Genomic DNA, 115343 nt, shown 5'->3' with positions numbered 1-115343 from the left:
ACATCACCCAAGTGACCAGTCATGCGCTTACCTGGGAAAACGCGACCAGGATCCTGCGCCATACCGATAGAACCAGGAACATTATGTGAACGTGAGTTACCGTGAGTAGCACGACCAGATGCGAAGTGGTGACGCTTAATAGTACCGGCATAGCCTTTACCAATTGTCACACCTTGCACGTCGACTTTTTGACCAGCTTCGAACAAGCCAACAGGCACAACATCGCCCGCTTTCAGTTCAGCAGCTTTAGCAGCGTCAACACGGAATTCTTTTAAGACAGTACCAGCTTCCACGCCCGCTTTTGCGAGGTGACCTGCAGCCGCTTTAGTTACACGGGATGCACGGCGCTGACCGAATGTTACCTGAACAGCGGAGTAACCGTCTGTTTCAGGAGTTTTGATTTGTGTCACGCGGTTGTTGGACACATCTAATACTGTGACTGGAATTGAATCACCATCATCAGTAAAAATGCGCATCATACCAACCTTGCGACCAACTAGGCCCAAGCTCATTGTTTTCTCCATTCTCACCTACGATTGGGTGAGGCTGATGTTTAGAAACTTACTTTTTAAAACTTAAAAAATAGACAGGCGCAAGCCTATCCAAATCTAAGCCTTCGATTGTAACCTGAAAATTTTCCACTTACAAGATAAATTTATTTGAAAATAGAAAAAATTATGGTATGTCAGTTTTTCTCTGATCACTTAAAAGATTTTATGATGCTTCAAAATTTTTTAGCAAACAGAAAGCTGGCTTGAGAAATTCAATTATGGGGATGCAGAACAAGGCGCTTCCCGCAGCAATACTCAGGTATTGCGAGGACAAGCAACGCGGTGCTGCGCCCCAGAATTGGATTTATCGAGCTAGCAATTATTGCAATTTGATTTCTACGTCGACACCAGCTGGCAAGTCGAGTTTCATCAATGCGTCAACAGTTTTGTCCGTTGGATCAACGATGTCCATCAAACGCTGATGCGTGCGGATTTCGAATTGATCACGGGAAGTTTTGTTAACGTGCGGGGAACGCAATACGTCGAAACGTTGAATACGTGTTGGCAAAGGAACTGGACCTTTAACAACAGCGCCGGTACGCTTAGCTGTTTCTACAATTTCGAGAGCTGATTGATCGATCAACTTGTAATCGAAAGCTTTCAAGCGAATACGGATTTTTTGATTTGCTGTAGACATGATATTTCCTGTAAAGAACGGGCCACAATGCTGGAAAGTGGCATTTTTAACAAAGAGCGATTACTACTAAGACTAAAAAACTACGGCTGTCGAGCTTAAAAAAGCACGACAGCCGACTAGTGTACACCAAATTTCGATTTTTCCTAAATTTTATCGATGAAATTCATCGGCAAAATTGTGGAAGATATTACTCGATAATTTTAGCAACAACACCCGCACCAACAGTACGACCACCTTCACGAATCGCGAAACGGAGACCTTCTTCCATCGCGATCGGGTTGATCAATTTTACTGTGATAGAGACGTTATCACCTGGCATCACCATTTCTTTATCTTTCGGCAACTCGATTGAACCAGTTACGTCCGTTGTACGGAAGTAGAACTGTGGACGATAGTTGTTAAAGAATGGTGTATGACGACCACCTTCATCTTTAGACAAAACGTAGATCTCGCCTGTAAAGTGACTATGTGGCTTAATAGAACCTGGTTTAGACAATACTTGACCACGTTGAATATCTTCACGCTTAGTACCGCGCAACAACACACCAACGTTATCGCCTGCTTGACCTTGGTCCAGCAATTTGCGGAACATTTCAACACCAGTACATGTTGTTTTAACTGTGTCTTTAATACCAACGATTTCGATCTCTTCGCCGACTTTAACGATACCGCGTTCGATACGGCCGGTGACCACTGTACCGCGACCAGAAATAGAGAATACGTCTTCTACTGGCAACAGGAATGCGCCGTCAACAGCACGTTCTGGTGTTGGGATGTAAGAATCCAAAGCATCAGCCAATTTCATGATGGCTTCTTCGCCCAATGGACCTTTGTCGCCTTCGAGCGCCAATTTTGCAGAACCTTGGATGATAGGCAAATCGTCGCCTGGGAATTCGTATTTAGACAATAACTCACGAACTTCCATTTCAACCAATTCCAACAACTCAGCGTCATCCACCATGTCGCATTTGTTCAAGAAAACGATGATGTATGGAACACCAACTTGACGTGCCAACAAGATGTGTTCACGTGTTTGTGGCATAGGACCGTCAGCTGCGGAGCAAACTAAGATCGCGCCGTCCATCTGAGCAGCACCAGTAATCATGTTTTTAACATAATCAGCATGGCCTGGGCAGTCAACGTGAGCATAGTGACGACCTGCTGTTTCGTATTCTACGTGGGCTGTATTAATTGTAATACCGCGCGCTTTTTCTTCTGGAGCTGCATCGATTTGATCGTATGCTTTAGCTTCGCCGCCAAATTTCTTAGACAATACTGTCGCAATCGCTGCTGTCAATGTCGTTTTACCGTGATCCACGTGACCAATTGTACCGACGTTAACGTGCGGCTTGGTGCGTTCGAACTTACCTTTTGCCATTTTATTCTTCCTTCAAAAAGAACGATTAGATTAATTACCTGCTTCTCTAACAAAGAGTTATCGAAGCAGGATTTTCCGATTTAAATAACTTAATTATTACTTAGCTTTAGATGTAACGATTGCGTCGATAACATTCTTCGGTGCTTCAGAGTAGTGCTTGAATTCCATGGAATAAGTCGCACGACCTTGAGTTGCTGAACGCAAAGAAGTTGAGTAACCAAACATCTCAGACAATGGCACTTCAGCTTTAATGATCTTACCGCCACCACCAGCAATCTCATCCATACCTTGAACCATACCGCGACGTGAGGACAAATCACCCATCACTGTACCAGCGTAGTCTTCTGGTGTTTCTACTTCAACCGCCATCATTGGCTCCAGAATAACTGGGCTTGCTTTGCGGCAGCCGTCTTTAAACGCCATAGAACCCGCCATACGGAACGCGTTTTCATTGGAGTCGACGTCATGGTATGAACCGAAGAACAGAGTAACTTTAACGTCAACCACTGGGTAGCCAGCCAATACACCGGAAGTCAATGTTTCACGTACACCTTTTTCAACTGCAGGAATGTATTCACGTGGAACTGTACCGCCTTTGATCGCATCAACGAATTCGAAACCTTTACCTGGTTCTTGCGGCTCGATCTTCAATACTACGTGACCGTATTGACCACGACCACCAGATTGCTTAACGAACTTACCTTCGATTTCTTCGCAAGTTTTGCGAATTGTTTCGCGGTATGCAACTTGTGGCTTACCAACAGTTGCTTCCACGTTAAATTCACGCTTCATACGGTCAACGATAATGTCCAGATGCAATTCACCCATACCAGCGATAATTGTCTGACCAGATTCTTCGTCAGTACGTACGCGGAAAGATGGATCTTCAGCCGCCAAACGGTTCAATGCCAAGCCCATTTTCTCTTGATCTTGCTTAGTCTTTGGCTCAACCGCTTGAGAAATAACTGGCTCTGGGAACACCATACGTTCCAAGACAACGATCGCTTTTTCGTCGCACAAGGTATCACCAGTTGTTGTGTCTTTCAGACCAACCACAGCCGCGATATCACCCGCCAACATTTCTTTGATTTCTTCACGTTGGTTTGCATGCATCTGAACCAAACGACCAATACGCTCTTTTTTCTCTTTAACAGAGTTATAAACCGTATCACCAGAATTCAAAGTACCTGAGTAGCAACGAACGAAGCACAATTGACCAACGAACGGATCAGTTGCAATCTTGAACGCCAAGCCAGAGAATTTCTCTGTGTCTTTAGCTTCACGAACTACAGGCTCATCATCTTCATTCGTACCAGGAACTGGTGGAATATCGATCGGAGATGGCAAGTACTCAACTACCGCATCCAACATCGCCTGAACGCCTTTGTTTTTAAATGCAGTACCGCACAACATTGGAACGATTTCAGAAGCGATAGTACGTTGACGCAAAGCTTTTTTGATTTCAGCTTCAGTCAAATCACCTTCTTCAAGGTATTTGTTCATCAATTCTTCGCTGGCTTCAGCAGCAGCTTCAACCATGTTTTCGCGCCATTTTTTCGCGTCAGCTAACAAATTCTCAGGGATTTCGCCGTATTCAAATTTCATACCTTGAGATGCTACATCCCAGATGATCGCTTTCATCTTAACCAAATCGATCACGCCTTCGAACAAATCTTCAGCGCCGATAGGTACTTGCAAAGGCACTGGATTTGCTTTCAAACGTGCACGCATTTGATCGTACACTTTGAAGAAGTTCGCGCCAGTACGATCCATCTTGTTGACGAATGCCAAACGTGGGACTTTGTACTTGTTAGCTTGACGCCAAACTGTTTCAGATTGTGGCTGAACGCCGCCGACTGCACAGTAAACCATGCAAGCACCGTCCAAAACACGCATAGAACGCTCAACTTCAATCGTGAAGTCAACGTGGCCTGGTGTATCAATAATATTGATATGGTGTGGCTGGAAATTATTCGCCATACCACTCCAGAAGCAAGTTGTCGCAGCGGAAGTAATAGTAATACCGCGCTCTTGTTCTTGCTCCATCCAGTCCATGGTAGCCGCGCCATCATGCACTTCACCGATTTTGTGATTTACACCGGTGTAGAACAAAACACGTTCGGTTGTCGTGGTTTTACCAGCATCAATGTGAGCCGAAATACCGATATTACGGTAGCGCTCAATGGGGGTCTTACGGGCCATAGCTATTCCTAAATCTTTTAATGGACAAAACCGAGCGTAATTTTCAAGAAGAAATCACGCCCGGCCTGATTCAATATACCTGGAAAAACCACTGTAAAAATTTCATACAATGGCCTCTCACTTTTAACGCAACGACTAAATAAATTAGAAGCGGAAGTGGGAGAAGGCTTTGTTGGCTTCAGCCATACGATGCACTTCATCACGTTTCTTCATTGCGCCGCCGCGACCTTCAGCGGCTTCCAACAATTCACCAGCCAAGCGTTGCGGCATAGATTTTTCGCTACGCTTGTTCGCTGCTTCACGCAACCAACGCATAGACAAAGCCAAACGGCGAACTGGACGAACTTCAACTGGAACTTGATAGTTAGCACCACCAACGCGGCGGGATTTAACTTCAACCAATGGCTTAGCATTGTTGATTGCAGTTGCGAACACTTCCAAAGGATCTTTACCAGATTTAGTTTGGATGTGATCAAACGCGCCATAGATAATGCCTTCAGCAACAGACTTCTTGCCAGACAACATCAACACGTTAACAAATTTTGATACTTCAACATTACCGAATTTTGGATCCGGCAAAATATCCCGTTTCGGGACTTCACGACGACGTGGCATTTCAATTCCTTTCAATCTTCAGTTGAGCGGTCGATAACAGATTTATCAACGCTCGCGGTGAGCCATCATAGCCACCACTTACTCGGCTCATTCGAGACCGACACCTCTCCGAACTACGGAGATTTTACTGAGGCTTAGTTACAGAAAAATTACAAGTTGACTGTAAAATAAAATTCTAGTGGACTAGAAAATTACTTCTTAACAGCCTTAGCGCGCTTAGAACCATATTTGGAACGAGCTTGCTTACGGTCTTTAACACCTTGAGTATCCAAAGCACCACGAACCATATGGTAACGCACACCCGGCAAATCTTTTACACGACCACCGCGCAACAAAACTACGCTATGTTCTTGCAAGTTATGACCTTCACCGCCGATATACGAAATAACTTCGAAACCGTTGGTCAAGCGTACTTTGGCAACTTTACGCAAAGCCGAGTTAGGCTTTTTTGGAGTTGTCGTATAAACGCGAGTACATACGCCGCGTTTTTGTGGGCTGTTTTCCAGCGCCGGAGATTTGCTCTTAACCACTGCAGAAACACGTGGTTGGCGAATCAGTTGATTGATGGTTGGCATCGTTTTTAATCCAACAAAATACAACGTTAAACACACGCCCGGAAACGGTTGCCCGGGCACTTAAAATCTATATATTCACTCACAAACAAAGTCTGCAAGCCCTCGACCATTCATGCTCATACACATGCTTAAATACAAATTGGCAGTGCGTAAGAATAAACCATATAAAATCGAGAACTCGCGAGTGTACACCTTTGTTTCAAGCAAAGTCAATGAAAAACAATAGAAACAACCACTTAGGATAGCATCTGGCACGCCGTATGCCAGATCAAAATGACTAAATAAAGTGCATTATTTATAGAGCAGCATCTATTTAAGAAAGCTATTTGCGCCCGTCAAGGATAAAATGCCAGGCTATTTCCAACAAGAGATGAGCACTACGAGGCTCATTTCACTTATTTTGCCTTTATTGAATGCACAATTGCATGCACAAGCCCTTCCGACTCCCCCAATTTTACTTATTAACAAGCTACTTTCTTATCAGTTGCTTGCCTTTTTTTGATTATTTATTAGGCAAACCAGTAGAACACGCATCACGCATAGTGGCGTATGAGATTATTGGCTGGTTGCTATTGTGGAATATTTTCCAAAGCCCACGCTGGTTTCATTACTTATTATTGCCAGCCTTTTTGGCGATTCCGGTAGAGATTTATCTGCGTTTGTACTTCGGACAAGGGATTTCCACACACCATCTTGGGATTATCACTGAAACTAGCCCAAAAGAAGCTTTGGAATTTTTAGGTCACAAAGTCTGGCTGCTGCTACTGATCATCATCACGATTATGGCTTGGTGGTGGTCCTTACTGCGCGCCGCTAAGGCGACGCCCTCACTAGCTTGGCGCCATTCATCGCGCTGGATCTGCCTCGCTATTATTGCAAGTATCTCAATTTGTTGGAGTTATGGCTTACGGGTTGGCGTTGCCAGCGCCTCCGCCAAAGTCAGTACCAGCGCCATAGCAACTAGCGCGAATGAGGGGCCGCATGTGTGGCAGATACGTTCATGGTCAACACTCCAAGAATACTTAGACCAGCAGCCCGCGCTACCGAATTGGACCGAAGCCCTGTACGACCTCGATAGCTTTTCACGCAGCTGGCCAGCAGGAATTTGGGCGCGCGCGATTGATTTTTATCAAGAACGCAGTTTTCTAGCGACATTGAGTGAAAAGAGTCGCTTATTTCGCTTCCATGCACAGCAAGCTGCAGGCAACGATTTTCAACAAACTATCGTGGTCGTCATTGGTGAATCATCGCGTTATGATCGCTGGAGCTTAAATGGCTATCAAAGAATCACCAATCCCTATCTTAGCCAAGAAACAAATCTGGTGAGCTTTAGCGACATGATTACTGCAGTCGCCGCGACGCGCTTATCGGTACCCATCATCGCCACCCGCAAACCCGCGACTCAGAGTCTCAAACCTGGATTTAGTGAAAAATCCTTTCTGAGCGCATATCAGGAAGCAGGGTTTAAGACTTTCTGGATTTCAAATCAAATGAGCTTCGGGCAATTTGATACGCCGACCTCGGTAATTGCCAAAGAGGCCGATGTCACGCAGTTCTTGAATCTGGGCGGCTTCACAAATAATTCGAGTTACGATCAGATCTTATTCACACCGCTGCAAAACGCCCTAAATGACAGTGCACCAAATAAGCTCATCGTGATTCACAGTCTGGGCAATCATTGGAATTACAGTCATCGCTATCCACAAAGCTATGATAAGTGGAAGCCCTCTTTATTTGGCATTAGTAATCCAGCCTATACCAACTTAAAGAACAAAGAAGCACTGAATAATAGCTACGACAATTCGATTTTGTATAACGACTGGATTTTGGCGCGTATGATTGCGCAACTCAAAGCGATACCGCATATGACGGCGTTATGGTATGTGTCGGATCATGGGCAAACCTTATACGACGGCAGTTGCAATCTGGCGTTCCATGGTCACAACACCCAATTTGAATTTCATATCCCGGCATTTGTCTGGTATTCAGATCAATACGCGGCACAACATCCGCAAAAAATTCAACAGCTAAAAGCTCATCAGAATGCGAAACTGACGACAGAAAACATTTTCCATTCAGTCGTTGATATGGTGGACATTCGTTATCCTGATGAGAAACTCGATCGCAGCATTTTTAGCCCGCAGTGGAAATTTCATACGCGCTATGTCGACAGCTACGGCTGGAGCAATTACGACGATGCGCATCTGAAGGGGGATTGCCGCGAGGTAATCGACAATAAGACACCGCTAGTCCAAGAGAAGTAGTTTAAAAAGGTAAGCCGTTTCTAGAATGGAAGGCAAAAGGCTAAATGCCTTCCATATCAATTGCCCACCTTCCATTTGTGCCTTACACTTAAGTCATGCGCCGCGACATCACTCCCACCCTCACGTTCATCACCACCGACCAGCCGACCGTGCAAATCCACGGTGCCTGGTTGACGGATATGCTGGCCGAAGCAAGCTTGATGCAAACTATCCATCTCAGCTTGCAAGAGCTCCAAGGCAAGCTGGAATTGGCGTGGGATCTAACGCAACTGACAGCACTCGATCATATTGGCGCTCAATTGCTATGGCAGGCATGGGGTAAATCTTATCCAGCCAAACTACAGCTCAGAGAACAACACCAAGCATTATTTGAACGTCTGGCGGAAGTACAAAGAATTGCCATGCCAGTCGCACAAAAGCCCATCGTGCCGCCATTTGGCAAACTGGGGCGTTTATCCTTAAATTTCGCTTTGCATGTAATCGGTGTGACTGAATTGCTCGGTCAACTGGTATTGGATTTAGCGCGCCTAGTGCGCCATCCCACGCGCGGCCCGTGGAAAGAAATTTCCGCGAATATTTATCGTACGGGTTTTCAAGCGATGGCGATCACTGCCTTAGTCGGGCTTTTAATCGGCGTGGTCTTATCGTATTTGTCCGGACAGCAATTGCGTAGTTATGGTGGCGACTTGTTCATCGTCAATTTGCTGGGTATCAGTATTATTCGCGAATTGGGGCCGATGTTAGCGGCAATCTTAATCGCCGGACGTTCAGGCTCCGCCATTACCGCCCAATTAGGCGTGATGAAAGTCACCGAAGAGCTCGACGCCATGCGTGTGATGGGGATTCCGGTCGGATTTCGCTTAATCATGCCAAAGGTAATTGCACTGGCAATCACGATGCCCTTAATCGTCATCTGGACCGATGTCATGGCACTGATCGGCGGTGCCATTTCTGCACAATTCATACTTGATATGTCACCCGGATTCTTCCTGCACAAATTGCCCGATGTGGTGAGCCTGGCGAATTATTGGATAGGTTTAGGAAAAGGCGTGGTGTTCGGCATACTGATCGCCGTTATTGCCTGTCATTATGGTTTAAGAATCAAACCGAATACGGAAAGTCTGGGGCTAGGAACGACCAGTTCAGTCGTCGTTTCAATTACCTCCGTTATTATTGCCGATGCTTTTTTCGCGGTACTGTTCCGCAATATTGCATACTGAAGCTATGGATACCTTGAGCCCGACACCAGCCATTGAACATGTCATAGAAATCGAACACCTGCGCACGCAATTTGGACGCACGGTGATTCATGATGATCTCAATTTGCAAATACGTAGAGGTGAAATTTTCTCCATCGTTGGTGGTTCAGGCTCTGGCAAAACGGTACTCATGCGCCAGATGCTGGGATTAGAAGTTCCCAAAGGCGGCATCATCAAAGTATTTGGCGAAGATATCCATGCGCCGAAACTGCACCACGTTGAGCATTTACGTCGTCGCTCAGGTATGTTATTTCAACACGGCGCGCTGTATTCGGCATTGAATGTAATTGAAAACGTGGCACAGCCCTTACGCGAATTAGGCGATCTGCCTGAATCCTTAATCATGGACATCGCGTATCTGAAACTACATATGTCGGGCATCGGTTTTGAACATGCAAAAAAAATGCCATCGGATTTATCAGGCGGGATGATTAAGCGTATCGCTTTAGCCCGCGCCATTGCGCTAGACCCTGAATTATTGTTCTTAGATGAGCCGACTGCGGGATTAGATCCAGATAGTTCGGATAGCTTCGTCAGCTTAATTCAATCGCTGCATCAATTACTCAGCTTAACCGTGGTGATGGTGACGCATGATCTGGATACCTTATTTGCACTATCTTCACGCATCGGTGTCATCGCCGATAGAAAAATGATCGCCGTTGGTAGTGCGCGCGGCGTCACACAAGTTGACCATCCTTTTATTCAAACTTATTTCCGTGGTGGCCGCGGTTTACGCGCCATGGAAGTATTACCACAATCACTTGATCCGCAGCAAATGATCAATACTGCGTCAGGAGCGAAACATTATGGAAAGTAAATCTCACGCCTTAATCGCCGGCGTATTCGCGATAGGTCTGGCAATTTTGGCTGGCGCACTGGCACTATGGTTAGGCAAGGATGAAATCCAGCGTACGCCGTATACGATTGCGACGTCTTTAAAAGTATCAGGCTTGAACATACAAGCGGCAGTGCGTTATAAGGGAATTAAAGTCGGCAAAGTGACCGATATTGATTTCGATAGCAAAGTGCCGGGTCAATTATTATTAAGTTTAGATATCGTTTCCGACACGCCAATCACCCAATCTACTTACGCGACTTTAGGCTATCAAGGTGTAACTGGAATCGCCTTTATTGAACTCGACGATGACGGTAGCAAATCCGCTGCCGTGGTGCGCGATCCGCAATTGGGCGCACGCATTCCCTTGCGCCCGGGCTTGATGCAAGAAGTAGAAAAACATGGTCTGGCGATCTTGAGTCAAACAGAAGAATTGAGCAAACGCTTAAATGCCCTGCTCGATCAGGACAACCGCGCTTCCCTGACCAACGCAGTCAAGCAAATCGGCAAGACCGCCGCGGCTTGGGAAGGATTCCCTGCCAAACTCGAGCCAGTCTTAAATGAATTACCGCAAACTGTACGTCAGGCAAAAGAAAGCGCATTGGCCTTCAAGCAATTTTCTGATAACGCTAAAAACACCAGCAATAATTTGAATCTGCTCATCAATAATCTGCAAGGCGAAAATGGCAGCATTACGCGTTTGAGCAAAAATGTCGAAGACATGAGCCAGAGCCTGCAATATGAAACGCTGCCAGCCATCAACAATTTAGTACGCGATGCGGGCAGCACATTGCGCAGCATCAATCGCGGTGCGGAGACTTTTAATGACAGACCGCAAAGTCTGATCTTTGGTGCTAAACCGGTAGCCCCTGGGCCTGGTGAAGCGGGATTTAAAAATGAGGCTGGAAATAAATAGTCGTGCACATTGCCGAAGCACCATTGTCGAAGCACCATTACCGAAGCGCCATTGCTGTAGTCCCATTTTCGAAGTACCTCAGTCTTTAGTAAAAATTTTTAAATAAAACCAAGCAAATTCAAACAAATATTTTGAGCAGGAAATGACCATGTCAATTAGAGCACTTCATGCCGGCAGTATCAAAACAATTGGGCAAAATTTGAGCGCATGCCTTGCCATCGTCTTGCTCAGTGCCTGCGCCAGTACCAGCGTTCAACAGCAATATGACTTTGGCAGTGAATTGGCGAATTCCAGCGCTGCTGGCACGGAAGCGCTGTCCACATTAAAAATCCAGCTGGCCGAGATTCAAGCGCCAGTGAGCCTGGAAAGTTCAGCCATGCTGTATCGGCTGCAATATGAGAATGGGCAAGAACTCCGTCCATATGCGCAAAGCCGCTGGAGTATGCCGCCGGCACAATTACTCAAACAAAGAATCAAAGCACAAATCAATCGCCAAGGTGGTGCGGTCTTGGCGACTAGTGATGGCGTCAAAGCCTTGCCTTTATTGCGTTTGGAATTAGAAGAATTTTCTCAACAATTTTCTACACCCAATCAAAGTCAGGTGCAGCTTCGTTGGCGCGCCAGCCTGATCAAAAATAATCAATTACTGGGGCAAAAAATATTTACAGCACAAGTAGCTACGGAAAGCCCTGATGCGCGTGGTGGTGCAAAAGCAATGCCACAAGCAAGTGATAGCGCGATTGCGGAACTAATTAGCTGGATGCAGACTCAATTAAAATAAATCCATGCTCTCGCAGATGTCGCGAATGCGCTTTAACAAAAATTTCTTCCAACGAAGCTAAGCTATTGTGTCCAACCAAGATCTCACCGCTTCACCACTGTCACGCGCCAGTTTAGTCGCCTATGCAATTTTGATTGTGTATGCCAGCCTTTATCCATTCTCAGGTTGGCAGTTTGAAAATCTGGCGGCGTTCGGCGCGCAAATTTCGCAATGGCCACGTTATTGGTCTCAGTTCGATGCTATCGTCAATGTACTCGGTTACATCCCTTTTGGCGCATTGCTAGTATTTTCACTCTATCCTCGCGTCAAGACACGCTGGGCGTTTTTGATTGCAAGTATCAGCAGTTGCGGCATCAGCTTATTGATGGAGAGCGCGCAGTATTTTTTACCTAGTCGCGTTACCTCACTACTAGACCTATTGACCAATGCTGCAGGTGGAATCATTGGCGCTTTGCTCGGCGTCGCCTTACTCCCGCTGCTAATGGAAAATGGACGCTTGCAAGCACTGCGCAGCAAGTGGTTACTCAGAGATTCTTCTCCTGAAATGGTGGTACTCGGCCTATGGCCCTTAGCCCAAATTTTTCCGCAAGCATTCTTGTTTGGTCATGGGCAAATCTTGCCACTCATTTCACTGTGGTGTGAAGAATATCTGGATGTCACGATTGATCTCAGTGACTATTTGCGCCATGGTCTTGAACTGAGTCCTGAAACATATTTGCTGTCAGAAACCATCATCACAGCCTGTGGCTGCACTGGGGCGATTTTGATTTGCTTATCGCTCTTAAATCGGCATGCGCCCAAATTTATTTTGGCTTGTCTTTTACTGCTGACAGGATTAGCTGTCAAAGCTTTATCCACTGCCCTGATGTTTCAACCTGAGAATGCGTTTTTATGGCTGGCACCGGGGGCACAAGGTGGAATTTTGATCAGCACCATTATGCTGTACGGCTTTTCTTTTGCACCATCACATGCGCAACGACGATTAGCATTTTTATTATTGGGAATTAGTCTCTTGATGGTGAATCTGATTCCAAGTAATCCCTACTTTCTGAATACTTTGCAAACCATGGTACAAGGCAAGATGCTCAATTTTTATGGTGCTGCGCAGTTTCTGTCGCTGGTCTGGCCTTTTGGCGCGATCTGGTATTTATTGAAGCCCATGCAAAAAATAAAATAGTAGTACTTACGCAAAACCAACGCCGGCGTTGTTGTGTTCGCCCAGCCAGCGCAATTTTGCATAAGCCCTAAATAGAAAATCGCAACACTGTAAGTTCATAAACTTTTAATTCATGCAAAATTTTCCGCAGCAACTATCGCACAGCTTTCAGCGCTTTTTTGACTCCGAAAAAGCGGGTGGGATACTATTAATTCTGTGTACCGCTGCATCTTTGCTGATCACAAATTCCGCCTTCGGCCAACACTATCTCCAGTTCTGGCAAATCTCGTTCGCGGGCCTAAGTCTGGAGTTATGGGTCAACGATGCCTTGATGGCGATCTTTTTTCTCTTGATCGGTTTGGAATTAGAACGCGAACTGTATAGCGGTGAATTATCTGATTTTCGTAACGCGTTACTGCCCTTGATCGCAGCACTCGGCGGCACCGTCGCACCTGCGCTTTTGCACTTCGGCTTCAATGCGGGAAGTGCAACGCAGGCTGGGATAGGAATCCCTATGGCAACTGATATTGCCTTTGCTTTAGGTGTATTGGCATTATTGGGAAAAAGGATTCCAGCCGCATTGAAAGTTTTTGTGGTCGCTTTTGCCGTCATTGATGATTTGTGCGCCATCATTGTGATTGCCTTGTTTTACACTGTGAAAGTGAATCTACTCTTCCTCGCACTGGCAATTGCGATCTGGCTAGGCTTACTTGCCCTCAATCGTAAAATGCGCTGCATGGCTTTATGGCCGTACTTAATCGGCGGCATAGGCATGTGGATTTGCATGTTGCTGTCGGGCGTTCATGCAACGATTGCGGGTGTCATGCTGGCATTTGCCATCCCCTACTCTGCCAAAAGCGAGGATGTGGAATCGCCGTCGCATCAACTTGAACACTTACTCCACAAGCCAGTTGCCTTTCTGATCTTGCCCATCTTTGCGTTAGCGAACACTGCCATCGTCATAGGTGCAGATTGGGCGCATAGCTTAAGCAGCGCGAATAGTCTGGGAATTATTGTGGGTTTGGGCTTAGGCAAACCCTTAGGTGTCAGCTTATGTTGCGCACTGGCGGTTATGACGGGACTGTGCCAACTGCCTGCAGGTATGCAATGGCGGCACGTGATTGGTGCTGGCATCCTAGGTGGTATAGGCTTTACGATGTCTATCTTCATTACCAATCTGGCGTTTACCGGCCAAGATGCATTGATCAATGCATCAAAAATGGCGATCTTGGTCGCGTCGCTATGTGCGGGGCTGATCGGTTTTGTCTGGCTCAGATTCACCAGCAATCGGACTTAATCGGGCTTAGGTAACCTCAGTTGCTTGATCCTGCATGCTCAAACAAGCTCGCTGCCTATACCTACTTCGTCGCCTCGTCGATTTGCTTTTGATGCGCTTCACTCGCTTTGGATAATTCTTGCTCAACCTGCTTGGCCTGTTCCAGCGCCTGACGCTGATGCTCTGCAATTTTAAAGGCAGGGGCAGACTCCGCTGTGACAGATGCACTGTTCACTTTAGGCTCTGCTGGTTTTTTACAGGCACAGCATAATCCTAATACGAGACTAGATTGTATAAACAAGGTCAGAAATTTCATAGCTTTTCTCTATCAAAAATGATCGCAATTGATCGCGCATGATTTGTGCTGGGATTTCAATATAGACGCCATCCTCACCAGCTAATCGTTGTATCATAATGCTTAATTGAACGCGTGGCGAATTGATAGCCTGCATGATCTTCGGCGAAACAGTTAATTCACCGCGCGATTCACGATCTTTCCTGAAATCTTTCGAAATCCTCATGTCCGACAATCTCTATTACCAAAAACACGTGTTCTTCTGCATGAACGAACGCGATGACGGTCGTCCTTGCTGTGCCGAACGCGGCGCACAGGCGGCACAAGAACATGCAAAACGCCGAATAAAGCAACTAGACTTAAATGGCGCGGGCAAAATCCGTATCAATAAGGCTGGGTGTCTGGATCGCTGCGAACAAGGCCCAGTATTAGTCGTGTATCCACAAGGTACTTGGTATACCTATGTTGATCAAACTGATATTGATGAAATTATCGAGGTCGATCTGGTCGGTGGTGGCGTGGTTGAACGTCTTAAAGTTTAAGCTGGTATAACCTAAGTATGAACATCCACACTGAACAATTTCTCATTCCCGGCAAGGCAGGGCAATTGGAATGCGCCTTAAATCATCCTGATTCAGAGATGTTTCCCAATCCCCGCGGCCTGGCTTTAGTGGCACATCCACATCCGCTGTTTGGCGGCACGATGGAAAATAAAGTCGCACAGACGCTGGCGCGTACTTTCGTGTCACTCGGTTACGTCACGGCACGCATGAATTTTCGTGGCGTTGGTAAATCCGAAGGGGTGCATGATGCAGGTATAGGCGAAACCGACGATATGGAAACACTGTTACAGCACCTGCGTCAGCGCTATCCCGATTTGCCCTTGGTCTTGAGTGGATTTTCTTTCGGCACCTTCGTGCAATCGCGTTTGCATCAGCGCTTAACCGCCGCTGGAATTCCAGTTCAACGACTGGTGTTAGTCGGTGCAGCAGCAGGTAAATGGGCGATGCCAGATATTCCTGCCGATACCATTTTGATTCATGGTGAACTGGACGACACCATACCATTACAGGTGGTATTTGAATGGCTGAGACCGCAGGATATTCCAGTCGTCGTGATCCCGGGTGCAGATCATTTTTTTCATCGTCGCCTACCTCATATCAAGAAAATTATCAGCGATTTGTGGTCGTGATTTTGTGGTCATAAATAACTCTCTATTTTTTAAATTTACTATTTGCTTTAGCTTCCAATGAAAAAATATTTTTCCTCATTATTTTCCGCGCTGTTCGCAATCTCAATTGCCAGCGTCGCACTGAGCAGCGCCGTCGCACAAGCGCAGACCTTACCCAAGCCTTTAGTCGATGCCAAGTCCTGGATCTTATTAGATGCCACCAGCAATCAAGTGATCAATTCTGATAATGCGACTTTGCAGATTGAACCAGCTTCGTTGACCAAGATCATGACTGCGTATTTAGTCTTCAATGCATTGAAAGAAAAACGTCTGGATTTGAATCAGCAAATCACGGTATCGACACGCGCTTGGAAAGTCGATTCCAGCAGCTCTAAGATGTTTATCGATCCGGCCACACCTGTCAGTATCGGCGACTTGTTATATGGCTTGATTGTGCAATCTGGCAATGATGCTTCAGTCGCTTTAACGGAAGCTGTCGCTGGTAGCGAAGATGCATTCGTCGTGCAGATGAATCGCGAAGCCGCGCGTCTGGGTATGAAGGCGACACGTTATGCCAATTCTCATGGCTTACCTAGTCCAGATAATTTCTCTACCGCTTTCGATTTGGCGATTTTGGCTTCACGCTTGATCGCTGATCATCCTGAATATTACAAAACCTACTACTCCACTAAGAGTTTTACGTATAACAAAATCACACAGGCAAACCGCAATCGTTTGCTATGGTTAGACCCGACTGTTGATGGCATGAAAACTGGCCACACCGAAGCGGCTGGTTATTGTCTGATTTCTTCTTCGATACGTCCAAATGGTACTGGTCAGCGTCGTTTGATTTCCGTTGTCACAGGTACCAAGAGTGATCAAATCCGAGCGCAAGAAAGTTTGAAATTATTGAACTGGGGCTTCCTCAATTTCGACACGGTCAAACTGTATGACAAAGCACAAGCGATAGAAACTTTGGACGTGTGGAAAGGTAATCAAAGCAAAATCAAAGTCGGCTTCACGCAAGACCTCTATGTAACATTGCCGAAAGGAAGCGCAGCCCGTTTGAAACCTACTTTAGAACGTAAAGATCCTTTGGTGGCGCCAATTGCAGCGAACAGCAAAATTGGTACGATGAAGATGATGTTAGATGGCAAGCCAGTTGCAGAATTTCCAGTATTGGCTTTGGAAGAAGTGCGTCAGGCAAGCATCTTTGGACGTGCGTGGGATTCTATCCGCTTGCTGTTCAAATAAGCTCTAAAGAATATCTAAGGCACAGATAAAAAAAGCCTGCGCAGAGAATATCTGCGCAGGCTTTTGTCATTCTATGTACATCAATTAGTCGAAAAAATTCTTATTTTGTAGCAGCCTCTTTATCCAAAATCGACTTCGCCAACTGCGGTACAAAACCAACGATGGCCAGCCAGGAAACAAACAACAAGCCAGTGCGCAGAGCGGCAAAACACAGCACAAACACCAACATCTGCGGCAAGCTGTCTAACTGAATAATGCCCGCAGCTTGCACCAATAAATAGGCGGCATAGCCGGCGACAAAGGTGATGGGAAACATCAGCCACCAGATTTTCTGTAATTGTTTGGGCATAGAGTCTTTCGTTGTGCTTAAAATTAGTCCAAACATCATACAAGAAATTAATTCACAGCAGCATCACCTTGACTGACTTTGTTCTGCAATTGCACATAATCCGCACCATGCAAGGCCGTTAATATCATGTCGCCATTTGGCGCCACGCGAAATGCGCCGTATTTTGCTTTCGCGTAGCTATCAGCTTGCCCTTCCTCGAAGAAATAAGCGTTGGTACCAAACTTAACTTGGTTGTTCCGAATCCTATAGCGCATTAATACCTGATTGCTCTGCACTTTCTCACTCACTTGCGCAATCTTTTGAAAATGCCCAACGCCATGTTCATCCACATTCAGCAGCAAATGCCCATCGGTGGGAACATCAGACTTTTGCTCCACCATAAAACCTCTACGCCAATTCAAATTCACGTTTGGAAAGGCATCCGTCGCGACTTGAAAGCGCAAGGCCATATAATCACCTTGCATCAATGAACGTGGATCGACGGGTGCCAATTCCAATAATACGATGCGCCCTTCTGTCAGTAATTTTTCGCGTGCAAAAATAGTCCAGTTCACCGCTGACAAAATCAACAGGCCGACAATGAATGCAAAGATACTTCGACGCTGGCTAAATGAGTTCACCACTGAGTTCGTCACTGAGTTCGTCACTGAATTAGGCATGATTGAACTCCTTCGTATCAGGCGTTGTGGAAATCGGGAAACGATGATTTAAAATCCAGCGCACGACCAGCAATAACAAAGCCAAACTTGCCAACACAATCGACTTGTACAACAGACTGACTTGCAACTGATAATAGTAATGCGAAAGAAAACTTAGGAGCGACAACAAGCCCAATCCCAGTAAAAGTTTTTCGCCAAAACTATACGCGATCAAAATCAATAAGAGTGCATGACTCAAACCTGGTGCCACATAGCCAAAACCACAAAGGATCATGGTACCTGACACTGCGAGCAATGCTGGTAAAGAAGACCACCGCACACCCTCGCGCCGCAACACCAACATCGTGGTCGACAGCAGAGCCAAATTCACCAGCGTGCCAGCCAAGCGCCAACCATGTTTAAACCACCATGCATCAGCATTTTGGAGCATCAGCAAAGAGAACAATCGACTGCCCTCAGTCGTCAGCAAAGTCAGTGCCAGAGCAAATCCTATCGGGCGCCAGACCTCGGGCTGGCGCAAGCGGCGTGGCGACCACCACAACGCCGTCAACAAAATCGCTACAATGCCCGATGTGAAGCCAAACATCCCGAGTTCTTGAAACAAAAAGTAAGCAGCATACACGGTACTCACCGTGCTTAAAAACCGGTGTATAAAGTTCGGCATCATCGCCACCAACAAGATTTCAAACAGCAAGATTGCAGCAAAGATCGCCGCATGATTTTGTGGATTTTTCTGGAACAAAGAAAACACCACAAAACCTTGCCCCGCCATGCTCAATGCCAGCGCTAATTGCAAAACAAAATCGTTATTGGAACCCAGACGAAAAATCACATACGCCGCAGTGCATAAAGCTAGTCCAATACTTATCCCGGCAATCATACTTTCATGGAAAAAACTGAAACCTATACCAATAAATCCCATCAAAAACAATGCTCCCAACCAACCAGAAAATCCTAACATCACGCGGATATACCAAGCTTGATTAACATTGCTATCCGCCTCAGTCGTTGCTGGCATTTCTCCACTCACCGCATTTACCCGAATCAAGGTTTGCCATAACTCGGCGCATGTGGATGACGGTGTGAAGTTTGTGTCTGGATAAGTGCTCATGATTGCATCTCCTTTGCGATTTTCTTCAACCAGATACCACCGGCTGCGGAGCTGGCGATAATCGTGAGACCGATCAATAAGAATCCTCCAGCGTCACTGTGATGCAGTAATTGTTTTGCCAACATCGCATTGCCTACCACGATCAAACTGAGTATTGCTCCTGCTAGCATATAAAGGTCTTTCAGATGGCGTCGGTATGCCCACATGACAGCCAGCAACCAAACCCCATAACAAAGTACACTAGTTATGCGTGACGACGAATTCCCGCTGAGTCCGGCACTTGAACCATTAAAAATCGCATCTAGTGCCAAGGTGCTGATGACCACACCACTGTAAGTCGCCAATACACGAACAGTCCAACGTGCTTGCAAGTGCTGAACTCCACGCCATGCGGCAAACTCCCACACGATCAGGGCAAGCGTATTCCATCCCAGCAGCACCCACAATTGCGCATTCCAATTAAAGAGAAAGCCGAACAGACCACCAAAAGTTTGAAAGTACAGCACGATTGCCAGATTGATTAATCCCAGCCACAGCAAGTACATCGCTCCTAATTGCGCTAAGAATACCCACGCCGTGGCGGCAAGTGCCCATACCAGAAAGAGCTCATAGGTATCGGCACCGGTCTGGTAAGTCTGTCCTACTAGAGCCAGCAAAGCGCCCAAAAATAAAGTCGCTAACAGCAAACAGGCTTTCCCCGCCAGCGTGCCAAGTCCTAAACGCCAACTACTTAGCAAACTCAATACGATGGCGACTTCCACCAAGCCAAACTTGGCATAACGTCCTAGCGCTTGCCAGTTATACGCCAGAAAAAATATCAGAGAGGCGCCAAGTGCGATGACACCTAGCCATAACAATAACTGGTCAATAAAGCGACGCCATTGCATCGTATCTGGATATACACCACCCAGCTTCAATGCTTCGTGCTCACGACCGGCAGCGATACGCCCCTGCGCCAGCCATTCCATGATTGCTATCTGTTTTCCCATCTCGGCTCCTCATATAAAAACAGCATCGTGCAACAATCATAACATCGCATGTTCACTACTTGTCCAGAGCAATACCTTAAGTCGCAATTTGCAACGCAGACAGGCGCATTTCGCGCAACTTCGGTATGTCAAAGTCACAAGTGTTTTACAGGACGCCCCACAAACAAGGCTTGCAGTATGGGAGATAGGAGTTCAAACTATTGGTTTTGGGGGAAATGCCCCCATTTACGCTAGTGAAGCAGGCAAAAACAGCACAATAATAGCTAAATGCAATCAAATGCCATCTAACAGCGATTGCACGACGCAAGTTATGCACTTGGCCGACATACGGTAAATCTATCTACCGTTCGCTTGCAGAATTCTCACTCAGCTTGCCTTTTTAAGAAGTTTTATCATGCACGAAATCAAACCTGAAGACAGCCTTATTGAATATCCTTGCGACTTCCCTATCAAAGTGATGGGCGTCATGCAAGAATCCTTTGCGCAAACCATCGTCGAAGTGGTGATGATTCACGACCCGACTTTTCATGCAGGCAAATTAGAAATGCGTCCGTCCAGCAAAGGTAATTATCTGGCCTTAACCGTGACCATTCGCGCAATCCATCGCGAGCAACTCGATAACTTATATCGTGATTTATCGGCTCACCCTATGGTCAAGATGGTACTGTAAAAACTTCGCCACAATGGTAGCTTCACACACTCTATAAAAGTCGGTGCGAGCGAAAGCTCCCTCGCACCATCAAGAATCCTCTATGCCAGATCTTCAATCCATCGTCGAGAAACAAAAACCAGGCGCACGCTTCGTTATTTCAGCGCCTATGCTGGGATTGGACGCGGTTGCGTTTGATCGTCTTGCACAAACATGGATTGCAGCAGGTGGACCAGGCTTTGTGTTGGATGGTATTCCGTTTCGCAAAGTGGTGGATGGTCAATTTTTCATCCAGCGCGTCACAGTCAAACGCATGGCGGAACAACTATGACTGTATTGGCAACGGAAGCATTGCAGATCACGATCCGGCAACGCGGACAAGAAGATTATCAAACGAGCTTCGCCGCGATGCGCGCCTTCACCGACGCACGCACGGCAGAAACGCCAGATGAACTCTGGATCGTTGAACATCCGCCGGTCTTCACCTTGGGTTTAGGTGCGGATCAATCGCATGTGCTGGCACCGCATGACATTCCTGTGATCCAAACTGATCGCGGTGGCGAGGTAACTTTTCACGGTCCTGGCCAAGTGGTGATTTATCTCTTGATCGATCTCAAACGTCGTCACACTAAGGGGCGATTATTCGCTCGGGAATTCGTACATCAAATCGAACAAGCGGTGATCGACACCTTAGAAGCGTATAATATCATTGGTGAACGAATTGCCGGCGCGCCTGGAATTTACCTCAAAGAAGGCAAATGGCAAGGCGCAAAAATTGCCGCGTTGGGATTAAAAGTACGCGCCAATGGACGCACCTATCACGGCGTATCACTGAATGTCGCAATGGATTTACAGCCGTTTTCTTGGATTAATCCTTGTGGCTACGAAGGGCTTGCCACCGTAGATATGCAAACCCTGCAAGTACAAGTGCCACTGGTACAGGTACAAACCGCCTTGGCACAACGTTTACAACACTTATTGACTGTCGCCTAATTGAGCTACTAACTTGGCTATAAACTAAGCTACTAAACAAGCTATTAACTGAGCATTGAACTAAGCTATGACTACCGAAAACACTCCACTCGCAGCAGACAACAGCAACTACGACCCAACCGAAAAACAAAAGGGTGCGAGTAAGACTTCCCGTATTCCTATCAAAATCGTGCCTGCCGAGCGTTTGCCTAAACCCGATTGGATACGCGTCAAAGCAGGTTCACCAACGACACGTTTCTACGAAATCAAAGACATTCTGCGCGCAAACAAATTAGTCACGGTTTGCGAAGAAGCAAGTTGCCCGAATATCGGCGAATGCTTCGGCAAAGGTACAGCGACTTTCATGATCATGGGTGACAAATGCACACGTCGTTGTCCGTTCTGTGATGTCGGTCATGGCCGCCCAGATCCGCTCGATGTCAACGAGCCTTTAAATCTGGCAAAAACTATTGCCGAATTGCGCTTAAGTTATGTCGTCATCACTTCAGTTGATCGCGATGACTTGCGCGATGGTGGCGCAGCTCACTTTGCCGAGTGCATCACCAAAATCCGCGAACTGTCACCAATGACACGCATCGAAATTCTGACGCCAGATTTCCGTGGTCGTATGGATAGAGCTCTAGAAATTCTGAACATGGCACCACCCGACGTGATGAATCACAATCTAGAAACAGCGCCGCGTTTATACAAAGAAGCACGTCCAGGTTCCGACTATGAATACTCGCTGAATTTATTAAAACGCTTCAAAGAAAAACATCCACATGTTCCAACCAAATCCGGCATCATGGTTGGCTTAGGTGAAACCGACGAAGAAATCCTGCAAGTCATGCGCGATATGCGTGCACACAATGTCGACATGCTGACCATCGGTCAATACTTAGCCCCAAGCGGTCATCACTTACCAGTACGCCGTTATGTGCATCCTGACGTGTTCAAAATGTTCGAAGCAGAAGCCTACAAAATGGGCTTTGCGCATGCAGCAGTTGGTGCAATGGTACGCTCTTCTTACCATGCTGATCAGCAGGCGCATGGGGTGGGGACAGATGTAAAATAATAGTCTAAGACTACACAGTCAAAACGGCATACGGTTAATAACCCTATGCCGTTTTTGTTTGCAAGCGCTCGATACATTTCACGATCATTCCATCGCCAGATCGATATTATTTGCGCAAAGCGCAATCAATGACGCAAATCTTGATGCAATACTTTTCTTCTGGTTTTAAAAGCAACCGTAGTTGCTCTTTTAGTTCCTCAGCGCTACGTGGTTTTTCACCATAAGGCGATGCAGGTATATCTTTTCCGCCAAACCAAAAAACCAAATAAATTCCATGTCCATCAGTACCGGGGTCACATACATACTGTGGGAGAAGTTGCTTATGGATAGCAGTCCATAAGTTGGCATGATTGTCTTTCTTGATTTCAATCGGAATATTGAAGCCATTCGTACCACCAAATGAAACTCGAATATCTGCGCGCTTATCTTCAGCGTAATAACCTTCCTTTATAGCCTCAATACTAAACGCGCCGAGATGTATTTTAAGGTCTGACAAAAGAGTATCTCGACAATCATTCTCGGGCTTTGACACACTCAACTTTTTATTACTTCCGTCGTGACTCCAATATTGCCTGTAATCATTAGTATTACCATTTCGAATATTTTTAGCGATATCAGACAAATGTTCAAAAACAAATGCCGTAAGATCCGCCGCGTTCGCTGGCTGAAGATTAGCAAGTGTATGACTGACCGCTACACTATCGACCGGACGGAAATGAATCTTGCGTCGTGCAATACGCTGAGAATGTAATGCACCTTGTAATCTGACATACCAGGCTGACAGAGCTGGCAATGTCAGTAAGCGCTCAAGCTCTTTGTTTGCCAATTCGTTCATTCTGCTCTCCAGCGTGCTTATCATTGAACGCACTAAATCAGCGGTATTCATAGCTGGACTGACGGTAAATGACCCCGTAATTCGCTCTGGCGAACAATCGGGAGCAAACAGTTCAATCAAGAGCGCTAATGTCGTTTCAGGCAAATTTGTGAGCTTAGGTATTCCACGTTCAAATGAATGAAAGAAGCTTGCCAGATAATCTTTTCGAACCTGATTTATCCCTAAGTATTGAATTAAATCTGTTTGATACTCATCTGGTGCAACTAGCAGACCGCACGCCAGCCAATAAACACGTTGTGCGACATCTAAACTTTTCAATGCCAATTTTTGCGTAATCACTGGCATCAAAATTCTCGGTTCCAAATAACGCAGAGCACCTTTCATGATGGGATCAAGCGCGTTCGACAATTGTTTTTTATCCAACCGAAATGGCAGTTTCTGAAGTAAGCTTGGTAATACAATTTTAGCGACATCGGCATAAGTATCGTTATACGCCAATGGATGCAAAGTACTGATATGTTCTTTTTTCGCCCGTAATCTCACCGAAACATAAGCGGTCAACACCTTCGAGACCAATACGGGGCGCTCTTTTAATAAAGCAATAAACCATTCAGGCTCATTACCGTTATTCAAGCAAAATGCCACGAGCTTTAACAAAATATCTTCATTCAATTCAAATAAAGTCGAAGGATCATTTTGATACAAACTATCAATGCGAAGCAAGCAAGGGAAACTCAAAATGTATATTTCTCCCTGCGCTCCTAGATTATTGATTTGTTCGACACTCGGTAGATCATCCCGATAAAGTACATGACCAAAACCTTCATAAACAGCATTGAACAATGTCGTATCGCCATCCAAAAAATCTAACATACGTTCCTGTAAATTTTCATCGTTCTTGTCACGCAATGCTCTTGTATGCGCCTGTGCCAAATCACACAAAATTTTCGGCGATGCGCTACCGTCACGAATGGATTCAATATGATTTCTGAAGTAACTTGTTCGCAGATTTTTATTTTTTTGCCTTTCTAGTTTATTTTCTCTATCGAAAATAGCTTGTTCGTGCCGCCAGTCGCTAATGGAACAGGTAATAAATGGCTCCAACCAAGGACGAAATTGAGGATACTCGCTCATCCAGGAGTCAAGGAACTCCAGAGCTACGGGAGTCAAATCTGATTGCCCGCCCTCAAGTATTAATCTTTGTACTGTCTGCACAAAATAATAGTGTGCGACTTCGCTCAGGTCTGCCGTTGCGGCCTTATCTAAGTACCAGATCCCAATATCGTCAGGAGGTATTGCACCATAAACTCGACTCAAGCAACGATAAAACAACTTCTCTTTAGCAGCCTGTAAGGCAATGCTATATTCAATCATGGTCTTGTAACGATTAGGTCGCGCAATGAACCATCTAGCAATACGATCTGTTGATGCTTGCTCAACCTTTGGTCGCTCGTACTTGTCCAATCCAATACTTAACCAATCATAAAGTCGTTCGTTGGTAAGATCATCGCCATACACTTCCAACCCTTGCGCAAGTAATCCCAAAGTGAATCTATCAAACGGATGAGTGTTCAAAATCTCTCTAAGCCCAGATTCTCTTAGCACTAACTGATCAAGAAGAAGAGGTAAGTCATCATCAGGTGTTAAACCCAGAAGTTTTCCAGTCCAAAACCATTCATAAGTTCCAAGCAAGTCTTTATTCTTCTGTAGATGCAGGTAATCAAATACTTTTGATGGCGATATTGCGTGCGGATAAAGCATTTCTAAAAGCATACCGATTATTTCGTCATCACCATCTATAACTACATTAGCCTGAATATCCTCAGCCAATTTTTGAAGTTGAGAAAAATCGTCTTCACTAACATGCTTTAATGCTTGCAGTGCCTTGCTCCGTATTCTCAACCAACAACTAGAATCTCGTACCAGACTATCTAATGCGTCAGTCATCACCAACATTCGTTCCCCATACTGGATCGCATCCAAAACACAGTCTAAAAGTGCCTGACTCGCGTCATCACGTAATGATGAACTTAATATTTTCTTGAATATTGGTTCCATATCCCTAGTAGCTAGCGCACCAAATGGTGACGCTGACCAATCCTCAGAACGAAACCACGTATAACGAAGTGCTTCCTTATACATACTATTTAAAACATACTGTTTATCTTCTGGCGAAAAATGCTTCACATCGCCATAGAGCACAATACCCAAAGGATCGGAATCTATCAAACGCGTTCGTGCGTTCAAGCAGTGTACCGATAACCAAGCAGACAAACCGCGTAGGTCAGTCACAATACCGCCATCATAGCCGGCCATTAACGCAAGCACGCGGCCTATCGGCAACATGTATTTTTCGATATTCTGGGCAAGATATCGTGCGCCTAGGAATTCCGTCACACTACGGTGGATAACAGCCCGGCAATGATCGCCATCGCCCTGAAATAGTTTCGTTTGAAGCGTGGCGTTAATAGCACTGAGAGATATATGTGTTGGTAAGGAAAGGCTTTTTAAGTCTATATGTTGCTGGCTAATGGCATCATCATCTTGAGCGAACCCAGCAGATCCTGATAACAATTGAATAGCACAAAGATAGCCCGCGGCATCAAGAAGTGCAGCGTCGGCTATAGCTTTTTGGCGTTTTGCCTGCCTATGCTCAGAATTAGATTCACGTACCAACTGTTTGCAAGCCATTTCGTAGACATCCTTACGACTTTGCGGCCACGCTTCACTTCCGACTGCTTCTACTAACAAATTAAGTGTTTGCGGATTACGCAACAAATCGGTTAGTCCGTAATGTTCAGCTTGTTCAATAAATCTAGCTGCATCAATACCATCCTTTCGATCTAAGATTTCAGCAATATCTATATCGTTAAGCGGATTAAGATGTAATGCGACAATTGTTTGATTCGACGACACGCACATTAGAGACTCAAGATCATTGACACCTAGCCAATCAGCTTCTCGGCACGATAGGCGGACGCGCGGATTCCCAAGTTGCTCAAGACAAACTCTTATTTGATCGAGCGGTGTTCTACTATCGCCACCAGCGCGCATTTCATCTAGTCCATCAATAAATAAAAGTCTACTTTTATATTTTTCATTATTTAAACTAACGAAATCACGTGCCCTGACATAAACGCCACCTGATTCTCGCGCTTCTTGCTTCAGGGCTTCTGTCTTACCAGCGCCTGGGTCACCCAGCAACACATAAGCAACTAAATCGCGATATTCCTTTAAACTGCGACGAATTCGCTCTTGTTGATTCGGAATAATTTGCGTGCAGGTTCGCTCAACAAGAAAAGGAAAATTTATGCTATCCAAACCAGTGCTCCGCAAATTCATTAAAGTTAATTTCAAACATTTTTTAGTGACTTTACTGCAAATGTAACGACATTTGCAGTAAAACATCGTGAAACCACATTGTCGATTCGAAAACATTTTTTGGGAATTTCCAAGCTATCCTAAGTTATATATGAACGAATGTGTCACCAGGAGAGCATGGAAACATGATGGCATGAAATAGGTTGACGCTTTGCTTGCGCATGGAGGAGAGGTAAGAGACCGTCAACGCTTGAACTCGGAGGCCGTACTGCGCTGGCGCACGCATATGCTTTGGAAAACTACCGCCACCTCTTTGTCCCAAACGTGACAGAGTTTGCACAGCACTTGATGCTCAGTGACGCAGGTGCGCGGTTCTGGAATGTCAAAAATTTGATGCCGATTTTTTCCAACGACTTCATTGTCAGAGATAGGTGCAACACAATGTGGGCAATCCGTGAGATCGCGAACGAGCACTGAGTCAAGCCTGTCAATTTATCTGAGCGTGCCACCTTCATGTCCCTTCTAACCGCTAGTTGAGCACTTTATATAAACTTACTTATTTCAAAAATCTGCCCCCGTACTTATGCTTTCGCTTCTTTTGTAAATGTATGAGTGTCAGATACGCCTTCAACTTTGCATGTCTTCCTGATTTCACGTTAGTTGTAAATCAACGACGTTCAATTGCTTTACAAATGATATCACTATAACTAAAATGCAATCATTGATATGAAATTTAAAGGATGAAGGCAATGGCATCCGTCACTGTCAGAAACTTACCCGATGAAACGCACCGTGCCTTGCGTGTGCGTGCTGCTACGCATGGCCGCAGTACCGAAGCTGAAATTCGGGCAATTCTTGAAAATGCAGTCCACCCAGAAGGACGGATTAAGCTCGGCACCCTGCTGGCCGAGATTGGTCGCGAAGTGGGCGGCATCGACCTTGAGATTGAACGTGATAAAACACCGACTGAACCAATGAGTTTTGAATGATACTGCTCGATACCAACGTCATTTCTGAACCATTGCGAGCGGCAGGTGACGCAAACGTGCTTGCCTGGATTGACGCACAGATCATAGAAACGCTATACCTCTCGACAATTAGCCTTGCGGAACTACGCTTTGGCATCGCTGCACTACCAGATGGCAAACGCAGAGATACGCTTCATTTCAGTCTAGAGCAACGTGTCTTGCCCTTGTTCGCAGGGCGTATCCTGTCGTTTGATGATCCTGCATCACAGTCGTATGCCACATTGCGCGCCCGTGCACGTGTCGCTGGACAGGCGATTGCCCCCGCAGATGGCTATATCGCTGCTATCGCTACGACGCATAATTTTGCAGTAGCTACTCGTGACACATCGCCTTTTGAAGCTGCTGGCTTGACGGTCATCAACCCTTGGAACTTACAAGCACGTTGACGCTCTTGTGAAATTCAAATAATTTTCCCCTACATCATGCGCGCGATTGGGCACTGGCCTGAATATACTGATTTGCAGACAATCCTGATCACCCTAACTTCTGAGCAAGTCACGTCAAAACAAACAATTTGTCTCATTTACTCCTGATCTTTCACAACAGATGTAAATAACAGTCTAGGTCTAAATCATCAAAACAGCATAAGGGACTAAAACCCTATGCTGTTTCTATTTTACAAATGCATATCTTAGCAAACATTGCCATCGTGCAAGTTATTGTTTTTTAAAGATATTCTAAAGTTTTCTATCATTCTAGCCGTTAGAGCATGATCGCTCATTTTCTCGCAATACTGATCATGTTACCGCTGCAACTCACTCGTATCTTTGATTATCGACAACCTGCTGCTGAACAGCAGAGGGGCGATACGCTGCGTGTTGAGCAAGAGCTTACTGATCAAAATACCATTGCTTCAACAGAAATCCCGGAAGAGCGCCGGAAGCAACCTGATCGCAGAACTACCGAGCGACGAGAGAAACAGCAAGCCACCTACCTCAATACGCGCAAAACACAAGGCAGACGACACTCTGCGGGACGTCGCCTAAGTGATGCGGCGACAGAGTATCGACCGATTTCACTCAAAGGATGACGACACTTTTACATGTAAAGATGTTGTCGCTTTTTTCAAAAAGCGTTCCCATTTAGAAATCGTTCACAGTTGACTGACACTAGTTCTCACTCTGACTCCTACAATGTTCTGATTGAAGACTGTCGCAGAATTGTCATCGCCAGACGAATCACTTCAGCCAAGTCACCTATACCCAGTTTACGCAGCGAGGCTAGCGTGAACTTAATTATGCGAGCGTGGCATAAGCGTCGTACTAACAGGCACAGAATCTGCTTTCGCCTATGGTAAATAGACTTTGATAAAAATTCGGGAGAACCAACATGACACTTGTGCAGATTTTAAATATCTTTTCCAGTCATCCATCCTTGTCCAGCACGATCTCGAATCACGCGTTAGTTGAAGCATCAGGGCAAGCTCAACAAGTAGAAACATGGCCCGAAATTGATAGACGAGCAAACCCTGAGCGACGTCAACAAGAACGACGAATATTAAATTGCCAGCCGTATATTGACACTAGAAAAAATCGCGGTCGAAGGCGTAGTTTGGGGCGACGGGTTAGCGATCAAATACCCGCATGACTCTCTCGTGCCCAATCGCACGCGCTGTCTACATAGCTAGATACGACTTGCAAGTGATCACATTCACTCCTAAGATCGATCCCGCTGTCATAGGTTTACAAGGAATATCTCTGAACAAGCATATGTATTTCTTTCTACTTAATTGATGCACTCATACAAGCGACTAATACCTATCGCGCCACTCGTTCATAGCCCTCACATCTTCGATCACTATGGCCAATCAAAAGTCATCATTCGCCATACAAAAAATGCCACTCAAGCACTGCCTGAGTGGCATTTATCTAATAATCTACAAAGGTTCACGAAACATTTACGTCATCGCAACCAAATGTCGTATTACCACAGCATGCAATCTGGAATGCATGTAATGCGATTATCATCACATTCTGCTTTCGGTGTACCAGAAGCCAAGCAGGACTTGTACTCCGCAGCACACTTAGCTTTGCAATAGGCGTAGCTTGGACCTGCTGCGTATGCCATAGATGTTCCCATACCCAAGGCTAACAAAAATAAAGCGATTTTCTTTTTCATTCTAAGTCTCCAATTTGAACTATCAATTTTTACGGCAGCGAAATAACTACTAGCAATGAATGAATGTCGCTGTGGCATTACTCATCGTGAAATCAATCTTGCGATTACAAAAAATTGGGGAGGCCCCTCATCGCTTTGTTTTTGGCAATTTGAGTGCGGCAACGGCAGCTTCAATCTGCGCCTGATTAAAACCTTCAATACGTCGATTGCCGATGATGATCAAGGGAACACCTTCACCACCCAATTTAAGAAACTCCTGCCTAGCCTTATCAAGCTTGTCAATATCAAAATCTTCAAATTGAATTCTTTGGGTGGTGAGTAAGTCTCGTGTTTTGATACAGAATGGACAATTTTGCGTGCCATACACCAGGACTTTTATATCTGGATTCGGAAAATACTGTGCATAATCACCTTCGGTATAAGGTGATTTGAGCCACCTAGGCAAATTAATAATGGCATAACCAATCAACAAACCAGCCACCATTACTAATACGTAAGAAAATAAAATTTTGACTTTACTGAAAAACATATGCCCTCAACATTTATTTTTAACACTTAGTTTCAACGCGAAAAAAGATATCCAAAGATCATATCAATTTAAAATTGATAACTTAGCTTGAATTTTTTAATTATTTTTTTAGTTGCTTTAATGAGAAATTCTATTGATTAGAAATTGAAAAATATGCAGACTACTGCCCCCTCATATCGAGATGCCGCCATCCACGCCTTTATCTTTCAAACTAATCATTAACCGGTCTGTGCCGTTTTGTACGCAGATTTTTTGCTAAGTGGGCAATCAATTGGTAGGATGGAGCCTGTGTGGCATTTCGACGCTAATTCCCGCTTTTTTGGACTTTTGACGGTTTTCAAAGCAATATTTATGTTGTTGTACAAAACAACAACTTATTGATTAAACACCGCCGTTCAATACACACAACTTTTCCACTATTTATCTTCTTACATTTACTGATCTGCAATATGCAAAATAGCCTGACCCGCAAACCTATAGAAATAAAAATATCCACGGTTGTGGCAGTTGCTGTCATCTTGAACGAAGCGGCCTTAGATCGACTTGAAATTGCCTTGAAAGAAATGACGGGTGGCGCAGCCGATTTCTTTGATGATGAATTTGCCATCATCGATATCGAAAGTATCGCCAACGAGGCAATAGACTGGTCTGGCATCATCAGTTTGTTCAAGTCATGTGGACTGAATGCAGTTGCGGTGCGCAACGCCCACGACGATCAACATTCTGCGATTCGTGCCCACGGTTTGAGTATCGATATCGTTAGCAAAGCAAAACCAGAAATCCCAAAAGAATTAGCAGCCCAAGCGCCAACGCCTGCAGTAGAAGTGCGGACCGAAACGGTCGCTGCGGCGCAAAATGCGATGCCAGCCGCCATTGAACACATTCCCGCAATGTTGATCGATACGCCAGTGCGTGCCGGTCAGCGCATTTATGCGCGGGGCTGCGATTTAATTATTACCGCCTCAGTCAATAACGGTGCCGAAGTGATTGCCGATGGCAGCATTCATATCTATGCGCCTTTACGCGGTCGTGCTTTAGCGGGTGCGCGCGGCAATACCGAAGCAAGAATTTTCACAACAGCCATGGAAGCTGAATTGGTTTCCATTGCTGGCATTTACCAGACTTTTGACGGTGGTTTTCCAAAACTGACACCAAATCAACCAGTACAAATCAAGTTGGTTGGCGACAGTATTGAAGTATCATCACTAAAATCTGCTTAATCTACCTAAGCTGCTTAATTTGCGTTTATATTTAGTTCAACAAAGGAGTACCCTGTGGCAAGAATCATCGTTGTAACATCCGGTAAAGGCGGTGTAGGCAAGACTACTTCAAGCGCGAGCTTCGCTTCTGGTCTGGCGCTGCGTGGGCATAAAACTGCCGTGCTCGATTTCGACGTCGGCCTGCGTAATCTGGATTTGATCATGGGGTGCGAACGCCGTGTAGTCTACGACCTGGTGAATGTCATCAGTGGCGAGGCGAGTTTGAATCAAGCACTGATCAAAGACAAGCATTGCGATAATCTGTTTATCTTGCCAGCATCGCAAACCCGCGATAAAGACGCGTTGACCGAAGAAGGTGTAGAGCGCGTATTGAATGATTTGATCAAAATGGATTTCGAATACATCGTATGCGATTCACCAGCCGGTATCGAGCGCGGTGCCGTCATGGCATTGACCTTTGCGGATGAAGCGATCGTAGTAACGAACCCAGAAGTCTCTTCAGTACGTGATTCGGATCGTATCCTCGGCATCATTCAGGCAAAATCCAAACGCGCGCAAGCTGGCGGCGAACCAGTAAAAGAGCATTTATTAATTACCCGCTATTCACCAAAACGTGTAGAAGCGGGCGAAATGTTGTCATACACCGACGTCCAAGAAATTCTGCGGATTCCTTTGATCGGTGTGATCCCAGAATCAGAAACCGTCTTGCATGCATCGAATCACGGCAATCCAGCGATTCATGTCAAAGGCAGTGATGTATCCGAAGCTTACGGTGATGTTGTGTCCCGCTTTTTAGGTGAACAAATCCCGTTACGCTTTGTCGAATATGAAAAGCCAGGTTTGCTGCAACGTATTTTCGGAGGTAAGTAAGATGGCTTTGCTTTCTTTTTTGTTTAAGTCACAGCCCAAAAGCGCCAGTGCAGCCAAGGAACGTCTACAGATTATCATTGCGCGCGAACGTAATGGCGGTCGTGAAGGTTATGATTTTTTACCAGCGTTGCGAGAAGAGTTAATTGCAGTGATTTCTAAATACACGAAGGTCAATCCTGATGACATTAAAGTGTCACTGGACAAACAAGGTAATTTAGAAGTTCTCGATGTGAATGTGATTTTGCCTGACGCAGATTCACGAATTTAGAAAAATGGCAGCGACGGTGAGAGAGTGGTGGAAACATTGCCGTCTTTCATTGCCTTCTCTCATTGCCGTTTCTCATTGTCGTCTATAACTGCAGACATTTAAAGCGGTCACTCAAGTTTTTTTCTTTTTATTCGTAAACAAGATTTTTTACCCAAAACAATATGCGAATTGCCATACTGGACGATGACCAAAATTTACTCGATCTCACCGTAGCGACCTTAACGGATGCAGGTCATGTTTGCCATCCGTTTTCTAGCGGCAAAGCGATGCTGCATCAATTACATCGCGAAAGTTTTGATCTCTTAATTTTAGACTGGCAAGTGCCAGACTTGAGTGGTACTGAAATTTTGCACTGGGTGAGGGAAAAACTCTCGACCACTCTACCCGTCTTGTTCATGACCAGCCGCTCTGGTGAGGATGATATCGTTGCAGGCTTGGCCGCAGGGGCGGATGATTACATGATTAAGCCGATTCGTCGTGCTGAATTAATTGCCCGGGTTAACGCCTTGCTACGACGTGCCTACCCTAACCAATCTGCCAACGAAGTCATCACTTTTGGTCATTACGAGTTTGATGTGCGCGCCAGCCGCGCCAAACTGCAAGGCAATGGCATTGAATTGACTCAAAAAGAATTCGACTTGGCCTTAATTCTGTTCCAAAATTTAGGCAGGCCTTTATCCCGCGCTTACATTTTAGAAGCAGTCTGGTCACGCGATATCGAGATTCCATCGCGCACTATGGATACCCATATTTCACGCGTGCGCAGCAAGCTCGACCTGCGACCCGAAAATGGTTATCGGCTAGCGCCCGTGTATAGCTATGGCTATCGCTTAGAACAAATCTCGAAAGAGTAAAACCTGTACATAAATAAAAAGAGTGAAGTCTGACTTCACTCTTTTTAGTTTTAGTTGCCCACTTTATTACATCAAGATGCTCAACGAAAGCAATCTTAGTAAAGTGAGTCGCAAACAATCATATTCAGACGGAGAATGACATGTACCACCGTATTCGATTTAACCCCAAAGCAAAATTCCTAGGTATCGCATTTTCAATGACCTGTGCTTTGCTCTTAACATCCAACAGCCAGGCGGAAAAAATCAAGGGAACTCCAGGCACGGTTAAAATCGAAACGGCAGGTATTACCTACTTTGCCCTGGAACGCGATACGCTGACCACCATCGCCAAGCGCTTTACTGCAACACCCAACAATTGGGAAGCCTTGGGTAAATTAAATCAAGTACGCAATGACCGTGCAATTCCTATCGGCTCTGGCATCTTGATTCCTGCCGAATTGTTGATAGAAGAAGCGAGTCAAGCCAGCGTGGTGGCATTAGCAGGCAATGTCAAAGAAATCTCTGGCAAAGGTGCAGAATCACGTCTGGCGGTCGGCAGCGTTGTACTTGAAGGTAGTCAGATCAGTACGGATAAAAACAGTTTTGTGACACTTGCCTTGCCAGACGATTCGCGCATCTCTGTGCCATCAAATAGTCAGGTGAATTTAGCGAAATTGCGTATGACGCAATTTATTAAAAGTCCGCGCACCTTAATCAAATTAATCCAAGGTAGGGTTGAATCCAAAGTCACACCGTTGACGAATAACAAAGGTCGCTTCGAAGTCAGCTCACCATTGGCAATCGCAGGTGTGCGCGGCACCCACTTTCGGGTTGGGGTCAACGACAATGGTATTGGGAATGAAGTGTTAGAGGGTGGAGTCGCTGTCGGCAGTCAAGCGAAACCACAGGCACTGGTTCTGCCAGCCGGAAAAGGTAACGTGGTCAGTAGCACGGGCGTGGGCAAGCCAGTTGATTTGTTAGCGGCGCCGATATTGACCGAAGGTTTTCAATTACAAGAACGTCCGGTATTACAATTTGCAATACAGGCTGTGCCAGGCGCAGTGTCTTATCATGCGCAAATTTCTAAAGACCCTGAAAACCAAAATATCATCGCAGAAGGCGTCGATAAAGATCTGCGCTTCAAGTTTGAAGGCTTAGACGATGGACAGTATTTTATTCGCGTCACAGCGATAGATCAAAACCACTTAGAAGGCATTCCGAGTACGCAGGCTTTTGTTTTAAAAGCCCGTCCAGAACCACCTTTTCCCTTAAGTCCCAAACATAAAGTACGCACGGAAAGCGTGAACTTTACGTGGACACAATCGAGTGAAGCGAAAACCTATCGTTTGCAAGTGGCGAGTGATGCACTATTTAAGCAAATCAATCTCGATCAAGCGAATATCAGTGCGACAGAATTAAGCACTGACAAACTCACGCTAGGAAAATACTTCTGGCGAGTCGCTTCTGTGATCGAAAAAAATGGCAGTGTAGATCAGGGGCCTTTTTCACCAGTACAAAGTTTTCAATTACTCGCACCACAAGCGATGAATGAAGTACAGGACAATGGCCAAAATGCGATGGATTTTGGTTGGCCGGCGGAGCCAGGACAAAGTTTCTTGGTACAGATTTCACAAGATGCTGATTTCAAAAAACTGTATTTGAGTAAAGACTTAGAACAAGCGAGTTTAAGTATTCCTCGCCCGGAAGCTGGCGTCTATTTTATTCGGGTACGTGCAACCGATGCAGATCGATTTATTGGCAACTTCTCCAAGCCGCAAAAGTTTGAAATTCAATTGCGCTGGACGACTAGTGGAGGTGAGCCACTGGAATCGGCGAGTGGTGCAGTGCGCCCGCAAAAACAATAAGCCTCATTTGTTATCGGTTACAAATAGTCATTTGCAGACTAGACTCAAACTAAGCTCAAACTACAATTCAATCTCAGGCGCATGTTCAAACTTCTTCAACACAATCGGGGTGCGTCACGGGCAAGTCGCAAAGCTAAGCCAGGCAGATCTATTGCCTTGCATGAGTGGTTGATACTCAGCCTGTTTTTATTGACATTAACTAGCGCTCTGGTTTTTTTTGATGGTCTAAAACGACTCGATCAAACGGCCTACGATCAACTGCTACGCAATCAAAGCGTACCAGCCCGCGACGATATTCTGATCGTCGCGATTGATGATTTTAGCCTTGCGGAATTGGGAAAATGGCCGTGGCCACGCGCACGACACGCAGAGTTAATTCGCCAAATTAGTGCGGCAAAACCACGTGCCATTGGGATCGACATCGTATTTGCTGAACCAGAATCTTCTGCATTGCAAACTGCAGCGAATGCCGAAACAAATGTCGAACAAAATGGCAACAAAAATGGCGATCAATTGCTGGCGCAAGCACTTGCCACTGCAAACAATGTGGTGCTTCCCTTGGTGTCTATCAGCGCGGGAAAAGGTTTGCAAGCTGTTCAACCGATTCCGGCATTAACGCAAGCGGCGGCGGGTTTGGGTCACATCCATATTGAACTCGATGATGATGGCGTAGCGCGTAGTGTCTTTTTGCGTGAGGGCACGCAGGGACTATGGTGGCCGCACTTTTCCATGGCCTTATATGATATTGGAAAAAATCAGGATAAAGCTGCAAGCAATTCACGCAAGCTGCCTGCAACCACTACCAACCCGCAACTAACCAATACTCAGGCAGGCATTTGGCATCGTGATTTTCAAATGCATATTCCCTACTACGGTAGTAGCGGACATTTCAGTTCTGTTCCCTATGTATCGGTGTTGCGAGGCGAAGTTCCTGAGGAATTTTTTCGCGACAAATATGTTTTGGTCGGTACGACTGCGCAAGGCATGGCAGATGCATTCCCGACGCCTGTGACGTCAAACGAAGGCGCATTATCTGGCATAGAAATCAATGCCAATATTCTCGCTAGCCTTTTAGATGGACGCTCCATTATCAAAGCACAGGCGTGGCAAACGCTAAGCATCAGCGCTGCCCTGATCGTACTCGCCCTGCTCGGCTTTCTGTTTCTCTCACCACGAGCGGCTTTATTCACCGTAGTCGGCTTCATTGTTGCATTACTTATTACCAGTATTACTCTACTTAAATTCGGATTTTGGTTGCCGCCTGCCAGCGCCGTATTAGTATTGATCGTGGCCTATCCCTTATGGAGTTGGCGTCGACTAGAAGCGGCCATTGCTTTTTTGGGTGAAGAATTTTTACTACTAGATCAAGAACCGCATTTACTTCCCGAATTCAACCCCGACCTGACGCTACCGAATGGCGCTCAGACCCCAGTAAAACGAGCGATTCAAGACAAACTGGAGCGTCATCTTTCCGCGATGCATGCGGCGGCACGCCGGGTGCGCGACTTACGTCAATTTGTAACCGATAGTTTGACCAGTTTGCCCGATGCCACCATGGTCACGACCACAGATGGCAATGTGGTACTCACCAATCCTGCTGCTATTGATTATTTCAAAAGCATAGGCATGCCGCATGTAATTGATACCTTAGTGCCCTATCTGTTTTCCAATATGAGCCACCCGCACACCATGATTGCGAATGAGCGTGAAAACTTTAGCTGGTGGCATATTCTCGATTTAAATCAAAGCGATATTCTGATGAAAGGCGTAGAAGTTGTCGATCCCAAAAATCGCGATTTGCTGATCAAAAGCGCGCCGTGCTACTCGGGTCAAAAAGTCTTAATCGGTTGGATTATCAGCATCCTCGATATCTCAGAAATTCGTCAGGCCGAACGTCGCCGTGATGAGACCTTGCATTTCATTTCGCACGATATGCGTGCACCACAAGCATCCATTTTGGCCTTGATCGAGCTCCAGAAAAATCCAAAAACCGCGATAGAACATGAAGAATTTTTGAATCGCATAGAAAAAGCATCCAACACAACGCTGGGTCTGGCTGATAATTTTGTGCAATTGGCGCATGCCGAATCGAATGAATATCGCTATTCCCATCTCGACTTCCAGGACATCTTAATTGATGCCACCGAAGAAATGTGGATGCTAGCCAAAGCGAAGCGCATACGTATCGTCACCGAAATCCCCGAGGGCGAATATCCGGTAAGAGTCGATCGTAGCTTGATGACGCGCGTATTAACTAATCTACTCTCAAATGCGATCAAATACAGTCCCAGTGACACCATCGTCACCTGCACATTGGCTTTCGAAACCAAAAGTCTCAACGACAGCATCGTTTGCACTATACAAGATCAAGGCTATGGCATCGCGCGTTCAGATCAAAGTCGTTTGTTTCAACGCTTTCAACGTTTAGGACATGGCAAGGCTGCAGAACATATCAAAAACGATGGTATAGGACTGGGTATGGTGTTTGTCAAAACGGTCATAGATCGCCATTTTGCCCATATCAGTTTTACTAGTGTGCCGAGTGAAGGCACGTGTTTTACCATCAGCATTCCAGCCAGCAATATGTAATTAGCAATTGATTTTGCGCAAGAAGCCTAGCCCAGCCGTGAACTGCAAGGCGAGTCGCGTTATAATGACGCCCTCAAACCTCAATATCTTATGCAATTACTCGCCGTCGGCCTCAATCACACGACCGCCCCTGTCTCTTTACGAGAAAAGGTGGCCTTCTCTCCTGAGCAAATTTCTCAGGCGGTGGTGGGCGCGCGCGCCTGGTTTGCGCGCAATGGTTCGCAACTCGCATCTGAGACAGCCGTGCTTTCGACCTGTAACCGGACCGAATTGTATGCAGTTGCCGATGTGGATAATCCTATCGATATGACTGCGCACTTCTTGGCAGACTTTCATAAGCTGCCGTATGCGGATTTGCGCCATCATCTATACACGCTGCCACAAGACAATGCGGTGCGTCACGCTTTCCGCGTGGCTTCTGGTTTAGATTCTATGGTCTTGGGCGAACCACAGATTCTCGGGCAAATGAAAGAAGCAGTGCGTCAGGCAGATGAAGCTGGCGGACTTGGTACCTATTTGCATCAATTATTTCAACGCACGTTTGCGGTCGCGAAAGAAGTCCGTAGCACGACCGAGATCGGTGCGCATAGCGTTTCTATGGCGGCGGCGGCGGTACGATTGTCACAGCGTATTTTTGATAAGATCGCCGATCAAAACGTCCTCTTCATCGGCGCTGGCGAAATGATAGAACTGTGCGCAACGCACTTCGCCGCACAAAATCCCAAAAATATTACAATTGCGAATCGCACCTTAGAACGCGGCGAAATATTGGCTAACCGTTTTGGTGGCAAAGCGATCAGGTTGGCGGAATTGCCGAACTGCCTGCACGAATTTGACATCATTATTTCTTGCACTGCGTCCTCGCTTCCGATTATCGGTTTAGGTTTAGTAGAGCGCGCAGTGAAAGCCCGTAAGCATCATCCTATCTTCATGGTCGATCTGGCCGTGCCACGTGATATCGAATCTGAAGTGGCTAAACTCGATGACGTATTCTTGTACACGGTAGATGACCTCGCCAGCGTGGTACAAAGCGGCTTAGAAAACCGTCACGCTGCAGTAGCGCAGGCCGAAGCGATTATCGAAACCCGCGTGCAATCCTTCATGCATTGGGTGGATGGTCGTCATGTTGTTCCTGTCATTCAAGACTTGCACGAAAGCAGCGAGCAAGTGCGTCAACATGAATTAGAACGCGCACGCAAAATGTTGGCGCGTGGCGATGATATTGAAGCAGTACTCGAGGCCTTATCTAAAGGCATCACAGCCAAATTCCTGCACGGCCCGCAACAGGCTTTGCATCAAGCCCACGGCGAAGAACGTGCACATCTGGTACGTCTGTTGCCACAGTTATTCCGCACTAAGCGTTAGCTACGCTAATCCTATTTTCACGCATTTACCTAGCATCACGCTTTGCACCGCTTTGGTGGCGATCGTAGCCAGAGCCGAATTTCTATTTAAATATCAGATTATGAATTTGAAAACCCCTCAACGCCGAGGCGCCGAGACACCGAGGAAAAACGGAGTAAAAACTCTGCGCATCTCTGCGCCTCGGCGTTGAAGGGTTTTAAGATTTTCACTTTTCGTAAAGAACATCATGAAACCATCCATGCTACATAAACTCGATCAACTCTCCGAACGCTTGGTCGAGGTTGGTCAACTGTTGGTACAAGAAGGTGTTACCAATGATATGGACACCTATCGCAAACTCAATCGCGAACATGCTGAACTTGAGCCTTTAGTCGCGCTGTATCACAACTATCAACAAGCCCAGAGTGATATCGTCGAAGCGCAAGAGATGTTGACCGATCCTGATATGAAGGACTTCGCACAAGAAGAAATTCAAACCGCCAAAGACCGAATCGAAGCCTTGCAACGCGAACTGCAAACCATGTTGCTGCCAAAAGATCCTAACGACGAAAGAAATATTCTGCTAGAGATACGCGCCGGTACAGGTGGTGATGAAGCCGGTTTGTTTGCTGGCGATTTGCTGCGTATGTACACACGCTTTGCAGAACGTAATCGCTGGCAAGTGGAAGTGATGTCTGAATCGCCCTCTGAACTTGGCGGCTATAAAGAGGTCATCATTCGTATCGCTGGCTTTGGTGCATATTCAAAGCTTAAATTTGAATCCGGTGGACATCGTGTACAACGGGTGCCTGCCACAGAAACCCAAGGCCGTATTCACACTTCTGCCTGTACCGTTGCAGTCATGCCTGAAGCGGACGAACTGACTGACGTAGTCATCAATAACGCCGATTTACGCATCGATACTTTCCGCGCTTCCGGTGCGGGTGGTCAGCATATTAATAAAACGGATTCGGCCGTACGTTTAACGCACATTCCCACTGGCATTGTCGTTGAATGTCAGGACGGCCGTAGTCAGCATCAAAATAAAGCGCAAGCGATGCGCGTGTTAGCGACCCGCATCATGGACGGCCAACTGCGCAAAAAACAAGCCGAAGAAGCAGCAACCCGGAAGAGCTTGATCGGCTCCGGTGACCGCAGTGAGCGTATTCGCACCTACAACTATCCACAAGGCCGTATGACCGATCACAGGATTAATCTGACCTTATACAAGCTTGATTTCATTATGGATGGGGATTTGAGCGAACTGACGAATGCTTTGGTGGCGGAACATCAAGCGGAATTACTGGCTAGCTTGGGGGATGATTAAGTCTCACATCACCCAAAATCACTCATCACACACTGAAATATCAATTTTTTTTGAATGTTTGTTGCAACAATGTACATTATTTACAATATTGACAATTCCCTCAAAAAGCCTTAGAAAGAACCTTGAAAATATGAAAATGCGTAAAATTCTCGCCTTAGCTATTACGAGCATAGTACTTAGTGGATGCGCTGCAAATAAAGCCAATTTTAGCTCTATCTCCACAAAAATAACATTGCAAATAAAAGGGCAAGTACTATCAGAACTGCCTTATTCTTTAGACTTAGATGCAAAAGCAACAGGACAATATGAATTTGTCTCAAGTACATCAGACGGCAAAAAAATGTATGGAATATTACCCTTGCATGTAAATGGCACAAAAATGGGCATGAGTATCGCTTTTTTTGCTCCGGCATTAGCAATCGGCGGATTCCGAGATGCTTATGGTTTTTATCAATTCGATCCGGCAAATAATGCGATTCGCTACAAATTGAAAGAAGAAGACGAATGGCGGATGACCCAACCAACAAAACTAGAAAGTGACCGCGCTCGAACAGTGTTAGAGCCTACGCAGTAAATATTTTTTAGCATACAACACCAAATTCGTTATCGTCAGTATTCGTGCAATACTCTCTAGGTAACAGACGTCTATAGATTTATTTTTTTGGCTTTTCTTATGCAACAAAACAGTGTTCATTTTTCGATAGCCAAACATGCGCAGTGGGCACCGGGACGCAACTCCGACCAGGCGTGGCAGGAGTGGTTACTACAACCGTCGGTCATCCGAGAAACCGATGGCGAACCACCTGCGGTAAAGGACATGCCAGCAATGCTGCGTCGCCGAGCCCGGCTATTAGGACGTATGGCATTAGAAGTGGCGTATACCTGCCTTGATGATTTGACCGAAGTTCCGACTATTTTCTGCTCACGTCATGGTGAGGTGATTCACGCCGTTGAACTTATCAAGGAGCAGATTACCGAGGGCGCAATTTCACCTATAGGTTTTAGTTCTGCCGTACACAATGCAACCGCGGGACTATTTTCTATCGCCAACAAAGACCGCAGTAATCATATCGCGATTGCGGCAGGTGTCAGTACAATAGAACACGCTGTCATTGAAGCTTGCAGCCTGATCGGGGAAGGTGCTAAAGCGGTCTTGTTAGTCAATTATGAACAGCCGCTGCCAGCAATTTTTCACACTTTCGAAGATTGCATTGAACAGGCGTATGCTTGGGCCTGGCTGATTGTTCCAGCGGAGGCAGAAAAAGCAAGCTTTAATTTGGAATGGAATCCTGCGCAGAAAAACCTGAATGAAAACTTTACGACAGAACAAAATCAACCGCCAGGCTTAGAAATTTTGCGTTTTTACTTAAATAAACAAAATAGCTTAGAACGCGTCACTAGGAATCACCATTGGATCTGGTCATACAATAATGCTCCCACTTAAAGTACTGCAATTGCTAGGTCGCACATGGCGACTGTTGGCAACAGGATTCAGTTTTAGCGCATTTGGCCTAGGTGGCATGCTCTTATGGTTATTGGTGTTTCCTTGCCTGCATATGTTGATCTGGCAGCGCACAAGACGGATACATTTTGCACGCGCAATCATCCGTTATAGCTTTCGGAGTTTTATCGGTTTAATGAATTTCTTGGGTGTTTTGCGTTATCAAATCATTGGCGAAAAAAAACTGGCACGGCAAGGATTATTATTGCTGGCGAATCACCCCAGCTTGATTGATACGGTTTTTTTAATGGCATTTGTGAAAAATGCCGACTGCATTGTCAAAAACGGTTTATGGAATAACCCATTTACGCGTGGCCCGGTGCGAGCCGCAGCGTATATCAATAATGAACAAGGCACTGAATTATTGGACGCGTGCATCAACTCTCTCAAAGAAGGGAATAATTTAATCATTTTTCCCGAAGGAACCAGAACACCTGCAAATGGCAATATACAACTTAAACGAGGTGCTGCGAATATCGCGATCAGAGGTTTGCAAAACTTGACGCCCATTATCATTCATTGCGAACCAAAAACCTTAGGCAAAGGCGTGCCATGGTGGAAAATTCCGGAGCGGCAAGTACAATTTATCATTGAAGTAAAAGACGACATTCTGATTCAAAGTTTCACAACGACAGGCGATTCTGAAGTGATGGCAGCGCGACATTTAACAGAATTCTTACAACACTATTTCATACAGGAAAAAGCACATCATGCTTGAACAAGAAGTTAAAGAATTAATCATTAATGTTTTGCAACTTGAAGACATAACACCAGCCGACATCGACAGTGCCGCACCACTTTTTGTCGATGGCTTGGGTTTAGATTCCATTGATGCATTGGAATTAGGGGTTGCGCTTCAAAAACGTTACGGCATTACACTCTCTGCCGATGCTGAAGACACTCGCCAACACTTTTCCTCAGTGAGCGCACTGGTGAAATTAATTCAAACACAAAGAAAGAAGTAAAGGAACACAGTCATGGTTGTTATTAGCGAAATGAGTAAAGAGGAAATGTTTGTGTGGGTCGTTGATCTGTTAGCAGAAATGTTTGAACTGGAAAAATCGACACTCACATTGGAATCGAATTTGTATGCCGATTTAGATATCGATAGCATAGATGCTGTTGATCTGGCAGTTAGATTAAAACAAATGACTGGCCTGCGTTTGCAACCAGAGGTATTTAAACAGATCCGTACTATTGGCGATGTGATCGACGCACTCGCCAATTTACAACCGGAATAATGTCTATCAATCACCGTTTACTGACCGCGACCACAGTCATTCTTACCCTGATCTATCCCTTGGCAATCTGGTTTGGCAAGGGACAGGTAGAACCACGCTGGCTGGCTGCTTTATTACTCATTTTAGTTGCAACGCGCTTACCTGCATTGAAGATCAGTAAATTGGCGCGCTGGTCGGCGCTATGTGGATTAGCAATGGTATTAGCCGCGGTGTGGACAAACGCTTTATTGCCATTAAAACTCTATCCGGTATTAGTCAATCTGGCGTTTCTCATCGCGTTTACTTATAGCCTCTCGACACCGCAATCGATGGTGGAACGCTTTGCACGGATTACTGAACCTGACTTGCCGGACGTGGCAGTTCGCTATACCCGCAATGTGACGAAAGTATGGTGTGCTTTCTTTGTGTTCAATGGCAGCATGGCACTTATCACCGCGATCTGGGCATCGCAAGAAATCTGGACGCTGTACACCGGCGTGGTTTCCTATCTGTTAATGGGAAGTTTATTTGTGATCGAATATCTGGTCCGAATTCGATTTAAGCGCCGTCATCATGTTTAATCTTCACCAAAATTTATCTACCTCGTCTCTCGCAGTAGAACCTGAGAGCATCATAGGATGGCAAGGCCAAACTGCGATTACGCGCGAGATGTTCACCCAAAAAGTAGCGAGCTGGCACGCAACAATCAGCCAGATACCGCAGCACAAAATCGCACTCTATCTCAGCGACAGCATAGAATTCGCGGCGGCATTATTTGCTGCATGGCATGCACACAAAACGGTTGTTCTGGCAGCAGATACTCTAGAAAATAATTGCCGCAATCTGACCAAAGAAGTCGATGTCTTTATCGGCGAATTTCCTGATCAATATAGGACGCAACTGCGAACACAATTTCAAACTACGTTGCCTACTATCGCCAATTCTGCTTTCGCAGTCGGCATGACGCATACTGATTTTTTACCAGTATTAGCAGATGAGTTTCCTGCTTTGATCGTGTACACCTCAGGTAGTACCGGAGAGGCGCAAGCGATTCCTAAGCAATGGTCGCAACTATCCACCGAAATTGCTACGCTGGAGTCGCTCTTTGGCGAAAAATTAGGCTCAGCGACTATCTACTCGACGGTGTCGCATCAGCACATTTATGGTCTTTTATTTAAAGTGCTGTGGCCTTTTGCCACAGGCCGTGCGATCTATGCGGATGCGCTCAATTTTCCTGAACAATTGCAGCAGCATTTAGCAACAGGTGCTTGCGCATTAATAGCCAGTCCCGCGCATTTGAAACGTCTACCTGCACACCTGGATTGGACCAAAATAAAAACGCAATTGCGCGCAGTCTTTTCTTCTGGCGGCCCTTTAAGTATAGGCAGCGTCGAGGCAGTTCAGTCGCTCTGGGGACAAACTCCAATAGAAGTCTACGGCAGCTCAGAAACCGGCGGCATCGCCTGGCGTCAGCGTATTCAAGCGCACAAGGACGCCTGGCAGGTTTTCCCGCAACTGGCGTGGCGTATTGCCACCGATAACAATTTGCTAGAAATCCAATCGTCACATCTGCCTGATACCGCATGGTTCCGCCTTGCGGATCAGGTCAATGCGATCGACCAACAGCATTTTCAATTACTAGGACGTCAAGATCGTATCGTTAAAATAGAAGAAAAACGTATCTCGCTCGATCTGATGGAAAAAGCTTTACTGTCTAGCGGGCTCGTAAATGAAGCTCGCTTGTTGCTTAATACTGAGCTGCTTGTTGAGCAGAATAGTCAGAGACAAAACATCTACGCCTTCATCGTGTTAACGAAACAAGGGCAAGCGATTTTGCAAGGGCAAGGGAAATTCGCACTGAATCAACAATTGCGCGGCGTACTCAGCAAGCATGTCGAAGCCATCGCCTTACCACGTCGGTGGCGCTATCTGGATGCTTTACCTGTCAATTCACAAGGTAAAACAACTCATGCGCAATTGCTTACTTTATTAGAAAGCACTGAACAAAGCCCAGACAATACTGATATCAAAGCTGATTCAAATGCATTAAATAAACAGCCCACGATGCCTGACTGGCGCCTATTGGAACAAGAGCCCGAGCGCGTTCTACTTGAAATTATCGTCCCTCAAAATTTATTATATTTTGAAGGACATTTCCCTATTGCGCCCGTACTTCCAGGCGTAGTGCAGGTCGATTGGGCAATCCATTTCGGCAAACAGTATTTTGCATTGCCAGCAAATTTCTGCGGTATCCAAACACTCAAATTTCAACAAGTCATCTGTGCAGAAACACCCGTGTATATGGAACTGATTCATCAAGCACAAAAACAAGCCTTACAGTTCCGTTATTTCTCAGACGTCGGGCAACATGCCGGGGGTCGCGTTTTATTTGAACAAGCTCAAACTCCATGTTAAATAAAAAATTCTCGCCTGAAAAACAAAGTGCTTTTGCCGCACGTTTTGAAGCACAAAAAATTGCCTTCGGCCCCGTCGTATTCCAGTGCATACGTTATGCATGGAAGCGAGGCATGTTGCAAGCTTTGGCTGATGCAGGTAGCGAAGGCATTTCACTAGAAAACTTAGTGACGACAGAGAAATGGAGTCGCTATGCTTTAAAACTGGTGCTGGAAACTTGCTTGTCTGCTGGCATCGTCTATTTGCGTGAGGGCCATTATGTATTGGATAAAACAGGTTATTGCGTACTAACGGATTCCATCACGCAAATCAATATCAACTTCACGCATGATGTCTGCTACCAAGGCCTGTTCCTGCTTGAGCAATCGCTAGATGAAGAAAAGCCACTGGGCCTGACGCATTTGGGTCCCTGGACGACAATTTATGAAGGTTTATCTACACTGCCAGAACCGGCAAAAACCAGTTGGTTCGACTTTGATCATTTTTATTCCGATACCTCCTTCCCGAGCATCATGCCAGACGTCTTTGCGACTGCACCGCGACGCGTGATGGATATCGGCGCCAATACCGGTAAATTTAGTTATGCGGCATTAAGTTATAACCAAGAAACTGAATTGCATTTGGTTGACCTACCAGTGCAGCTCAAAGTTGCGGAAGAAAATTTGAATGCACAAGGCTTTCGTGAACGTGCGCATTTTCATCCGACTAATTTACTCGATACCACAGCGACCTTGCCCGAGAACATGGATCTGATCTGGATGAGCCAATTTCTCAGTTGCTTCTCCGAATCTGCGATTTCCAGCATCTTAGAACGAACAGCAAAGGCATTAGTGCCGAACGGGCAATTGCTGATTATGGATACTTTTTGGGATAGACAGCAATATGACATCGCCTCCTATTGTCTGATCAATACCTCGCCTTATTTCACGACGATGGCGAGTGGTAATAGCAAAATTTACGAGAGCACTGATTACATCCGTCTGGCAGAAGCGGCGGGCTTAAAATTGCTCACAGCGCGCGATGGTATTGGCTATTGCCATTCCTTATTGCGTTTTGCAAAAGTAGCTTAAATTTTTTTTGGTCTCTATGTCTGCGTTGAACTCTAATTCGAATCCTAGCTCCGATCCTAACTTTAGGCCCTGCGTGGTGATTCCCGTTTATAACCATGAGCATGCCATTGCCGCAGTGGTTGAAGCGGTGCTGCGTTTTGACGCCCCTTGCATCTTGGTGGATGATGGCAGTAGCCAGGCATGTGCAACGGTACTAGATCAGCTACAGCAAACATATTCAGCGCAAGTCGTATTGTTAAGGCATGTACAAAATCAGGGCAAAGGCGCGGCGGTCTTAACCGGATTTAACTATGCAGCAGAAAATGGCTATAGCCATTTACTGCAAGTTGATGCCGATGGTCAGCATTGTGTCGCCGACATTGCAAGATTTTTACAACAAGCAGAGGCACATCCAGCCGCCGTCATCGCTGGCTATCCGATTTACGATGAATCGGTTCCCAAGCTTCGCTTGTATGCACGTTACTTAACTCATGTTTGGGTTTGGATTAATACACTCTCCTTCGCCATCCGCGATTCTATGTGTGGCTTTCGGGTCTACCCTGTTGCCCCCGTGATAGCGTTAATGTCGCGGCACAAGATCGGCTCGCGTATGAATTTTGATACGGATATTTTGGTACGTCTGTATTGGGATGGGCTTGAAGTGGTGAATGAAGGTACACGGGTTGGATACCCAGCCGATGGTGTCTCACATTTCCGCGTATGGCGCGATAACGCTTTGATCACCGCCATGCATATCCGCTTATTTTTTGGCATGCTGTTGCGACTGCCACGCTTATGTGGTCGCACAATCGGGCGCTCAATGAAGCGCAAGTTTCAGAAAGACCGAGACTAGCATCATGCAAGAATCAAAGAAAATGCATTGGGCCAGTTTGAATGAAGTCAGTTTTGTGGCTGGCATGCGTTTGCTCTTTTGGATCTACCGTCTGCTCGGGCGATGGCCTTTCCGCATCGTTTTGTATCCGGTGTTGTGCTGGTATGTACTGACGCAAAAAAAAGCGCGAAATGCGTCGCAAGCCTACTTGCAACAACTCAACGCGCATGCATCATTGCAAACATCCACCAGCTTACTCGGCGTGATCCACCACTTCGCGGCCTTTGCCGAAACCATACTCGACAAGATGCTGTTATGGGGCGGTTTGTTCAAAGTTGATCAAGTCGAATACTATGGACAGGAGTCTTTACATCGACAAGTAGTCGAGAAGAAAGGTGCTGTATTAGTCTGCTCTCACTTGGGCAATATTGATATGTGTCGCGTCTTGTCGCGTCGCTTTCCTGAAGTCAAGCTGACTATCTTAGTGCATACCAAACATGCACAAAGTTTCAATCGCATGATGGCAAAGCTTAATCCAGACAGCCAGCTCGATTTATTGCAAGTGACCGACATGACACCAGCTACCGCGATCCTACTAGCGGAAAGAGTCGCGCAAGGCGGTTTTGTGGTGATTGCTGGTGATCGTGTACCTGTATCGCCCAATCCGCGCGTGACTATCGCCAATTTTCTAGGGAAGCCAGCCGCGTTCCCCATCGGTCCATATGTTCTGGCTAGTTTATTGCGCTGCCCTGTCTATCTTTTGTTCTCCTTACCCGTTAGTGGTGTGCCACAAGTGCACTTCGAATTACTCTGCGAATCGGTCAACCCCAAACGCTCAGAACGAGAACACGCATTTCAAACACTGGCGAGCCAGTACGCTGAGCGCTTAGGCGCTTTTTGCGAACGTGCACCGCTACAATGGTTTAATTTTTATGATTTTTGGCATCGGGCTGGTGACAGTACCAGCAATGCCGCTTCCCAATTGGACATTTCTGATGCATCCCGCTGACCTCAATTCCTCCCAACCTGTGGTTCAATTTGATCGCTCCCGTTTAACGATAGAAGATATCGTCGCGCTGGCGCAAACCAAGGCGCAGGCAAAATTATCGACCGCGCCCGAGTTTCGTGCGGCGATTACCCGTGGCGCTGATTTTTTAGATCGCTTGCTACGCGAAGATGGCACGATTTATGGCGTGACAACGGGTTACGGCGATTCTTGCACCGTCAATGTTCCCGCCGATTTAGTCGCTGAATTGCCTCATCATTTGTACACCTATCATGGCTGCGGTCTCGGTCAATATCTGGATGCAGAGCAAACCCGCGCGGTACTCGCGACGCGTCTTGCCTCCTTATCCAAAGGCTTCTCTGGTGTCAGCATAGAGTTATTAGAGCAAATCGCCGGCCTGCTCGATGCTGACTTATTACCACTAATTCCATCTGAAGGCTCGGTCGGCGCCAGCGGCGATTTAACGCCGCTATCTTACTTAGCAGCAGTCCTTTGCGGCGAACGCGAAGTGATGCGCGATGGCGTACAAATTACGGCGGCACAAGCATTGCAGGAAGCTGGCATGCAGCCTTTACGCCTGCGCCCTAAAGAAGGCTTGGCCATTATGAATGGCACAGCAGTCATGACTGCGCTTGCCTGCTTGGCGTACGATAGAGCGGCGTATTTGACCCAATTGACTACCCGCATCACGGCAATGGCCTCAATTACTTTAGACGGTAATGCTCACCATTTCGATGAAACCCTGTTTTCAGTGAAACCACACGCTGGTATGCAAAACATCGCGGCTTGGCTGCGTCAAGACTTACCTGCGGGTGAAGCGGAACGCAATGGCAAGCGCCTGCAAGATCGTTACTCTATACGTTGCGCACCGCATGTGATCGGCGTACTAGCTGATGCCCTGCCCTTCTTCCGCCAGGCGATTGAAAACGAATTAAACAGCGCTAACGACAATCCGATTATTGATGCCGACAATGAACGCGTCTTACATGGCGGACATTTCTATGGCGGCCATATCGCTTTCGCGATGGACAGCATGAAAAATGCGGTGGCCAATCTGGCGGATTTGTTGGATCGTCAAATGGCATTGATGGTCGATAGCCGTTACAACCATGGTTTACCCGCCAATTTATCTGGTATGCAAGGTCCACGTGCGGCGATTAACCACGGTTTGAAAGCCTTGCAAATCAGCGCATCGGCCTGGACTGCCGAAGCACTAAAACTCACCATGCCAGCTTCGGTCTTTTCGCGTTCAACTGAATGCCATAATCAAGACAAAGTCAGCATGGGTACGATTGCGGCCCGTGATTGCCTGCGCGTGCTTGAATTGACAGAACAGGTGGCAGCCGCTTTACTCATTACAGTGAGGCAAGGTGTTTGGTTGCGCCAGCAAAGCAATCCTGAGCTAACACTATCGCCATCGGTTACCCAGATGATGCAAGCGCTGGAAACACAAATTGCACCGATACAAGAAGATCGTCGTTTAGACCCAGAGTTGCGCGAATTACTGGAAAGTATGCGGTCGCAAAACTGGCAACTGTATGTGTAAACTGGTTTTCAAACCTTATGTCTAAAATCATCCGTAAAAATAAGCAGACCAGCAAATGGTTCGCAGAAACAGAACTGCAAGTACAGTTCTTTGATCTCGACCCTATGCAAATTGTCTGGCATGGTAATTATGTGAAGTATCTGGAAATCGTGCGATGCGCGCTGCTCGATAAGATCAATTACAACTACGAACAGATGAGAGCATCGGGTTATGCCTGGCCTGTCATCGACATGCAATTGCGTTACGTTGCTTCTGCTAGTTTTGGACAAAAACTGAAATTACGCGCCGAGATTGTCGAATGGGAAAACCGCTTAGTGATTAATTATCTGATCAGCGATGCCAGCAGCGGACAAAGGCTAACACGCGCCAGCACCACGCAAGTCGCGGTAGACATACATAAAGGCGAAATGTGCTTTGTTTCCCCTCCGATTTTGTTTGAAAAATTAGGAATTTCAGCATGCTAAAAATTAAAATAGAAACTAAAATCTTCTGCCTGAATTTGATACTGCTGTCTAGTTTTTTCAGCCATCAAGCCTTAGCTGCAAACCCTGTACCGGCGATTCAAAATATGCTGGCAAAGCCAAAAGTTCTTTGTGGTCGTTTCGATCAAACTAAGCATTTGGTGGGTATGAAAAAACCGCTGCTATCGAATGGGCGCTTTTGTGTACTGGCGGGTAAAGGCGTTTTGTGGCGCACCTTGCAACCGTTTCCCAATACCTTACGCTTAACGCGTGACGAGATCGTCCATTTTCAAGGTGAACGCGTGGCGATGCGTTTAGATGCTAAGCAAGAGCCCGTCGTGCGCATGATTAACAGTGTCTTGTTCTCCCTCTTGTCTGGCGATTTAAGCCAACTCGAATCTTTGTTTGAAGTTGACGGCAGTGCTGACGCAACGAGTTGGAAAGTCAATCTCAAGGCCCGCGAAGCTGCTTTAGCTAAGGCCATAGGCGTGATCGCACTGGACGGTGGTATCTACGTCAAAAATATACAAATGAACGAAGCTAGCGGTGATCGCACCAGCATCGTTTTTTCTGAGATCAAAACCGGTGAAAGTGCCATCACCGCGGAAGAGGCTGCTTTATTTTGAAACGCCTGAATTTACATACTTCGACGAAAAGCCAGGGTTGGGCCTGGTTCGCCATCTGGGCATTGGTGGTTGCTTTACTAGTGGCTCACAATAGCTATCTGTGGCTGGGTAAACGCATCACGCCAGATACCGATATTCTGGCTCTTTTGCCCGTACAGGAACGTGACCCGGTATTGCGGCAATCGTTCACGCACATGGTCGATGCCGCGCAGCAGCGTGTCATCGTTTTGATTGGTGCGGAAGATTGGGAAGATACAAAGAAAGCCGCAAACGCCTACACCCAAGTTCTCTCCACGCACAAAGACTTATTTGACATCACCAGCTTAAGTGAAAAAACCCAAAGCGATTGGCTGGCACCATTCCAAAAAAATCGCCTCGCCTTACTCACGGTACAACAACAAAATCAGCTTAAAACAGGTACATCCGAGGCATGGGCAAATACTGCATTAAACAAATTGTATAGTGCATTCTCTGGCCCTAAACTCGGTGCATTTCAAGACGATCCTTTTGGCACTTTCGACATCTGGGTACAAGAGCGAGCACAAGAAACGCCGGTGCGTCCACGTGACGGCCATCTATTCGTGGCAGACGCCAAACAGCAATACATCCTGCTACCTATTACTCTAGTGCCGCCCGCATTTTCGTTAACCGCGCAAGAAAAAGTTATTCCGCTACTAGAACAGGCAGCGGCGGCAGCACGTGCCAGCGCATCACAAAATCCCAACAACAAAATCGAGATCATCAGTACTGGCGTCGTGCTACATGCCGCCGCCGCAGGACAACAAGCAAATCAAGAGGTGTCAACCATAGGCTTAGGCTCCTTGATTGGCATCATCGTATTGATGTGGATCAGCTTTCATTCCTTGAAACCTATCGGCCTGATATTACTGTCAATCGGCGTTGGTTTCTTAGGGGCTTTATCGGTATGCGTTTTACTATTTGATCGCATCCATTTACTGACGTTAGTATTTGGTGCCAGCCTGATTGGTATTGCGCAGGACTATGGTATTTATTTTCTATGTCATCGTTTAGGAACCTCAAAAGTCGATTCCCGAACTTTGCTCGGGCAGTTAATTCCTGGTCTCTTGCTCACTTTGCTGTGCGCAATTATTGGCTATCTTGGATTGGCATTGACGCCATTTCCAGGCTTACGCCACATGGCAGTATTTTCCGCGGTAGGTCTGATCTTTGCCTGGTTCACCGTGGTTTGCTGGTTTCCACAATTGGTGCATGCGAACTCACTGAAAAGTGGCAAACTGGTTGAGCGCTACAATCAGCTCTTAAGCCTTTTCAAGCTGCCGCAGAAGTCACGTAGTCTCTGGATCGTCGCATTATTAATTAGCCTTGTCAGTGTCTATGGTTTATCACGTCTCAGCACCAATGATGACATTCGATCGCTACAAACGCCCCCCAAACATCTGGTCAGCGATCAAATGAAGTTTGGCAAATTATTAGATGCGCCAACACCGGTACAATATTTTTTAGTACGTGGAGAATCGGCGGAAGTTGTTTTGCAACGTGAAGAGAATTTAAAACGTGCTTTGGATCCGCTGATAGGGCAACAAGTACTGAGTGGTTATCAGGCGATTTCCAATTGGGTGCCTTCACTTAAAACCCAAGCCGACAATCGCGCACTGATAGAAGACAAGCTTTTAAGCAAAGATGGCCCGTTGAAATTAATTGCTGACAAAATCGAAGAAGATGCAGCGTGGCAAGCGAACATACGACAACATCTATTAAAGTCAAACCAGACACTGACCGTAGAGAATTTTTTCTTAAGCACGGCAAGTCAGGCCACGCGCCATTTATGGCTGGGCAAACTAGACAATCATTACGCCAGCATCGTCGCGATCAAGGGCTTGAAGTACAGCGAAATTAGCAAGTTAAGTCAACTTGCTATGGGCGTAGAAGGCGTGCAATGGGTTGATAAGATTGCCGAAATTTCTTCTGTGCTTGGACGCTATCGTCAGAATATGGGCTGGGTATTAATCGGCGCCTATTTGCTCGTTTTCGGCCTGATGTTCCACCGTTATCGCAAGGACACCTGGCGCACACTGGCGCCGGCCGCACTGGCGAGTATTTTTACATTGGCACTACTGGGTATCAGCGCTCAGGCATTACAGTTATTTCATATCTTGGCCTTAATGTTGCTGCTAGGTATAGGGGTAGATTACGGCATTTTTATGCAAGAACAAAACCGCCAAACCACTGAAGAGGCAGCAACACAATCCAGAAACTTAGCGTGGTTGGCAACTGGCTTATCCGCCGCCAGCACCATACTTTCATTTGGCTTACTTGCCCTGAGTAATACGCCCGCTTTGCGTGCCTTCGGATTAACGATGTTAATTGGCACGGCTTTGGTTTGGTTTATTGTGCCTTTTTTCATTCACAATAAAAATACGGCGCAAACCTCTACCACTAATGGAGAGACAGATGCAAGCTAATCCGACACGGACAATTATGGCCTTCAAGCATTTCAAACGTCTTGCAATCAGCGTCGGCATATTAGTAATGTTGAGTGCATGCAGCGAAGCACCGCCGCCTACGGCGAAACGTCTTAATCTAAAACTAGCACCAGCAACTTTGGGCGCGAGTATCAGTATTCAGCAGCACTTAAAAGTAGAACGTGAAAATAAAACGGACGATCTTGATGCAGCATTAGAAATTGATAAAGAGCGCTTGGAATTAGTGGGCCTGGCATTTGGACAACGCGTTTTGACTGTGCATTTCGACGGTAAAGAAATCAAAACCTGGCGCCACTTCATGTTGCCACAGCAAGTTCGTGCCGAAGATGTGCTGGAAGATATTCAGTTAACCCTGTGGCCAGTTGAAGTCATCGCACAACATTTACCCCCATCATGGCGCATCACCGAAATTGGCCGTGATCGTGTGCTGTATGAGAACGATACCGTCATCGCCAAGATTCATTATAGCGATGAAGAACGCTGGGCAGGCACCGTGACTTTAGATAATCTACATTACAAATATCGCTTGACCATACAGACAGCCAAAGAATAAAAAACCTATGACATTTTTTCTCAATGCATGCGGCATTATCTGCGCACTGGGCGACCAGCTAGACGCGGTCAAGCAACGTTTGCTCCAACAAGCCAGTAGTGGCATACACATGACGGATGCATGGTCAAGCGGCAGCATGTTGCCACTCGGCGCAGTCACATCTAAGCTACCTGATATCAATCATCTGCCACCTCACTTACAATTGAAATTCGGTAGTCGTAATAATCAACTAGCGCTAGCAGCATTACAGCAAATTCGCCCAGAGATAGAGGGCGCAATACAAAAATACGGCGCGGATCGCATTGGTATTGTGCTGGGTACAAGTACCTCAGGTATTAGCGGCACTGAACAAGCTTTACGCTACCACGAAGAACATGGCGTATTGCCACCCGATTTTCACTATGCACAGCAAGAAATGGGTTCAGTTGCTGATTTTCTTGCCACTGAATTGCAAACGAGTGGTCCCGCATATGTGCATTCCAGCGCTTGTTCGTCCAGTGCCAAAGCCATGGCGAGCGCCGCCAGATTAATTAAAATGGGTGCATGCGATGCCGTGATCACCGGCGGCGTAGATAGCCTGTGCGCGTTCACGGTCGCCGGTTTTTCTGCATTGGAATCCGTGAGCAAACAACAATGTCGACCTATGAGTCTACATCGCGATGGCATCAATATTGGTGAAGGTGCGGCTTTGTTCTTAATGTCCAAAGAACCTTCTACCGTTGCTTTACTAGGCTGGGGAGAATCTTCGGACGGCCATCATATGTCAGCCCCTGATCCGACAGGTGCTGGCGCTATTTTAGCGATACAACAAGCGCTGACTCGTGCAGAAATTCAAACCTCAGACATCGACTATATCAATATGCATGGCACGGCAACCGTGCAAAATGATGCGATGGAATCCCGCGTAATTCATGCACTATTTGGTGAGCAAGTTTTGGTCAGCTCCACCAAAGGCTTCACTGGTCACACTCTGGGTGCAGCAGCGGCAATTGAAGCGGCATTGTGCTGGATCAGTATGCAAGACGACAATCCTGAGGGACAAGTACCCGCGCATTTATGGGATGGCATACCTGATCCCGAGTTGCCGACGCTTAATTTATGTCAAAGCCAGAGCAAGCTTGGCAGACCGCTACGTTATGCGCTCAGTAATTCCTTTGCCTTTGGCGGTTCAAATGCCAGTCTGATATTAGGAAGGGTGGGCAATGAATGAAATGAAAAAAGAAACAGTTAACTACCCGCCAATTCATAAACTGGTTCCGCACCAAGATCCTATGGTTTTATTAGATAGCGTCGTCATGGCGGATGAAGAAAATCTGTGTGCCGAAGTCACTATCCGCGCAGCCAGCCTGTTTTATGATGGTCAAGGTGTCGGTGCTTGGGTTGGCATTGAGTATATGGCGCAAGCAATTGCTGCCCATGCTGGTTATCTGGCGCATACCAGAGGTGAAGCCGTCAAAGTGGGCTTCTTGCTTGGTACGCGACGCTTTGAAAGCCGGGCGGCACAGTTTACACTGGGCGCTATTTTACATGTTCGTATTCACCGCGCCTTACAAGGTGATAATGGGTTAGGCGCATTTGAATGCACGATACACGACAAAAAGCATCCTGAAACACCCTTAGCGACGGCCACTATTACTGTGTTTCAACCCAACAATGTTGCGGATTTTCTGCAAGGAAAACCGATATGATTCTGAGCAACACCTCAGGTCAGTAAAAAATAGCTCTACAAATAATTTGCCTAAATAAGTGGCTTTCCAAAAAATAAGCACGACATTTTTATGAATAAAAATCTAAGCATACTCGTAACAGGTTCTTCACGTGGCATAGGCAAAGCGATTGCCTTGCGCTTAGCACGTGATGGTTACGACCTAGTCCTGCATTGTCGTAGCGAACGCCAGCAGGCAGACGCCGTCGCACAAGACATCATCCAACTAGGCAGGAAGGTGCGCGTTCTGCAATTTGACATCAGTCAACGTGAACAAACCGCAGCCATACTGAATCAAGATATAGAAGAACATGGCTGCTACTATGGTGTAGTGTGCAATGCGGGCGTCGCGCGCGACAATGCCTTCCCGGCGATGTCGGGTGAAGATTGGGATCTCGTCATGCAAACCAATCTGGACGGTTTTTACAATGTACTCAATCCCTTGGTAATGCCACTGGTACAGCGCCGCAAACCAGGGCGTATCGTGACGATGGCCTCGGTATCCGGTTTGATCGGCAATCGTGGGCAGGTGAATTACAGCGCCGCCAAAGCAGGGATTATCGGTGCCACCAAAGCTTTGGCAATCGAACTGGCAAAACGCGCCATCACAGTGAACTGCGTTGCACCAGGATTAATCGAAACCAATATGATCAGTGAAGTGCCTTTAGAAGAAGCCATGAAACTGATACCAGCGCGTCGGGTCGGCAAACCGGAAGAAGTCGCAGCGGTCGTCAGCTTTCTGATGCATGAAGACGCCGCTTATGTCACACGCCAAGTCATTTCCGTGAATGGAGGGATGGCATGAACCATCGCGTCGTCGTCACAGGCATGGCAGGTATTAGCCCCCTCGGCAATGATTGGACCAGCATACGCCAGCATTTAGGCAGCTACAAAAATGCTGTCGTTCGTATGGACAATTGGGCCGACTATGAAGGCCTCAATACCCAATTAGGCGTCCCCGCAGCACCATTCGAATTGAACGAGCGTTACCACCGCAAAGCGATACGCAGTATGGGTAGGGTCGCGTTAATGGCAACCCGCGCGAGTGAACTGGCGCTGGAACAAGCCGGTTTGCTGGAACATCCGCTACTGGCCAGTGGCAAGATGGGCGTGTCGTTTGGCTCTTCTGCTGGTACACCGAGCGCCATCGGTGATTTTGGACGCATGATGGAAGAGCGCACCACCAAAGGCATTAACGCCACCACCTATATCAAGATGATGGCGCACACCGCGCCCGTCAATGTTGGGGTATTTTTCGGCCTCACAGGTCGCGTCATTACGACTTCGTCGGCCTGCACTTCTGGCAGTCAAGGGATAGGCTACGCGTATGAAGCGATACGTAGCGGCAAACAAATTGCGATGGTCGCTGGCGGCGCAGAAGAACTTTGCGCCACCGAAGCTGCGGTATTCGACACCTTATTCGCGACCAGCGTGAAGAACACAGCACCAGACACTACGCCTAGTCCATTCGATGCCAAGCGCGATGGCTTGGTGATAGGCGAAGGCGCTGGTTGCCTGATATTGGAAGAGCTGGAACATGCAAGAGCACGCGGCGCTACCATCTTCGCAGAGTTGGTTGGTTTCGGCACCAATAGCGATGGTTGCCATGTTACGCAACCGAATGCAGAAACCATGAAAATCGCGATGCAATTGGCATTAGAGGATGCCAACTTGCAGCCCAATGATATTGGCTACGTGAACGCTCACGGTACAGGTACGCAACACGGCGACATCGCCGAATCGCATGCTACCGCTCAAGTATTCGGCGCACGCATACCAATTAGCTCTTTAAAAAGTTATATGGGACATACCTTAGGCGCCTGCGGTGCTTTAGAAGCCTGGATCAGCATACAAATGATGCGTGAGAACTGGTTTGCACCCACTATCAATCTGACGCAATTAGACCCACAATGCGCAGCACTTGATTACATCTGCGATGAAGCTAGGGAAATTCATTGCGATTATGTGATGTCAAACAATTTTGCGTTTGGCGGCATTAATACCTCACTCATTTTTAAAAAATGGACGTAAAAATAAACTGAAAGTACTTTAATGCTGTTAGGCTTAATACTAAAACTCTGATCTTAAATCTTCACTTGTAAATCATTATAAGGATTAAAAAAATGAAACCATTCATCTCTGCTGTCTGCGGCTTGGCACTCATCGCTACACTCAATCTTGCAAGCAATGACGCACATGCAAATGATAGAAAAGTGATGTTACCAATTGCAGGGGGCATGGCAGCGAACGATACCACAGCGCGTCTCGGCGATTCGGTAAAATTCTATTTTGGTAAGCAAACTACACCATCGATCGAGCAACGATTTGTGTCTGACAAAACCAGTAAGAAAACCAACGCCTTCGGTAAATCAGATGAGAAAGCCTGTAACTGGGTTTTCTTATCCGCCATGCTACAACTGCAAGCACGTGCAAAAGAACTGGGCGCCAATGCCGTCATCAATATCGTCAGTAATTACGACAACATCGAATTTTCTAGCGAGACAGAATTTGAATGCCATGCAGGTGCCATCATGGCTGGTGTCGCACTGAAAGGCGACTTCGTTAAAATTAAAAATTAATCATATCGTTGAGCAAGGTGAAGTCTCACTATGTACATTTACCTTGCTCATCTCAAAGACTTTCCAGACTCGCATTTAGATAGTCTGAAGCGCACTCTTTCTCACGAAGAGATAGCACGCTACCTTCGCTTTAAAAGAGCGGAGCGCGCCAAGCAATTTCTCATAGGTCGTTACCTGCTCCGCCAACAGCTTGCTTTGCACTTGGGCATACTGCCCGCAGAAGTACCACTAGTGGAACAAGCGAACAACGCGCCGTATTTAAATTTAGTTGGCACCAAAACACCAGGCTTTAGTATTTCTCATAGTCGGGAATGGGTTGCTTGCGGTATCAGAAGCGATGCCAACATTGGCTTAGATATTGAAGTCATTGATACACAACGTGATGTACTTGCACTAGCCGCACATAGTTTTAATGCACAACAAAATTCAGAGCTATATGCTTTAACCACAGAAAAACAGAGCGACTATTTTTATCGTTGCTGGACGGCTCTAGAGGCGCAATTAAAATTGCGTATGCATTGCCAAGATTTGCGCCATTTATCTCATCCACAACTTGCAATAGCTGTTTGTAGTGATAAAGCTTTTGCTCAAACGCCAGAAATAATAGATGTCACTGAGTGACTAAACTGAGCGACTAAACTGAGCTCTAAAACCAACTCCATAGCCAATTCCAAATTCCCGGCAACTCTTGCTGAGGATTAATATCTTTTGTCGTTTTCAATAAGGCGGCACGCAACATGTCATCATGCTTGTCGTAAAAAGGAAGTGCTGTCGTTGGCATCTCTAATTCTTTTGCCACATCCAACAAAATCTCCAGATACTCCTCCATGTGACTCGCGGTGTAACGATTTATATCATGAAAAGTCACGACAATAGGCGTTGCACCGTCAACACCAGGCAACTCTCCTGCCTGCCAACGTGAACGCAGTGCCAATAGCATCTTCCGCATATTCTTACGTTTGGTGAAACTAAAATTAAAAATATAAATCACGCCGTCATTAGCACTCAAATCTGTCAATAACATCTGTAGATTATTCTCATGATAGATCGCTAAAGTCTTTTCATCATAACTCCAAAATGGTGGTCGTACTAACTGTGGTGAACTACCTCGCACATCAATCAAATCAGCAATACCTTGCTTCAATGAACTACGCAATTCCTGCTCAGATAAAAAGCGATGATTGGTATGTCCAGGTGTCGCAGTATGAAAGGCCAGCTCATGCCCACTCTCGTGCATACGCTGCAATAGCTTACGACCATGCTCAGAACCGCCAGCACCTTTTGCCTGAGTTTGAGTAAAAAAAATGGCCTTGATATCGCTCTGAAGGGGGTTCGTCTTCAAAACATGTAATATTTTTTCACTCGGATTGTCGTACTCAGATGCACTAGGGCCGTCATCAAACGTCAGCAAGAATCGTATCGGTGCAGGCGTCGTAGTTGGCAAACTCTGTAGCAGCGCGGCGTACGACATGAACGGCATGCACAAACCAACCAATCCAATCAACAAAATCAAGCAGCGGCGATACTGTGAGTAGTTCATAACAACAGCGAAGACGGAAAGTCTAAGATTTTACGGCATTGGGCACAAATTAACGTGCGCCGTACGATACGCCACACAAAACTTTTTGGACGAGGGCCAAATATCTGACAGCTAAATCCATATGATAGAGATGAAAATGGTCTTTCTCGCCACAAGTAGCGTGTACTTTTTGCTTGTCAATTGATTCAATATTCAGTATCGTAACTTAGTCTTTTTTATTATTTTTTTTAAACTCTTACTTGTGGATAACTATGCCTAATTTCTTTCGTCATCTGGTAGCAACATTGCTTCTGTTTGCATCGGTACAAACTGCCTTAGCTGGTGTTATCACCAATCAAGATGTGATTAAATTATTAGAAGCGAAGATGCCCGAAGATGTGATTCTGCAAGCCATCATAAGTGGGTCAAATAAATTTGACACTTCACCGGCCGCCTTAATTAAACTTAGAGAAAAAGGTGCATCACCGCAGATTTTAAAAGCTATCCTGAACCCAACAGAATTCGCTAACAAACCAAATACCACCAGCAATAAAGTTGTGACGAACAAGCCCGTCGCGAATGACAGCAGTAACCCAGAAGAAGTAGCGATGCTGATTAACGGCAGCGAATCGAATATGCAGTACATCATTCCACAAATGCGCACGGCAAGTCGTGCATTTGGATTTGGCGGCGTCGCAACCTATGCTTCTTTAAATAATTCAGCCGCACAAAAAAGAATCACCTCAAGCTTACCGGAATTTATTGTTTCCGTTCCCAAAAATGCACAAGCGCCAAACTATTTAACCTTGGCTAGTTTTGTCGTGCGCGACAATGGCAATCGTGAAGTATTGGTCGGTGGTGGCTTTTTAAGTTACTCCAGCGGCATCCATAAAGATAGAGTAATTCCGGTACGCACCGAAGCATTAAGCAATCAAACTAAAGCGCGCGAGGGATTTATTTTATACAAAGTCACACCAGAAAAAGAACTCGCCAAAGGTGAATACGCTTTAGTCTTGTACACGGGTGAATTAAGGGTAGCGGGTTTTTTCGCACAAGCAGCTAATAGCTATTTCGATTTTGGCGTGGACTAAGCTGATAAATAAAATAATGACAACATAAGCAACAAGCACACTGATTGCAGAATCAACACGCCCAGTGTGCTTGCATTTTTGAAGTCAGGGCCGCAACAAAACATTCTACTTCATCAAAAAATCCGACTAAGACATACACGTCACTTCACGATTTTGATATCTATAAAAAACGTCGTGCCAACCCCCACTACACTGGAAAACCCAATACTGCCACCCATCTTTTCTATCATCGCTTTCGCTAGGCTCAAGCCCAACCCTGTGCCTGCATGTTTGCGTGTGCCAGAACTATCAGCCTGCGTGAATTTACTAAAAATCTGCTGCGCAAACGCCGAGTCTATCCCTATTCCATGATCGATTACTTTAATCCGCACCGTATCTTGACTCGGCTCAATGACAATATTGACAACGTCATTCGGGTGCGAGAACTTGATCGCGTTTGACAACAGATTACATAAGACTTGCATCAAGCGATTGTCATCGACATTCACCACGATATCAGCATATTGAGTGTCATCGAGTTGCAATTGAACCGCAAATTTTTCAGCGTAACCCATATTATATTCGAGCGCCTTACGCAATTGCGACATCAAGTTATGGTGCTCCAACTTGAACAACATGCCACCATATTCCAACTTTTCAAAGTCCAAAATATCATTGATTAATTGATGCAAGCGTTCAGCATTATTGTTGGCTAGAGCGATCAAGCTCAATGCCTTTTCAGGGATATCACCAATCGCGCCGCCTGCCAATAAACCGAGTGAGCCACGGATAGAAGTCAATGGCGTACGCAATTCATGTGAAACGGTAGAAACAAATTCCCCTTTAATCTTGTCCACCCGCTTGCGTTCTGTCAGGTCATGCATGACGACAATATAAATCGCCTGACTTTGCTGAGTAATTTTTGCTATTGCCAACTCCAAAGACAAGACACTTCCATCTGAACGCGTGCGTTGAACTTCTTTAATGGTTTTGCTGGCCGTATCCGCACTAGCGATCAACTCCAGAAAAGACTGTGACTTGTTGTACTCGTTGCTGAAAAAATTCTCTAAGGATGTATCAAGTAAGTGCGCACTACTCAAACCAAGAGAATGTTCAGCTGCGCGATTGCAAGACAGAATATTGCCAAGTTCTGATACCGTCAAAATACCATCCGCGGCATGCTCTAATATCGCCAAGCGATTACCTTCACTCTCTTGCAACTGCTTAGTTCTTTGCACGACCAGAGATTCAATCTGAAATGCACGTCCACTAATCATCAAGAAATACATCCCTACCAAACCTGAAAACAACATTCCCGCCACTAAGGAAATCCAAGCGGCCCAGGGGCGGTGTGACGCTAAATAAGAATCTGAAGGATGTGCCTGCAGTTCCCAGCGACGTCCGCTAAATTCAATAGTCTGTGCCATTTGCAAACTACTACTTTGCGCACCAATATCATCAAAGAAAATTTCTGGGACATCTTTCTTATCGCTGAGACTGATAAGCTTGAGCTTGATGTCACGCTTATCTTGTTCGTTCAATAAATTATTGAGCACAGCACTCGGACGCAAGACGCTGGCCACCAGACCCAGGGTAGCTTCCAGATTGTGAGTGAGTGACTGTGGATGTGCATTAAAAACGCCGGACTTCGTTGCGGCAGTAATCAAGATAATGCTCAATTGATTATTTTGTTCTTGCACCACGACGATAGGCTCGGTCGCGAGGGTGCGCTTGCTGGTCACTGCAGACTGTATGCTCTGGCGTCGATTTGCGATGGAATACAAATCAAATCCAAATGCTTTTTCGTTGCCTTTGAAAGGAGCTATATAGAGTATTGGAAAATACAAATCACGCGTGCTAGCCGTCTTTAGCGTTTTTTGTTGATCACGTTCACGTAGCGTAAATTCGGTCTGTAAAATTTGCGATTGTCGCACCTCAAAATTAGCGCGTTCGGCGTGCACGAGTTTCGGCGCCCATTCTACCGCCAGTAATTCATCTTTATGCTGCAATAAAGGTACAGCAATTGCCTCAAATTGTTTTGAGCTAATTTCAGGAAAATTTTCGAACACACTTGCTAATTCCTTTTGCCCTTCAACATGCGCTTGCAATCGTGCCTGAAATGCGTGGGAAATACTTTGCAAGCGATGTCTAAATTCCTGCCCTTGTCTATCTTGTTCCCAATCACGAACAGTGACGTAAATTGCGACCATCAAGACCAAAATTAATAACTGCGGCAACATCACCGAATAGCGCCGCCCCGCCCAGAGACGACGCGGCTCTGCAAATAAAACAAAAATCACCGGCGTTACCACCAACACGCCCAAACTGTCGCCGCCCCACCATGTAATCCAATTACCAAACGCAACATTGCTCGGCATGATCCCGACCGCAACTAAGGTCGCTATCCCCACGCTAGCATTGATGAGGCAGGCGATTGGCCCTGCCAAGAGCATGAACTTCAGAATTTCATTGTGATGATTCAACTCCAAAGGCGTTGGTAATATTTTTCTTACTAACCAAGTTCCAATCGCCGCTTGTAGCATAGCTCCAATCGCAATTGCTCCCGCCAAGATCCATGCGATGTGAGACAAAGCGTGCTGGGTTTCCCAAGTAATCCACAAATTCAAGAGCAAAGACCCCAGAGCGACGCCAGGCGCTAAGCGATATCCACCTATCAGAACTGCAGCCACAGCGAGACCCGCTGGCGGGTAAATCGCCATCGCATAGCCGGGCGGAATCGCCAATAGCAAAGACAAACGCCCTAACACCAAGTAAGCAAACGCCAGTATTACGATACGTAATAAACTGGAGGGAGACTGAAAAATTTCTGTCACGGTCTTGGCAAACATCGTTGAGTTCCAAATTTATTTGACTGACCAAAATGATGTAACCATGCTCGCTGAAATAGAGAAAGTCGGCAACAAACAATCGTGGGTAATTGATTGTCAGTGAATTTACGAGGCTTAGCAAGGCAAGCAGTTATCCTCGCAAAGGTGGTGTTGTCAAATAAAAACGATCATGCTCATATTCATTGCGACACTCGATAGATTCTCTGATGTAGCTTGGGTGAAAAACTTAAAGAAATGCGCATAAAATCATTTACTTGTTACAATAAAACAACCCCATATCCCTATATAGTCGCTTACGCAAATTGCGATCAATAAGCGAACAATAAACAAACAAATTCACTGTCATAAGAATCCTAGAAACAAAGTCTCTCAACACAAGCAATACTCAAAGGTCAAACCAACGCGCTTGATTTTTTTTCAATGTACCGTTGGCTTCGATTTTTTGAAAACCTGATTCAAACTTTGCCAATAATGTGATTCCTTGTGGATGCTTCAAACTAAATCCTATAGAGCCCAATTGCACACCACAATTAAACGCAAATCGCACTTTGTCACCGGTGTCAGATAATTGAATCTTCCGCGACTTTGGTTCAAAATCATTCGTCATGATAATCGCAGCCGAAAAACGCTTGGCTGCCAACATCTTGAGGCTATTTTGGTCGGTTACCGCTTCAACGAAAACAACACCTTCTTTACTCAAACCCAAAATTTCTTCTGGATATTCATAGCCTCGGGTGATACCCAAGCGCATATCTTTTTCAAACTTGCATTCCGCATTGAGCTTACGTGGGATAGGGTGTTCGACATGCTCAAACACATCTGCATTCACTTTGAACAAGGGCTTAGTTGAAAATCGCAAAACACCGTTAAATTCCGGCAACCAACCCATGCTAAAACAGGCGGGAACTGCAGCAGACAGTACTTGTGATTTACAGCGTGAATAGGGAACGACTTCTAGCTTAACAGGCACATCAACTGCCTGAAATGCTGCCAACACGACTTCATTGGCGTAGCCACTACCATCGGGGTACGACCAAGGTTCGGCGGCGTCTTCGACCATGATGCGAATAGCTCCTCGCTGTGCGTGCACAGAAGATGCAATCGACAACAGTGCGCAAGCTAAGAAGACAGCTGGGAGTTTCGCAGTATAGGAAATTCGGAGAGAAGTAGAATGCATAAGTTTTTTTCAACTGAGTCATATCCAATCACCCGTATTAACTTACAACATTTCTAGAATAAAAACTGCTTTTCCGATTCAAATACTTAGAAAAAAACAAAGCCGGACTACAAATACTTTGCAGTCCGGCTGTTTTTGGCTGTTTTGGGTGTTTGTCGCTATTTACACAACAATCCTACTTCTTCAATTCAGTCCGCCAATTTAGGCGCGTGCAGGTATTCCTAAAATTTGCCTTGCCTCAGCCGGCGTTGCGACAGCTCTATCCATTTCACGACTAATACGAGCGACGCGCTCAACTAATTGCGCATTACTGGTCGCCAATTCACCTTTGCGGTAATAGACATTGTCTTCGAACCCGACGCGTACGTGACCACCTAACAGAATCGCCATGGTCGCCAGCGGTAATTGTGCAGCACCGATACCTGCGACGGTCCAACTCGCTTCTGCCGGCAATTGCGAACGCATATACATCAAAGCCTCTGGCGTACCCGCCATCGCACCTGGAATGCCGAGTACAAAGTCCACATGCAACGGTGCAGTGATCAAACCTTTTTTCAGCCAACGATTGACGGTGCTAATCATGCCGCTGTCGAACACTTCATATTCAATTTTGACGCCGAGCTCTTTCATCGTATTCGCGAAAATATCCATGTCGTCGGGGTGATTCATGAAGACATCGCCACCGAAATTGACGGAGCCCATAGACAGGGTCGCCATTTCTGGTTTGAGCGTGACGGGGGCGAGACGCTCTTGTGCTGTCATGCCGACCGCGCCGCCAGTCGACACTTGTACGATCACGTCACAACGTTCGCGGACTTTGTTGATGATTTGGCGATAGACTTCTTTGTCTTGGGTTGGTGTGCCGTCGTCGTAGCGACCGTGTACGTGGACAATGGAAGCTCCTGCTTTCGCGCATTCAAAGGCGGCATCGGCGATTTCGTCTGGGGTGATGGGGAGGTTTGGTTGTTGTTCGCGGGTGACTTCTGCGCCGGTTAGGGCTGCGGTGATGATGAGTTTTTCCATGTTTTTGCCTCGTTTTTTGCGCGATGTTACGCTGACTAATTTTTATTGTTTGAAGTGATTTTTATTTTGCTTTTTCACTTCAATTCTCATACTAATCAATTTGTTCATTTGTAGGGCGGGTGCAACCCGCGCTGTTCTGCATCTTGTACTTCTTACTGACGTTCTTGCTTGCTCGTTTTTTGTCCTGTCGACGTTTTTTATACTTCGTATTGACGTTCTCGCTGGCACACAGTTTACAGGTCGGGTGTGGCCCGACAGCCAATTACCTTTTTTGCTTCGCCAAAAAAGGTAATCCAAAAAAGGCGACCGTAGACTCGCCCTGCGGGTGCTTACGCTGCGCTCCAGCATAATTTGTGCATTACCAAAAATGGGAAAGTGTTGAAACTCGCTTCGCTCAGACAACAACACTTTCTTATCCATTTTCGGTAAAGCACAAATTACATCGTCTCAAACGGGGGTAGGTCAAAAACAAAGTCAAAATCAAGAACAAAAACAACGACCTACAACTGCTATTCGAGGAATGAACGTCCATCGGTACTGATTGTTTTGGTGTTGCTTTTGGTGTTGCTTTTGACTTTGTTTTTGACTTTAACGCCGTTCCACTTCTGACACTGCCAATTGTGCGGGACAGAAAATGGATAAAGAAAGTGGCGTTGTTTGAGCGTAGCGAGTTTCGACACTTTCCCATTTTTTGTCCTGCTCAATTGGGAAGCCGAAGGCCAGTGGCAGCGTGGTCGCCTTTCTTTGCTTACTTTCTTTGGCGAAGCAAAGAAAGTAAGTGGCTGTCGGGCCACACCCGACCTACTAAACAACGAACAACAAGCAAGGTCAAATCAAAACCAAAACAAGAACGTATCCAAATGGAAATGCACACCAACATCCAATCGCGCTTAAACCCATCCCCATCCCAACCTTCCCCTTGAAGGGGAAGGAGTAAGGTCAACGCACTGCGCAAATCAATTAACGCTTAATCCGCTGAAAATCCGCCGGCACCACACAAGTCCCAGAAGCCTTACAAACAACGACAGGCTCATCCAACACATCCGCAGCAGAAACCTGCCCCGCAATCTTCGCAGGCGAAATTACCTTACGCGCTTCAAATTCCATCTTACGCGACGTCTTGCCCATAGAAACAATACGACCTGTCGCTTCAATATAATCACCCGCAAACACTGGGGCCATAAATTGCACATTGTCGTAAGCCACAAACAAACCTTCATCGCCATCGCTACGAATCAAGAGTTCCGTGGCGACATCGCCAAACAAATTCAACATCTTCGCGCCATCGACCAGATCGCCTGCATAGTGCGCATCATGCGAACCCATACGCAGACGAATCAGGCTCGTGTATTTGGATAAATCTTCCATTACCACCCTCTCAATTTTTTGACTTATTTTGACTTAAGCCGCCTTGCGTTTAATCCATTCATGAATCGCAAACGACGCCACATCTTCAGCATACGACTTAGTCCCAAAGCCAGCATCGTAACCTAGTTCTTTCGCCAATTCGTGGCTGATACGCGGACCACCAACAACCAAGATCACTTTATCACGCAAACCTTCTGCCTCTAACAAATCAGACAGTTTGGTCAAATTATCGAGATGAATATTTTTCTGCGTCACCACTTGCGAAACCAAAATCACATCGGCTTTTTCTTCAATTGCACGGGCAATCAATTCTTCTGAATCGACCTGCGCACCCATATTGATGGCACGCACTTCGTGATAGCTCTCTAAACCTTTATGGCCGTTGTAGCCTTTCATGTTCATGATCGCATCAATGCCGACGGTATGCGCGTCGGTCTCAATACAAGCACCGATCACGACCATACGACGTCCCATTTTTTCGGCGATCAGGGCATTAATACCGTCTTTGTCCAAGGTTTCGTATTCTGGCTTCACGACCTGGAAGCTCGATAAATCGACCTGATGTTTGCACTGACCATACACCACGTAAAAACTAAAGCCCTTACCCATGTCTTCACAATGCACGACTGCTGGCTCTTCCAAGCCCATCAACAAAGCCAGACGTTTCGCGCCTTCTTTGGAGGTTTCATCGAGTGCGACTGGTAAAGTGAAAGAGACCTGTACACGACCATCATTCATGGTGTCGCCGTAAGGCTTAACCCATTGCTCTGGTTTTTTGATATCAGCCATTGTTGTCATGTTTTTCTCCTTAAGCTGCTGCCGTGTTCAACATCAAATGCGGGAAGGGATTGTAATAATCCGGTGCTTTGCTGATCACGCCTGCCAGACCTTTACCGCCAGTTGGTGTGCGTGAAATTTCTGCAAATGTGCCTTTGCCAATCGCGGCCGACAGACCCATTTTTTCAATATCTGCCAAGATACTTTCGGTTTCTGCCAAGACTTCTTGCGCACGCGTTTCTATCAAACCGCCAGACTTAAATTCGATTTCAGAATGCAGATCTTTCATGGTGCCAAACACGTACTTGGCATTTTGAATGGCGAGGAAGCGATCTTGAATGAATGGTGTATGAATCGCCTCAGTCATCATGCCAAGCAAGTGAATATTTTGATTCGTCACCGTGCTGACGATATTGAACAAAGTATCTTGTACCTGACCTTTAAAAATATTACCCGTCATGTGCTTGGTCGGTGGCATGTATTTCAATGCGGCGTCTGGGAAAACCTGACGCACTAATTGCGCATGCGCCATCTCCCATAAGAAGCCGTTTTCTAATTCTGGGTGAATTTCAAATGCATGACCGAGACCCATTTGATCTGGCTGCAAACCGGACAAATACGCGAACTGTTCGTTAATTAATTGCGATGCCAACACCGTATGTGCGGCTTCATAGGCATCAGCAGTCGTCAGATAGTTATCTTCACCAGTGTTGATGATAATGCCCGCGTAGGCATTCACCATACGTGAGAAAAATTGATCGATGAAAGTGCGCTTCATATTGATGTCGCGGAAAATGATGCCGTACATGGAATCATTCAGCATCATATCCAGACGCTCAATCGCGCCCATCGCCGCGATCTCTGGCATACATAGGCCTGAGCAATAGTTCGTCAGGCGAATATAGCGTCCGAGTTTTTCACCGACTTCATCCAAAGCAGCGCGCATCAGTTTGAAGTTTTCTTGCGTCGCATACGTGCCGCCGAAGCCTTCTGTGGTTGCGCCGTAAGGTACATAGTCGAGCAAACTTTGACCAGTAGAACGGATCACCGCGACAATGTCCGCGCCCTGCTCGGCCGCCGCACGTGCTTGCACCACGTCTTCATAAATATTACCAGTCGCAACGATCAGATACAGCCACGGGGTTGGTGCTTCGCCCATAGTTTCGATTTGCTTGGCACGGAATGTACGTTGATTCGCAATGTGTTCGCACATCAATGCGGCTTGTGCTTCAGTTGCCTTGCGCGCAGCATCTGCATCTTTTGGCAAAGTCAAAGTCAGTGTGCCTTTGGATACGGCTTCGGCTACTTCTTGCGCACTCATATTCTGTTCCTGCATGGCAGCGACCACGATCGGTGCTGCGCCATGTTGCAAGATGTTTTGCGCTTGCAAATGATCAACAACCACATTCGGCAAAGGCACATAATTTTCATCAATGCCATCGATACCCAGCAAACGCAAAGTCGCGCGCTCTACTGTCGTCGTTGTGTACTGCGACATTTCATCGAAGACCTGACGCGCGATGCGGCGGGCGGAATCACGTGCGCGATCGATTTGTGCCTGATCTAATTGTAAATGGCTCATGCTGCTTCTCCTGTTTCTGTAATAGTGCTTGCGCAAAATTGTCTCAGCTAGGCGTGTCACCGAAGGCAGTACATTTGTACGACAAGGTGACACAACAACGCTGAGGCGGTTTTGCGCAGGCGTTATTTAATTTTTTCGTCCGATGTCGCTTCTAGCACAACATCACACACGTCATAGCCGACAAACGCATCTCTCGCCACATCCAAAAACTCAGCAGCCTCAAAGCTGCCACCCATGGGCGAAAATGGATTCAAGGTGATCCCGGTCAAATTGATGCCGCGATACCCGACTAATTTCGCACCGAGTTTTTGAAAGATCAATAAATCGGTATTTTCTATAAATAATTTCGTGCCATCGGCAACCACCACGGTCAATGCAGGATGACGTTCTGCCAAGCTGCTCAAAGCGCGCCATAGATTGCGCCCGACTGCGCCACTGACAGCGATTGTGCCTACATCTGCATCGAGGAACTCCATCAGTTTTGCACCTGCATTCAGGGTTGCAATTTCCTCCAAGAAGAGCGTCTTACCATCCTGATCCCAAACACCAACGCCGCCTTGCGTGAATACCGCTTCACATTGCGCTTTGACGCTTGCATCCGCTTGTTTGATGCCGAGGATGCCGAGGCGATCACGCGTCTTGCGGATCACATCTTGTATGCCGCCGCCGATAGCTGCACCCGTCGCCAAAATCACGCCATCTGCAATCGCTGGTGAAGCATGATGACTACGGCCTAAGGCACCGTCCAAAATCACTAGGCTAGCGCCACACTGACGTAGGCGTGCAATCACTTTTAATTGGTCTGTGCCACGCGACGCACCGGCTACTTCCATCTCGCCGTATTCCAGGACTTTGACGACCAAAATCTCACCCATAGGGCTATCGATTTGGGTCGAGTCAATCAACTTCCAGCGCACTTTAGCGCGTTGCAAAGTCTCACGTGCAGTAGCGACCAGATTGCCCGGCCACACCATAATCGGTGGTTTAGGATTAAAAAATACTTGATCTCTATCTTCGCCGTCGCGACCGATTGAAGTCAGACCGATATCAACTTGCGCTGCCGCTGCTTGCGCCAGTACATGATTCATCGCTACCGTCTTACCAGTATTTTTGGTCATACCCATGACCGCTAAAGTTTGCATGCCACTGTCGTGTATGCGTTGCCATAGCGGGCTGGTTTGTATATTACCTAAAGTGGGATTTTTGAACTCCATCGTCAGTGACTTTCTATGTGATTAAACGTAGAGTTCCGTGAACAACTGGCGCAGTTTTTCACTCTCACGCAATAAGGCTAAAGAGTGTTCTGCATGGCCAGTCGCATAACCATTACCGACGATCATTTCCACATCTTTGCCAACGCCTTCCGCGCCGAGTGCTGCGGCGGTGAAGCTGGTTGCCATCGAGAAGAAATAGATCTTGCCGTGCTGTTTAGTCGACAGGATACTGCCCATTTCAGTGTTTTGAATATTCACGCAATTGATGACTAAATCCGCCATCGCGCCATTTGTGACTTTCGACACCGCTTCCATCAAAGCTAAGGCATTGGTCGCATCAACCTGCAGAGTATGATCTGCCCAACCCAATTCTTGCATGCGTTGGCAATCTTTTTCAAATGGTGAGACGCCGATCACGCAACCATTTTTACCAGCGCGTTTTTTAGCTTCATAAACACATAAAGTGCCGGATTTCCCACCACCACCGATCACAACCACGGTGTCGCCTTCTTTCACTAAACGTGCGGTCTGCGCAGGTGCACCGGCCACGTCCAAAATCGCCAGCGCCATCTTTTCGTCAATGTCATCCGGGAGTTTGGCGTACAGGCCGGTTTCAAACAAAATCGCCTTACCTTTGATTTCGATTTGATCTTTTTGCATATGGATCTTAACGATTTCGTCGATGCGCAAAGGCGTCAAAGACAAAGAGACCAGCGTGGCAATCTTGTCGCCGACTTTCAGATCTATTTTATCTGCGAGTGCAGAGCCGATTTCTAAGATAGTGCCGATCAACATACCGCCGGAGCCTGTCACAGGGTTGTGATGCTTGCCGCGCTTTTCGACGATGCCTTTCACGATCTCAGCCACTTTGGCTACATCGCCATTCGCTTCTTGTTTGATTTGCGTAAAGCTGGCTGCGTCAATATTTAAGGCAGAAACATCGATCAGAATTTCGTTATCGGTGATCTCCATGGTGTTATCGATTTTCCATGCACCTTGAGGCAATACGCCTAGAGGTTCTATGACGCGATGAATACCGTATGGGGAGCTTGGTGTTGTGAATTTCATGATGGGTTGAATGGAGTAATTGTTGGATAAGTGCCGCAAATATCCCCTCTCCCGCAAGCGGGAGAGAGTTAGGGTGAGGGTGATTGAAATTACTGCATCGCTTGGAAAAACCAATGCCGAAATTCATTCCATTAACGACTGACATTCAATGCTGAACGCCCCTCATCCCTACCCTTCTCCCGCTTGCGGGAGAAGGGCTTCAATACCGAAGCAAATTAGTTACGTAAATTAATTACTACGCGTAGGCAAACTAAAGTTATGACCCAAGCCAGGCATATCAATCGTCATACCTTTGTAGTTACGGCATTTCACCGTTGTACCGCTACCATCAGGTAATTCTTCTTCACGTACATAAGTAGGAATGATAGGCAATTTACCCAAACCACCCAAGCCATCAACCACGAAGGTTGGTACTGCTGGACCACTGATCCAACCACGCAAGCCTTCATACAATTCAATCATACGGTGATGTGGCACGATGAAATGTGCAGCACCTTCGACCATATCTGTGGAATACACGTAGTAAGGACGCACACCCATTTCTATGGTTTGCATAAACAAATCACGCATGACTTCGACGTCATCATTCACGCCCTTCAGACAGACAGTTTGCAAGCCCATCATGATGCCGGCTTTTTGTATCATCTTCACGCGTTGACGCAGCAAAGGTGTGATTTCTTTTGGGTGACCAATATGGATATTGATCATCTGTACGCGATGCTTTTCCAATACCGCGCACAACTCTGGTGTGACGCGTGTTGGTAATTGCACGACCATACGTGAACCCATACGCAAGAAACGAACATGCGGTGCACGACGGCGCAATTCGCCGAGGATGTAATCCAAACGCTCATCGGTAAATGTCAATGGATCACCACCAGACAAGAGTACGTCGTCAATCTGTGGATTGCTGGCGATGTAATCGATAGAAGCTTCGATTTCATCTTTTGCTACTGAGCCGTCTGGTTGTGACACCATACGCTTACGTGTGCAGAAACGGCACAAAGTCGCGCAGGTATTCGAGACCAGGAACAACACGCGACGCGGGTAACGATGCACCACGCTAGTACCAGGAATCGTATCGCCTTCTTCACCTAATTGGTCCAAAGAAGTGGCGAAACCTGGAATGGTTTGTTCATGATGCGAAGGCATGTATTGCAAACGAATAGGGCAATTTGGATCATCTTTGTCCATCAATTGCGCCATGTACGGTGTGATCGCCACCGCAAATTTTTTGTAGACTGTGTTATCCACGTCTTCCACATTATTCAATACGCCCATCAATTCAGAATGGTGAGAATAACGACGGGTAAATTGTTTCTGCCAGGATTCAGACTCTGGATCGTATGCGTCTAATTCTTCGCGCGTCAGTAATTTTTTGATAGGATTGAATTCGACTTTTTGATCCATGATGTCTCTCTCTTTATATAGCTAATCAAAGCCAGTAAGCGGCAAAATAAGGTGAATACCCATGTGGGTGACAGGGAGACAGTGTAAAGACGAGTTGTGCCGCCACAAACGCACAAAATGACTTAAACATCAGGAAAAAATCAGTCATAATGTATGACATTCATACAAATCGCCTGAAATCTAGCCTAAATCCGCCATGCCCAACAAGATAGACCCGCTCGACCAGCAAATCATTGACCTACTCAAAGTAAATGCCCGCTTACCCATCGTCGCGATGGCAAAAGCCTTAGGCTGCGCACGTAGCACAGCTCAGTTACGTTTAAAGTCATTAGAAGACCGCGGCATCATCAGCGGCTACACAGTAGACATCTCAGTCAGCCGCAGCCGCCCCAGCATACGCGCGATGGTCTTGATTTCAATAGAATCGCAGCATGAGCCAGAAATCATGCGCGCACTGACCAAGCGCCATGAAATCATCAAGCTCTATACCGTCAGTGGTCGCTACGATTTGTGTGCCATGCTATCAACCGAATCAACCCACGAACTCGATGCGGTGATTGATAAGATACGTTTGATTAAAGGAGTGGTGGATACTTTTTCGACGATTTTGTTGTCGACTAAGTTGGATAGGCCGGAGTGAGGTACATCTCCGAAAAATACATCGTACTCATGTCAACACGGTGTATTCACAAATAGAGATTTCATAACTGCTGTCCGATTGATTAGGTACTCTCGCATCAGTTTTTTCGTCTTCAATGGCAGGCAAGGCTGTATTCAACATTTTTTCCACATTTTTCAAAAAATACTTTCGTTTATATGGGTTTATAATTTCTTGAATACAGATGTTTGGTGTTTCGATTGATGTACTTCTCACATGCTTTTGCAATCAGTCGAAATCAAAGCAAGCAATCGATAAGGGCGCTTTCGACAATTTTGTTATCGACTAAATCGGTTATGTTGGGGAGAATATTCTTTCAACGAAATGAGCTTCCGTCGAAATCTGTCTTACCTAGAAAAGGTAAACAGACCTTCCTTTGAACAGACAGAAAATGAAATAAATACCGCGACGACTAAAGGCAATGCAAATTAGCTAGCTTGCATCACACAGAGGAAATTTGTGCGTCGCGTCGTTTACACAATTGGTAAATGAGTTCGTTTTGGGATACTGATTGCCGCGCAATTGAGTAAAAACAAAACGCGAAGATAGATGTGAAGAACTAAGTCAAGAAAAACAATCCCAAAGTCACGCAGGCAAAGCAGGCTATCAAACCTGGTATCAACCAATATTGACGCGGCGAAGTCTGTGTCGTCCTAAGCTTGTCAGAAGTCGATTGCATCGCCACGCTCGCCACCGTTTGTTGGATAACTGTAGGGATAGCCTGATCCAAGATTGGAGGTAGTACGCGATAATATGGCATGGTTTGCTGATTCAAGTAATTGGGATGCGAGATTTGAACACAGCCGGTGACGCTAGTTCTACATTTATCGATGCCTAATTCAGAAGTACGAAAAACCGCCACCAGCAGTAGCATTTTTTAGTACTTCAGACTTGCACTATTTTTTCTCCACGCATACAAAATCAAACCCGCAGCAACTGCAGCTAGTAGATGTTTGATGCTGTGACCGCTAATCATACCAGTGTGTACCAGAATCGCAGCATCGCCAATTTCAGCCAATTTTGCCAATACATAGCCAGCGATCGCAAGGCCAAACAAGATGCGTTGAGATCGTGCGACTGGGTAGATAAATTGCCAGAGTGGGACTAAGACAATCGCCGCCACTTGCAGTCCAAGATACAAACGCAAATCGCCAGTGTGCTGCCACCATACGACAGAACTGACCGCGAACGTCAGCATCAGTAGCAACTCAGCATACCCCAAAAAATTAGCATGGCGATTCCGCGCTCCTGTAATTTGCGATGCGTGCTTTGCTTCGATATGCACCGCCACCAATAAGCTAGCGCAGGCTAAGGCGATAGGCAGGCGGTCCCAAAACAAACGGGCGTCATCGGGTGCCAGATGGTAATAAGTCGAACCCAAGCACGTCGCACAGATACTTAAGGCAAATGCCAGATAAGCGTAATACTGTGCACCGCCCTTCCCGCTGCGCTGCTTTCGATCATGCCCGCAGCGGACAATTCCAAACAGGCCTATCAAGCCGACTATAGCAAAAGGAAGATTACTCAACACATCCAACGCATTTGGAATACCCCAACACGAACTAGCATCGGCAAATTCATGATAATGCGCATACTGAGGGATCGCGCCATGCCATAAGAAGGCCACACTAATTAGCACAACGAAGAAGGTGGGCAGATAAATTAAGCGACTACGCATACGATTCATGACCTCATTATCGGATTGGGAAGAAGCTATGCAGGATGACGCTATCGGCTAAAAATAAAAACTTACTTGGACAAAGTGGCGCGAATTGTGCAAGATAGTCGCAGATGATGATACTCCAACACGATTTTCTTAAACAGGTAGCGCCATGACCGAAATCACTCAACTGCTGAATACAATTAAATACCAACTGAAACAGCAAGCCAAAACCTACCGCGATGTGGCCGAGGCTTTAGATTTATCGGAGGCCAGCATCAAACGCATGTTCAGCGCCAGCAGCGATGCGCCGATTACGATAGAGCGCATAGTACAAATCAGTCATTTCTTGGGATTTAGCCTGGCGGAACTGGCACAAGAAGCCAGTTTGTCGCACGCTCGCTTAACGACCTTGAGCGCAGCACAGGAAAAAGAATTGGTGTCCGATAGCGTATTGCTGATGGTGGCGGTGTGTGCCGTGAATCACTGGAGCCTGGACGACATCCGCAGCATCTATCAATTGAGTGAGCCGGAATGCCTGAAGCACTTACTCAAACTTGATCAGTTACGCCTGATCACCTTACTCCCTGGCAATCGGATCCGCCTCAATATCAGTCGCGATTTTGACTGGTTACCAGGTGGACCGATTCGCACGTATTTTCGCAAAGAAGGCATGGCTGATTTTCTGGATGCGGGCTTTCATGCTGAGATGGAAAACTTCACCTTCACGCATGGCATGTTGACTGAAGCGGCAGTCAATAAATTACAAAATGAATTGCGGCACTTGAAACATAAATTTGCCGAACTGCATGCAGAGAGTATTAGCGCACCACTACATAAACGGCATGGTATAGGCTTGTTAATGGCGATGCGGCCTTGGGAACCGGTCAGTTTTTCTAAATACCGAAAGAAATAAGGACAAAAATAATGAAAAAAACCGCATCCCCACGGTAAAACCGTTTAGTTATTTAGTTAAGCGGAGAGACTCATCGTTTGTCGTTCCCGCGTAGGCGCACTGCTGCCCGGAATAATTTTCTTGACTCTTCAGTCCGTCTTATATAGCTCCTTCCCCTTCAAGGGGAAGGTTGGGATGGGGATGGGTTTCGGTCGATTAACTGTGAGACTTCACCTACCAAAACCCATCCCCACCCTAGCCCTTCCCCGAAAGTGAGAATTCAGGGGAGGGAATTTTCCGCTCATTTTACGTTCAGACTAGTCACTAAAATTTTAAGTCAAATTTTACAAAATTAGCGTCACAATTAATAGGTGCGCCCTTCTTCGATGATTGCCATTTTTCATTCCGGACAGCAGTGCGCATAGGCGGGAACCCAGTGACGTAACAGTTTAAAGACAACTCAATTGACTGCAATTAATTCCACATCAAACACGAGTGTAGCCGCTGGTGGAATCGGACCGCGTCCATCTGGGCCATAAGCTAAATCAGAAGGAATCACCAAAGTACGACGACCACCGACTTTCATTCCCGCCACACCCTGATCCCAGCCTTTGATCACTTGCCCATCACCCAATTGAAAACTGAAGGGCGTACCGCGTGGGATAGAGCTATCAAATTGCTTACCGTGCTTATCAGCGGCAGCGCTATCGTAGAGCCAGCCTGTGTAATGCACAGTCACTTGCTTACCGGATTGCGCTAATGCGCCGTTACCAATGACGGTATCGGTGGTCTGCAGACTAGCGATACCGCTCGCGTCAGCAACTGTGAGCGCCGCGCCGACATCGTCTCGTCCACGATTGCATGCCACTACACTCAAGATCAGACTGAGTATCAGTGCCACTTTAGATACATTAAATAAATTCGATACATTAAACACAGGTGAAAACTTTACGAACATCACACTTCCTTAATAAACAAATAAAAAAATAATCGAGAGAGAAAATAGAGAAAGCGAAGAAAACTCCCATTATAGCGGCCCAGTTCAATACAAAATCCCATGACAGTCGCGAATTGAACTTGCATTCGACGCCTCTAGCCGTTAAGCTGCGCGCTCTTTTTTGTTTTGTGATCTAGCTTCAAGTCGTCAATGTCGAAAATTGACTGCAGCGCCATCCACCCTCATGACCGCCAGCGTATTAATCATCACCGATGTATTCGGTCACACTCCTGCCATCGCTAGTTTGCAACGTTATCTGGGCTTGCCATGTCTGGCTGTATCACCATTCGACGCGGACTTTTCGGTACGCAATGAACAGCAAGCTTATCAAGCATTTATAGCTGCTGGTGGCGTGCAAGCCTATTCGATTAAATTACGCGAATTTGTACGACAACAGCCGCAACTACGTCATGTCATCGGTTTTAGTGCCGGTGCCAGCGCTTGGTGGTTAAGTTGCGCCGAGCACGCGCACGCGATTCAAAGTGCCAGCCTGTTTTATGGTTCCAGAATTCGTGATCACCTAGACATACACAGCGAGTGCGATACGCATTTCATTTTTGCCGAACAAGAAAATGCTTATCAACCGCAATTATTGGTACAGGCATTACGTCAACGCGGACATCAGGCAGAAGTAGCGATAGGTACCAAGCATGGATTTATGAATCCGTATGCGGCTGGATTTTCTTTAAAAGCGCAGACGCATTACCTGGATAGTTTGACGACTAAAGTGCAGATGCGACGTGCCGCCTAAAAAACCGCAAACACTGCATTAATTTTTCTTGTTGACCTCCTTATCAACCGCTTTGTCAACCACAAACGCCACGCTATCGACGTGACCACCAGCATCAATCACCGTGATGTTATGTGCGCCTGCCGAATTAATCACAAAACTTTGGCGCTTTTTGCCGCTAGCATGATCTGTTTGTTTGCCGTCCAACAACCAGTAGTGCTGACCGCTACCGCCAACAGCATCCACTGTGATGACGACATCTTGTTTGCCAGGCGCAGTGCGCAAACGACTGCCGCTATTAATCCCCATCAATTTAATACTACCGACGACATTCGTTTGCGGACAATCAGGTGACCATGGCACCAGACCTAGTTCTTGTTTGCGCTCAGGACTGAGCCAAGCTTCTAACAAAGACGGCCAGCGTGCGACTTCGTGTTGTTGCGCTCTTGGCTGACAATCGGGTGTGGTGCGCAAATGCGTATCGGGATCAAGCCAAAGAGTTTCGACTAAGCTGCGAGCACGCAAGCGATCTGGCAAGCTGGGCGGTATCGTATCTTTTAAAATCCATGCACTCCGCTTGACGTGGCAATGGGCTGCGGCAGTCTGCTCCGCCGCGACACCCAATGGCCAACAGATTTGCGCCGTGCTAACACCTGCAGGTCTTTGCTGACTTAAAGGCGCACTACGTGGCAACGCAAATGCGATTTGCTGCAATAAAGGTGCCGCCACGTTCGCGCCAAAGAAACCGGGATTCGGCGTACCATCGGGGCGACCAACCCAGACGCCCAAGGTGTACCGACCACTAACACCGACTGCCCAGGCATCGCGGAAACCATAGCTAGTGCCGGTCTTCCACGCGAGGCGCACACCACTACCATCGTCTTCAACAAAAGGTTGATCAGGGTGGCCACCGCCTTCCAAAATGCTGCGAATAATAAATGCCGCACCGGCACTCATCATGCGTGCTTCACGCACTGGCGCATCGGGCGTAATGCGCGGTGCACCTGCCATACCTTCCATTGCTAAAGAGCGATACGCGCCGACCAATTCCTCCAAATTCGTCCCCGCACCACCCAGAATCACACTCAAATTTGGCATCGCATCTTTCGGCAAACGCAGACGCAAACCCGCACTCGACAAACGCGCGGTGAAGCGGCTAGAACCTATCCTATCAAGTAAATCCACCGCCGGCACATTGAGTGAACGCTGCAATGCTTCCGACACACTCACAGGGCCAGAAAAACTCGCTTGAAAATTGCCGGGATCATAGCCGCTAAATGATTGCGGTGTATCGGCCAACAAACTCTCAGAATGGATCAAACCATCATCTAAGGCCATCGCATACAAAAAAGGTTTTAAGGTCGATCCCGGCGAGCGTATGCCACGCACCATATCGACATGGCTAAACCGCCGTGTATCAGAAAAATCCGCTGAGCCAGCATAGCCCAACACTTCCATACTTTTGTTATCCATCACCATCGCCGCCATCGATACAAAGCGCGGTAATTGTCCGACCTTATCCGCCAACATGCGCTCCAACAGCGTTTGGATTTCTCTATCTAAGGTCGATTTCACTATCATTGCCTGGCTCAGATTCTCCATTTGCGCAGCATGCGCCGATGATCGCTTTTGTGCATGTTGCCGCTTGCTTGCTTGCCGTAAGCGTTCGGCGGCAAGCGGTGCCAGCCACGCTAAACGCGGTGGATTGGCACCCACTTTTTCGATTAAGGCATCATCCACATCGGCTTGTGTCCAATGCCCTAATTGCGCCATGCGTCGCAATACTTTATCGCGATAAATCTGTGCTTTTTCAGGATGGCGATCCGGGCGTAAACGCGAAGGTGCTTGCGGCAAGACCACGAGCATCGTGGCTTCTGCTGCGGATAAGGTTTGCGCACTTTTGCCAAGATAACTGCGGCTCGCCATTTCCACCCCTTCGACGATGCCGCCCATCGGTGCATGGTTAAGATACAGCGTCAAAATTTCTCGTTTCGACAAACGTAATTCAAGTTGCAATGCACGTGCGATTTGGCGCAATTTGCCGGTTAGACTGCGTGGCACGGGTTCTAGCGCACGTGCTACTTGCATACTCAAAGTCGAACCACCAGAAACGATTTCACCATGCGCCAACCATTGCCAGGCTGCGCGCAATAAGGCCAAAGGATTAACGCCGGGGTGCCAATAAAACCAGCGATCTTCATAAGTTAATAAGGCATCCAGATAATTCTTCGATACCTTGTCCGGCGTCACCGGAAAACGCCACACACCATCGGCATCAGGCCAAGCACGTAGCGGCGTGCCATCACGCGCAACCACAACCATGCCTGGTTCATCGTGGGGAATCGGAGGTGGAAATAACTGATCCGCCAGCAAAGCTAAACTCAATAACAGTGCGAATGAAGCACGTACGGGGTGACGACAACACCACTGCCAGCATCGCTGCATGCGAGAACGAAAAGCGGCGAATGAAAAAGAAGGCATGGCTTAAATTAAAAAACAGAAGCCTGCATTGTAAAAGGAATAAGGACATCAAGCTATGTGCATCACGCGAAAAACAAAAATGCGAGCCACAGAGGCCATGCCATTTAGTTCAGCGAATAAGATGCTCAGTCACACCTCAAAACCCCTCAACGCCGAGACGCCGAGGCGCCGAGGAGCGCAGAGAAGAGCGAAAATATTTCAGGTTTTCTCCGCGTATCTCCGCGCCTCGGCGTCTCGGCGTCTCGGCGTCTCGGCGTTGAGGGGTTTTCATCTTTACTCAAGATTCCGGAATAATAAACAAAGTAGGATTTTTTTCTGCCAAATCGCGCAACAAATTCCACACAACCCGCACTCTTTGTAAGCGATACAAATCGGTCGGTGCAACCAGGCAAAAAGAACGTTCAGCGTAAAAATTATTTTCTAATACGCGAACTAAACGTCCATCATTTGGCACTGCATACGGTGGCGCCAAAATTAATCCTAAGCCCAGTGCCGCAGCTTCACATTGTGCCGCTAAGCTGGTGCAGCACATACGTCGATGCGGTGTGAATCCAAGTTCGCCCATGTAGCTCAGGCCGCTGCTGGCAAGCCGGTCTTGTACATAATCGACAAAATCATGTTTAATTAAATCAGCATGTTCTCTTATGGGCGGATGCTTGGCTAAATATGACGGTGCACCGTAAATGTACATACGAAAACTCGCCAAGCGCGTCACCATATAGCGTCCGGTGCTGGGCGGATCTAGCATCACACCGAGATCAGCTTCGCGATTCGCCAGATTGGCAAAGCGCGGCAGCAACAACAAATCCACACTCAAATCAGGATGCGCTTGCAGCAGCTCGACCAGTGCTGGCGCAACCACGCGTGAGCCAAGAATTTCCGGCACGCCCAGGCGCACGATGCCGCGCACTGAAATCTGTGCGCCGCTTAATTCATCTTGCGCCGCGGTGACTGCACTTTCCATTGCTTCCGCGTGCGGCAACAAAGCCAAACCCATTTCGGTGAGTTGATAACCTTCACGACTACGATCAAATAAGGTCGTTCCCAGTTGTTCTTCGAGCCTATCGATGCGACGTGCCACCGTTGTATGTTCCACAGCAAGCCGGCGTGAAGTGCCAGACAAGGTACCAGAGCGGGCAAGCTCTAAGAAAAAACGCAAATCCGTCCATTCGGGCAAAGTGTTCATAGCAATCCAAATCAAAAGAGTCAGCAAACGTGGACAAAACAGTGTGTGCGGCGATTGTGCATCAAAGCACAGAAGTTTAGCAATCAGCTTGTTTTTGGTGAAAATTATTCTTTTATCCAGAGAAAAATGCGCCGAATTAGCGCATTGTCCAGTTTGTTGCGCACTTACCACGTGCGTGCACTGCATAAATTTGGGGCTGATTTCAAGGAATTTCGCCAATAAACTCTGTTTTTAGTCGGAAATTACCAATTTCAATAGTCAAAAGGCATTACTGTGCATTTATGCACAGTGGGTGGGCAGTTGCACGGGTTTCGAAGCGCTTTGAATTCAGCGACACTGATTTCCGTGTTAATGCAATCGCATGCCACCAGCAACAAGAAATAAGCAAGAGATCAACAAAAGATAGCAGCAAGACCATTTGAAATAAGATCGATAGACCGTTCATTGCACTTCATTCGCAAGCTCCGGTTAAATCGAAACCATATGGGACTTTTGCAAAATTGCGCTGACTAGACGCGGAGCCGAAGACAGTACATTTGTACAACAAGGCGAACGTAACAACGTCAGCATCTGTTTGGCGTAAGTCCTACCATAAAAACTCTGGAGACAATTCATGAACCCATCTAAGAAATCTAAACGCAATTTGGTTTTACTCAGCCGTTCCGCAGCCGCGATCCTGGCGATCTATGGCAGCGGCTTACACTATGCGCAAGCCCAATCTAGCGATGCGACGGCCAAAGCGAGTGATGATACCAATGTAGCGAAAGTTGTCGTGAGCGCACGTCGTCGTGAGGAGACTCTGCAAGATGTGCCAGTCTCGGTGACCGCCTACAGCGCAGATCAGATTTCTAAAAGCGGTATCGCGGATGTCACCGGATTAGCCTTAACTTTGCCTAACACGACCTTGAGTGCATCACGCGGCACCAATTCAACATTGACGTCTTTCATGCGCGGCGTTGGTCAGCAAGATCCACTCGCAGGCTTTGAAGCGGGTGTGGGCATCTATCTCGATGATATTTATCTGGCGCGTCCGCAGGGCGCAGTTGCCGAAATTTATGACGTAGAACGCATAGAAGTTTTGCGCGGTCCACAAGGAACTTTGTATGGTCGCAACACCATCGGCGGCGCAGTCAAATATGTAACGCGCAAAATGGGACCAAACACCGATGTACGCTTAAAAGCCTCAGTCGGTAGCTACGGTCAAATGGATGGCGTCCTGACCGCTAGCACGCCACTCTCTGACACGGTGCGCGTTGGTGGTACATTGGCAAAATTCAAACGCAATGGTTTCGGTACCAATCTGGCGACTGGCGAAGACAACTACAACAAAGATGTTTCTGCGGCACGTCTGAGCGCAGAATTTATGCCTAGCAGCGCTTTGTTCATCCGTATTTCTGGCGATACTAGCCAAGACGACTCCAATCCTAAACATGGTCACCGCTTAACCGTAGGTAAAATCAGTAATGCACCTATACTCGATAATGTGTATGACACCCGCGCCAATTTGAATACGGTACTGGGTCACAAGCAACAAGTTACACAATCTGGCATTTCCGCCTTGGTTGAATATCAAGTGCAACCCGATTTATTGTTCAAATCCGTCACTGCATCACGCCATGACACCTCGTATGCACCTATCGATTTCGACTCACTCAACAAAGTTGATTTCGACGTGCCAGCCCTGTACAAGAACAAACAATTTAGCCAGGAATTTCAATTAACTTACACTGGGAAATCTTTCCAAGGCGTGGCTGGTGTGTACTACATCGATGCGAATGCTTACGATAAATTTGATGTACGTTTGCTCGGCACATCGACCTTCACTGAAGGTGATATTGATACCAAAGCCTGGGCGGCATTTGCGGACATGAGTTTTGATTTGAGCAAAGATGTCAGCCTCTCAGTTGGTGGTCGTTACACAGTGGATAAGCGCGAAGCTAGCATCTTGCGCCAAATCTATTTGGGCACTGACGGTTCGCCAGCCATGGGCAATCCAGCTGCAGTTTTGTTCCGTACTGATACCAATTTGACGAAAGCGGATTTACATCGTGAAGATAAAAAATTCACGCCACGTATTTCAGCCAGCTGGAAAGCAAGTAGCGATCAAACCATGTATGCGTCTTGGACCGAAGGTTTCAAAGGCGGCGGTTTTGATCCGCGCTTAAATCTGGTCGGCACCAAACTGACTTTAGATAAAGCCAAACAAGGTTTCTTACCTGAAAAAATTTCTACCTTTGAACTGGGTTTGAAATCAGCGTTCGCGAATAATGCTATCTTCACGAATATCGCCGTGTTCCATAGCGATTACCAAGACGTACAAATCCCTGGCTCCGTCGCGATTGATACGAATGGCGATGGCAAAGACGATAGCTTCGCGGGTGTCACGACCAATGCTGGTAAAGCGAAAATTGATGGTCTGGAACTCGAAGCCACTGCCCGCATCACCGATGCATTTAGCATGTCGGGCATGTTCAGTTACATCGACGCAAAATACACCAAGTACATCGGTGCAGGGAATGCAGATGTGACCGCATTACGCGTATTCCAAAACACACCCAAACAATCTGCCAGCATACGCGCCAACTACGACTGGAACATGGCGTTATTAGGTCAATCGGGTAAATTGTCTTTAAGCAGCAGCCTTGCCTTCCGTGGCAAAACATATCAGTTCGAAACACCAACGCCGCTGCTGGATCAGGATAGTTTCAAACTGTGGGATGCGAGCCTGGTGTGGAGCCGTTCCGATAATCGTATGCGTATAGGTTTGCATGGCAAAAACTTGAGCGATACCCGTTACAAAGTGGCAGGCTACTTATTCCCAACTTTGGGCGAAGGCAGCACGACCGCGTTCTACGGCAATCCACGTACTTATACTTTGACATTGGATTATCGTTTCTAAGCGCATTTTTTCTTGTTTAAGGCTTACGCAAAATTGCACCGATTGGCACATCATTCCGTAGGGTGCGCCGTGCGCACCGCACACATCGACCAAGGCTTCGGTGCGCGCGGCGCACCCTACCTGACTCCATTGATTTCCAGCGTCTGTTTTGCATAAGTCTCAACATAGATTTTTCTTGTTTCTAAAACTGTTGTGATGGGCAAAGCTGGTATGCATTTGCCGTCACAAAGAAGTATAGGGCTTATGCAAAATTGCGCTGGCTAGACGGGGAGCCGAAGACAGTACAACTGTACGACAAGGCGAACACAACGACGCCAGCGTCTGTTTTGCATAAGTACTCAGTTTTAGAAAATTTGCGACCAGCTCAAAACTGGGCTGGTCGATTTTTTTGTCTGTTGTCTTTCTGAGTTAGGCCGACGACAGCAAACACATTCCATCAGGGTTTGATTACCGTGAGCGATTTCAAAGAAATTTACTTTAATAGCAGAGATGGCTTACGTTTATATGCGCGTGACTATCCTGCAAACCCGTCTTCTTCTAAATTGCCTGTCATCTGCATCCATGGCCTGACTCGCAATGCGGCCGATTTTAACGAACTGGCTCCGTGGCTGGCGCAGCAAGGCCGCCGTGTATTGGCGGTCGATGTACGCGGCCGAGGTCGTTCGCAACATGCGCGCAAGGTCACGCATTATCATCCCATGGTGTATGCCAATGATATCCTCAGTCTCGCAGAGCATTTGGGAATAAAACGGGCAGTGTTTATTGGCACTTCTATGGGTGGCTTAATCACCATGACTTTGGCTTTACGCAAATCATCTTTAATTGCTGCAGCGATCTTGAATGATGTCGGGCCTATGTTGTCGCAAAAAGGTCTCGACCGTATCGCTTCGTATGCGGGTGAAAGTGCCAGCTTCAACACATGGGAGCAAGCACGCAATTACATCAAAAATATCAATCAATCCGCGTTCCCGCATAACGACGATGCCGAATGGGATAAATGGGCCAGTCGTGCCTTCGTTGAGAATGTGCAAGGGCAACTCGAATTGCAGTATGATCCATTGATTGCAACGCCGCTCAAGACTGGCAAATTAAAGGCAACTTCCTGGCTGGCACGGTGGGCATTCCGGCGCTTAGCGAACAAGCGTCCTTGTTTGCTAATACGTGGAACGATTTCAGATTTATTAGAGTCAGAGCAAGCAGATTATATGCGACGTGTCGCGCCTGGTTTGCAGTATGCAGAAGTCGCCGGTATTGGGCATGCGCCTATGCTGACCGAAGCTGAGTCTGCGCAAGCGATACAAGCATTTTTGCAGCAAGTGGAATAATAAAGAACTTATCAAGGAGCACACATGTCTACCGAACATTTCACTACAAATTTCACTAAGAATTTCACTAAAAATCCCACCAAGCCATCTCGTGCGCTAAGCAAGATCGCGCTGGGTTTAAGTTTGAGCCTTGGCATGACTTTATCTGTAGCGAACGTCTATGCGCAAGAAATTAAGATCGCTTTAATTACTGGCAAAACCGGCGTCTTAGAATCCTATGCCAAAGAAACCGAGACTGGTTTTATGATGGGATTGGAATATCTGAGCAACGGCAAGATGGAAATCAATGGCAAGAAAATCAAAGTCATCATCAAGGATGATCAAAGCAAGCCTGATATGGGACGTACCTTATTAGCCGAGGCTTATGGCGACGATAAAGTCGATATCGCTGTTGGGACGACTTCTTCAGGCTCGGCCTTGGCAATGTTGCCGGTGGCGGAAGAATACAAAAAGATACTGATCGTAGAACCTGCGGTTGCCGATGCTATCACTGGCGATAAATGGAACCGCTACATCTTTCGCACCAGTCGCAATTCTATGCAAGATGCGCTGGCAGCAGCGAGTACCATTAAGGACGGCGGCAGTATCGCGTTTCTGGCGCAAGACTATGCGTTTGGTCGCGATGCGGTGAAAGCAGCGAAAGAAGCGTTGGCGACAGCAGGTGCGAAAGCGAAGGTGGTACACGAAGAATACGCTGCACAAAATACGACGGACTTCACTGCGGCTGCGCAACGTATCTTCGATGCCTTAAAAAACAAACCTGAACCACGCATACTACAAATCGTTTGGGCTGGTCCCAATCCTATGAACAAGCTGGCCGATCTAAAACCAGAACGCTTCGGCATCAATTTGGCACCGGGCGGAAATATTTTACCAGTGATGAAATTGTGGAAATCCTATGCTGGCACCCAAGGCACGATTTACTACTATTATGATTTCCCCAAAAATAAGATGAATGATTGGCTGGTCGCCGAACACACTAAGCGTTTCAAAGCGCCACCCGACTTCTTCACTGCTGGTGGTTTTGCCGCGGCCAGTGCGGTGTATACGGCTTTGAGTAAAGCCCAGTCAAACAATACAGAAAAACTCATCAGCGCAATGGAAGGCATGGAGTTCGACACGCCGAAAGGCAAGATGCAATTCCGCAAAGAAGACCATCAAGCGCTGCAATCCATGTATCACTTCAAGATCAAAAAAGATCAGAAGAATGAATGGGATTTGCTGGAGTTAGTGCGTGAAATTCCGGCGAGTGACATTCCTGTGCCAGTTAAAAATAAACGATAAGTTATTCATAGTCACCTCATGCAAAATCTTAGCAAGCCTTCTCCGTCATCTTCGCCTTCACTGAGTACACGCGATTTGAGCATACGCTTCGGCGGGCATGTCGCAGTGAATCAAGTGACGGCGGATTTTTATCCGGGCAGCCTGACCGTCATCGTTGGGCCGAATGGTGCGGGCAAGACCACGTATTTCAATTTGATCTCAGGTCAACTCGCCGCCAGCTCAGGCAGCGTGACTTTATTTGGGAAAGACATCACGGCATTAGGTGCAGCTAAACGCACACGTGCAGGCATAGGTCGGGCGTTTCAGCTAACGAATTTATTTCCACATTTATCGGTGATAGAAAACGTCAGACTCGCGGTACAAAGTCGTGCGAGATTAGGCTTGAATATTTTTTCGCGCTGGGCGAGTCATATTGAATTGATTCAACGCGCAGAACATTTTTTAGAACGGGTTGCACTCGCCTCCCGTCAACACGATAAGGTCATCACGCTCTCGCATGGTGATAAGCGCAAACTTGAAGTCGCTATTTTGCTGGCACTCGAACCCGAGATCATGATGTTTGATGAACCGACTGCGGGCATGAGTGTGGATGAAGTACCGGTCATTTTAGAATTAATTCAAGAAGTGAAAACTGACAAAAACAAAACCATCTTATTGGTCGAACACAAGATGGATGTGGTGCGCTCTTTAGCTGACCGCATCATCGTCTTACACAATGGCAGTATGGTTGCAGATGGCGATCCGGTTGAAGTCATGGCATCAGCAATCGTGCAAGAAGCCTATTTAGGTAAAGGAGTTGGACATGCCTGAGCAAGCACCAACTTCTACGCTCCCATTGCTCCCCTTGCTCAGCTTGCAAGGCGTACATACCCACATCGGCGAATACCATATCTTGCAAGGCGTCGATCTGATCGTGCCGCGCGCAGGCATGACGGTGTTATTGGGTCGAAATGGCGCAGGTAAGACCACGACTTTGCGCACTATCATGGGCTTATGGAAGGCGAGTCAAGGCAGCGTGCAATTTGACGGGCAAAATATCGCCGCACATGCTACGCCCGATATCGCGCAAGCGGGAATCGCCTACGTGCCAGAAAGCATGGCGATTTTTTCCGATTTAACGGTGAAAGAAAATTTGCATCTGGCAGCACGCAGCGGCCCTATCGATACGGCACGACTCGAATGGATATTCAATTTTTTCCCGGCTTTGAAAAAATTCTGGAATTACCCTGCAGGCAATCTCTCGGGCGGCCAAAAGCAAATGGTCGCCATTGCACGCGCCATCATAGAACCGCGCAAACTTCTTTTAGTGGATGAACCGACCAAGGGTTTAGCACCGGCGATTATCGATAACCTGATCGCCGTGTTCAATGAGCTTAAATCACATGACACCACGATTTTATTGGTCGAACAAAACTTCAACGTGGTCAAAAATCTCGGCGATACGGTTGCGGTGATGGATGATGGTCGCGTCGTACACGCTGGCAATATGCGTACGTTAGCAGAGGATGAGGATTTGCAGCAACGCTTACTGGGTCTATCGCTTGCCAGTCATCAATAGCGCCAAGCGTACACAAAGGCTGAGAATCAAAATTCAAGGATCAAGCATGAGCGTCAATAACACAGAACTTCCCAGCAAACCACGCGATCTCGCACCGCTATTACTAGTGCCGGGTTTGGCATTAATAATGCTGCCCCTGGTTGGCAGTTTTCCGAGTTGGCTGACGCTGACAATCGCGGGACTGGCAATGGGTATGATGATTTTTATCATGGCTAGCGGCCTGACCCTGATCTTTGGCTTAATGGATGTGCTGAACTTTGGTCACGGTGCTTTCGTCGCAGTGGGGGCGTATGCGGCGACTATGGTCTTAATTCCGCTCAAGGGATGGTTAGAAATCGATTCTTTGCTACTCAATCTCGGCGTGCTCGGACTGGCCATGCTAGTCGCAATGTTAGTCACTGCCATCATCGGTTGGGCATTCGAAAGAGTCATCATCATGCCAGTGTATGGGCAGCATTTAAAACAAATTTTGATCACCATGGGTGGCATGATCGTTGCGGAACAAATCATCGGTGTGATCTGGGGTGCAGAACAAATCCCCTTGCCCTTGCCTGCTAGTTTACGCGGGGCGATTTTCATCGGCGATGCCGCGATAGAAAAATATCGCTTAATTGCCGTCGCGATTGGATTGTGCGTATTTGTGGCGATGTTCCTGATCTTAAATCGCAGCAAATTAGGCTTACTGATACGCGCCGGTGTGGAAAATGGCGAAATGGTAGAAGCTTTGGGCTATCGCATACGCCGCCTGTTCATCGCTGTGTTTGCCGCCGGTTCTGCGCTCGCCGGATTAGGGGGCGTGATGTGGGGTTTGTATAAAGAAACGCTGACCAGTGCCATGGGTAGTGAAATCATGGTGATGGTTTTTATTGTCGTCATCATCGGTGGACTAGGCTCAGTCGGAGGTTGTTTTATCGGTGCATTATTGATGGCGTTGGTCAGTAACTATGCAGGTTTTCTGGCACCCAAGCTGGCACTGGTATCAAATATTGCGCTGATGATGGCCGTCTTATTATGGCGCCCGGCGGGCTTGTATTCTGTCGGCAGGCGTGGCGCTTAAACTTAAAACCGTATCGGCACATATCGTTACAAACTATTTGATTGCAAAGTATCTTATGAATCTGCTCAGCCGTTTCTTCAAATGTTTATTCTCCGATGATTTACCGCGCAGTCGCTTGCTGTCTGCACTCTTACTCATCATCTTGCTGGCGCTGGCGAGTGCGCCTTTTATCACTAGTGGTGCGCGCCCTTTAAATACGGCAGCGACCATTTGTATCTATGTGATTCTGGTGGCCTCTTATGATTTATTGCTCGGTTACACCGGCATCGTGTCCTTTGCACATACCATGTTTTTTGGCATAGGTGCTTACGGTGTTGGTTTAGCTTTATCTGGCGATACGGTCAGTTGGACTAGTATGTTGAATGGTATCTTGATCGCACTAGCTTTAACTGTAGCCTTAGCGCTGGTGATAGGTTTATTCGCACTGCGGGTGCGGGCAATTTTTTATTCTATGATCACACTCGCCGTTGCTTCATCTTTTGCGGTACTTGCTTCACAATTATCCGATTTTACTGGTGGTGAAGATGGCAAAACATTTCGCGTGCCAGAAGTCTTAACGCCGGGGTTTCAATTATTTGAGAACGAGATCTTTGGTCGCATCATTGATGGCAAGGTGATTACCTATTACATCGTGTTCTTGTCTTGTGTGGCGATCTTTTTGTTTTTGCTGCGCGTCGTCAATTCTCCATTTGGACGCGTCTTACAAGCTATACGCGAAAATGAATTTCGCGCCGAAGCACTTGGTTATCGCACTGTGATTTACCGCGTATTAGCGAACTGCCTGGCGGCACTGGTAGCTGCACTAGCCGGTGCTTTAATGGCATTGTGGTTGCGCTACGTCGGACCAAAGACCATGCTCAGTTTTGAAGTCATGACAGATATTTTGTTAATCGTCGTAATCGGTGGCATGGGCACCTTATATGGTGCTGTCATCGGCGCAGCACTTTTCATCATCGCACAAAATTATTTAAAGAATGTGATGGCGCAAGGCTCAGAAGCCTTAGTCGATTTCCCCATACTCGCGCAAATTTTTCATCCTGATCGCTGGATGTTGTGGTTGGGAGTTTTATTTATCTTATCCGTCTATTTTTTCCCGACCGGCATTGTCGGAAAATTGCGCGGAGGATTTCGGAAAAAGCTTTAGTCACGAGATGAGCATGCTAAAGATGAACAAGCTGCGCGAGGCAATGATCTAAGACACTCGCCCAGCCAAACTATTTGCTGCTTGCTGCAACATCGCCAACACGTCTTCCCGCCCACAAGGTTTATTTAAGCAGGCATCAAAACCTTGAGCTAAATACGTATTGCGGCTGGCTTCATCATCATTGCCTGAATAAGCGATGATATAACTGGCGTCTTGTTGTTGCGCCGTTTGCCAATGACGTATTTGTTGCAAAGCTTCAAGGCCGCCCATAATGGGCATTTCTAAATCCATGATAATGATGTCTGGCCTTTGTTGCGTCACTTTGTCATGAGCCATTCTGCCATTGATCGCCGTATCGAGATCAAAGCAAGTTTCGGGAACATAGTCACTCATCACCATTTGATTAAAGTCGTCGTCATCAACCAATAACACCCGCAATTTTCTGGAAATATATTGACTCACCATCTGCGCAACATTGCTACCTTCGCGCTCACTCCCTAGCCCGCTTCTTTCAGCAATGCTAATTGGTGCATCAGCACGTTTCAGGCGCAGACTAAGTGTCGTCCCCGCCTCTTCCGAGGTTTGCATTTGTAGGCTACCTCCTTGCACCGTGGCTAATAGATGCGATGAATAAGTACCCAAACCAGTACCATCTGATTTTCCCGCCGTCGCATATTTGGCAAAGAAATTATCACGCAAGGCGAGTGGTACACAGCCTCGGTTATGGATGGCTAATTGCACATCGTTACTATCCGTCAGCGTCAGGCTGACCGTGCTGTCTTCTGGTGCTGCTTCTATCGCGTTCTTGGTTAAATTACCGATGATGGAATAACACAAAGAATCATCCGCTTCGACATACATATGTGGCTGGCCACAGATAATTTCCAAACGAACGAATTTCGACATCGCCTGTGCACTTAAGCCAAATACGATACTTGATGCGATCGCTTTCAAATCGACGGAACTTGGCCGGAACACATAACTGCCACTTTCCATACGAAATAAATCTAAGGATAAATTCACCATACTGAGCGCACGATTCGCTGCGCTTTCTATCATCCCTAATATTTCTTCTTCATGCGCACTCAAGGTTCTGCCCGCACGCAATAAGCCGGGAGCAGCCGAGATACTCACCAAAGGCGTTTTTAAATCATGACGCGCAATTCTTTCAACATCTTCGAGAGTACGTAATGCTTGTTGTAGTGCCTGATTTTTTTCATCTAATTCGCGCGTACGCTCAACCACTCTATGCTCTAACAAGCGCTCGGATTCTTGTACTTTTTTCAGCATAACTTCGAGTTCTGTATTCAAGCCACGCAATTGGGTATTTTGTTCAGATAAAGTTTGCTCATGCTCATACGCCTGAAACGCTGATTTCACCGTCAGGATAATGTCGTCGTGATGGAATGGTTTTTCTAGAAAACGATAGAGATTAGCTTGATTGATCGCTTTTTTGACGCCTTCAAAATCACTCTGCCCAGTCAGCATGATGGTGATCGATTTTGGGCTGCGTTGATGTAATTCAATCAGCAATTCATCACCGCGCATGCCTGGCATGATGAAATCTGAAATAACGACACTCAGATGTTGGCCTTGATGCTCCAGGTCTTCCAGAATTTCCAAAGCTTCGGCGCCGCTCTCGGCGATTTCCACCAAGTGACTGGCACCAAATACATGCGTTAATAGAGTACGCAATGCCACCAATACCGTGGTGTCATCGTCTACACATAAAATAATTCCACTGTCCTGCATAGATCAGATCCGTGCTTAAAAAACTATCAAAAAACGGGCAACATGGAAGGAAAACGAACTGCTATTGAGGAAGTTTGAAAAAACTTAATAAAAGTATTCCCTAATTTGCAGAGTATCGCAAGAAAGATTTGAAGCATGAAGGCCTTATCAAAAATGCAGCTGGTATTTTCAGCTTTGTTCTCTTACAAGATCTAGCCAACAAAAATCAGACCAAAATCAAACCAAGATCAAACACCATCGGCATTGCAAAATGTCCACATTCAATCCTTAAGCGCCACACAGAATGCTACACTGCGGCTAGACTGCAATCAGAATCGCACACTACACTAGCTTACCAACGCGCTGCTTGCATTCCGCGACGATAAGCACTGCCATCCTTTATTTGCCTTAGCGAATCAGCTGCACCGACCTGCGAATTCACACACGATGAGACTGTTGTTTTCCTTATTATTTGATCTCTTACTCAACATAAAATCCGGTAGATGCGGGCGTCTGTTTATTTTTGTTGTTCTCAGTGCACATCTGTCGAATGCAAGCTATGCACAGAGCAAAGTCTCAGTCAGCCCACTACCTTTCCCTTACGCCCATCGTTATTTCGAGCGAGTCGGCAATGAAGATTCTTTACCGATTAATGTAGTCACCGCCATCGCCCAAGACCAGCGCGGCTTGATGTGGATAGGGACGCAAGCTGGTCTGGTTAGTTACGATGGCTATCGCTTTGAAAAATTCACCCACTTTGATCGCGACAAATCATCTTTGTCCGGCGACTATATCAAAAGCTTATGGGCTGCGCCGAATGGCGAATTGTGGGTAGGTACCTTGAGTGGTGGTATTTCAATTTTTAACCCACATACCGGAAAATTCAGCCCGCTCTTGCATGGTGCTGGTTTGAATATGCCACTCGATATAGGGGCGATACAAATCATCAAAGGTGATCCACTGGGTGGCGTTTGGATAGTCGGCAGCGAATCAGGTTTACATCATCTAAGTGCAGACTTCAAAACCCTCGTCCAATATCGACACCAAGCCAATAATCCGAATAGCTTATTAGATGACAAGGTGTGCAGCCTGATGTTAGATCGTCAGGGCAATCTTTGGATAGGGATGGTGAGTGGCCTGCAAAAGCGTGCCAAGGGTAGTCAAGAATTTGAATCTATCGCTAGTCAAATCACCAATCAAGCAAACGATGAAGTAAGTAAACATGCACAGCGCCAAGACCCATTTGCAGGGCAAGAAGTTCGCAGCTTGTATGAAGCCGAGGATGGCAAGATCTGGTTAGGCTTTGCCAAAAATGGCGCGGCGTGGATAGATCCAACTAGCAAAAAAATTCAATTAGTAAAATTAGAAACTCCCGGCTTAAATAAACTAGGTGACAACGTAGTGGATCTGATCACGCAAGTACGAGCAGATGAAATTTGGTTATCACGTTATGGCTACGGCATCTACGTGCTGGATGCGAAAACCGGCGATATCTTACAAAGAATTCAGAACGATCCTGCCTTGCCTGGCAGCTTAGCGTTTGACCAGATTGGCGCCATTTTCAAAGATCGCTCTGGCATCGTATGGATAGGTTCCTGGGGCGGCGGTTTGCAACGCTATAGCAGCAAGCAAGAAGCGATACAAATGATACGCCATAGCAGTAATCAGGCGAACGGCTTATCGCGTGCTAATGTGCGCAGTATGTTGGAAACCCACGATGGTCGTATCTTGTTTGGCACCGATGGCAATGGTATCGATATTTTTGATCGTCAAGCTGGCTTAATCGGTGGCTATCGCAATCATCCACAGCAACCAGAAAACAGTATTGCGCTCGCGGTATTGGCGCTGGCACAAACTGCCGATCACACCATCTGGGCGGGCACTCGCCAGTCCGGTTTACAAAGCTTAGCGGGCAATAGCCAAAATAACCTGAACAAACTGCAATGGAAAACCTATACCGTCAAAGACGGCTTGCCCAGCAACCAAATCCGCAGTCTGTATGTGAGTCGAAAAAATGATTTATGGGTGGGCACAACCTTAGGACTGGCGCTATGGAATAACACCCAGAAACGCTTTATCGGATTCCAATCAGATCAAGCAGTTCCTATGAATAGCTACGTCACATCTTTCGCGGAAGATGCGCAAGGCAGGCTATGGATAGGCAGTGAATCTGGCTTGTGGTTATATGACGCGGACAAGAAATCACTTCTGCAAATTCAACATACGACACAAGATAAAGGCAGTCTGAGTTCGAATGAAGTTAATGGCTTACTGATAGACAAGAATGGGCAACTCTGGGTCGATACTGCACAGGGTTTGGATCGCCTTTCTAGCTGGGATGGCAAGAGTGCGGAGTTTGAACATATTAGTGACAAAGTCGGTCGACCCGGTTTGTATTTTGGCGCGAATTTATTAGAAGATCAGTTTGGCAGAATCTGGACCCAATGGTTTGTCTATGATCCCAAACTCAATCAGCTCAGTGAGTTATCCAAGATGATGGGGATGGATCTGGGCACAGCCTGGGTCGCCTCGTATATGCACACCAAAGATGGCCGCTTTCTATACGGTGGCACTAAGGGAGTTGCATTGATTCAACCAGAACTGTTCGAGGTCTGGAATTATCAACCTTCGGTTGTGGCCACCCGCTTGAAAATCGATGGTAAGGAACAAGCTTTAGGTGACGCCGTGCAAGGCATCACTTTGCGTCCAGAACAACGTAATTTTGAAATTGAATATGCGGTACTCGATTATCTGGCACCAGAAAAAAACCACTACGCGTATCGTTTGCTCGGCTATCAAAACAATTGGATAGAATCGGATGCCACGCACCGTAATGTCAGCTACGGCAATTTATGGCCGGGCGACTATCAATTGCAACTCAAAGGCAGTAACCCTAATGGGGATTGGAGCGAGGACGCACTTAGCATCAATATCCATGTATTGCCAGCGTTTTGGCAAACAAGCTGGTTTATCGCACTCGTACTGCTGTCGATAGGCGGTAGTATTTATAGCCTGTATCGCTGGCGTATGGCGAGAATTAAAGAGGAAAAACGCAGTCTGCAAAAAATGGTCGCAGAGCGCACTTCCGATATTCTCAATTTGGGAGAAATTGGCCAAAGTTTGACTGCGACATTGGATATCGAACAAGCCTTTGAACGCATACATCAACAAGTTTTAGCACGGGTCGATGCACATGTATTCGGGATAGGATTTTTCGACCCGCACTCACATGAAATCGAAGTTGATTACATGGTCGAAGATGGGGTGCGTCAGGAACAATTTCACTACACTCTGGATGAAACCGACCGACCTGCAGTCTGGTGTGTGACGCATCAACACGAGCTGATTACCAGCAATATTCAAGAGCTACTCCATTATGTCAGCACGATCGCGCCAGTGCGTTCTGGGAAGCACACCGAATCTATCGTCTATATCCCGCTCTTTGTAGAGAAACAAGTTGTCGGTTGTATGACTACGCAGAGTCCGAGAAAAAATGCCTACTCGCCAGACCAGTTGGAGTTCTTGCGGGCGATCGCCAATTACGTCGCGATTGCTATTGCGAATTCAAATTCACATCGGCATTTGATCGAGGCACAGAAACAATTAGCACAGCAAGAAAAAATGGCTTCGCTAGGGCAATTGGTCGCGAATGTCGCGCATGAAATCAATACGCCTATCGGGGCAATTAAATCGAGCGGCGATAGTATTTCACAAGCCTTAAATACGGCAATGGGCGATTTGTCGCAATTGATGTACTTGCTAGACCAAGCGCATCGTGACTTATTCTTAGCATTGATCAATGAAGTCAAACTCAATATCAGTTTTTTAAATACACGTGAAGAACGCAAACTAATCAGTGATTGCAGCGCGCAGTTAGAGCAATTCGGTATTGGCAATAGCAGGCGCCATGCGACAGTCTTGGTGCAGCTACGCGCGCACATGCATGTGGAACAATATCTGCCACTGCTGCGCCACGCAGAATGCGATCGCATCTTGCGCGCTGCCAACGAAATTGCCGCCATCATTAATAGTGCACAAAACATCCATGTCGCCGTCGATCGTGTTTCAAAAATTGTGTTTGCGTTTAAGTCCTTTTCAAGAATTGGCAGCAGTCACGAAAAAACGGTCGTGGATCTACGCGAGGGCATGGAAACTGTACTGACCCTCTATCAAAGTAAAATCAATAAAGGTAGCGAACTGATCTGCCAATTCGACGACATCCCCGCCATCGCTTGCTGGCCGGATGAACTCGTTCAAGTCTGGGTGAATCTCATCCACAACGCCTTGCAAGCAATGGATTACAAAGGCACATTAACGATACGCATACAGAAAATAAATGATGAAGCAATCATCTCCGTCAGTGACACTGGCGCTGGCATACCTGAAGCGATACGCGACAAAATTTTTGACGTGTTCTTTACCACCAAAGGTATAGGTGAAGGCAGCGGCTTGGGCTTAGATATCGTCAAAAAAATCGTCACCAAGCATCATGGTCAAATCCGCTTTGAGACAGAACTGGGAAAAGGAACGACCTTCTTTGTGCACTTGCCCTACGCTGTTATCTAAATACCAGATACATCTAAATATCTGCCTTGTCTGAATACAAGGTTTTCTGTATTCGTCAATGGAGTCGCCAGTGGCGTTGCTAGTAGCGTTGCCAGCAGTGTTGTCAGCTGATTCAACAGCGACAATTTCAACGATCTCAGGCAGGCACAGGCGCATGCCCATGCTGTTTTTGATATTGCGTCCCTATCCTATACATGACAATAGCCAGCAAGGCACAAGTAATTAAGAAAGCAAACATGACTTTGCCAGAAAAATGGCTCAATAAAAAAGCACAGGCGATAGGATTAATGGCTGCGCCAAATACGGATAGGCCTTGCACACCATAATAGCTGCCTCGCTTTTCCGCCGGTGCAATCATATCAATGAACATATATTCAGAAGGAATCACGATCACTTCACCGATAGTGAAAATAATGGTTGCGATCACCCACACTAAATTCGATTGGGCAAACATAAATCCCAGCAAACCTAAGGCATAGAGGATCGCACCTAGACTCACCCAGGCAAAGAGATTATTTTGTCGTAAAAAACGTCCCACTGGATACTGAAAACATACAACGCAAATCGCATTGGTAATTAACAAGTAAGGCGCCAGATTTGCAGCCGCTTGTACGCCTTGAGTGGCGATCAAATATAAAGAGATATAGCCAGAAACAAAGCGACCAAATACCATCTGCGTCAGCACACTTCCCATGGTAAAAAATACCAGGCGCTTATCACTTTTTAAATCCATCAAGGTTTGTGCAAAGTTCGGTGGCAGGGCTTTACTTTTATTTTCCACAACTTGATTTGACGCTTGTGCGTCGAGTGCATTTCCATTTTTTAGCAGAGGCGTCGCCATCAAAGCAAACAGCGCGCATAACCAGAATGGCGCCGCATGGTTATAAGAAAATGCGGCCGCGCCAAGCAAAGGGCCGATAGAAAATGCGACATTGATCAAGGTATAGTTCAATGAAAAAGCACTAGAACGCTTTTCTACCGAAAGTAGATCGGCCAACAATGCCTTAAGCGCTACCGAGCGCACGGTCAATGCAGCGTCGATCAATACTAAGAATACACAGACCAACAATAAGAAAGAACTAAAAGTCACTAGCACAGCACTGATCGATATCACAAAACATGACAACATCATCAACAGACGTTTATCAATACGATCCGCCAAGAAACCACCGTACAGCCCCAGCAAGGTCGAAGTGAACAAGCTAGCTCCCAAGACCCAACCCACGGTCTGCTGATTCCAATGCATAGCCTGTGTCAGATAGAGCGCCATAAACGGCAAAGCCGCAGCGCGCCCCATGATGCAGATGAAAGAGCTAAACAACAGACGTATTACAGCGGGTGAAAAATCTTTCATACGTTCCCTCAAAAAGGCGTGTTGACATACTATTTGGGCAGTATCTTAAAAAAAGAAGAAATAAAAAACGGCTATAATTCATAAAATTATTTCCTCTTTTATCAATGACTATTCAAGTTTCTTAAAAGAATGTCGGAGTGAGCTTTCACCTTGAAATTACGAGATCAATATCGCCGCCTGCATCTGTTTATTCAATCCGTTGAACAACAGCCCGGTCTTCCCGCATTAGCCGAAGCCTTGCATTGCAGCGAGCGCAATATGCGATTACTGCTCGCCAAAATGCAAGATCAAGGCTGGCTCACTTGGCAGGCAGGGCTGGGGCGCGGCAATCTATCCCAATTGCAATTGCATGTCACACCAGAGTCGCTGGCGCTAGATCACTTGAGTGGCTTGTTAGCCAAAGGCGATCTGGAACATGCCTTTGCCAGCTTAGACCGCAAACAACGCGCGCAACTCGCCACGCGATTGCCGGACTATTTAGGCGTGCCTGATCCTACCTGCCGTCGGTTTCGCATGCCGACCTTTCGCCGTATAGAAAGCCTCGACCCACTGAAGGCCATAGGGCGCTTGGAAGCACATTTAGTACGGCAAATTTTTTCTCGTCTAACCACCTTCGACCCTGAGCAAAACAAACTGCTACCGGCCATTGCCCATCATTGGGAAAGCAATGATGATGCTACGATCTGGCATTTTTGGTTGCGTCCGGGATTGAGTTTTCATGATGGAAGTGAACTCACAACAGAAGATGTGCGCGCTAGCTTTCAACGACTGCGCCAACAATCGTATAACTACCGTGCGCTGTATCAACATTTGAATAAAATCGAACTTGGAAACAATCAGCGGATCAGTTTTCATCTGAGCCGACCTGACTATCTCTGGCCGCACTGTCTGGCGACGGCAAATTCATCAATTGTGCCACGTCAACGTCCGAATAATTTTGAACACATGCCAATAGGCAGCGGCGCATTCCGGGTGACGCGGCACAATAACTACCAACTGACACTAAGTACTTTTAAAGACTACTACAAAGAACGCCCTTTACTCGATGAAATCGATCTCTGGGTGATCGATGCACCCGAACACAAACTTGAACTGGATTTACAATTTGGTTTCGACAAGAAAAGTGGCGACGATAGAAAAAAATGGCAAATCGCAGAATCCGGCTGCAGCTTTATGATTTGCAATCCAAATAAAACGCGCTTTAAGACCTGCGAACAAAGGCAGGCGTTTGCTGACTTTCTTTCCCCCTTTCAACTACTTGATCCACATGATCCGGCACGCAGGCCAGCAAGTGCGCTGCTGGCCCAATGGTCACATCGCATGCCGAACAAAGTAGTCGATTGTCCGATAAAAAGCGGCACGCGACTGCGTATGTTCAGCGGACAATCGCCGGAGATTTTGCAGCTCGGAGAATTAGTGTCTCAGCGATTACTAAGCGCGGGTGTGAAACTTGAATGGCAGACGCTCGCCTTCAAAGAACTCATTGCACGCGACTGGATGCCAGACGCGGATTTTGTCATTGGTCGTGAAATTTTGCACGACGATATTGATTTTGGCTGCTTTGAATGGTTTTCCGCAGATACGATATTCAGACGCTGGCTACCGGAATCCAAACGTAAAGAACTAAATGAGGAATTACAAAGAATTCAAACCATCGCGAGTAGTGATACGCGTATGCAAAGCTATGCAAATATTGCACATGGCTTAGTACAGGAAGCATGGATACTGCCGCTTTCACACGAAAACCAACAAGTTAATGTAGCAACCCATGTCGCAGGTGTACGCACTACCGCACTAGGCTTTGTTGCATTCAATGAGCTTTGGTTGCGTGGGGATTGAGGTGGGCTGACTTGTGATTGAATATGTGAGACGATTGAAAGGCGCCGCGCCGTCTTAATTCCGTTCGGTCAAGCACTTGTCTTATGTCTCGTCATTCGCGCGACGATGCACTACTGTCCGAATTTTTTTCTTAATTCTTCGGGCAATGTTCTGCAGCCCCTTCCCCTTCAAGGGGAAGGTTGGGATGGGGATGGGTTCCGGTCGATCAACGGTGAGACTTTATCTACGAAAACCCATCCCCACCCTAGCCCTCCCCTTGAAGGGGAGGGAATTTTCCACTTATTTAACCTTCGGATTCCTCACTGAAATTTCAATTCAAATTTTACAAATTCAGCGCAACAATCAATAGGTATGCTCTTCTTCGACGAATACCATTTTTATTCCTGACAGTAGTACACGAAGGCCGGAATCCAGTGGTGTAAATGCCTAAAGACGCTGAATCCCTGCATACGCAAGAATGACACCTCGATTTTTTGATCTGAACTGAACGAAATTTGGCGCGCCTACCCTATTTTCACTTAGAAAGCCCCGGCAATCTCAGCCCCAATCTAGAAACTTCAATCAACAATTCCGTTCTTCGTGTGACCTTAAATATTCGAAATAAACGTGGCACATAATCTTTACGTATCGTGCCTTCTTCGACCTGCATTTTTCTGGCGATTGTTTTGTTAGGATGGCCTTCACACAAATACGTTAGCACCTCTAAGGTACGACCGCGGATGCCCAGTGACTCTGGCAAAATAGCGGGCGTGATACTCATTCTTTGTTGCACTTCTATCTGTTCCCCCTCTTTAATCAGCGGCACAAATACACCGCCATCAAAAAGCGTGTTGAGCACATTTTTGAAAATTTGTTCGTCTTCAAAGTCCTTAGAAATAAACCCCATCGCGCCTAACTGTAAACATTCGAGTATCAGTTCTTTATCGGTATATCCCGACAGCATAATGGCCCTGACAGGGATCTCATTCGTGCGTATAAATCGCAGTAAATCACAACCATTTTTTTCTGATTTCAAGTTAATGTCTAAAAACGCAAAATCAAAACGCTGCTGTGACAACAAGGTTTGTGCCTCATCATAATCGGCAATCGCAATGATTTCCGCATCTGGCTCTGCGAGTGCAATCAACTCACGCATACCTGCTCTGACCAAGCCCTGATCTTCTAGTAATAAAATTCTTTTCATGTCACGTGCGCTTTCATTTCTTTCACTTCATTTATTCACTTCACTCATTCACTTCACTCAGTTTGACTATTCGAAATCATTTTGGGACGCAAGGATTCTATGGCCTGAAGTAGCTCATAAGCGGACACAGGTTTATGCAAAATAATATCGGCAAGCGCCTGCGATGTTGGCGCTATTTCCAAAGTTTCCCCTGTCAAAATAATCGCTGGAATTCTGACTTCAAAAAAAGCTCGGATATCGGTGATCACATCTGCCGAATTATGCTGATCCGCGAGTACATGATCGGTCAACACCATATCGGGAATCCGCTCAAAATCAGCGATACCCGCCATCATTTCCGCATGCGATACAAAGGCACTGCACAATAGGCCTTCACCGCGTAACAAAGACACGGTCGAAACCCGTACCAGCGCGTCGTCTTCCACATACACCATAAAAATGCCAGCGATGTCGGGATGCCTGCAAGCTAGTTCTTCTTGCATATCAGCCATAGCTTGATTGTTTTCGCTTGCGCGTGGAAAGCTCAAGCTAAATCGTGTTCCGATATGTAGCGCTGAACGAAAATGCATATGGTGTTGCTTGAGTATTTGCAGCATCGCCGCGACGATAGATAAACCCAAACCCATGCCACGATCTCTATCTTTTCCCGCATTATTAATCTGAAAAAACGCTTTAAAAATCTTATCTTGCTCAGCGGCGGGAATTCCTATGCCGTTATCGATCACATAGACCGCGACATCCGTGCTACGACTGACACAACGGATCACGACATATTTTTTTAACTTCGCATCGTCACTATACTTAATCGCATTCGCAATGAGGTTAGTCAAGATTCTGAACACCAGATTTTTGTCACTATGAATAAACAATTTTTTCTGACGCGATGCAATCAGACGAATTTCGACATTGTGGGTTTCTGCGGTGCTTTGCAAGGTGCTGACAATATCTTCCAATAGTTTATGAATATCCAAGGTCTCATATTTTGGCGATACTAAACCCGTCTCTAAGCGCGACAATTCAAGGATGGCATTAAAGGAAGATCGCATAATGTGGGTAGCTTTCAGCGCCAGTTGAACTAAGTCAATGGCACGTTGATGCTCGCTGGCTTTTAAAGCACTGGCGGTAGCATCAAGTAGATTACCTATCGCCTGCATAGGTTGTCGCAAATCATGCGCGGCGTCGGCGATGAACTTAGACTTGTCTTTGTTCTGTTGTGAGATCACCTGGGTGCGTGCTGCGACTTCCAACTCCAACATTCTTTTCTTTTGCAATAACTGATTAATGCGCAGCGAATGCAAGCGCCACACCACATAAACTGAGGCGATAATCACCAGCCATTTAACCCACCACAATTGCCAGAATGGCGGCAAAATACGTATCTGTAATTTCACCTCATCGGCAGACCAAACCTGATCTTTGCTCGCGGCTTTCAAATGAAAAACATAAAGCCCGGGATTCAAATTCGTGTAAGTCGCCGTACGATTGGCGGCATCGGTAGTCCGCCAATCTTGGTCGAATCCTTGCAAGCGATAAGAAAATTGATTCGCCGATGGGCGACTAAAATGCAAAGCGGCAAATTCAATCGTGAATGAAGAAAGATCATAGTTGAGACGCATTTCTTTGGCAGACAAATGATCTAGTTGTGCCTGCAATTCTGGTGCTAAGGGCGTGTTTTCAGCACGATTCAAAAATTGAAAGCCAGTAATTGCAGTTTCTGGGGGAAACAGATTCCCGCGTATTGCGCTTGGATCAAGTTGGGTGATGCCATTCGGCCCACCAAAATACAGCGATCCATCTCTACTGGCGAAACTAACTTCACTACGAAAAATACCTTTAGTGATACCGTCATTCTCAAAATAATTCCAAAATCGTTCTGTATTTTTATCAAAACTAGAGATGCCACTGTCGGTACTAATCCATAATTTTCCATCGTTCCCCGCCAAAATCGCGTCGACCAGCGCAATCGTTGTGTAGGCCTTGAAATTCGCCTGTCCTTTATTATCAAAACGCAGACGGCTCAAATGATAATTACTGCCTATCCACAGGCTGCCATCTGGATCCACGAACAGTGCCGTAATATTGCCGTTCACGATGCTGTGCGGATTTTTTGCATCGTGTGCATAAAAGCTAAACGCTTTTTTTTCTTTATCGTATCGTTGCAGGCCGGTCGGTGTTCCCATCCAAATAATGCCATCGTGATCTTGCACAATCGGGTACACAAAATCATTTTCCAGTGAATTAGGCTGACCAGCCTGATGACGCAAGTGCTGAAATTGTCGACTCACTGTTGCGTAGACGAATACGCCATACTCAGTCGTGATCCAAAAGTCACCGTCGCGATCGATCATCGCGCAAAATATCTGTCGGACTGGTAAATGGGTGAAAGTAGTGAGGTAGGGATCGAAGCGCTGCTGTTGTTTGTTGTAAGAGCGTATTCCCTCGGGGGAGATGTACCAGGGCTTACCTTGGCGATCAGCGACAATGGCTTGAACGCGATTTTTATCTGCAGCATTATCGATGTAGCGCACCGCTTGTATCAGTGCTGTTTTTTTATTCAGAATATTGAGATAGCCATCGATCGTTGCCGCGATCAAGTCACCATCTTGATCTTCAATCAAGCTACGTACACCGAGACTATTGAGCCCAGTAAAGCCCTCACGTTTCTCGACAATGCGACGAAATCCTGAATTCGCTAAATCAGTATGACAAGCACCGCCGTTCCAAGTGCCCACCCACAGCACGGAACTTCTGTCTTCAAACAAAGCAAACACCTCGTTATCGCACAGGCTGTAAGAATCGCTTTCATTGCGTTGATAGTTTGAAAAATAGGACTCGTTTTTCTTCTTACGGAACAAGCCACTATTTCTGGATGCGACCCAGAGATCACCATTTTTTGATGGAAGTATTTTCATTACCGCATCAGACTCTAAACGAATCTCTTGCCTACTTAAGCGCTGCAAGCTGATACGCAGTTCAGCATACGACTTCTGTTGTTCGTCTACAGAAAAATACGCCAGACCGTTTGGCAAGCCTAGCCATAAACGGCTATTCGCATCCAAACCTAAGGCCCATACGAGGAGAGACTTCTGCACAGGTCTGCCAGTCAAGGTATCTGAAAATTTTAAATGTTCAAATTGCGTACTACCCTTGGGCAAAAAATCTAAACCATGATCGGTGCCTACCCACAGATTGCCATTCTGATCGAGCAGTAAAGCATAGACGCGATCACTAGAAATACTGTTCGGGTCATCGCTGCGATGCTGGAACAAAGTAAATTTTCCGAGCGCGGTATCGAAGTACAACAAACCAGAGTAAGAAGTGATCCACAAATTATCGCGTTGATCGCTGATGATTTGTCCTATGCTAAATTGCCCTGTGGGATTCAGTTTGCTTGACGGTGGAGCGTAATTCGTAAAGCGCTCACTTTGTAAATCAAAGCCTTGTATTCCCGCTTTCGTCCCCAACCACAAACGCTGTTGCGCATCGACGTGTACCGCACTGACCCAATCATTCATCAAACCATTTTTCCCGGTATCACCAGTGCGGTAAGTCTTATAAGCATAGCCATCAAATCGCACCAAGCCATTGATGGTGCCCAGCCAGATGAAGCCGCGCTGGTCTTGCGTAATGGAAGTCACCGTGGGGATCGCGGTTTTGTTTTGTTGCAGGCTAGATTCGAAGATAAGACTGGTTTGTATTGCTTGCGTGGACGTGCGCTCAGGTATAGCCGCAGTTGCATAGCCACTAGTTAATCCATAGACGAAGCCGCACAGTAAGAGCAGGAGAGTTCGTTGGATTTTGAGCTGAATTTTCAACTGAATTCTTAATTTAGTTTTGAAGCGCAAGAGAGTTCCTCTACACAGTCATTTATCCCGAACTGCCACCGCCTGTTCTGGTTCTGCATGAAAAAGCAGACTAAGCAAAAAATCTTGCCGATATTACCAAGCCTGCATTCGCACAACATAGCCGTCAGATGGCATAGTCCAACACAGCTTACTGCGATAGCGTGTATTTGGCGCGTGCCTGTCTCATTTCAACCAATAATTTCATGCTGTTTTTGCATGTCGCCTTTACATCTTTCATTAATTAATTTTTACGGTTTTACTGGGTGCAACGCTTATCTCTGAGCGCTATTTCAACATGATCCGACATTTGTCGGATTCTCTTAAAAACCCTGCCGATATTTAATGTCTTACGCGACGGCATTTCTGATCACCCATCTGTGCTTGAGAATTGTTGCTATCAGTAACAATTCTCTTCGCGTCACAAATGCAATAACAACATGTGTTAAGAGTGTTCAAAACAGAGTGGATAGAACAGGCACGCCATGTGTCGATCCACATCAGGCTACATCAAAACTTGGGGGAAGCAAATGAAATCAGGCAAACTTTATCAAGCGCTCGCACTGGCGAGTATGGCAACACTGTTCGGCAGTGCAGCACAAGCACAGACCACAAAAACTTATACCATTCCGGTCGTCGTTCACGTAATCGCATCATCAAACAATACCGTCATCAGTTCAATGACACAAACAAGGATAGAGGCTGCACTTGCCCGCACTAATAGTTTATTTCAAGGCACTTTAACGGCAGGTACTTTAGATGGTTTTGGCTCTCTGCAAGGTCACGGCAGCATAGAATTTAAACTCGCAAAAAAAACGCCTACAGGCGCAGCAACAACAGGAATTGATTACATCATCAATTCTAATTACGCCACCAACGCGGGCAACACGATTCCTAGCCTGACCGCGAATTACAATTGGGACAGCAATAAGTATCTGAATATTTATGTACTGGAATCGGTCTTTAGTGGCAGCTCTGTCACTGGTGTGGCGTATCTTCCCTCCAGCAAAGCCAATGACAATAGCTACAATGCTGTGCTCTTGCACTACAAAGCAGTGGGCGGCGTAGGTAGCACAGCACAGCAACCACTGTGGGCGAAATATGAAGGTGTAATGGCACATGAAATCGGCCACAGCATGAATCTCAAACACACTTTCGGCGACAGTAATAATCCTGGTGACAGCTGTGGCGATGATGGTATCTCCGACACGGTAATCACCGATGGCCTGTACGAAGACGGTACCAAAACCAGCACCACGCATTACACACCAGCAGGTATGTCTGGCTGCGGCACATCGCATTACACGAACGTCGAAAACGTGATGGATTATGGGCGCTATCAAACCATGTTCACCAATGGCCAGATCACGATGGTGAGTAATACTTTGGCTAGTGCTACATGGGGTCGCAATAAATTGTGGAGCGCGCAAAATCTGATCGATACTGGTGTCAACAGCGGCTCGACAACACCAAGTCCGGCTGTCACTTTGGTATCAGGCGTTGCGCAAACAGTGCCTGCGATCAGTGTCGATGGCAACAAGCTGTATCAAATCGTTTTACCAGCGGGTAAATCTAGCCTAACCGTGACTTTATCCCCTGGTAGTGGTGCCACTGGCGATGCCGATCTGTATCTGAAGTTAGGTTCTGCACCATCACGCACTGTGTATGACCGTCGCTCATGGTCAAATACCAACACCGAGAACGTTGCCGTCACCAGTCCAGCAGCTGGCACCTATTACATCATGGTCGATTCTTATGGAGTAGCAACTTCGGGTGTGACGATTAAGGCGGTAGTGCAATAAGACTTACTCATCACCTCGTATTGACATCAAAAACGCGCTGTTCCTCACAGCGCGTTTTTTCTGCTTTTTCAAATCCACACTAGTCAAATTCACCCGCAGAACATAAAAAACCAGGGATTTCTCCAGAAGTCGTTTTGCCACGTCACCTGCCATGCACAGATCAGGTAAAATCGCTACTTACTCTGTCACCCTCATCTCCCTCCATGCAACAGTTCGATCACCTGGAAGCGCAAGAATTCCCGTTTCTTTACGCCTTGGCGCTGCTTGATGCACCACTGAGTCAAAATGTGATGCTGGAACTCTTATTGCAGCTGCGCGTATCGTTCGGCAAGGCGGGCGAAGTTCCGGGTGTAATCGCGGTACGTGATCAATTGACTGTGCTCAATGAGAAGCAATTGGTCGTCCCTGTCAGTGGCAAAGGTTATACCTTGGCAGAGGGCTTACAAATGCCCTTGATACGACATTTGCTGGAACATGACGACATCGGTCATTGGATACGCAGTATACGGGTGATACTCAGCAAACGTGAAGAATACAAACATTGGAAAGTCCAGAATGCGGCATTCTGCCGACGCGAATTATTTTATTCATGTCTGATTAATGAGATCGAAGGCATAGGTTATTGGCGTCACGAATTTTTTGAAGCACGCACCGGCGATAAAAAGAATCTGGCCGAACTCTTATTTGAAACCGATCACGGTATTCTAATTTTCGAGCATTTCTCCGATGTAGCAAAAGGTGTCTTGCTATCCGATTTGTTTTATCAAGCGAACTGGCTGGCGAGTGACTGTCGCAAGGCTTATCACTACGTGCAATCCCACTTGGAGCAATTGGGCGAAGGTTTGCACTTCATTATTGAGCAATTGATCTGGCAAGCCTTACTACGCGCTGATTTTGAATTTCTAGCGCAACTCGAAACACACTGCTTGGACGAACATCGTGCCACCTTAGATTTTGCGCAGGCGATTCGCCATGCGGATTACAGCAACGCTTTAGTGCACATAGAACAGATCGCCAAAGGTCAAAAGAAAAAAACCGGCAAACGCAAAATCCATTTTGGCGATGTACTAGGCTTGCTCTACACCGCATGTCTGTTTGCGGTAGACAATCCATTAAATCGTCAAAAACTCAAAGAGCATGTAGATGACAGCATCAAGCAAAACGATGCCTTTTGCTATTACCTACTGGAAGCGCTGGTCAATCATTTGGTCAAAGGCGTGCCGCTGATCGCCAAGCGTTATGTATTGCAGCGCGAACTGAGTGTAGAAACCCTATTTGAAGGCTTGGCACTCTACTGGGAAAGCGAACCTGTGCGTGAAGATGCACATCAGCGTTTGCGCGCAGCACTCAGCCAATATCAACAACATGGTTATCACTGGTTAGCCGCCGAGACGGATGCACTGCTCAGCAAGCACTACGCAAATACAGCACAATTACCCGCCTGGCATGAGCAACATCAGAGCACACCTTTATATCAAGTCGTGCAACGTGAAGAATCCTGGCAACGCGCCTTAACTGCGCTCAGTCAACTCAATTTGAGTGCCGACAAAGACGCGACCAAATCGGCCAGCGAACAGCGCTTGGTGTGGCTATTAAATTCGCTGCGCGATGAAGTGGGACTAGAACCCCGCGAGCAAAAACTGAGTGCGAAAGGAGTCTGGAGCAAAGGCCGCCCGATTGCGCTAAAACGTCTAGCGCAAGAACAAGACAGCCTGCCGTATCTGAGCGAACAAGACAAACAAATAGCGGCCTGCCTGCGACGTGGTGTCGATTCGTATTACGGCAATGTTGAATATCAGCTCGACACAGACAAAGCCTTACCGCTATTGATCAATCATCCGCTGGTGTATTGGACTGATGCGCCAGATGTACGTATCGACATCGTGCAAGGAGAACTGGCGCTGTTCTTAAAAGAAGCGAATGCACATATCAGTCTGCAATTAGAACCCGCAATCACCGCTCAGCAAGCCTACGTCGTGCGCAAAGAAACGCCGACCCGTTTGGCAATTTACAACTCCAGCCCCGAGATCAAACAAATCGCCGGCATACTCGGCTCTGGTTTGACTGTACCGAGTGCCGCCAAGGCGCAATTGGTGGATGTAATCGCCGCCATCGCACCGCATCTGTCGATTCATTCTGACCTACCCGAACTGGCACAACATATACATACAGTGGCTGCCGACACTACTTTGTATGCGCATTTATTGCCGCTCAAAGAAGGTCTGCGTTTACAAATACTGGTGCGCCCGCTGAGTGAAGTACAAGACATCAATAAGGGCAGTACAGGTGGCTGGTTCACCCCCGGCAAAGGCGCAAGCAATGTCTTAGGTGAACATGAAGGCAAAACCGTACAAGCTAGTCGCGATCTGGCGCAGGAAGAGCGAGATCTGCAAACACTGATCAAGAATTGTCCCGCCTTCACCGAAGCCGAAGAAAATAATCATGAATGGCAATGGCAAGATCCACAGCAATGTCTGGAATTACTCAGCCAACTCAAAGCCATTCCGGAACAACAATTACAACTAGTCTGGCCCGAAGGTGAACGCTTCCGCTTAAACGGTCAACGCTCGCTAGGCAATCTGCGCCTGAGCATCAAAAAACAAGGCGAATGGTTTATCGCTGGCGGTGAAGTGACGCTTGATGATGGTCGCGTGTTAGCCCTGCGGGAATTGATGCAAATGGCAGAAACTAGCAAGGGTCGCTTCCTCAAACTCGGCGACAATGATTTTCTGGCGCTAACCGATAGCTTCCGCAAACGTCTCGACGAATTACGCCATTTTTCTGAACTCAGTGGCAAAGACGGCGTACGGATCAATGCCTTAGCGGCTTCCGCATTAGCAGAACTTGCGAATGAAGTCGGTGAATTAAAAACCGACCAAGCTTGGCGCGAACAAATCGATAAGCTAGATGCCTTAGCGAATTTTGTGCCGCAAGTACCCTCGACCTTGCAAGCCCAATTGCGCGATTATCAGCTAGAAGGTTTTCAGTGGTTAGCGAAGCTCGCGCAATGGGGTGTGGGCGCTTGTCTGGCGGACGATATGGGTTTGGGTAAGACCGTGCAAACCCTGGCCCTGCTAGTCGATCGCGCACCACAAGGTCCAGCCTTGGTGATTGCGCCAATTTCGGTGGCAATGAACTGGCAAGCCGAAGTCGCACGCTTCGCTCCGACTTTAAAAATCCGCGCCTATCAACAAGAACGTTCCTTACAAGATTTAGGCGCATTCGATATCGTGATCGCCAGCTACGGCATGTTGCAACAAGATAGCGTGGCGTTCAGTGCGCAACACTGGCATAGCGTGGTATTGGATGAAGCACAGGTGATTAAAAATGCTGCCACCAAACGCAGTCAGGCAGCGATGGCCTTAAGCGCGGATTTCAAAATGATCGCTAGCGGCACCCCCGTAGAAAACCATCTGGGCGAATTGTGGAATTTATTCCGCTTCATCAATCCCGGCCTGCTAGGATCAAAAGATCACTTCGCGGATAAGTTCGCCCACCCGATAGAACGTGGCGACAAACTAGCGCGCGCACATCTAAAAAAATTGCTGCAACCCTTCATCTTGCGTCGTACTAAAACCCAAGTCTTGAGTGAACTACCTCCGCGCACAGAAATTAATTTGCAAGTAGAACTCAGCGATGAAGAGCGTCACCTCTACGAAGCATTGCGCCAAGAAGCCATCGATAAAATCGCACAGATCGATCCGACGGCGGGCAAATCCATGCAAGTCTTAGCCGAAATCACCAAGCTCAGGCGCTTTTGCTGCCACCCCAAACTGGTCATGAAAAACGCCAAAATCAGCGGCAGCAAACTCGCAGTCTTGCAGCATACAGTGGAAGAACTACTAGACAACAAACACAAGGCGCTGGTCTTCAGTCAATTCGTCGATCACTTAGCCATCGTACGCGCTTGGCTGGACGAACAAGGCATCGCCTACCAATATCTCGATGGCAGCACGCCCGCCACCGAACGCAAGAAACGCGTCGATGCATTTCAAGCAGGCGATGGCGACATCTTTTTAATCAGCCTCAAAGCCGGAGGCACAGGCCTCAACCTGACCGCCGCCGATTACGTTATCCACCTCGACCCATGGTGGAATCCCGCAGTAGAAGACCAAGCCTCAGACCGCGCCCACCGCATGGGCCAACAACGTCCCGTCACGATTTATCGCTTAGTCACACAAGACACCATAGAAGAAAAAATCCTCGCCCTGCATGCGGACAAACGCGAGCTGGCTGATAGCTTATTGGATGGTGGAGAAATGGCTGGACGTCTTGATACTGAGGCTTTGTTGCGTTTGTTGAAGGGTGGGATTTAGGGTGATGGTTTTTTATTTGCCGTGCGTCGATGCACTGATTAAAATTGCGAATGATGATTGCCTACTGTCTTGCTGATGAATTCACTTTGTATGATCATGCAAAAAGTGCCGCGGGTCTTGCGATTAGATGTCGCATTCACAAACCAGACCTCAATCGTTGTTTTACACTTCCAATTTTCCCGGTTCAATATATAGATTTTTTCTGTTATACCTGTTTTCAGTAGATCTTATCCAACCAACTATTTACCGCCATACTAAACTCTTGTTTGATCAAACGCAGCATCCAGGATTGACATGCTTAAAAGAGAATTCTGGATGCCGGATTCAATCACAGTTGCATATTAGGGTTTCTTGATAAACGCATCAATATCTTCTCGTTTAATGGCATCGACCAAGCGTTGTCGATATCCAAGCATACGGGCATAGCCGTGCGGGTTGTTTTTGTAGGTAACTTCTCGCACAGAATCAATGACGTTGTCGTAGCAAAATCCATTTTGTGCGCAGGATATTGCAAAGTCAAGATTGCTTTGATTGCAAGGATCGCCGAAAGAACAGCGCGCTAAACGGATAGCGTTGCGCATATCGTCTTTTTGAACCCCACTAAACTCTTCGCCATCAAACCAATACACTTTCGCTTTACCCGATTGGCTTAGCATGATTTCTTGTGTTAGTTCGTCAATGATCCTTGGATCTTTTATGGAAAGGAATTTTTTAACTTGAGGGGAAATGACAGATTGCTTTCTTTCCCGTAATGCAGAGCCTAATTCTATCCATAAATTATTGCGAATATCCCCTTGTTTTTCAGCCAAATTACGTAAGACCTCTTCTTTTTGCCGAGTAACATCTTCCTCCTGTAAGCCTTGGCAAATATGTTCAGTCAGTCGTAAGGCATTGACGCGTTTGGCATAGACTTGGCTATCCATACCAGCTTTAAAGGGAATTTCTCTGGGCAATTCCATCCTGTGCTGGCATTGCAGCATACCCTTTATAGCCAGAGATATTCCACCTTCCTGTGGTCTTTTCACGGCATTTTCCATAAAGATACGCATATTTTTAACGGCGTAAAACTCGTGAATGATTTTCTCTTTTGATAGCTCTGAGCTCGAAGGTGTCATCGTGTGACCAGTGCCAGTATCACTTATTTTTGATGCTGGCGTGATAACTGCTACTTGACTCGCAGAGGAGATAGGCGCTGCTTGAATCGGCACTATTTTTTGATTTTCATTGAAGAAAATAAATGTCGTGATCATGCCCAAGAACACTGCTAGCAACATAAAAAATTGGGATAGTCGAGACATTTTAGTTTCCAGAAGCATCGCAATTTGGACTTGGATTTACTGACGTGTCCGATGTGTTTTTTAGACTATTTGGCACTGGCGTTAACACTTTCAAAGAAGAAGAATTAGGTAGGTTACGCCGCTAAGGTTCAGCGCTACTAACCGAAGACCTTATCCAACCTCTTTATCGCCGTACTAGACTCTTGTTTGATCAAACACAGCATCCAGGATTGACATGCTTAAAAGAGAATTCTGAATGCCGGATTCAATCACAGTAACTTATTAGGGTTTCTTGATAAACGCGTCAATATCTTCTCGTTTAATGGCATCTACCAAGCGTTGTCGATATTCAAGCATACGGGCATAGCCCTGCGGGTTATTTTTGTAGGTAACATCTCGCACATATTCAGTGAGATGATCATAGCAAAAACCCGTATCCGCGCAATTAACCGCAACAGCAAGATCGTTTTGATTACAGGGGTCACCGAAAGAACAGTGCGCTAAACTGATGGCATTGCGCATATCTTGTTTTTGTTCCCCATGTAATTCTTCGCCGTCAAACCAATATACCTTCGCTTTACCCGATTGGCTTAACATGATTTCTTGTGTCCAGCTCTTAATCAAGTATGGATCTTTAATTGAAAGAAATTTTTCAACAACGGGGGGAATGGCCTGTATTTTTCTTGCAAGTAAAGCGGAACTTAAATCTCCCCATAAATTGCTACGGATATCTCCTTGTTTTTCGGCTAAATTACGTAGCTGTTCTTCTTTTTGCGGTGAGACATCTTCCTCCTGCAAACCCTGGCAAATATGTTCTGTTAGTCGTAACGCATTGACACGCTTGGCATAAACTTGACTATCCATACCAGCTTTAAAGGGGATTTCTTTCGGCAATGCCATCCTGTGCCGACATTGCAGCATGCCTTGCAAAGCCATAGATATCCCACCCTCCTCAGGTCTTTTCACGGCATTTTCCATAAAGATACGCATATTTTTAGTCGCGTAAAACTCGCGAGTGATTTGATCGGTGGATAGCTCTGATCTCGTAGGCATCGTAGTGTGACCAGTATCACCTGCGTTGGATGTTGACGTGGTAGCCTCAGCTTGACTCACAGTGGAGGTAGGTGTAGCTTGGATCGGCACCAATTTTTCATTTTCATTAAAAAAAATAGACACCACGATCATGCCGAAGAGCACTGCTACTACGATAAAAAATTTGGATAGTCGAGACATTTTAGTTTCCAGAAGCATCGCAATTGGGGCTTGGTTTTACTGACGTGTCCGATGTGATCTTTAGGCTATTTGCTACGGGCATTAACACTGTCAAAGAAGAGGAATTAGGTGGGTTTCGCCGCTAACGTTCACCGTTACTATTTGAAGATCTCATCCAACCTCTTTATCGCAGTACTAGACTCTTGTTTGATCATA

Annotated in this window: 96 protein-coding genes and 2 pseudogenes (1 of these 98 only partly in view); 61 read left to right on the top strand and 37 right to left on the bottom strand. The window is 46.6% G+C overall.

Features of this window, described 5'->3' with window-relative positions:
• From rplC to rpsL, 6 genes are all read right to left on the bottom strand, one after another.
• A protein-coding gene (rplC, locus tag H8K55_RS11195; RefSeq protein WP_186892580.1) for a 50S ribosomal protein L3 crosses the window boundary here: on the bottom strand, positions 1–512 show its 5' portion. The gene continues 145 nt to the left of window position 1, outside the view; the window shows 512 of its 657 coding nt (coding positions 1–512); its start codon is at positions 510–512; the stop codon falls past the left edge of the window.
• Between the two features lie 358 nt (positions 513–870).
• Complete coding sequence (gene rpsJ, locus H8K55_RS11190) at positions 871–1188, bottom strand: 30S ribosomal protein S10 (RefSeq protein WP_186892579.1); 318 nt, start codon at positions 1186–1188, stop codon at positions 871–873.
• A 187-nt stretch (positions 1189–1375) separates the two neighbouring features.
• Positions 1376–2566, bottom strand: coding sequence for an elongation factor Tu (gene tuf / locus H8K55_RS11185; protein ID WP_186941270.1), 1191 nt, complete (start codon positions 2564–2566; stop codon positions 1376–1378).
• Between the two features lie 96 nt (positions 2567–2662).
• Entirely contained in the window at positions 2663–4768 is a 2106-nt protein-coding gene (gene fusA, locus H8K55_RS11180; protein WP_186942178.1) for an elongation factor G, read from the bottom strand.
• A gap of 144 nt (positions 4769–4912) precedes the next feature.
• Positions 4913–5383, bottom strand: coding sequence for a 30S ribosomal protein S7 (gene rpsG / locus H8K55_RS11175; RefSeq protein ID WP_186892660.1), 471 nt, complete (start codon positions 5381–5383; stop codon positions 4913–4915).
• A gap of 191 nt (positions 5384–5574) precedes the next feature.
• On the bottom strand, positions 5575–5958 hold the full coding sequence (gene rpsL, locus H8K55_RS11170; protein ID WP_186886132.1) for a 30S ribosomal protein S12: 384 nt from the start codon (positions 5956–5958) through the stop codon (positions 5575–5577).
• A 488-nt stretch (positions 5959–6446) separates the two neighbouring features.
• On the opposite strand from rpsL, the gene H8K55_RS11165 reads away from it, so the two are divergent.
• The 7 genes from H8K55_RS11165 to nhaA all read left to right on the top strand — a co-directional run bounded on the left by H8K55_RS11165 (position 6447) and on the right by nhaA (position 14466).
• Positions 6447–8222: a phosphoethanolamine transferase gene (locus H8K55_RS11165; protein WP_230408573.1), complete on the top strand. Its 1776-nt coding sequence runs from the start codon at positions 6447–6449 to the stop codon at positions 8220–8222.
• 95 nt (positions 8223–8317) lie between these two features.
• Positions 8318–9442, top strand: coding sequence for an MlaE family ABC transporter permease (locus tag H8K55_RS11160; protein WP_186942176.1), 1125 nt, complete (start codon positions 8318–8320; stop codon positions 9440–9442).
• Between the two features lie 4 nt (positions 9443–9446).
• Entirely contained in the window at positions 9447–10298 is an 852-nt protein-coding gene (locus H8K55_RS11155; RefSeq protein WP_186942175.1) for an ABC transporter ATP-binding protein, read from the top strand.
• The gene (locus tag H8K55_RS11150) at positions 10288–11232 is read left to right on the top strand and encodes an MlaD family protein (protein WP_186942174.1); all 945 of its coding nucleotides are present in this window, start codon (positions 10288–10290) and stop codon (positions 11230–11232) included. The genes H8K55_RS11155 and H8K55_RS11150 overlap by 11 nt, the downstream gene beginning before the upstream one ends.
• A 148-nt stretch (positions 11233–11380) precedes the next feature.
• On the top strand, positions 11381–12013 hold the full coding sequence (locus tag H8K55_RS11145; RefSeq protein WP_186942173.1) for an ABC-type transport auxiliary lipoprotein family protein: 633 nt from the start codon (positions 11381–11383) through the stop codon (positions 12011–12013).
• A gap of 67 nt (positions 12014–12080) precedes the next feature.
• Positions 12081–13190, top strand: a complete 1110-nt coding sequence (locus tag H8K55_RS11140; protein WP_329605025.1) for a VanZ family protein — start codon at positions 12081–12083, stop codon at positions 13188–13190.
• Between the two features lie 112 nt (positions 13191–13302).
• A complete protein-coding gene (nhaA, locus tag H8K55_RS11135) occupies positions 13303–14466 on the top strand; it encodes a Na+/H+ antiporter NhaA (RefSeq protein ID WP_186942172.1) in 1164 nt (387 codons plus the stop codon).
• A 61-nt stretch (positions 14467–14527) separates the two neighbouring features.
• Here the strand turns inward: nhaA and H8K55_RS11130 are convergent, their stop codons facing one another.
• Positions 14528–14761 carry a hypothetical protein gene (locus H8K55_RS11130; protein WP_186942171.1) on the bottom strand — a complete coding sequence of 78 codons (234 nt, stop codon included), beginning with the start codon at positions 14759–14761 and terminating at the stop codon, positions 14528–14530.
• A 203-nt stretch (positions 14762–14964) separates the two neighbouring features.
• On the opposite strand from H8K55_RS11130, the gene H8K55_RS11125 reads away from it, so the two are divergent.
• From H8K55_RS11125 to H8K55_RS11115, 3 genes are read left to right on the top strand one after another with little or no spacing between them, the layout of a single operon-like run.
• Entirely contained in the window at positions 14965–15282 is a 318-nt protein-coding gene (locus H8K55_RS11125) for a (2Fe-2S) ferredoxin domain-containing protein (RefSeq protein ID WP_186942170.1), read from the top strand.
• Positions 15283–15299: 17 nt separating this feature from the next.
• Positions 15300–15932, top strand: a complete 633-nt coding sequence (locus H8K55_RS11120; RefSeq protein ID WP_186942169.1) for an alpha/beta hydrolase — start codon at positions 15300–15302, stop codon at positions 15930–15932.
• Between the two features lie 57 nt (positions 15933–15989).
• A complete protein-coding gene (locus tag H8K55_RS11115; RefSeq protein WP_186942168.1) occupies positions 15990–17165 on the top strand; it encodes a D-alanyl-D-alanine carboxypeptidase family protein in 1176 nt (391 codons plus the stop codon).
• 100 nt (positions 17166–17265) lie between these two features.
• Here H8K55_RS11115 and H8K55_RS11110 read toward each other — a convergent pair whose 3' ends face one another.
• Genes H8K55_RS11110 through H8K55_RS11095 form a run of 4 tightly spaced genes read right to left on the bottom strand, consistent with a single transcriptional unit; the run spans position 17266 to position 20273 of the window.
• Positions 17266–17514 carry a hypothetical protein gene (locus H8K55_RS11110; RefSeq protein ID WP_186942167.1) on the bottom strand — a complete coding sequence of 83 codons (249 nt, stop codon included), beginning with the start codon at positions 17512–17514 and terminating at the stop codon, positions 17266–17268.
• Positions 17515–17561: 47 nt separating this feature from the next.
• Complete coding sequence (locus H8K55_RS11105) at positions 17562–18173, bottom strand: GDYXXLXY domain-containing protein (protein WP_186942166.1); 612 nt, start codon at positions 18171–18173, stop codon at positions 17562–17564.
• On the bottom strand, positions 18166–19284 hold the full coding sequence (locus tag H8K55_RS11100) for a DUF4401 domain-containing protein (RefSeq protein ID WP_186942165.1): 1119 nt from the start codon (positions 19282–19284) through the stop codon (positions 18166–18168). The genes H8K55_RS11105 and H8K55_RS11100 overlap by 8 nt, the downstream gene beginning before the upstream one ends.
• The gene (locus H8K55_RS11095) at positions 19281–20273 is read right to left on the bottom strand and encodes a DUF2157 domain-containing protein (RefSeq protein ID WP_186942164.1); all 993 of its coding nucleotides are present in this window, start codon (positions 20271–20273) and stop codon (positions 19281–19283) included. The genes H8K55_RS11100 and H8K55_RS11095 overlap by 4 nt, the downstream gene beginning before the upstream one ends.
• Before the next feature lie 394 nt (positions 20274–20667).
• Here H8K55_RS11095 and H8K55_RS11090 point away from each other — a divergent pair, with 394 nt between their 5' ends.
• From H8K55_RS11090 to lipA, 4 genes are all read left to right on the top strand, one after another.
• The gene (locus tag H8K55_RS11090; RefSeq protein WP_186942163.1) at positions 20668–20943 is read left to right on the top strand and encodes an HP0495 family protein; all 276 of its coding nucleotides are present in this window, start codon (positions 20668–20670) and stop codon (positions 20941–20943) included.
• 82 nt (positions 20944–21025) lie between these two features.
• Positions 21026–21253 (top strand): hypothetical protein, encoded by a 228-nt coding sequence (locus H8K55_RS11085; RefSeq protein ID WP_186942162.1) that lies wholly within the window; start codon positions 21026–21028, stop codon positions 21251–21253.
• Positions 21250–21915: a lipoyl(octanoyl) transferase LipB gene (lipB, locus tag H8K55_RS11080; RefSeq protein WP_186942161.1), complete on the top strand. Its 666-nt coding sequence runs from the start codon at positions 21250–21252 to the stop codon at positions 21913–21915. The genes H8K55_RS11085 and lipB overlap by 4 nt, the downstream gene beginning before the upstream one ends.
• A gap of 67 nt (positions 21916–21982) precedes the next feature.
• A complete protein-coding gene (gene lipA, locus H8K55_RS11075; RefSeq protein ID WP_186942160.1) occupies positions 21983–22969 on the top strand; it encodes a lipoyl synthase in 987 nt (328 codons plus the stop codon).
• A gap of 106 nt (positions 22970–23075) precedes the next feature.
• On the opposite strand, the gene H8K55_RS11070 is transcribed toward lipA, so the two are convergent.
• Positions 23076–27125 carry an NACHT domain-containing protein gene (locus tag H8K55_RS11070; RefSeq protein ID WP_186942159.1) on the bottom strand — a complete coding sequence of 1350 codons (4050 nt, stop codon included), beginning with the start codon at positions 27123–27125 and terminating at the stop codon, positions 23076–23078.
• A gap of 749 nt (positions 27126–27874) precedes the next feature.
• On the opposite strand from H8K55_RS11070, the gene H8K55_RS11065 reads away from it, so the two are divergent.
• The 3 genes from H8K55_RS11065 (at position 27875) to H8K55_RS11055 (ending at position 29183) form a co-directional block, all read left to right on the top strand.
• Entirely contained in the window at positions 27875–28114 is a 240-nt protein-coding gene (locus tag H8K55_RS11065) for a FitA-like ribbon-helix-helix domain-containing protein (RefSeq protein WP_186942158.1), read from the top strand.
• Entirely contained in the window at positions 28111–28539 is a 429-nt protein-coding gene (locus H8K55_RS11060) for a type II toxin-antitoxin system VapC family toxin (RefSeq protein ID WP_186942157.1), read from the top strand. Before H8K55_RS11065 ends, H8K55_RS11060 begins: the two co-directional genes overlap by 4 nt.
• Positions 28540–28862: 323 nt before the next feature.
• Positions 28863–29183, top strand: coding sequence for a hypothetical protein (locus H8K55_RS11055; RefSeq protein WP_222612450.1), 321 nt, complete (start codon positions 28863–28865; stop codon positions 29181–29183).
• An 893-nt stretch (positions 29184–30076) separates the two neighbouring features.
• Here the strand turns inward: H8K55_RS11055 and H8K55_RS11050 are convergent.
• Entirely contained in the window at positions 30077–30271 is a 195-nt protein-coding gene (locus tag H8K55_RS11050) for a hypothetical protein (protein WP_186942155.1), read from the bottom strand.
• A gap of 127 nt (positions 30272–30398) precedes the next feature.
• Entirely contained in the window at positions 30399–30800 is a 402-nt protein-coding gene (locus H8K55_RS11045) for a glutaredoxin family protein (RefSeq protein WP_186942154.1), read from the bottom strand.
• A gap of 449 nt (positions 30801–31249) precedes the next feature.
• Between H8K55_RS11045 and minC the strand changes: the two genes are divergently transcribed.
• The 29 genes from minC to H8K55_RS10900 all read left to right on the top strand — a co-directional run bounded on the left by minC (position 31250) and on the right by H8K55_RS10900 (position 59695).
• Entirely contained in the window at positions 31250–32020 is a 771-nt protein-coding gene (minC, locus tag H8K55_RS11040) for a septum site-determining protein MinC (RefSeq protein ID WP_186942153.1), read from the top strand.
• A 54-nt stretch (positions 32021–32074) separates the two neighbouring features.
• Positions 32075–32890 carry a septum site-determining protein MinD gene (minD, locus tag H8K55_RS11035; protein WP_186942152.1) on the top strand — a complete coding sequence of 272 codons (816 nt, stop codon included), beginning with the start codon at positions 32075–32077 and terminating at the stop codon, positions 32888–32890.
• Position 32891: 1 nt separating this feature from the next.
• Positions 32892–33158, top strand: coding sequence for a cell division topological specificity factor MinE (minE, locus tag H8K55_RS11030; protein ID WP_186942151.1), 267 nt, complete (start codon positions 32892–32894; stop codon positions 33156–33158).
• A gap of 161 nt (positions 33159–33319) precedes the next feature.
• Positions 33320–34012: a response regulator transcription factor gene (locus H8K55_RS11025; RefSeq protein ID WP_186942150.1), complete on the top strand. Its 693-nt coding sequence runs from the start codon at positions 33320–33322 to the stop codon at positions 34010–34012.
• 140 nt (positions 34013–34152) lie between these two features.
• Entirely contained in the window at positions 34153–35856 is a 1704-nt protein-coding gene (locus H8K55_RS11020; protein WP_186942149.1) for a FecR family protein, read from the top strand.
• Positions 35857–35937: 81 nt separating this feature from the next.
• Complete coding sequence (locus H8K55_RS11015; protein ID WP_186942148.1) at positions 35938–38445, top strand: CHASE2 domain-containing protein; 2508 nt, start codon at positions 35938–35940, stop codon at positions 38443–38445.
• A 90-nt stretch (positions 38446–38535) separates the two neighbouring features.
• The gene (hemA, locus tag H8K55_RS11010) at positions 38536–39810 is read left to right on the top strand and encodes a glutamyl-tRNA reductase (RefSeq protein WP_186942147.1); all 1275 of its coding nucleotides are present in this window, start codon (positions 38536–38538) and stop codon (positions 39808–39810) included.
• 226 nt (positions 39811–40036) lie between these two features.
• Entirely contained in the window at positions 40037–41116 is a 1080-nt protein-coding gene (gene prfA, locus H8K55_RS11005; RefSeq protein ID WP_186942146.1) for a peptide chain release factor 1, read from the top strand.
• A 136-nt stretch (positions 41117–41252) separates the two neighbouring features.
• The gene (locus tag H8K55_RS11000; RefSeq protein ID WP_186942145.1) at positions 41253–41690 is read left to right on the top strand and encodes a putative periplasmic lipoprotein; all 438 of its coding nucleotides are present in this window, start codon (positions 41253–41255) and stop codon (positions 41688–41690) included.
• 99 nt (positions 41691–41789) lie between these two features.
• Positions 41790–42560 carry a beta-ketoacyl synthase chain length factor gene (locus tag H8K55_RS10995; protein ID WP_186942144.1) on the top strand — a complete coding sequence of 257 codons (771 nt, stop codon included), beginning with the start codon at positions 41790–41792 and terminating at the stop codon, positions 42558–42560.
• On the top strand, positions 42547–43335 hold the full coding sequence (locus tag H8K55_RS10990) for a lysophospholipid acyltransferase family protein (protein ID WP_186942143.1): 789 nt from the start codon (positions 42547–42549) through the stop codon (positions 43333–43335). Before H8K55_RS10995 ends, H8K55_RS10990 begins: the two co-directional genes overlap by 14 nt.
• Positions 43328–43582 carry a phosphopantetheine-binding protein gene (locus H8K55_RS10985; protein WP_186942142.1) on the top strand — a complete coding sequence of 85 codons (255 nt, stop codon included), beginning with the start codon at positions 43328–43330 and terminating at the stop codon, positions 43580–43582. The genes H8K55_RS10990 and H8K55_RS10985 overlap by 8 nt, the downstream gene beginning before the upstream one ends.
• A gap of 12 nt (positions 43583–43594) precedes the next feature.
• Positions 43595–43858 carry an acyl carrier protein gene (locus tag H8K55_RS10980; RefSeq protein ID WP_230408572.1) on the top strand — a complete coding sequence of 88 codons (264 nt, stop codon included), beginning with the start codon at positions 43595–43597 and terminating at the stop codon, positions 43856–43858.
• Positions 43858–44418, top strand: coding sequence for a COG4648 family protein (locus tag H8K55_RS10975; RefSeq protein ID WP_186942141.1), 561 nt, complete (start codon positions 43858–43860; stop codon positions 44416–44418). Before H8K55_RS10980 ends, H8K55_RS10975 begins: the two co-directional genes overlap by 1 nt.
• On the top strand, positions 44411–46252 hold the full coding sequence (locus H8K55_RS10970; RefSeq protein ID WP_186942140.1) for an ApeI family dehydratase: 1842 nt from the start codon (positions 44411–44413) through the stop codon (positions 46250–46252). Before H8K55_RS10975 ends, H8K55_RS10970 begins: the two co-directional genes overlap by 8 nt.
• A complete protein-coding gene (locus tag H8K55_RS10965) occupies positions 46246–47322 on the top strand; it encodes a class I SAM-dependent methyltransferase (RefSeq protein ID WP_186942139.1) in 1077 nt (358 codons plus the stop codon). Before H8K55_RS10970 ends, H8K55_RS10965 begins: the two co-directional genes overlap by 7 nt.
• Positions 47323–47338: 16 nt before the next feature.
• A complete protein-coding gene (locus H8K55_RS10960; RefSeq protein WP_186942138.1) occupies positions 47339–48154 on the top strand; it encodes a glycosyltransferase family 2 protein in 816 nt (271 codons plus the stop codon).
• A gap of 4 nt (positions 48155–48158) precedes the next feature.
• Entirely contained in the window at positions 48159–49142 is a 984-nt protein-coding gene (locus tag H8K55_RS10955) for an LpxL/LpxP family acyltransferase (RefSeq protein WP_186942137.1), read from the top strand.
• On the top strand, positions 49129–50685 hold the full coding sequence (locus H8K55_RS10950; protein WP_186942136.1) for an HAL/PAL/TAL family ammonia-lyase: 1557 nt from the start codon (positions 49129–49131) through the stop codon (positions 50683–50685). Before H8K55_RS10955 ends, H8K55_RS10950 begins: the two co-directional genes overlap by 14 nt.
• 17 nt (positions 50686–50702) lie before the next feature.
• Positions 50703–51149: an acyl-CoA thioesterase gene (locus tag H8K55_RS10945; RefSeq protein WP_186942135.1), complete on the top strand. Its 447-nt coding sequence runs from the start codon at positions 50703–50705 to the stop codon at positions 51147–51149.
• Positions 51143–51772 carry an outer membrane lipoprotein carrier protein LolA gene (locus tag H8K55_RS10940; protein WP_186942134.1) on the top strand — a complete coding sequence of 210 codons (630 nt, stop codon included), beginning with the start codon at positions 51143–51145 and terminating at the stop codon, positions 51770–51772. The genes H8K55_RS10945 and H8K55_RS10940 overlap by 7 nt, the downstream gene beginning before the upstream one ends.
• Positions 51769–54216: an MMPL family transporter gene (locus tag H8K55_RS10935; RefSeq protein WP_230408571.1), complete on the top strand. Its 2448-nt coding sequence runs from the start codon at positions 51769–51771 to the stop codon at positions 54214–54216. The genes H8K55_RS10940 and H8K55_RS10935 overlap by 4 nt, the downstream gene beginning before the upstream one ends.
• On the top strand, positions 54206–54790 hold the full coding sequence (locus H8K55_RS10930) for a DUF3261 domain-containing protein (protein ID WP_230408570.1): 585 nt from the start codon (positions 54206–54208) through the stop codon (positions 54788–54790). Before H8K55_RS10935 ends, H8K55_RS10930 begins: the two co-directional genes overlap by 11 nt.
• A gap of 7 nt (positions 54791–54797) precedes the next feature.
• Positions 54798–56000, top strand: coding sequence for a beta-ketoacyl-ACP synthase (locus H8K55_RS10925; protein WP_186942133.1), 1203 nt, complete (start codon positions 54798–54800; stop codon positions 55998–56000).
• Positions 55993–56478 (top strand): hotdog family protein, encoded by a 486-nt coding sequence (locus H8K55_RS10920; protein WP_329605024.1) that lies wholly within the window; start codon positions 55993–55995, stop codon positions 56476–56478. The genes H8K55_RS10925 and H8K55_RS10920 overlap by 8 nt, the downstream gene beginning before the upstream one ends.
• A gap of 90 nt (positions 56479–56568) precedes the next feature.
• Positions 56569–57300, top strand: a complete 732-nt coding sequence (fabG, locus tag H8K55_RS10915; RefSeq protein WP_186942132.1) for a 3-oxoacyl-ACP reductase FabG — start codon at positions 56569–56571, stop codon at positions 57298–57300.
• The gene (locus H8K55_RS10910; RefSeq protein WP_186942131.1) at positions 57297–58526 is read left to right on the top strand and encodes a beta-ketoacyl-ACP synthase; all 1230 of its coding nucleotides are present in this window, start codon (positions 57297–57299) and stop codon (positions 58524–58526) included. The genes fabG and H8K55_RS10910 overlap by 4 nt, the downstream gene beginning before the upstream one ends.
• A gap of 92 nt (positions 58527–58618) precedes the next feature.
• Entirely contained in the window at positions 58619–59074 is a 456-nt protein-coding gene (locus H8K55_RS10905) for an excinuclease ATPase subunit (RefSeq protein ID WP_186942130.1), read from the top strand.
• Positions 59075–59104: 30 nt separating this feature from the next.
• On the top strand, positions 59105–59695 hold the full coding sequence (locus H8K55_RS10900; RefSeq protein WP_230408569.1) for a 4'-phosphopantetheinyl transferase family protein: 591 nt from the start codon (positions 59105–59107) through the stop codon (positions 59693–59695).
• Positions 59696–59720: 25 nt separating this feature from the next.
• Here H8K55_RS10900 and H8K55_RS10895 read toward each other — a convergent pair whose 3' ends face one another.
• A complete protein-coding gene (locus H8K55_RS10895) occupies positions 59721–60614 on the bottom strand; it encodes a polysaccharide deacetylase family protein (protein ID WP_230408568.1) in 894 nt (297 codons plus the stop codon).
• Between the two features lie 251 nt (positions 60615–60865).
• On the opposite strand from H8K55_RS10895, the gene H8K55_RS10890 reads away from it, so the two are divergent.
• A complete protein-coding gene (locus H8K55_RS10890; RefSeq protein WP_186942128.1) occupies positions 60866–61684 on the top strand; it encodes a hypothetical protein in 819 nt (272 codons plus the stop codon).
• Positions 61685–61824: 140 nt separating this feature from the next.
• Here the strand turns inward: H8K55_RS10890 and H8K55_RS22325 are convergent, their stop codons facing one another.
• From H8K55_RS22325 to H8K55_RS10845, 11 genes and pseudogenes are all read right to left on the bottom strand, one after another.
• On the bottom strand, positions 61825–62301 hold the full coding sequence (locus tag H8K55_RS22325) for a sensor histidine kinase (protein WP_408057971.1): 477 nt from the start codon (positions 62299–62301) through the stop codon (positions 61825–61827).
• A 15-nt stretch (positions 62302–62316) separates the two neighbouring features.
• A pseudogene (locus tag H8K55_RS22320) lies at positions 62317–62940 on the bottom strand (PAS domain S-box protein); the annotation flags it as partial.
• Between the two features lie 222 nt (positions 62941–63162).
• A pseudogene (locus H8K55_RS22315) lies at positions 63163–64512 on the bottom strand (CHASE domain-containing protein); the annotation flags it as partial.
• Positions 64513–64897: 385 nt separating this feature from the next.
• On the bottom strand, positions 64898–65689 hold the full coding sequence (locus H8K55_RS10880) for a substrate-binding periplasmic protein (protein WP_186942126.1): 792 nt from the start codon (positions 65687–65689) through the stop codon (positions 64898–64900).
• A gap of 201 nt (positions 65690–65890) precedes the next feature.
• A complete protein-coding gene (kce, locus tag H8K55_RS10875; protein ID WP_186942125.1) occupies positions 65891–66712 on the bottom strand; it encodes a 3-keto-5-aminohexanoate cleavage enzyme in 822 nt (273 codons plus the stop codon).
• Between the two features lie 960 nt (positions 66713–67672).
• Positions 67673–68080 carry a 3-aminobutyryl-CoA ammonia lyase gene (kal, locus tag H8K55_RS10870; RefSeq protein ID WP_186942124.1) on the bottom strand — a complete coding sequence of 136 codons (408 nt, stop codon included), beginning with the start codon at positions 68078–68080 and terminating at the stop codon, positions 67673–67675.
• Positions 68081–68113: 33 nt separating this feature from the next.
• A complete protein-coding gene (kamE, locus tag H8K55_RS10865; RefSeq protein ID WP_230408567.1) occupies positions 68114–68878 on the bottom strand; it encodes a lysine 5,6-aminomutase subunit beta in 765 nt (254 codons plus the stop codon).
• Between the two features lie 10 nt (positions 68879–68888).
• Entirely contained in the window at positions 68889–70439 is a 1551-nt protein-coding gene (gene kamD / locus H8K55_RS10860) for a lysine 5,6-aminomutase subunit alpha (protein ID WP_186942123.1), read from the bottom strand.
• A 122-nt stretch (positions 70440–70561) separates the two neighbouring features.
• Complete coding sequence (kamB, locus tag H8K55_RS10855) at positions 70562–71653, bottom strand: lysine 5,6-aminomutase reactivase subunit KamB (protein ID WP_186942122.1); 1092 nt, start codon at positions 71651–71653, stop codon at positions 70562–70564.
• A gap of 21 nt (positions 71654–71674) precedes the next feature.
• A complete protein-coding gene (kdd, locus tag H8K55_RS10850; protein ID WP_186942121.1) occupies positions 71675–72721 on the bottom strand; it encodes an L-erythro-3,5-diaminohexanoate dehydrogenase in 1047 nt (348 codons plus the stop codon).
• A 228-nt stretch (positions 72722–72949) separates the two neighbouring features.
• Complete coding sequence (locus H8K55_RS10845) at positions 72950–74131, bottom strand: KamA family radical SAM protein (protein ID WP_186892698.1); 1182 nt, start codon at positions 74129–74131, stop codon at positions 72950–72952.
• Positions 74132–74327: 196 nt separating this feature from the next.
• Between H8K55_RS10845 and H8K55_RS10840 the strand changes: the two genes are divergently transcribed.
• Positions 74328–74771, top strand: a complete 444-nt coding sequence (locus H8K55_RS10840; RefSeq protein WP_222612449.1) for an Lrp/AsnC family transcriptional regulator — start codon at positions 74328–74330, stop codon at positions 74769–74771.
• A gap of 577 nt (positions 74772–75348) precedes the next feature.
• Here H8K55_RS10840 and H8K55_RS10835 read toward each other — a convergent pair.
• A complete protein-coding gene (locus H8K55_RS10835) occupies positions 75349–75663 on the bottom strand; it encodes a hypothetical protein (RefSeq protein WP_186942120.1) in 315 nt (104 codons plus the stop codon).
• A gap of 3 nt (positions 75664–75666) precedes the next feature.
• Entirely contained in the window at positions 75667–76467 is an 801-nt protein-coding gene (locus H8K55_RS10830; RefSeq protein ID WP_186942119.1) for a hypothetical protein, read from the bottom strand.
• 154 nt (positions 76468–76621) lie between these two features.
• Here H8K55_RS10830 and H8K55_RS10825 point away from each other — a divergent pair, with 154 nt between their 5' ends.
• Positions 76622–77365 (top strand): helix-turn-helix domain-containing protein, encoded by a 744-nt coding sequence (locus H8K55_RS10825; RefSeq protein WP_186942118.1) that lies wholly within the window; start codon positions 76622–76624, stop codon positions 77363–77365.
• 439 nt (positions 77366–77804) lie between these two features.
• Here H8K55_RS10825 and H8K55_RS10820 read toward each other — a convergent pair whose 3' ends face one another.
• The gene (locus H8K55_RS10820) at positions 77805–78302 is read right to left on the bottom strand and encodes an FKBP-type peptidyl-prolyl cis-trans isomerase (RefSeq protein ID WP_186942117.1); all 498 of its coding nucleotides are present in this window, start codon (positions 78300–78302) and stop codon (positions 77805–77807) included.
• A 223-nt stretch (positions 78303–78525) separates the two neighbouring features.
• Between H8K55_RS10820 and H8K55_RS10815 the strand changes: the two genes are divergently transcribed.
• On the top strand, positions 78526–79092 hold the full coding sequence (locus H8K55_RS10815; RefSeq protein ID WP_186942116.1) for a dienelactone hydrolase family protein: 567 nt from the start codon (positions 78526–78528) through the stop codon (positions 79090–79092).
• A gap of 18 nt (positions 79093–79110) precedes the next feature.
• Here H8K55_RS10815 and pbpC read toward each other — a convergent pair whose 3' ends face one another.
• Together pbpC and H8K55_RS10805 are read right to left on the bottom strand one after the other, a co-directional pair.
• On the bottom strand, positions 79111–81516 hold the full coding sequence (gene pbpC, locus H8K55_RS10810) for a penicillin-binding protein 1C (RefSeq protein WP_186942228.1): 2406 nt from the start codon (positions 81514–81516) through the stop codon (positions 79111–79113).
• A 313-nt stretch (positions 81517–81829) separates the two neighbouring features.
• Entirely contained in the window at positions 81830–82738 is a 909-nt protein-coding gene (locus tag H8K55_RS10805; protein WP_186942115.1) for a LysR family transcriptional regulator, read from the bottom strand.
• Positions 82739–83351: 613 nt separating this feature from the next.
• Between H8K55_RS10805 and H8K55_RS10800 the strand changes: the two genes are divergently transcribed.
• The 7 genes from H8K55_RS10800 (at position 83352) to H8K55_RS10770 (ending at position 92005) form a co-directional block, all read left to right on the top strand.
• Positions 83352–85637 carry a TonB-dependent receptor gene (locus H8K55_RS10800; protein ID WP_186942114.1) on the top strand — a complete coding sequence of 762 codons (2286 nt, stop codon included), beginning with the start codon at positions 83352–83354 and terminating at the stop codon, positions 85635–85637.
• A gap of 452 nt (positions 85638–86089) precedes the next feature.
• The gene (locus H8K55_RS10795) at positions 86090–86962 is read left to right on the top strand and encodes an alpha/beta fold hydrolase (protein WP_186942113.1); all 873 of its coding nucleotides are present in this window, start codon (positions 86090–86092) and stop codon (positions 86960–86962) included.
• 135 nt (positions 86963–87097) lie between these two features.
• On the top strand, positions 87098–88246 hold the full coding sequence (locus H8K55_RS10790; protein WP_186942227.1) for a substrate-binding domain-containing protein: 1149 nt from the start codon (positions 87098–87100) through the stop codon (positions 88244–88246).
• 18 nt (positions 88247–88264) lie between these two features.
• Positions 88265–89056, top strand: a complete 792-nt coding sequence (locus H8K55_RS10785) for an ABC transporter ATP-binding protein (protein WP_186942112.1) — start codon at positions 88265–88267, stop codon at positions 89054–89056.
• Entirely contained in the window at positions 89049–89804 is a 756-nt protein-coding gene (locus tag H8K55_RS10780) for an ABC transporter ATP-binding protein (RefSeq protein WP_186942111.1), read from the top strand. Before H8K55_RS10785 ends, H8K55_RS10780 begins: the two co-directional genes overlap by 8 nt.
• A 46-nt stretch (positions 89805–89850) precedes the next feature.
• Entirely contained in the window at positions 89851–90861 is a 1011-nt protein-coding gene (locus H8K55_RS10775) for a branched-chain amino acid ABC transporter permease (protein WP_186942110.1), read from the top strand.
• A gap of 55 nt (positions 90862–90916) precedes the next feature.
• Entirely contained in the window at positions 90917–92005 is a 1089-nt protein-coding gene (locus tag H8K55_RS10770; RefSeq protein WP_186942109.1) for a branched-chain amino acid ABC transporter permease, read from the top strand.
• Between the two features lie 48 nt (positions 92006–92053).
• Here H8K55_RS10770 and H8K55_RS10765 read toward each other — a convergent pair whose 3' ends face one another.
• A complete protein-coding gene (locus H8K55_RS10765; RefSeq protein ID WP_186942108.1) occupies positions 92054–93757 on the bottom strand; it encodes a response regulator in 1704 nt (567 codons plus the stop codon).
• Between the two features lie 426 nt (positions 93758–94183).
• On the opposite strand from H8K55_RS10765, the gene H8K55_RS10760 reads away from it, so the two are divergent.
• Positions 94184–98302, top strand: coding sequence for a two-component regulator propeller domain-containing protein (locus H8K55_RS10760; protein WP_186942107.1), 4119 nt, complete (start codon positions 94184–94186; stop codon positions 98300–98302).
• Positions 98303–98438: 136 nt separating this feature from the next.
• Here the strand turns inward: H8K55_RS10760 and H8K55_RS10755 are convergent, their stop codons facing one another.
• Entirely contained in the window at positions 98439–99656 is a 1218-nt protein-coding gene (locus H8K55_RS10755; RefSeq protein ID WP_186942106.1) for an MFS transporter, read from the bottom strand.
• Positions 99657–99806: 150 nt separating this feature from the next.
• Between H8K55_RS10755 and H8K55_RS10750 the strand changes: the two genes are divergently transcribed.
• Positions 99807–101495 (top strand): ABC transporter substrate-binding protein, encoded by a 1689-nt coding sequence (locus tag H8K55_RS10750; protein WP_186942105.1) that lies wholly within the window; start codon positions 99807–99809, stop codon positions 101493–101495.
• 514 nt (positions 101496–102009) lie between these two features.
• Here H8K55_RS10750 and H8K55_RS10745 read toward each other — a convergent pair.
• Together H8K55_RS10745 and H8K55_RS10740 are read right to left on the bottom strand one after the other, a co-directional pair.
• Entirely contained in the window at positions 102010–102678 is a 669-nt protein-coding gene (locus H8K55_RS10745) for a response regulator transcription factor (RefSeq protein ID WP_186942104.1), read from the bottom strand.
• Positions 102679–102731: 53 nt separating this feature from the next.
• The gene (locus H8K55_RS10740; RefSeq protein WP_186942103.1) at positions 102732–106523 is read right to left on the bottom strand and encodes a hybrid sensor histidine kinase/response regulator; all 3792 of its coding nucleotides are present in this window, start codon (positions 106521–106523) and stop codon (positions 102732–102734) included.
• 527 nt (positions 106524–107050) lie between these two features.
• Between H8K55_RS10740 and H8K55_RS10735 the strand changes: the two genes are divergently transcribed.
• On the top strand, positions 107051–108322 hold the full coding sequence (locus tag H8K55_RS10735; RefSeq protein ID WP_186942102.1) for a M43 family zinc metalloprotease: 1272 nt from the start codon (positions 107051–107053) through the stop codon (positions 108320–108322).
• A gap of 203 nt (positions 108323–108525) precedes the next feature.
• Entirely contained in the window at positions 108526–112638 is a 4113-nt protein-coding gene (locus H8K55_RS10730) for a DEAD/DEAH box helicase (protein WP_186942101.1), read from the top strand.
• 341 nt (positions 112639–112979) lie between these two features.
• Here the strand turns inward: H8K55_RS10730 and H8K55_RS10725 are convergent, their stop codons facing one another.
• Together H8K55_RS10725 and H8K55_RS10720 are read right to left on the bottom strand one after the other, a co-directional pair.
• Entirely contained in the window at positions 112980–113912 is a 933-nt protein-coding gene (locus H8K55_RS10725; RefSeq protein WP_186942100.1) for a hypothetical protein, read from the bottom strand.
• A gap of 285 nt (positions 113913–114197) precedes the next feature.
• On the bottom strand, positions 114198–115148 hold the full coding sequence (locus H8K55_RS10720) for a hypothetical protein (RefSeq protein ID WP_186942099.1): 951 nt from the start codon (positions 115146–115148) through the stop codon (positions 114198–114200).
• Positions 115149–115343 lie beyond the last annotated feature (195 nt).

It is taken from the genome of Affinundibacterium flavidum, from assembly GCF_014284175.1.
GTDB classification, from domain to species: Bacteria; Pseudomonadota; Gammaproteobacteria; order Burkholderiales; family Burkholderiaceae_D; genus Undibacterium; species Undibacterium flavidum.
Note: the sequence above shows the minus strand (reverse complement) of the source record. Positions and strands in the feature narration are given on the sequence as shown.

Coding starts and splice junctions, on each gene's coding strand:
- rpsJ (WP_186892579.1), bottom strand. CDS start 1,188: ATGTCTACAGCAAATCAAAAAATCCGTATTCGCTTGAAAGCTTTCGAT.
- tuf (WP_186941270.1), bottom strand. CDS start 2,566: ATGGCAAAAGGTAAGTTCGAACGCACCAAGCCGCACGTTAACGTCGGT.
- fusA (WP_186942178.1), bottom strand. CDS start 4,768: ATGGCCCGTAAGACCCCCATTGAGCGCTACCGTAATATCGGTATTTCG.
- rpsG (WP_186892660.1), bottom strand. CDS start 5,383: ATGCCACGTCGTCGTGAAGTCCCGAAACGGGATATTTTGCCGGATCCA.
- rpsL (WP_186886132.1), bottom strand. CDS start 5,958: ATGCCAACCATCAATCAACTGATTCGCCAACCACGTGTTTCTGCAGTG.
- H8K55_RS11160 (WP_186942176.1), top strand. CDS start 8,318: ATGCGCCGCGACATCACTCCCACCCTCACGTTCATCACCACCGACCAG.
- H8K55_RS11155 (WP_186942175.1), top strand. CDS start 9,447: ATGGATACCTTGAGCCCGACACCAGCCATTGAACATGTCATAGAAATC.
- H8K55_RS11150 (WP_186942174.1), top strand. CDS start 10,288: ATGGAAAGTAAATCTCACGCCTTAATCGCCGGCGTATTCGCGATAGGT.
- H8K55_RS11145 (WP_186942173.1), top strand. CDS start 11,381: ATGTCAATTAGAGCACTTCATGCCGGCAGTATCAAAACAATTGGGCAA.
- nhaA (WP_186942172.1), top strand. CDS start 13,303: ATGCAAAATTTTCCGCAGCAACTATCGCACAGCTTTCAGCGCTTTTTT.
- H8K55_RS11130 (WP_186942171.1), bottom strand. CDS start 14,761: ATGAAATTTCTGACCTTGTTTATACAATCTAGTCTCGTATTAGGATTA.
- H8K55_RS11125 (WP_186942170.1), top strand. CDS start 14,965: ATGTCCGACAATCTCTATTACCAAAAACACGTGTTCTTCTGCATGAAC.
- H8K55_RS11120 (WP_186942169.1), top strand. CDS start 15,300: ATGAACATCCACACTGAACAATTTCTCATTCCCGGCAAGGCAGGGCAA.
- H8K55_RS11115 (WP_186942168.1), top strand. CDS start 15,990: ATGAAAAAATATTTTTCCTCATTATTTTCCGCGCTGTTCGCAATCTCA.
- H8K55_RS11110 (WP_186942167.1), bottom strand. CDS start 17,514: ATGCCCAAACAATTACAGAAAATCTGGTGGCTGATGTTTCCCATCACC.
- H8K55_RS11105 (WP_186942166.1), bottom strand. CDS start 18,173: ATGCCTAATTCAGTGACGAACTCAGTGACGAACTCAGTGGTGAACTCA.
- H8K55_RS11100 (WP_186942165.1), bottom strand. CDS start 19,284: ATGAGCACTTATCCAGACACAAACTTCACACCGTCATCCACATGCGCC.
- H8K55_RS11095 (WP_186942164.1), bottom strand. CDS start 20,273: ATGGGAAAACAGATAGCAATCATGGAATGGCTGGCGCAGGGGCGTATC.
- H8K55_RS11090 (WP_186942163.1), top strand. CDS start 20,668: ATGCACGAAATCAAACCTGAAGACAGCCTTATTGAATATCCTTGCGAC.
- H8K55_RS11085 (WP_186942162.1), top strand. CDS start 21,026: ATGCCAGATCTTCAATCCATCGTCGAGAAACAAAAACCAGGCGCACGC.
- lipB (WP_186942161.1), top strand. CDS start 21,250: ATGACTGTATTGGCAACGGAAGCATTGCAGATCACGATCCGGCAACGC.
- lipA (WP_186942160.1), top strand. CDS start 21,983: ATGACTACCGAAAACACTCCACTCGCAGCAGACAACAGCAACTACGAC.
- H8K55_RS11065 (WP_186942158.1), top strand. CDS start 27,875: ATGGCATCCGTCACTGTCAGAAACTTACCCGATGAAACGCACCGTGCC.
- H8K55_RS11060 (WP_186942157.1), top strand. CDS start 28,111: ATGATACTGCTCGATACCAACGTCATTTCTGAACCATTGCGAGCGGCA.
- H8K55_RS11055 (WP_222612450.1), top strand. CDS start 28,863: ATGATCGCTCATTTTCTCGCAATACTGATCATGTTACCGCTGCAACTC.
- H8K55_RS11050 (WP_186942155.1), bottom strand. CDS start 30,271: ATGAAAAAGAAAATCGCTTTATTTTTGTTAGCCTTGGGTATGGGAACA.
- H8K55_RS11045 (WP_186942154.1), bottom strand. CDS start 30,800: ATGTTTTTCAGTAAAGTCAAAATTTTATTTTCTTACGTATTAGTAATG.
- minC (WP_186942153.1), top strand. CDS start 31,250: ATGCAAAATAGCCTGACCCGCAAACCTATAGAAATAAAAATATCCACG.
- minE (WP_186942151.1), top strand. CDS start 32,892: ATGGCTTTGCTTTCTTTTTTGTTTAAGTCACAGCCCAAAAGCGCCAGT.
- H8K55_RS11025 (WP_186942150.1), top strand. CDS start 33,320: ATGCGAATTGCCATACTGGACGATGACCAAAATTTACTCGATCTCACC.
- H8K55_RS11020 (WP_186942149.1), top strand. CDS start 34,153: ATGTACCACCGTATTCGATTTAACCCCAAAGCAAAATTCCTAGGTATC.
- H8K55_RS11015 (WP_186942148.1), top strand. CDS start 35,938: ATGTTCAAACTTCTTCAACACAATCGGGGTGCGTCACGGGCAAGTCGC.
- hemA (WP_186942147.1), top strand. CDS start 38,536: ATGCAATTACTCGCCGTCGGCCTCAATCACACGACCGCCCCTGTCTCT.
- prfA (WP_186942146.1), top strand. CDS start 40,037: ATGAAACCATCCATGCTACATAAACTCGATCAACTCTCCGAACGCTTG.
- H8K55_RS11000 (WP_186942145.1), top strand. CDS start 41,253: ATGCGTAAAATTCTCGCCTTAGCTATTACGAGCATAGTACTTAGTGGA.
- H8K55_RS10995 (WP_186942144.1), top strand. CDS start 41,790: ATGCAACAAAACAGTGTTCATTTTTCGATAGCCAAACATGCGCAGTGG.
- H8K55_RS10990 (WP_186942143.1), top strand. CDS start 42,547: ATGCTCCCACTTAAAGTACTGCAATTGCTAGGTCGCACATGGCGACTG.
- H8K55_RS10985 (WP_186942142.1), top strand. CDS start 43,328: ATGCTTGAACAAGAAGTTAAAGAATTAATCATTAATGTTTTGCAACTT.
- H8K55_RS10980 (WP_230408572.1), top strand. CDS start 43,595: ATGGTTGTTATTAGCGAAATGAGTAAAGAGGAAATGTTTGTGTGGGTC.
- H8K55_RS10975 (WP_186942141.1), top strand. CDS start 43,858: ATGTCTATCAATCACCGTTTACTGACCGCGACCACAGTCATTCTTACC.
- H8K55_RS10970 (WP_186942140.1), top strand. CDS start 44,411: ATGTTTAATCTTCACCAAAATTTATCTACCTCGTCTCTCGCAGTAGAA.
- H8K55_RS10965 (WP_186942139.1), top strand. CDS start 46,246: ATGTTAAATAAAAAATTCTCGCCTGAAAAACAAAGTGCTTTTGCCGCA.
- H8K55_RS10960 (WP_186942138.1), top strand. CDS start 47,339: ATGTCTGCGTTGAACTCTAATTCGAATCCTAGCTCCGATCCTAACTTT.
- H8K55_RS10955 (WP_186942137.1), top strand. CDS start 48,159: ATGCAAGAATCAAAGAAAATGCATTGGGCCAGTTTGAATGAAGTCAGT.
- H8K55_RS10950 (WP_186942136.1), top strand. CDS start 49,129: ATGCATCCCGCTGACCTCAATTCCTCCCAACCTGTGGTTCAATTTGAT.
- H8K55_RS10945 (WP_186942135.1), top strand. CDS start 50,703: ATGTCTAAAATCATCCGTAAAAATAAGCAGACCAGCAAATGGTTCGCA.
- H8K55_RS10940 (WP_186942134.1), top strand. CDS start 51,143: ATGCTAAAAATTAAAATAGAAACTAAAATCTTCTGCCTGAATTTGATA.
- H8K55_RS10930 (WP_230408570.1), top strand. CDS start 54,206: ATGCAAGCTAATCCGACACGGACAATTATGGCCTTCAAGCATTTCAAA.
- H8K55_RS10925 (WP_186942133.1), top strand. CDS start 54,798: ATGACATTTTTTCTCAATGCATGCGGCATTATCTGCGCACTGGGCGAC.
- H8K55_RS10920 (WP_329605024.1), top strand. CDS start 55,993: ATGAATGAAATGAAAAAAGAAACAGTTAACTACCCGCCAATTCATAAA.
- fabG (WP_186942132.1), top strand. CDS start 56,569: ATGAATAAAAATCTAAGCATACTCGTAACAGGTTCTTCACGTGGCATA.
- H8K55_RS10910 (WP_186942131.1), top strand. CDS start 57,297: ATGAACCATCGCGTCGTCGTCACAGGCATGGCAGGTATTAGCCCCCTC.
- H8K55_RS10905 (WP_186942130.1), top strand. CDS start 58,619: ATGAAACCATTCATCTCTGCTGTCTGCGGCTTGGCACTCATCGCTACA.
- H8K55_RS10900 (WP_230408569.1), top strand. CDS start 59,105: ATGTACATTTACCTTGCTCATCTCAAAGACTTTCCAGACTCGCATTTA.
- H8K55_RS10895 (WP_230408568.1), bottom strand. CDS start 60,614: ATGAACTACTCACAGTATCGCCGCTGCTTGATTTTGTTGATTGGATTG.
- H8K55_RS10890 (WP_186942128.1), top strand. CDS start 60,866: ATGCCTAATTTCTTTCGTCATCTGGTAGCAACATTGCTTCTGTTTGCA.
- H8K55_RS22325 (WP_408057971.1), bottom strand. CDS start 62,301: ATGTTGTTCAAGTTGGAGCACCATAACTTGATGTCGCAATTGCGTAAG.
- H8K55_RS10880 (WP_186942126.1), bottom strand. CDS start 65,689: ATGCATTCTACTTCTCTCCGAATTTCCTATACTGCGAAACTCCCAGCT.
- kce (WP_186942125.1), bottom strand. CDS start 66,712: ATGGAAAAACTCATCATCACCGCAGCCCTAACCGGCGCAGAAGTCACC.
- kal (WP_186942124.1), bottom strand. CDS start 68,080: ATGGAAGATTTATCCAAATACACGAGCCTGATTCGTCTGCGTATGGGT.
- kamE (WP_230408567.1), bottom strand. CDS start 68,878: ATGACAACAATGGCTGATATCAAAAAACCAGAGCAATGGGTTAAGCCT.
- kamD (WP_186942123.1), bottom strand. CDS start 70,439: ATGAGCCATTTACAATTAGATCAGGCACAAATCGATCGCGCACGTGAT.
- kamB (WP_186942122.1), bottom strand. CDS start 71,653: ATGGAGTTCAAAAATCCCACTTTAGGTAATATACAAACCAGCCCGCTA.
- kdd (WP_186942121.1), bottom strand. CDS start 72,721: ATGAAATTCACAACACCAAGCTCCCCATACGGTATTCATCGCGTCATA.
- H8K55_RS10845 (WP_186892698.1), bottom strand. CDS start 74,131: ATGGATCAAAAAGTCGAATTCAATCCTATCAAAAAATTACTGACGCGC.
- H8K55_RS10840 (WP_222612449.1), top strand. CDS start 74,328: ATGCCCAACAAGATAGACCCGCTCGACCAGCAAATCATTGACCTACTC.
- H8K55_RS10835 (WP_186942120.1), bottom strand. CDS start 75,663: ATGCTACTGCTGGTGGCGGTTTTTCGTACTTCTGAATTAGGCATCGAT.
- H8K55_RS10830 (WP_186942119.1), bottom strand. CDS start 76,467: ATGCGTAGTCGCTTAATTTATCTGCCCACCTTCTTCGTTGTGCTAATT.
- H8K55_RS10825 (WP_186942118.1), top strand. CDS start 76,622: ATGACCGAAATCACTCAACTGCTGAATACAATTAAATACCAACTGAAA.
- H8K55_RS10820 (WP_186942117.1), bottom strand. CDS start 78,302: ATGTTCGTAAAGTTTTCACCTGTGTTTAATGTATCGAATTTATTTAAT.
- H8K55_RS10815 (WP_186942116.1), top strand. CDS start 78,526: ATGACCGCCAGCGTATTAATCATCACCGATGTATTCGGTCACACTCCT.
- pbpC (WP_186942228.1), bottom strand. CDS start 81,516: ATGCAGCGATGCTGGCAGTGGTGTTGTCGTCACCCCGTACGTGCTTCA.
- H8K55_RS10805 (WP_186942115.1), bottom strand. CDS start 82,738: ATGAACACTTTGCCCGAATGGACGGATTTGCGTTTTTTCTTAGAGCTT.
- H8K55_RS10800 (WP_186942114.1), top strand. CDS start 83,352: ATGAACCCATCTAAGAAATCTAAACGCAATTTGGTTTTACTCAGCCGT.
- H8K55_RS10790 (WP_186942227.1), top strand. CDS start 87,098: ATGACTTTATCTGTAGCGAACGTCTATGCGCAAGAAATTAAGATCGCT.
- H8K55_RS10785 (WP_186942112.1), top strand. CDS start 88,265: ATGCAAAATCTTAGCAAGCCTTCTCCGTCATCTTCGCCTTCACTGAGT.
- H8K55_RS10780 (WP_186942111.1), top strand. CDS start 89,049: ATGCCTGAGCAAGCACCAACTTCTACGCTCCCATTGCTCCCCTTGCTC.
- H8K55_RS10775 (WP_186942110.1), top strand. CDS start 89,851: ATGAGCGTCAATAACACAGAACTTCCCAGCAAACCACGCGATCTCGCA.
- H8K55_RS10770 (WP_186942109.1), top strand. CDS start 90,917: ATGAATCTGCTCAGCCGTTTCTTCAAATGTTTATTCTCCGATGATTTA.
- H8K55_RS10765 (WP_186942108.1), bottom strand. CDS start 93,757: ATGCAGGACAGTGGAATTATTTTATGTGTAGACGATGACACCACGGTA.
- H8K55_RS10760 (WP_186942107.1), top strand. CDS start 94,184: ATGAGACTGTTGTTTTCCTTATTATTTGATCTCTTACTCAACATAAAA.
- H8K55_RS10755 (WP_186942106.1), bottom strand. CDS start 99,656: ATGAAAGATTTTTCACCCGCTGTAATACGTCTGTTGTTTAGCTCTTTC.
- H8K55_RS10745 (WP_186942104.1), bottom strand. CDS start 102,678: ATGAAAAGAATTTTATTACTAGAAGATCAGGGCTTGGTCAGAGCAGGT.
- H8K55_RS10735 (WP_186942102.1), top strand. CDS start 107,051: ATGAAATCAGGCAAACTTTATCAAGCGCTCGCACTGGCGAGTATGGCA.
- H8K55_RS10730 (WP_186942101.1), top strand. CDS start 108,526: ATGCAACAGTTCGATCACCTGGAAGCGCAAGAATTCCCGTTTCTTTAC.
- H8K55_RS10725 (WP_186942100.1), bottom strand. CDS start 113,912: ATGTTGCTAGCAGTGTTCTTGGGCATGATCACGACATTTATTTTCTTC.
- H8K55_RS10720 (WP_186942099.1), bottom strand. CDS start 115,148: ATGTCTCGACTATCCAAATTTTTTATCGTAGTAGCAGTGCTCTTCGGC.